General features: G+C 28.9%; 113 protein-coding genes and 4 tRNA genes (1 of these 117 only partly in view). 70 read left to right on the top strand and 47 right to left on the bottom strand.

Translation table 4 applies throughout. From position 1 onward, the window contains the following. From rsmH to AACL07_RS02445, 10 genes are all read left to right on the top strand, one after another. On the top strand, positions 1 to 446 hold the 3' portion of the coding sequence (gene rsmH / locus AACL07_RS02490) for a 16S rRNA (cytosine(1402)-N(4))-methyltransferase RsmH (protein ID WP_338982989.1). Its footprint begins 484 nt before the window's first position; the window shows 446 of its 930 coding nt (coding positions 485–930); the start codon falls outside the window, past its left edge; its stop codon occupies positions 444 to 446. Positions 447 to 454: 8 nt separating this feature from the next. Then, the gene (locus tag AACL07_RS02485) at positions 455 to 1,735 is read left to right on the top strand and encodes a hypothetical protein (protein WP_338982987.1); all 1,281 of its coding nucleotides are present in this window, start codon (positions 455 to 457) and stop codon (positions 1,733 to 1,735) included. A gap of 14 nt (positions 1,736 to 1,749) precedes the next feature. Beyond that, entirely contained in the window at positions 1,750 to 3,021 is a 1,272-nt protein-coding gene (gene ftsZ / locus AACL07_RS02480) for a cell division protein FtsZ (RefSeq protein WP_338982985.1), read from the top strand. A 2-nt stretch (positions 3,022 to 3,023) separates the two neighbouring features. Then, the gene (gene sepF / locus AACL07_RS02475) at positions 3,024 to 3,260 is read left to right on the top strand and encodes a cell division protein SepF (protein ID WP_338982983.1); all 237 of its coding nucleotides are present in this window, start codon (positions 3,024 to 3,026) and stop codon (positions 3,258 to 3,260) included. Between the two features lie 19 nt (positions 3,261 to 3,279). After that, positions 3,280 to 4,224, top strand: a complete 945-nt coding sequence (locus tag AACL07_RS02470) for an alpha/beta hydrolase (RefSeq protein ID WP_338982981.1) — start codon at positions 3,280 to 3,282, stop codon at positions 4,222 to 4,224. 210 nt (positions 4,225 to 4,434) lie between these two features. Further along, positions 4,435 to 7,134: an isoleucine--tRNA ligase gene (gene ileS / locus AACL07_RS02465; RefSeq protein ID WP_338982979.1), complete on the top strand. Its 2,700-nt coding sequence runs from the start codon at positions 4,435 to 4,437 to the stop codon at positions 7,132 to 7,134. Between the two features lie 3 nt (positions 7,135 to 7,137). Continuing rightward, complete coding sequence (lspA, locus tag AACL07_RS02460) at positions 7,138 to 7,875, top strand: signal peptidase II (protein ID WP_338982977.1); 738 nt, start codon at positions 7,138 to 7,140, stop codon at positions 7,873 to 7,875. Continuing rightward, complete coding sequence (locus AACL07_RS02455; RefSeq protein WP_338982975.1) at positions 7,862 to 8,773, top strand: RluA family pseudouridine synthase; 912 nt, start codon at positions 7,862 to 7,864, stop codon at positions 8,771 to 8,773. The genes lspA and AACL07_RS02455 overlap by 14 nt, the downstream gene beginning before the upstream one ends. Positions 8,774 to 8,811: 38 nt before the next feature. After that, positions 8,812 to 10,149, top strand: coding sequence for a hypothetical protein (locus tag AACL07_RS02450; RefSeq protein ID WP_338982973.1), 1,338 nt, complete (start codon positions 8,812 to 8,814; stop codon positions 10,147 to 10,149). 14 nt (positions 10,150 to 10,163) lie between these two features. Then, the gene (locus AACL07_RS02445) at positions 10,164 to 10,628 is read left to right on the top strand and encodes a deoxycytidylate deaminase (RefSeq protein ID WP_338982972.1); all 465 of its coding nucleotides are present in this window, start codon (positions 10,164 to 10,166) and stop codon (positions 10,626 to 10,628) included. 10 nt (positions 10,629 to 10,638) lie between these two features. On the opposite strand, the gene rnhC is transcribed toward AACL07_RS02445, so the two are convergent. Continuing rightward, positions 10,639 to 11,541 (bottom strand): ribonuclease HIII, encoded by a 903-nt coding sequence (gene rnhC / locus AACL07_RS02440; protein WP_338982970.1) that lies wholly within the window; start codon positions 11,539 to 11,541, stop codon positions 10,639 to 10,641. Between the two features lie 61 nt (positions 11,542 to 11,602). Between rnhC and AACL07_RS02435 the strand changes: the two genes are divergently transcribed. The 11 genes from AACL07_RS02435 (at position 11,603) to AACL07_RS02385 (ending at position 18,205) form a co-directional block, all read left to right on the top strand. Next, complete coding sequence (locus tag AACL07_RS02435) at positions 11,603 to 11,923, top strand: holo-ACP synthase (RefSeq protein ID WP_338982969.1); 321 nt, start codon at positions 11,603 to 11,605, stop codon at positions 11,921 to 11,923. A gap of 1 nt (position 11,924) precedes the next feature. Next, positions 11,925 to 12,791, top strand: coding sequence for a thymidylate synthase (locus AACL07_RS02430; protein WP_338982967.1), 867 nt, complete (start codon positions 11,925 to 11,927; stop codon positions 12,789 to 12,791). Then, on the top strand, positions 12,791 to 13,264 hold the full coding sequence (locus AACL07_RS02425; protein WP_338982965.1) for a dihydrofolate reductase: 474 nt from the start codon (positions 12,791 to 12,793) through the stop codon (positions 13,262 to 13,264). Before AACL07_RS02430 ends, AACL07_RS02425 begins: the two co-directional genes overlap by 1 nt. Before the next feature lie 2 nt (positions 13,265 to 13,266). Further along, positions 13,267 to 14,208, top strand: coding sequence for a lysophospholipid acyltransferase family protein (locus AACL07_RS02420; RefSeq protein ID WP_338982963.1), 942 nt, complete (start codon positions 13,267 to 13,269; stop codon positions 14,206 to 14,208). 28 nt (positions 14,209 to 14,236) lie between these two features. Beyond that, entirely contained in the window at positions 14,237 to 15,892 is a 1,656-nt protein-coding gene (locus AACL07_RS02415; protein WP_338982962.1) for a hypothetical protein, read from the top strand. A gap of 334 nt (positions 15,893 to 16,226) precedes the next feature. Further along, complete coding sequence (locus AACL07_RS02410) at positions 16,227 to 17,021, top strand: ABC transporter ATP-binding protein (RefSeq protein WP_338982960.1); 795 nt, start codon at positions 16,227 to 16,229, stop codon at positions 17,019 to 17,021. Then, the gene (locus tag AACL07_RS02405; protein WP_338982958.1) at positions 16,993 to 17,727 is read left to right on the top strand and encodes a hypothetical protein; all 735 of its coding nucleotides are present in this window, start codon (positions 16,993 to 16,995) and stop codon (positions 17,725 to 17,727) included. Before AACL07_RS02410 ends, AACL07_RS02405 begins: the two co-directional genes overlap by 29 nt. Before the next feature lie 126 nt (positions 17,728 to 17,853). Beyond that, a tRNA-Tyr gene (locus AACL07_RS02400) sits at positions 17,854 to 17,937 on the top strand. A gap of 3 nt (positions 17,938 to 17,940) precedes the next feature. Then, positions 17,941 to 18,015, top strand: a tRNA-Gln gene (locus AACL07_RS02395). Positions 18,016 to 18,028: 13 nt separating this feature from the next. Then, positions 18,029 to 18,104 (top strand) — tRNA-Lys (locus tag AACL07_RS02390). Between the two features lie 12 nt (positions 18,105 to 18,116). Continuing rightward, positions 18,117 to 18,205: transfer RNA gene (locus tag AACL07_RS02385), tRNA-Leu, on the top strand. A gap of 60 nt (positions 18,206 to 18,265) precedes the next feature. Here the strand turns inward: AACL07_RS02385 and AACL07_RS02380 are convergent. Then, on the bottom strand, positions 18,266 to 19,081 hold the full coding sequence (locus tag AACL07_RS02380; RefSeq protein WP_338982956.1) for a lipoprotein: 816 nt from the start codon (positions 19,079 to 19,081) through the stop codon (positions 18,266 to 18,268). 55 nt (positions 19,082 to 19,136) lie between these two features. Between AACL07_RS02380 and AACL07_RS02375 the strand changes: the two genes are divergently transcribed. The 18 genes from AACL07_RS02375 to AACL07_RS02290 all read left to right on the top strand — a co-directional run bounded on the left by AACL07_RS02375 (position 19,137) and on the right by AACL07_RS02290 (position 39,192). Beyond that, positions 19,137 to 20,060: a hypothetical protein gene (locus AACL07_RS02375; RefSeq protein WP_338982954.1), complete on the top strand. Its 924-nt coding sequence runs from the start codon at positions 19,137 to 19,139 to the stop codon at positions 20,058 to 20,060. A 102-nt stretch (positions 20,061 to 20,162) separates the two neighbouring features. Then, positions 20,163 to 20,396 (top strand): hypothetical protein, encoded by a 234-nt coding sequence (locus AACL07_RS02370; RefSeq protein WP_338982952.1) that lies wholly within the window; start codon positions 20,163 to 20,165, stop codon positions 20,394 to 20,396. 139 nt (positions 20,397 to 20,535) lie between these two features. Then, positions 20,536 to 20,679, top strand: coding sequence for a 50S ribosomal protein L33 (gene rpmG, locus AACL07_RS02365; protein ID WP_338982950.1), 144 nt, complete (start codon positions 20,536 to 20,538; stop codon positions 20,677 to 20,679). A 75-nt stretch (positions 20,680 to 20,754) separates the two neighbouring features. Beyond that, on the top strand, positions 20,755 to 21,864 hold the full coding sequence (locus AACL07_RS02360) for a phosphatidate cytidylyltransferase (RefSeq protein WP_338982948.1): 1,110 nt from the start codon (positions 20,755 to 20,757) through the stop codon (positions 21,862 to 21,864). Positions 21,865 to 21,881: 17 nt separating this feature from the next. Beyond that, the gene (locus tag AACL07_RS02355; protein WP_338982946.1) at positions 21,882 to 26,270 is read left to right on the top strand and encodes a PolC-type DNA polymerase III; all 4,389 of its coding nucleotides are present in this window, start codon (positions 21,882 to 21,884) and stop codon (positions 26,268 to 26,270) included. Between the two features lie 8 nt (positions 26,271 to 26,278). Next, a complete protein-coding gene (locus AACL07_RS02350) occupies positions 26,279 to 26,764 on the top strand; it encodes a hypothetical protein (protein WP_338982944.1) in 486 nt (161 codons plus the stop codon). Positions 26,765 to 26,817: 53 nt separating this feature from the next. Next, complete coding sequence (locus AACL07_RS02345) at positions 26,818 to 28,839, top strand: ATP-binding cassette domain-containing protein (protein ID WP_338982942.1); 2,022 nt, start codon at positions 26,818 to 26,820, stop codon at positions 28,837 to 28,839. Continuing rightward, positions 28,829 to 29,200 (top strand): hypothetical protein, encoded by a 372-nt coding sequence (locus AACL07_RS02340; protein ID WP_338982940.1) that lies wholly within the window; start codon positions 28,829 to 28,831, stop codon positions 29,198 to 29,200. The genes AACL07_RS02345 and AACL07_RS02340 overlap by 11 nt, the downstream gene beginning before the upstream one ends. A 1-nt stretch (position 29,201) precedes the next feature. Further along, complete coding sequence (ybeY, locus tag AACL07_RS02335) at positions 29,202 to 29,684, top strand: rRNA maturation RNase YbeY (protein WP_338982938.1); 483 nt, start codon at positions 29,202 to 29,204, stop codon at positions 29,682 to 29,684. A 2-nt stretch (positions 29,685 to 29,686) separates the two neighbouring features. Then, positions 29,687 to 30,106 carry a diacylglycerol kinase gene (locus AACL07_RS02330; RefSeq protein WP_338982936.1) on the top strand — a complete coding sequence of 140 codons (420 nt, stop codon included), beginning with the start codon at positions 29,687 to 29,689 and terminating at the stop codon, positions 30,104 to 30,106. Beyond that, positions 30,106 to 31,005 carry a GTPase Era gene (era, locus tag AACL07_RS02325; protein ID WP_338982934.1) on the top strand — a complete coding sequence of 300 codons (900 nt, stop codon included), beginning with the start codon at positions 30,106 to 30,108 and terminating at the stop codon, positions 31,003 to 31,005. Before AACL07_RS02330 ends, era begins: the two co-directional genes overlap by 1 nt. Before the next feature lie 2 nt (positions 31,006 to 31,007). Beyond that, a complete protein-coding gene (recO, locus tag AACL07_RS02320) occupies positions 31,008 to 31,757 on the top strand; it encodes a DNA repair protein RecO (protein WP_338982933.1) in 750 nt (249 codons plus the stop codon). 109 nt (positions 31,758 to 31,866) lie between these two features. Then, complete coding sequence (locus AACL07_RS02315) at positions 31,867 to 33,231, top strand: glycine--tRNA ligase (RefSeq protein ID WP_338982931.1); 1,365 nt, start codon at positions 31,867 to 31,869, stop codon at positions 33,229 to 33,231. Positions 33,232 to 33,245: 14 nt separating this feature from the next. Further along, positions 33,246 to 35,225, top strand: coding sequence for a DNA primase (gene dnaG, locus AACL07_RS02310; protein WP_338982929.1), 1,980 nt, complete (start codon positions 33,246 to 33,248; stop codon positions 35,223 to 35,225). A gap of 1 nt (position 35,226) precedes the next feature. Further along, positions 35,227 to 36,606 carry a sigma-70 family RNA polymerase sigma factor gene (locus AACL07_RS02305; RefSeq protein WP_338982927.1) on the top strand — a complete coding sequence of 460 codons (1,380 nt, stop codon included), beginning with the start codon at positions 35,227 to 35,229 and terminating at the stop codon, positions 36,604 to 36,606. A 1-nt stretch (position 36,607) separates the two neighbouring features. After that, the gene (locus tag AACL07_RS02300) at positions 36,608 to 37,318 is read left to right on the top strand and encodes a class I SAM-dependent methyltransferase (protein ID WP_338982925.1); all 711 of its coding nucleotides are present in this window, start codon (positions 36,608 to 36,610) and stop codon (positions 37,316 to 37,318) included. Then, positions 37,296 to 38,102: a Nif3-like dinuclear metal center hexameric protein gene (locus tag AACL07_RS02295; RefSeq protein WP_338982923.1), complete on the top strand. Its 807-nt coding sequence runs from the start codon at positions 37,296 to 37,298 to the stop codon at positions 38,100 to 38,102. Before AACL07_RS02300 ends, AACL07_RS02295 begins: the two co-directional genes overlap by 23 nt. Position 38,103: 1 nt before the next feature. Beyond that, positions 38,104 to 39,192: a nicotinate-nucleotide adenylyltransferase gene (locus AACL07_RS02290; RefSeq protein WP_338982921.1), complete on the top strand. Its 1,089-nt coding sequence runs from the start codon at positions 38,104 to 38,106 to the stop codon at positions 39,190 to 39,192. Here AACL07_RS02290 and AACL07_RS02285 read toward each other — a convergent pair. Then, complete coding sequence (locus AACL07_RS02285) at positions 39,189 to 39,605, bottom strand: hypothetical protein (protein ID WP_338982919.1); 417 nt, start codon at positions 39,603 to 39,605, stop codon at positions 39,189 to 39,191. The genes AACL07_RS02290 and AACL07_RS02285 overlap by 4 nt on opposite strands. 48 nt (positions 39,606 to 39,653) lie before the next feature. On the opposite strand from AACL07_RS02285, the gene AACL07_RS02280 reads away from it, so the two are divergent. From AACL07_RS02280 to AACL07_RS02200, 17 genes are all read left to right on the top strand, one after another. Next, positions 39,654 to 40,220 carry a DJ-1/PfpI family protein gene (locus AACL07_RS02280; protein ID WP_338982917.1) on the top strand — a complete coding sequence of 189 codons (567 nt, stop codon included), beginning with the start codon at positions 39,654 to 39,656 and terminating at the stop codon, positions 40,218 to 40,220. Positions 40,221 to 40,260: 40 nt separating this feature from the next. Then, on the top strand, positions 40,261 to 40,470 hold the full coding sequence (locus AACL07_RS02275; RefSeq protein WP_338982916.1) for a hypothetical protein: 210 nt from the start codon (positions 40,261 to 40,263) through the stop codon (positions 40,468 to 40,470). A 71-nt stretch (positions 40,471 to 40,541) separates the two neighbouring features. Beyond that, entirely contained in the window at positions 40,542 to 41,678 is a 1,137-nt protein-coding gene (gene nusA, locus AACL07_RS02270; RefSeq protein ID WP_338982914.1) for a transcription termination factor NusA, read from the top strand. Next, entirely contained in the window at positions 41,665 to 41,937 is a 273-nt protein-coding gene (gene rnpM / locus AACL07_RS02265) for an RNase P modulator RnpM (protein ID WP_338982912.1), read from the top strand. The genes nusA and rnpM overlap by 14 nt, the downstream gene beginning before the upstream one ends. After that, complete coding sequence (locus AACL07_RS02260; RefSeq protein ID WP_338982910.1) at positions 41,937 to 42,239, top strand: 50S ribosomal protein L7; 303 nt, start codon at positions 41,937 to 41,939, stop codon at positions 42,237 to 42,239. The genes rnpM and AACL07_RS02260 overlap by 1 nt, the downstream gene beginning before the upstream one ends. 18 nt (positions 42,240 to 42,257) lie before the next feature. Continuing rightward, on the top strand, positions 42,258 to 44,141 hold the full coding sequence (gene infB, locus AACL07_RS02255; protein WP_338982908.1) for a translation initiation factor IF-2: 1,884 nt from the start codon (positions 42,258 to 42,260) through the stop codon (positions 44,139 to 44,141). Continuing rightward, positions 44,141 to 44,488, top strand: a complete 348-nt coding sequence (gene rbfA / locus AACL07_RS02250) for a 30S ribosome-binding factor RbfA (RefSeq protein WP_338982906.1) — start codon at positions 44,141 to 44,143, stop codon at positions 44,486 to 44,488. The genes infB and rbfA overlap by 1 nt, the downstream gene beginning before the upstream one ends. 2 nt (positions 44,489 to 44,490) lie before the next feature. Then, positions 44,491 to 45,204, top strand: a complete 714-nt coding sequence (locus AACL07_RS02245; RefSeq protein ID WP_338982904.1) for a 16S rRNA (uracil(1498)-N(3))-methyltransferase — start codon at positions 44,491 to 44,493, stop codon at positions 45,202 to 45,204. A 67-nt stretch (positions 45,205 to 45,271) separates the two neighbouring features. Then, positions 45,272 to 49,012 (top strand): protein translocase SecDF, variant type, encoded by a 3,741-nt coding sequence (locus AACL07_RS02240; protein ID WP_338982902.1) that lies wholly within the window; start codon positions 45,272 to 45,274, stop codon positions 49,010 to 49,012. A 7-nt stretch (positions 49,013 to 49,019) separates the two neighbouring features. After that, the gene (locus AACL07_RS02235; RefSeq protein ID WP_338982901.1) at positions 49,020 to 49,532 is read left to right on the top strand and encodes an adenine phosphoribosyltransferase; all 513 of its coding nucleotides are present in this window, start codon (positions 49,020 to 49,022) and stop codon (positions 49,530 to 49,532) included. 55 nt (positions 49,533 to 49,587) lie between these two features. Continuing rightward, positions 49,588 to 52,023: a RelA/SpoT family protein gene (locus AACL07_RS02230; protein WP_338982899.1), complete on the top strand. Its 2,436-nt coding sequence runs from the start codon at positions 49,588 to 49,590 to the stop codon at positions 52,021 to 52,023. 73 nt (positions 52,024 to 52,096) lie between these two features. After that, the gene (gene mgtA, locus AACL07_RS02225; protein ID WP_338982897.1) at positions 52,097 to 54,748 is read left to right on the top strand and encodes a magnesium-translocating P-type ATPase; all 2,652 of its coding nucleotides are present in this window, start codon (positions 52,097 to 52,099) and stop codon (positions 54,746 to 54,748) included. A gap of 8 nt (positions 54,749 to 54,756) precedes the next feature. After that, positions 54,757 to 55,404 carry a hypothetical protein gene (locus AACL07_RS02220; RefSeq protein WP_338982895.1) on the top strand — a complete coding sequence of 216 codons (648 nt, stop codon included), beginning with the start codon at positions 54,757 to 54,759 and terminating at the stop codon, positions 55,402 to 55,404. A 139-nt stretch (positions 55,405 to 55,543) separates the two neighbouring features. After that, positions 55,544 to 56,200 carry a hypothetical protein gene (locus tag AACL07_RS02215; RefSeq protein WP_338982893.1) on the top strand — a complete coding sequence of 219 codons (657 nt, stop codon included), beginning with the start codon at positions 55,544 to 55,546 and terminating at the stop codon, positions 56,198 to 56,200. A 258-nt stretch (positions 56,201 to 56,458) separates the two neighbouring features. Next, positions 56,459 to 57,721, top strand: coding sequence for a histidine--tRNA ligase (gene hisS / locus AACL07_RS02210; RefSeq protein ID WP_338982892.1), 1,263 nt, complete (start codon positions 56,459 to 56,461; stop codon positions 57,719 to 57,721). Position 57,722: 1 nt separating this feature from the next. Further along, entirely contained in the window at positions 57,723 to 59,432 is a 1,710-nt protein-coding gene (gene aspS, locus AACL07_RS02205; protein WP_338982890.1) for an aspartate--tRNA ligase, read from the top strand. Between the two features lie 81 nt (positions 59,433 to 59,513). Further along, positions 59,514 to 61,184 (top strand): hypothetical protein, encoded by a 1,671-nt coding sequence (locus AACL07_RS02200; RefSeq protein ID WP_338982888.1) that lies wholly within the window; start codon positions 59,514 to 59,516, stop codon positions 61,182 to 61,184. Positions 61,185 to 61,249: 65 nt separating this feature from the next. On the opposite strand, the gene AACL07_RS02195 is transcribed toward AACL07_RS02200, so the two are convergent. Continuing rightward, on the bottom strand, positions 61,250 to 61,936 hold the full coding sequence (locus AACL07_RS02195; RefSeq protein WP_338982886.1) for a hypothetical protein: 687 nt from the start codon (positions 61,934 to 61,936) through the stop codon (positions 61,250 to 61,252). 41 nt (positions 61,937 to 61,977) lie between these two features. Here AACL07_RS02195 and AACL07_RS02190 point away from each other — a divergent pair, with 41 nt between their 5' ends. The 9 genes from AACL07_RS02190 (at position 61,978) to AACL07_RS02150 (ending at position 73,341) form a co-directional block, all read left to right on the top strand. Next, a complete protein-coding gene (locus tag AACL07_RS02190; RefSeq protein ID WP_338982884.1) occupies positions 61,978 to 62,514 on the top strand; it encodes a hypothetical protein in 537 nt (178 codons plus the stop codon). 9 nt (positions 62,515 to 62,523) lie between these two features. Further along, complete coding sequence (locus AACL07_RS02185; RefSeq protein WP_338982882.1) at positions 62,524 to 63,054, top strand: hypothetical protein; 531 nt, start codon at positions 62,524 to 62,526, stop codon at positions 63,052 to 63,054. After that, positions 63,047 to 63,631: a ribosome biogenesis GTP-binding protein YihA/YsxC gene (yihA, locus tag AACL07_RS02180; protein ID WP_338982881.1), complete on the top strand. Its 585-nt coding sequence runs from the start codon at positions 63,047 to 63,049 to the stop codon at positions 63,629 to 63,631. The genes AACL07_RS02185 and yihA overlap by 8 nt, the downstream gene beginning before the upstream one ends. Positions 63,632 to 63,665: 34 nt before the next feature. Further along, positions 63,666 to 66,449 (top strand): cation-translocating P-type ATPase, encoded by a 2,784-nt coding sequence (locus AACL07_RS02175; RefSeq protein ID WP_338982879.1) that lies wholly within the window; start codon positions 63,666 to 63,668, stop codon positions 66,447 to 66,449. 72 nt (positions 66,450 to 66,521) lie between these two features. Next, complete coding sequence (locus tag AACL07_RS02170; RefSeq protein WP_338982876.1) at positions 66,522 to 66,761, top strand: hypothetical protein; 240 nt, start codon at positions 66,522 to 66,524, stop codon at positions 66,759 to 66,761. Between the two features lie 97 nt (positions 66,762 to 66,858). Continuing rightward, the gene (locus tag AACL07_RS02165; RefSeq protein ID WP_338982874.1) at positions 66,859 to 67,782 is read left to right on the top strand and encodes a hypothetical protein; all 924 of its coding nucleotides are present in this window, start codon (positions 66,859 to 66,861) and stop codon (positions 67,780 to 67,782) included. Positions 67,783 to 68,118: 336 nt separating this feature from the next. Then, the gene (locus tag AACL07_RS02160) at positions 68,119 to 70,770 is read left to right on the top strand and encodes a valine--tRNA ligase (protein ID WP_338982872.1); all 2,652 of its coding nucleotides are present in this window, start codon (positions 68,119 to 68,121) and stop codon (positions 70,768 to 70,770) included. Between the two features lie 50 nt (positions 70,771 to 70,820). Further along, entirely contained in the window at positions 70,821 to 71,423 is a 603-nt protein-coding gene (locus AACL07_RS02155) for a hypothetical protein (protein ID WP_338982871.1), read from the top strand. 1,054 nt (positions 71,424 to 72,477) lie between these two features. Beyond that, the gene (locus tag AACL07_RS02150; protein WP_338982869.1) at positions 72,478 to 73,341 is read left to right on the top strand and encodes a hypothetical protein; all 864 of its coding nucleotides are present in this window, start codon (positions 72,478 to 72,480) and stop codon (positions 73,339 to 73,341) included. A 16-nt stretch (positions 73,342 to 73,357) separates the two neighbouring features. On the opposite strand, the gene rpsT is transcribed toward AACL07_RS02150, so the two are convergent. Next, a complete protein-coding gene (rpsT, locus tag AACL07_RS02145; RefSeq protein ID WP_338982867.1) occupies positions 73,358 to 73,603 on the bottom strand; it encodes a 30S ribosomal protein S20 in 246 nt (81 codons plus the stop codon). Between the two features lie 99 nt (positions 73,604 to 73,702). Between rpsT and holA the strand changes: the two genes are divergently transcribed. Genes holA through AACL07_RS02130 form a run of 3 tightly spaced genes read left to right on the top strand, consistent with a single transcriptional unit; the run spans position 73,703 to position 76,390 of the window. Beyond that, positions 73,703 to 74,641 carry a DNA polymerase III subunit delta gene (gene holA / locus AACL07_RS02140; RefSeq protein ID WP_338982865.1) on the top strand — a complete coding sequence of 313 codons (939 nt, stop codon included), beginning with the start codon at positions 73,703 to 73,705 and terminating at the stop codon, positions 74,639 to 74,641. A 1-nt stretch (position 74,642) separates the two neighbouring features. Further along, positions 74,643 to 76,112 (top strand): hypothetical protein, encoded by a 1,470-nt coding sequence (locus tag AACL07_RS02135; RefSeq protein WP_338982863.1) that lies wholly within the window; start codon positions 74,643 to 74,645, stop codon positions 76,110 to 76,112. Beyond that, positions 76,112 to 76,390, top strand: coding sequence for a hypothetical protein (locus AACL07_RS02130; protein WP_338982861.1), 279 nt, complete (start codon positions 76,112 to 76,114; stop codon positions 76,388 to 76,390). Before AACL07_RS02135 ends, AACL07_RS02130 begins: the two co-directional genes overlap by 1 nt. An 8-nt stretch (positions 76,391 to 76,398) precedes the next feature. On the opposite strand, the gene AACL07_RS02125 is transcribed toward AACL07_RS02130, so the two are convergent. The 10 genes from AACL07_RS02125 to AACL07_RS02080 form a co-directional block, all read right to left on the bottom strand. Then, on the bottom strand, positions 76,399 to 77,199 hold the full coding sequence (locus AACL07_RS02125; RefSeq protein WP_338982859.1) for a hypothetical protein: 801 nt from the start codon (positions 77,197 to 77,199) through the stop codon (positions 76,399 to 76,401). 103 nt (positions 77,200 to 77,302) lie between these two features. Further along, a complete protein-coding gene (locus AACL07_RS02120) occupies positions 77,303 to 77,914 on the bottom strand; it encodes a SprT-like domain-containing protein (protein ID WP_338982858.1) in 612 nt (203 codons plus the stop codon). Beyond that, positions 77,914 to 79,182 (bottom strand): DNA polymerase IV, encoded by a 1,269-nt coding sequence (dinB, locus tag AACL07_RS02115; protein WP_338982856.1) that lies wholly within the window; start codon positions 79,180 to 79,182, stop codon positions 77,914 to 77,916. The genes AACL07_RS02120 and dinB overlap by 1 nt, the downstream gene beginning before the upstream one ends. Next, complete coding sequence (locus tag AACL07_RS02110) at positions 79,157 to 79,366, bottom strand: exodeoxyribonuclease VII small subunit (RefSeq protein WP_338982854.1); 210 nt, start codon at positions 79,364 to 79,366, stop codon at positions 79,157 to 79,159. The genes dinB and AACL07_RS02110 overlap by 26 nt, the downstream gene beginning before the upstream one ends. 1 nt (position 79,367) lies before the next feature. Further along, entirely contained in the window at positions 79,368 to 80,444 is a 1,077-nt protein-coding gene (gene xseA / locus AACL07_RS02105; protein WP_338982852.1) for an exodeoxyribonuclease VII large subunit, read from the bottom strand. A 34-nt stretch (positions 80,445 to 80,478) separates the two neighbouring features. Further along, positions 80,479 to 80,862, bottom strand: coding sequence for a transcription antitermination factor NusB (locus AACL07_RS02100; protein WP_338982850.1), 384 nt, complete (start codon positions 80,860 to 80,862; stop codon positions 80,479 to 80,481). 24 nt (positions 80,863 to 80,886) lie between these two features. After that, on the bottom strand, positions 80,887 to 81,894 hold the full coding sequence (locus AACL07_RS02095; protein WP_338982848.1) for a hypothetical protein: 1,008 nt from the start codon (positions 81,892 to 81,894) through the stop codon (positions 80,887 to 80,889). Positions 81,895 to 81,912: 18 nt separating this feature from the next. After that, the gene (locus AACL07_RS02090; RefSeq protein ID WP_338982846.1) at positions 81,913 to 82,806 is read right to left on the bottom strand and encodes a deoxyribonuclease IV; all 894 of its coding nucleotides are present in this window, start codon (positions 82,804 to 82,806) and stop codon (positions 81,913 to 81,915) included. Positions 82,807 to 82,812: 6 nt separating this feature from the next. Beyond that, positions 82,813 to 83,697 carry a riboflavin kinase gene (locus AACL07_RS02085; protein WP_338982845.1) on the bottom strand — a complete coding sequence of 295 codons (885 nt, stop codon included), beginning with the start codon at positions 83,695 to 83,697 and terminating at the stop codon, positions 82,813 to 82,815. Continuing rightward, on the bottom strand, positions 83,684 to 83,992 hold the full coding sequence (locus AACL07_RS02080; RefSeq protein WP_338982843.1) for a hypothetical protein: 309 nt from the start codon (positions 83,990 to 83,992) through the stop codon (positions 83,684 to 83,686). Before AACL07_RS02080 ends, AACL07_RS02085 begins: the two co-directional genes overlap by 14 nt. 77 nt (positions 83,993 to 84,069) lie before the next feature. Here AACL07_RS02080 and plsY point away from each other — a divergent pair, with 77 nt between their 5' ends. Further along, positions 84,070 to 84,849: a glycerol-3-phosphate 1-O-acyltransferase PlsY gene (gene plsY / locus AACL07_RS02075; RefSeq protein ID WP_338982841.1), complete on the top strand. Its 780-nt coding sequence runs from the start codon at positions 84,070 to 84,072 to the stop codon at positions 84,847 to 84,849. A 28-nt stretch (positions 84,850 to 84,877) separates the two neighbouring features. On the opposite strand, the gene AACL07_RS02070 is transcribed toward plsY, so the two are convergent. From AACL07_RS02070 to udk, 22 genes are all read right to left on the bottom strand, one after another. Then, the gene (locus AACL07_RS02070; RefSeq protein WP_422397427.1) at positions 84,878 to 85,099 is read right to left on the bottom strand and encodes a YneF family protein; all 222 of its coding nucleotides are present in this window, start codon (positions 85,097 to 85,099) and stop codon (positions 84,878 to 84,880) included. Positions 85,100 to 85,155: 56 nt separating this feature from the next. Beyond that, complete coding sequence (locus tag AACL07_RS02065; RefSeq protein ID WP_338982836.1) at positions 85,156 to 85,338, bottom strand: DUF896 domain-containing protein; 183 nt, start codon at positions 85,336 to 85,338, stop codon at positions 85,156 to 85,158. Then, on the bottom strand, positions 85,325 to 86,164 hold the full coding sequence (locus AACL07_RS02060; protein ID WP_338982834.1) for a Pr6Pr family membrane protein: 840 nt from the start codon (positions 86,162 to 86,164) through the stop codon (positions 85,325 to 85,327). The genes AACL07_RS02065 and AACL07_RS02060 overlap by 14 nt, the downstream gene beginning before the upstream one ends. 5 nt (positions 86,165 to 86,169) lie before the next feature. Continuing rightward, positions 86,170 to 87,126, bottom strand: coding sequence for an ROK family protein (locus tag AACL07_RS02055; protein ID WP_338982832.1), 957 nt, complete (start codon positions 87,124 to 87,126; stop codon positions 86,170 to 86,172). Positions 87,127 to 87,154: 28 nt separating this feature from the next. After that, on the bottom strand, positions 87,155 to 88,273 hold the full coding sequence (gene rsgA, locus AACL07_RS02050; protein WP_338982830.1) for a GTPase RsgA: 1,119 nt from the start codon (positions 88,271 to 88,273) through the stop codon (positions 87,155 to 87,157). Further along, entirely contained in the window at positions 88,260 to 88,841 is a 582-nt protein-coding gene (locus AACL07_RS02045; RefSeq protein ID WP_338982828.1) for a YqeG family HAD IIIA-type phosphatase, read from the bottom strand. The genes rsgA and AACL07_RS02045 overlap by 14 nt, the downstream gene beginning before the upstream one ends. Before the next feature lie 13 nt (positions 88,842 to 88,854). After that, complete coding sequence (locus tag AACL07_RS02040; RefSeq protein ID WP_338982826.1) at positions 88,855 to 89,685, bottom strand: hypothetical protein; 831 nt, start codon at positions 89,683 to 89,685, stop codon at positions 88,855 to 88,857. 12 nt (positions 89,686 to 89,697) lie between these two features. Next, on the bottom strand, positions 89,698 to 90,633 hold the full coding sequence (ruvB, locus tag AACL07_RS02035) for a Holliday junction branch migration DNA helicase RuvB (RefSeq protein WP_338982825.1): 936 nt from the start codon (positions 90,631 to 90,633) through the stop codon (positions 89,698 to 89,700). Then, positions 90,623 to 91,162 carry a hypothetical protein gene (locus AACL07_RS02030; protein WP_338982823.1) on the bottom strand — a complete coding sequence of 180 codons (540 nt, stop codon included), beginning with the start codon at positions 91,160 to 91,162 and terminating at the stop codon, positions 90,623 to 90,625. The genes ruvB and AACL07_RS02030 overlap by 11 nt, the downstream gene beginning before the upstream one ends. Before the next feature lie 30 nt (positions 91,163 to 91,192). Continuing rightward, complete coding sequence (locus tag AACL07_RS02025) at positions 91,193 to 91,711, bottom strand: shikimate kinase (protein ID WP_338982821.1); 519 nt, start codon at positions 91,709 to 91,711, stop codon at positions 91,193 to 91,195. A 52-nt stretch (positions 91,712 to 91,763) separates the two neighbouring features. After that, positions 91,764 to 92,504, bottom strand: a complete 741-nt coding sequence (locus AACL07_RS02020; protein WP_338982819.1) for an HU family DNA-binding protein — start codon at positions 92,502 to 92,504, stop codon at positions 91,764 to 91,766. A 145-nt stretch (positions 92,505 to 92,649) separates the two neighbouring features. Next, the gene (rpsU, locus tag AACL07_RS02015; protein WP_338982817.1) at positions 92,650 to 92,814 is read right to left on the bottom strand and encodes a 30S ribosomal protein S21; all 165 of its coding nucleotides are present in this window, start codon (positions 92,812 to 92,814) and stop codon (positions 92,650 to 92,652) included. Positions 92,815 to 92,905: 91 nt separating this feature from the next. Further along, on the bottom strand, positions 92,906 to 93,619 hold the full coding sequence (locus tag AACL07_RS02010) for an HU family DNA-binding protein (protein ID WP_338982815.1): 714 nt from the start codon (positions 93,617 to 93,619) through the stop codon (positions 92,906 to 92,908). 50 nt (positions 93,620 to 93,669) lie between these two features. Then, positions 93,670 to 94,332, bottom strand: a complete 663-nt coding sequence (deoC, locus tag AACL07_RS02005) for a deoxyribose-phosphate aldolase (protein WP_338982813.1) — start codon at positions 94,330 to 94,332, stop codon at positions 93,670 to 93,672. Between the two features lie 12 nt (positions 94,333 to 94,344). Then, complete coding sequence (locus AACL07_RS02000) at positions 94,345 to 95,307, bottom strand: Gfo/Idh/MocA family oxidoreductase (protein ID WP_338982811.1); 963 nt, start codon at positions 95,305 to 95,307, stop codon at positions 94,345 to 94,347. Beyond that, positions 95,300 to 95,902 carry a hypothetical protein gene (locus AACL07_RS01995; RefSeq protein ID WP_338982809.1) on the bottom strand — a complete coding sequence of 201 codons (603 nt, stop codon included), beginning with the start codon at positions 95,900 to 95,902 and terminating at the stop codon, positions 95,300 to 95,302. The genes AACL07_RS02000 and AACL07_RS01995 overlap by 8 nt, the downstream gene beginning before the upstream one ends. After that, positions 95,877 to 97,028: an N-acetylglucosamine-6-phosphate deacetylase gene (nagA, locus tag AACL07_RS01990; protein WP_338982807.1), complete on the bottom strand. Its 1,152-nt coding sequence runs from the start codon at positions 97,026 to 97,028 to the stop codon at positions 95,877 to 95,879. Before nagA ends, AACL07_RS01995 begins: the two co-directional genes overlap by 26 nt. Positions 97,029 to 97,053: 25 nt before the next feature. After that, positions 97,054 to 99,216, bottom strand: a complete 2,163-nt coding sequence (locus AACL07_RS01985; protein WP_338982805.1) for an ATP-dependent DNA helicase — start codon at positions 99,214 to 99,216, stop codon at positions 97,054 to 97,056. 50 nt (positions 99,217 to 99,266) lie between these two features. Then, positions 99,267 to 101,861 (bottom strand): DNA topoisomerase IV subunit A, encoded by a 2,595-nt coding sequence (gene parC, locus AACL07_RS01980; RefSeq protein ID WP_338982804.1) that lies wholly within the window; start codon positions 101,859 to 101,861, stop codon positions 99,267 to 99,269. Next, positions 101,845 to 103,818 (bottom strand): DNA topoisomerase IV subunit B, encoded by a 1,974-nt coding sequence (gene parE / locus AACL07_RS01975; RefSeq protein ID WP_338982802.1) that lies wholly within the window; start codon positions 103,816 to 103,818, stop codon positions 101,845 to 101,847. Before parE ends, parC begins: the two co-directional genes overlap by 17 nt. Positions 103,819 to 103,983: 165 nt before the next feature. Beyond that, positions 103,984 to 105,015 carry a hypothetical protein gene (locus AACL07_RS01970; protein ID WP_338982800.1) on the bottom strand — a complete coding sequence of 344 codons (1,032 nt, stop codon included), beginning with the start codon at positions 105,013 to 105,015 and terminating at the stop codon, positions 103,984 to 103,986. A gap of 34 nt (positions 105,016 to 105,049) precedes the next feature. Continuing rightward, entirely contained in the window at positions 105,050 to 105,661 is a 612-nt protein-coding gene (gene udk, locus AACL07_RS01965; RefSeq protein WP_338982798.1) for a uridine kinase, read from the bottom strand. Positions 105,662 to 105,742: 81 nt separating this feature from the next. Here udk and AACL07_RS01960 point away from each other — a divergent pair, with 81 nt between their 5' ends. Further along, complete coding sequence (locus AACL07_RS01960; RefSeq protein ID WP_338982796.1) at positions 105,743 to 106,333, top strand: FMN-dependent NADH-azoreductase; 591 nt, start codon at positions 105,743 to 105,745, stop codon at positions 106,331 to 106,333. A gap of 42 nt (positions 106,334 to 106,375) precedes the next feature. Here AACL07_RS01960 and AACL07_RS01955 read toward each other — a convergent pair whose 3' ends face one another. The 10 genes from AACL07_RS01955 to rdgB form a co-directional block, all read right to left on the bottom strand. Continuing rightward, positions 106,376 to 106,798: a dual specificity protein phosphatase gene (locus AACL07_RS01955; RefSeq protein ID WP_338982795.1), complete on the bottom strand. Its 423-nt coding sequence runs from the start codon at positions 106,796 to 106,798 to the stop codon at positions 106,376 to 106,378. An 8-nt stretch (positions 106,799 to 106,806) separates the two neighbouring features. Continuing rightward, positions 106,807 to 107,550: a hypothetical protein gene (locus tag AACL07_RS01950; RefSeq protein ID WP_338982793.1), complete on the bottom strand. Its 744-nt coding sequence runs from the start codon at positions 107,548 to 107,550 to the stop codon at positions 106,807 to 106,809. Further along, complete coding sequence (gene truB / locus AACL07_RS01945; RefSeq protein WP_338984199.1) at positions 107,540 to 108,460, bottom strand: tRNA pseudouridine(55) synthase TruB; 921 nt, start codon at positions 108,458 to 108,460, stop codon at positions 107,540 to 107,542. Before truB ends, AACL07_RS01950 begins: the two co-directional genes overlap by 11 nt. An 82-nt stretch (positions 108,461 to 108,542) precedes the next feature. Next, the gene (locus AACL07_RS01940; RefSeq protein ID WP_338984197.1) at positions 108,543 to 110,297 is read right to left on the bottom strand and encodes a YitT family ABC transporter; all 1,755 of its coding nucleotides are present in this window, start codon (positions 110,295 to 110,297) and stop codon (positions 108,543 to 108,545) included. Between the two features lie 8 nt (positions 110,298 to 110,305). Beyond that, entirely contained in the window at positions 110,306 to 110,809 is a 504-nt protein-coding gene (locus AACL07_RS01935; protein WP_338984195.1) for a hypothetical protein, read from the bottom strand. Between the two features lie 8 nt (positions 110,810 to 110,817). Further along, entirely contained in the window at positions 110,818 to 112,338 is a 1,521-nt protein-coding gene (gene fib / locus AACL07_RS01930) for a cytoskeletal motor fibril protein Fib (RefSeq protein ID WP_338984193.1), read from the bottom strand. Between the two features lie 95 nt (positions 112,339 to 112,433). Next, positions 112,434 to 112,796: a hypothetical protein gene (locus AACL07_RS01925; RefSeq protein WP_338984191.1), complete on the bottom strand. Its 363-nt coding sequence runs from the start codon at positions 112,794 to 112,796 to the stop codon at positions 112,434 to 112,436. Between the two features lie 8 nt (positions 112,797 to 112,804). Continuing rightward, positions 112,805 to 114,178, bottom strand: coding sequence for a DEAD/DEAH box helicase (locus AACL07_RS01920; protein ID WP_338984189.1), 1,374 nt, complete (start codon positions 114,176 to 114,178; stop codon positions 112,805 to 112,807). A gap of 8 nt (positions 114,179 to 114,186) precedes the next feature. After that, entirely contained in the window at positions 114,187 to 114,714 is a 528-nt protein-coding gene (locus AACL07_RS01915; protein ID WP_422397423.1) for a tRNA (cytidine(34)-2'-O)-methyltransferase, read from the bottom strand. After that, positions 114,701 to 115,312: an RdgB/HAM1 family non-canonical purine NTP pyrophosphatase gene (gene rdgB / locus AACL07_RS01910; RefSeq protein ID WP_338984186.1), complete on the bottom strand. Its 612-nt coding sequence runs from the start codon at positions 115,310 to 115,312 to the stop codon at positions 114,701 to 114,703. Before rdgB ends, AACL07_RS01915 begins: the two co-directional genes overlap by 14 nt. Positions 115,313 to 115,343 lie beyond the last annotated feature (31 nt).

Raw genomic sequence — 115,343 nt, 5'->3', positions numbered from 1 at the left:
CAAAAAATATTGTTAAAGAAAGAAAATCTAAAGAAATTAATACAACACTTGAGTTGGTTGAAATCATTAAAAATTCTGTACCAAAAAAAATTCTTTATGACAAAAAACACCCCGCAAGAAAGGTGTTCCAAGCATTAAGAATTTATGTTAATAACGAGTTGAAAGTTTTTGAAAATTCACTTACGTCAGCATTATCAATGTTAAATCCCGGTGGAAGAATTGTCGTAATAACATTTCACTCATTAGAAGAAAAAATTGTTAAGTCAATATTCAAAGATAAAACATTAGATATTAAAGACGAGTTCTTCAAAAAATTACCTGTAGTTGTAGAAAATAAAAAAGACTACAAATTAGTAATAAGAAAACCAATCCAAGCTTCATTAGAAGAATTGGAATTAAATAAACGATCAAGAAGTGCAAGACTTTGAGCCATCGAAAGGAATTAGGAGTAAATATGAATCACGAAATATATGCATCACTACAAGTTACAAAAAAAGAAATAAGATTTGTAGTTTTAAAATACAGAAGTGGACTTGGAGCTAAACTGTTTTTCAAAGAAATCATTAAAGGTGAATGACTTGGTGAAAATGACGAAGTATTAAACTTTAAAGAAGTAGGAAAGATTGTTAAAAAATCAATCCATACATTTGAAAACCAATTTAAAGGAATTAAACTTGAAAAAGTTAACTTAATTCTCCCAACAAAAACTTTAAAAATTGAAGCAATCAATTCCGATTTATTTTTAAACCAATTTGAAATTAGATTGATCACTGAGAACGAAGTAAATGCATTGTTTGCAAAAGTGAAACAAGACGCATCAGCAAAAATGCTTAAAAGAGAAATTGTTAATATCAAACCAATATCTTTTGTGGTTAATGGAAACAAACAAGTCTCAAAACCTCCAATAAATGTAAAAGTACAAGGGTTTGGAATTAAAGCACAAGTTTTCAGTGTTGCAAAAGAAGTTATTGATTCACATAAAAAAGTTATTTTTGAAGCAGGAAAAGATCTTTTAAAAATTGAATTTGAAAATATTAGTATTGCAAAAAAAATAGTAAAAATGGGTACTCCAAATCCAACCGCTATTGTAAACTGAAGTGAATCAAAAAGAGAAATCAGTTATGCATTTAATGACACTGTTATAAACTTTGGTAGAAGTAGTTTTGGTATTGATACAATAATCGATAAATTTTCTAATGAAACTGGGATTAAAACTCAAAAAGCAACCGAATATATTTATTCAATATTAAATTTAAGTAATGACAATAATGCAAATGAAATGTTATACAGAAAATATATTTCAGCTACAAAAACAACAATTGAATACACACGTGGTGAACTAAAAAATATTCTAATCTCATTATTTAAAATTGAATTAGAAAAAATTGAATTAGAAATAAAAAATGAATTCAAAGATAAAGTAAAAGTATTTGATGTGATTTTTATAGGGGACATTTTAAATGTGCCAGGAGTATCTACAATCTTATCTAATTCAAAATTTGATAAGATATCAATATTCAATACAAGATCAGTTGGTCAAATTGAATATTGAACTAGTGCTCATGTTGGGATTGCGACAATTCTACATAACAAAAACAAAAACAGTTCATTTAAAAGAACTTCAACACAAACATTATCAACACAAAGTACTAATAAATCAAATGATAAAAAAAGCATATTCGGTGCATTATCAAATGTAATTAGTCATAACAAAAGCAATGTAATTAACCGTTAGGAGATAACAGTAGTATGAATAAATTAAAGACAAGTCAAGTTAACATTAAAGTAATTGGTGTTGGTGGCGGCGGCTGTAATTCAGTAAACAAAATGATCGAAGAATCAATTGATGGAGTAGACTTCATTGTTGCAAATACAGACGTTCAAGTTTTAAACATGTCAAATTGTAAAAACAAAATCATTTTAGGTGAAAAAGTTACAAATGGATTAGGTGCCGGAGCTGAACCAGAAATTGGTAGACTTGCTGCAATTGAATCAGAAAAAGAAATCAAAGCACATCTCGCTGGAGCACACCTAGTGTTCATTACTGCAGGAATGGGTGGTGGTACTGGAACTGGTGCAACACCAGAAATTGCAAGAATGGCTATGGAACAAGGTTCTTTAGTTGTGGCAATAGTAACTAAACCATTTAACTTCGAAAACAGAATGAGAATGGCACATGCCGTTAAAGGTATTGAACAATTAAAACAATATGTTGATTCAATCATTACAATATCAAACGAAGCCCTTTTAAGTGTAATTGGGAATAGACCAATCATGCATGCTTTTGAGCAAGTGAATAGAGTTGTTGTCCAAGGTGTTAAAACAATTACAGACTTAATTTCTGTACCTGCATTAATAAACTTAGACTTCTCTGACATTAAAACTGTTATGAAAGAAAGAGGGGACGCTTTATTTGGAATTGGAATTGGTTCTGGTGAACAAAAAGCCATTGAAGCTGCAAATAAAGCAGTTAAATCATTATTACTTGAAACAGAAATTCGTGGATCAAAATATGCGATTGTAAATATTACTGGTGGTCTAACTACTTCATTAAATGATGCAAATGATGCTGTTGATATTATTCAACAAGCAGCTGGAGAAGATATTAACATTATCTTTGGTTTAGCAATTAATGAAGAGTTAAATGATGAAATCATTGTAACTGTTATTGCTACAAGAGATGACGAAGATTACATTAATAAGAGAAATAAATTAAGAATCAAAACTGAATCACATGCAATTAAAAGCGTTGTAAATTCAAGAAATGAGCCAAACAAAAGTATTCAAATCCAACCGTTAAACACAAACTCATTTCAACACGATAATGAACCAACAATAGATTTTGAATCAATATCAAGAGATGTAAATAACAGTCCGAGTCATTCATTTGTACGAGCTGATGTTAATACAACAACATCAATATTCCAAAATGAACCACCAAAATCAACTGGATTCTTTGCAGAAGAAACAGATGATTATGATGATGATGACGATATCCCAACATTCTTACGAGCAAGATAATAATGGAAAATAACTTAACATTTGATATTGATCGTATAAATCATTTCATTCCAAAAGAATACAATGACGTAAAAAAAATGACAGATACTCTTGTGAAGTTCAAATCAATCAGCATCAACTTTAGTGATTTATCACCAAAAGATAAAGTGAGAGTATTGGACTTTATGTTGGGTGCAATGTATGTATTAAAAGGAACTTATAATAAGATTTCAAAAAACATTTACATCATTGAAATTTAAATAAAGATAAGAGGTAGTTGTGAAAAATTTATTAGTTAGTTTAGCAATTGGTATATTTAATTCAAATTCTGTATGTAGAAAGTTCACATCAATTGATGATATGTTCAATAAGTTCTTGGTAGAAAAAGAAAGAATAGAGACAAGCACTAGTTATAAAGTATATGAACAATCTGATTTAATACAATTTGAAACAACAACATCAGATGATTTAAAAATAGCAGGTAAATACTACATTAACAAAACAAATAAAGATTCTAAATGAGTTATTGTAATGCATGGTTACACTCAAACAAAAGAGATAACTATGGCTACTTGTTCATTTTATGCGGGTCTTGGATTTAACGTTGTGGGATTTGATTTTAGGAATCACGGACAAAGTGATGACGAATATGTTTCATTTGGTGTAAGTGAACAACAAGATTTAATTTCTGTTATTAAATACATTACAAATGAATTAGGAGCAAAAGCAATTGGTTTAGTCGGATTTAGCATGGGTGCATACACATTAAACTTATTTGCGCTAACTGCTGGTGATTTTATCAAAAAATACAACATCAAGTTCGGAATAAGTGATTCAACATTTTTTGATATAAAACCAACTCTTAAAAGAATTGCATTACAAGAAGCATCGCAAATCCAAATAACAGATGATTTAATTGATTCAATTTTTCATGAGTATAAATCTAACTATAAAATAAATACAGATTTATTAAATATAGATAACGTCGTATCTAATCAAAAGAATACTTTTCCAATTTTATTTATACATGGTGAAAAAGATAAGATAACAGATCCAGAAGATAGTTTGAAACTATATAACATTAGGTCAAACCTAACAAAAAGTAAAAATGATAATTTAATTTATATTAAAGGCGCAGGGCACATTAAATCATTTGTACACGATAGTAAAAACTATGTGGCTAACGTTTCAAACTTTATTAGTGATATAAATTTTGAATTGTAAGATATAATAATTCATGTAAGACAAGGTTTTAATACAAATGATTTTCAGAGAGTTGACGGGTGGTGTGAGTCAATATTCATGTATTAGAGTTATCAACTTATTACTTAAATTTTAATACCGAATCAAGGCAAATTAATTTGTGAATAAAGGATGGTACCGCGATAAATCGCTCCTTAATATAGGGGTGTTTTTTTATTCAAAAGGAGATATATGAACAAAAATTTTAAAGATACATTATTAATTGGAAAGACCGACTTTGATATGAAAGCTGATCTTAAAACAAAAGAGCCAAACATTCAAAACGAATGAAAGACAAAAGATATTTACAAAAGAAGATTAAAAAATAATTCAAAAAATAAATCTTTCATTCTTCATGATGGTCCACCATATGCAAATGGAGATATCCATGCAGGACATGCTTTAAATAAAATTCTTAAAGATATTATTGTTCGTTGAAAAATGAATATTGGTTTAAGCTCAGAATTTATTATGGGTTGAGATACACATGGTTTACCAATTGAAACTGCAATTCAAAAAACAGGTGTAAATAGAAAAGAAATAGATCCAGTTGAATTCAGAAAGCTTTGTGAAAAGTATGCCTTAGAACAAGTCGAAAAACAAAAACTACAATTTGAAAGATTGGGTATTTTTACTGATTATGAAAAGGTATATATAACTTTAAAACAAGAATTTGAAAACTATGAATTAAAACTGTTCGCAGAAAGTGTGAAAAAAGGTTTGGTTTATCGTGGATACAAACCAGTTTATTGATCTCCATCAAGTGAGTCAGCATTAGCTGAAGCTGAAATTGAATACCAAGATGTAAGAAGTGCATCAATTTTTGTAGCTATGAACGTTATTTCTGGGGCATACAAGGACTCAAATGTAGTTATTTGAACAACGACTCCATGAACTATCCCAACAAACCAATTAGTGGCTATTTCAAAAGAAGTAGAATATGTTTCGATTTTAAATAAAGAAACAAACCAAAAATATATTGTTGCAAAAAATTTAGCGAGCAATTTAATTGAAAAATGAGAATTCAAAGATACTCAAATTTCAGATATTGATTCTCAAAAATTAATCAACTCAGATTACCAACATGCTTGATTTAAAGATAAAGTAGGTAAGGTTGTTTGAGGACACCATGTTACTGATGCATCAGGTACTGGTTTAGTGCACGTTGCTGGTGGATTTGGTGAAGATGACTTCATCATTGTAAAAGAACACGGAATTGACCCGTTTGTACCAATTGATAATTCAGGTAAGTTTACAAAAGAAATAGAAGACGAAAGATTAATTGGTGTATTTTATGATGATTCATCTAAGATTGTTGGAATTGATTTAAAAGAAAACAATAAGCTATTAAAACTTGAATTTATTAAACACTCATATCCACATGATTGAAGAACTAAAAAGCCAGTTATGTATAGAGCGACTCATCAATGATTTGTAAACATTGATAAAGTTAAAGATGAAATTGATAATGCCATTGTTAAAAATGTTACAACAAAACCAGATTGATCAAAAGAGAGATTGAGAAACATTATTAAAGAACGTGCTGATTGAACAATATCAAGACAAAGAATTTGAGGAGTTCCAATTATTGCTTTCTTTGACAATGATGGTAATCCAGTTTTAAATTACAAATTAATTACTCATGCAATTTCTGTAATTGAAAAACTTGGTACTAACTCATGATTTGTAGAACCTGCAGATACTTTTTTACCAAATGAATTAAAAGGGAAAGGATATACAAAAGAAAAAGATATTCTTGACGTTTGATTTGACTCAGGTTCTTCAAACATTGTTATGAGAGAAGTGTTTGGATTAAAAGCGCCATTTGATGTTTATCTAGAAGGAAACGATCAATACAGAGGGTGATTTAACTCATCAATGATTAACTCAATAATCTATGATGGTAAACCAGCATACAAACATTTAATTACACACGGAATGACAAATGACGAGAAAGGTAAGAAAATGTCTAAGTCACTTGGTAATGGGGTTGATCCTATTAAAATTTGTGACACAATGGGTGCAGATATTTTAAGACTTTGAGTTTCTTCAACAAACTATACAGATGATCAAAAACTTGGGGATAACATATTGAAGCAAGTTTCTGAATCATATAGAAAATTAAGAAACACAATGAGATTCTTATTATCAAATTTAAGTGACTTCAATGAAAAAACTGATTATCAATCAACACTTGAAGATGTTGATAAATATGCACTTGCTAATTTAACAAAATCAAAACATTCAATACATGAAGCATATGAAAGTTATTCATTTAATAATGTATTCAAACAAATTAACAACTATGTAATTAATGATCTTTCATCTTTTTATTTAGACTTTATTAAAGACATTTTATATATTGATGGTCAAAATTCAAAAAGAAGAAGACAAGTACAAACTGTATTGTTTGAACAACTATGAATGTTAATTGATGTTCTAAAACCATTAATACCTCACACAATAGAAGAGGTGTATACAAACATTAATGTCAAAAACAAAGAAGACTCAATTCACTTAGTCGATATGAGAAAACAAGAGTTCAAACAAAACGATAAATTCATGAACAACTGAAATCTATTTGAAGAATTTAGAGATAATGTTAACGGAGCATTAGAAACTGCAAGACAAAGTGGATTAATAAAAAAAGGTTTTGAAGCAATTGTAAATGTTGAACTTTCTGATAAATTTAATTTCATAAAAGATACAAAAGACTTACATCAAATTTTGATTGTAAATAAAATCGTATTTACAAAACAAAATGTAGATGAATTAAAAATATCAATTGATAAAAAAGAAGGTCAAAAATGTGTTCGTTGTTGAGCTATATTTGATAATCTAACAGACGATTCAATTTGTGAACGCTGTGATGAAGTTGTAAAAGGAATGTAATTCATGAGTGAAATTAAGATATTTTTTAAAAATAAATACTATCGTTCTAAATTTAAAATAAGATTCTTATTACCAATAATGATTTTACTAATTTTACTTGACTTGATAAGTAAGATAATTGTTCAAACAACAATGTATGAATCACAGGGGATAACTTTTATTGAACCTTTGCTTAACTTTAAATACTATGTAAACGAAGGAATGGCATGAGGAATGTTTGATGACCAAAAATGGCTTGTAATAGCATCAGCTACTTTTGTAACTGTAATGGTTATCTTGTGTTACATAATGGTTAACGAAACTAAAATGTTAATTCCGTTGTTATTTGTAATTGCAGGTTCGCTTGGTAATTTAGTTGGAAGAATGTGAGGGCCAAGAGGTGGGGTAGTTGATTTTCTTGAATTAGGTTCAGCAATTAATGAACTGATTCCATGATCTAGAAATTCAATATTCAACATCGCTGATTTATATGTTAATGTTGGAGTTGTAGCTATACTAGTCGTTTTGGTGATTTATATAAGCTATTCAATTTATGAAATGGTAATAAAAAAAGATGAATTACTATTTGAAAAATACTTAGCAAAAGAATCTAAACTACATATTGTTAAAAAAGAATTTGAAAACTCAAAAGGATATTACATTAAACCTACAATATCATGATCAACTTATAAAACAAATATAAAGACAATCAAAAAGGAATTTGCTGATTACAAAAAACAAAACAAAGATGAAAAAAATTAACCATACATACGAAGGGCCAGCAATTAGATTGGACAAATTCTTAGTCGAATTTCTAAAAGAGGAATTCGATTTTTCAAGATCGCTTGTTCAAAAGATGATTGACAATAATCAAATAGAAGTCAATGGAGAATCAAAGGCTGCAAACTACAAAGTCCAAGATGGCTTTGAAATTGAAATAAAAATTGAACCCCCAAGAGATAGTGAGTTATTACCAAAAGACATTAAATTTGAAATAGTGTTTCAAGATAAAGATATCATTGTTATTAATAAACCAAACAACTTAGTAGTTCATCCAGCTCCTGGAAATTATGAAAATACATTAGTTAATGGTTTGTTATTTCACATTAAAGACCTTTCATCAATAGGTGGTGAAAAAAGACCAGGAATTGTTCATAGATTAGATAAACAAACTACAGGGTTAATGATTGTTGCAAAAACTGATGCTGCACACATAAAACTAAGTAAAGACTTTAAAGAACGTAAAATATTTAAAGAATACATTGCGTTAGTTCACAAAGAAATTGAAATTCCACAAGGTAGAATTGAAGCACCAATTGGACGATCACTTGGTGACAGAAAAAAAATGATTGTTACTGCAAAGAACTCGAAACCAGCTATTACTCTTTTTGAAGTTGAAAAACCACTACACAAAATGACATTGATTAAGTGTCAAATTCTAACTGGTAGAACTCACCAAATTAGAGTACACATGGAATATATTGGACACCCAGTTGTAGGGGACCCAGTTTATGGTTATGCAAAAGATAAAGATTTAGAATTTGGACAATACTTGCATTCACATAAACTTAGATTTAATCATCCAATTACAAATAAGGAAATGGAGTTTGTTTGTGAACTACCAAAAGAATTTATTAAAAAAATAGAAGAGAACAGTTAGTTATTGTAAAATTATAGTATTAACTAAAGAGGAAGATTATGTTAGATAGTTTACAAAAATTGTTAGAAGAAATATCTAACTACTTATTAAGTAAAAAATATAAGAAATCTCAATCTGGGAATGACACATATTTTGTTAATAAAAAAGAAACTCCATCAATTGTAAGAATTGCTTTAGACGAATTTGAAAGTGATAGAAAACAACTTGATGAAGAAATATCTAAATTAACAAAAGATAAAGTAGCTCCTTCAATAATTGAAATTCTTTTAACTTACAAATCTGACACACCGAAAACTAATGTTATTCGCATTGATTCATATGACAAAGCAAATAAAGAATTGTCAAAACACTTTAAAGATTTTAAAATTCAAAAAGAAGTTAAACAAGAATCAGAAAAATTTGAAGGTAGTGCAGAAGAGTTGATTAAAAATCTTCAAAACCCAAGTAAATCTTCAGATGAAAAATTAAGAAAAGTAATTAACAGTTTTGAAAATCCACCGATCTATACAAAAATATTTTCAGGTGTATTTGTGCTTGTACCAATAATTGTATTTATATCTGCGATGTTTATTTCAACATCAAACATAATGTTTACAAGATATGGAAATCCAGAAGTTAACAATTTATTCTTTGGTGCGATTGATTACAAATTAGTTGTAGTAGGTAACCAATGATGAAGAATCCTTACTTATGGATTAGCGCCAGAATATCAAGCTGATGGATTGAAGACAATACTTCAATTAATCATATTTGGTTGAATCACTTATCTGATGGTTAAATATTCATCATCAATGACAGGGATATTAAAAACTGCAGGATCATTTTTAATAGCATATATTATTGCTGGTTTTGCACTATCGTTTATAGCTCAAACTAGTTCAATCTCAGGACAAGTGTTGCCATTGGCAATAATAACTGGGGGAGTAAGTGCAATTGTGGTTAACCCAACGGCACGTACGTCAGGTATGTTCTTAACAATGTTTACAAAAAAAAGATTAGTACTTCCATACTTAGCGTTAATTGTTTACATATTATTCTTTTCAGATGATATGAGTAATATTCTATATATCTTAATTTCATTTGGATTAGGATTTATGGCTTCAATTGTTGTTAACCATGATTACAAAATTAAAAATGATAAATTTTATATAACACCATTAATTATCTTGGCTGTAATAGTTGCAATAATGTTAATCTTAGTTTTTGTACAAAAATTTAACCCAGCAGTTAATATGAATACAATATCAACTCTTGCGTTGCAATATAAAATGGGACTTATATCTTTAGATAAAGTAAACGATATATTGCAAAACAACTTTAAGTGAGAAATATCTATAAACGTTATAGGGGATGTAATTACTACTTCTAAATTGTAATTACAATTAAATATATGAAAAAAATTAATTGAGATACTTATTTTCTTGCGATGGTTGAATTGATATCAATGCGTTCAAGTGATCCCAAAACTAAAGTAGGGTCAGTAATCGTTAACAACAACAATCAGGTTGTATCGACGGGTTATAACTCATTAGCACGTGGTTTAAAAGATGAGAACTATCCTTGAACTAATGATTTATCATTGGGTCTTGAAAATACAAAGTATGCATACATTGTCCATTCAGAGGCAAATGCAATCGTATCTTCAAAACAAGATCTAACTGATTACACATTGTATACTTCATTATTTCCTTGCAACGAATGTGCTAAGTTAATCATTCAGGCTGGAATAAAAAAAGTTATATTTTCATCAGATAAATATAAAGACATAGCTTTAACAAAAGCTAGTAGAAAAATGCTTACAGAAGGTAAGGTTGAATTAATTCAAAAACAAGCCGTTAGCGTTGAAATCAAATAAAAAAACTTCATTAGTTGTCATTGAAATGCAGCTTAATGAAGTTTTTTGTTTCTTCTTTGAATTCTTTTTTATATTTTCTAACAAGTGCTTTTACATCATTTGAAGCACCAAGTGGTAAATCTATTTGGTACTTTCTAGAAAGACGATTAACTTCAGTTAAGAAAGTATATCTTGCAATAATAGATGCAGCTGCCACAGAAGGGAATTCTGATTCAGCTTTAGTTTGAAATTTTAAATCTTGGCTTACGACTCTTTTTTCACCTTTTAAATATTCAAAGTATTTATCTTTGTTTACAAATTGATCTAATACTATTTGCTTATTTTTTGGAAAGTCATTGCTATCAAGCGCATAAATGAACCCGCTATTGTGGGCAATAGCCTTCAATACGTGAGTGTTTTTATACTTATCATACAAATTGTTGTATTCAACATTATCCATTATGTAAAGGACATATTTGATTCTGTCTTTTATTTGGAAATATAGACTAACTATTTTTTCATCAGTTAGTTTTTTTGAATCATCAAGTTCTTTATATAGGTCTGGGTATTGTTCAACAAATTGTGGAGTAATATATGCACAGCAAGTAACTAGGGGACCGAAGAAATCTCCAACTCCAACTTCATCTGCACCAATTACATCTTTTGAATATAATTTTGTTTCGACTCTAATTTCTTTTTTCACATCTTCTCCAAGTTCAATTTTTCCAAAAAATTGACCAGCTATTTTATGTGAATCGACACCTTGGAATAATATGGTGTCATTTTTATAAATGCTAATTGTTATGTTGTTATCTAATTTTAAAAAGAAATGAATTGTGTCGTTTGGAGCATCTGTTAAGAATGCTTGATATTGACGCAATATCGCATTTCTAATATCTTTATCTACGTTTTTAAATGAGTAAGTTGTTTTCATGATTTAATACCTTTTGTTTATTATTATATATTAATGACTTACAATATTAAGAGGAGAGATTATGATTAAAACAGGAATTGACATAATTCAAGTAAATAGAATTAGTTTAGAAGATAATTTTGTAAAAAAAATCTTGCATGTAGAAGAAATAGAGTTATTTAACTCGAAAGTCGACGATGGTGAAAAGCAAAGATTTTTGGCAGGGAGATGAGCTGCTAAAGAATCTATTTTCAAAGCTTACAAACATTCAATTGGATATAACAAAATAAACATTCAATTAATTAATGATAATTTAGTTGTTAAAAGTGACCTGAAAATTAATATATCTATTTCTATATCTCACGAAAAGGATTATGCCGTTGCAATGGCATTGGTAGAATAATATGAAAGAATATTTGAAATTAATAGACGAAGTATTAAAAGAGGGAAGTACACAAAAAGATAGAACTGGTGTTGGGACTATTTCAAAATTTGGAATGCAATCAAGATATGATTTACGTGATGGATTTCCAATGGTTACTACTAAGAAAGTATTTTTCAAAGCGGTCGCACATGAAGTAATTTGATTTATTAGTGGAAGTACTAATATTAAATACCTAGTTGATAATGGTGTAAGAATTTGAAATGAATGACCATTTGATAATTACAAAAAATCAAAAGAATATAAAAATGAGTCAATTGAAGAATTTGTCGAAAAAATAAAAACTGATTCAAACTTCGCAAGCAAGTGAGGAGAATTAGGTCCGGTATATGGTAAACAGTGAAGAGATTTTAATGGTGTTGATCAGTTAAAAAATGTAGTAAACCAAATCAAAACAAACCCGAACTCAAGAAGATTAATTGTTTCATCATGAAACCCAGCAGAAGTTGATTATATGCTTTTACCACCATGTCACTCTTTGTATCAATTCAAAGTTGATGGCGAGTTTCTTGATTTACAACTCTATCAAAGAAGTGCAGATTTATTCTTAGGAGTTCCTTTTAACATTGCAAGTTATGCATTGCTATTAACGATGGTTGCGTTGGAATGTAAATTAACTCCGAGATATTTTGTTCACACTTTAGGGGACGCTCATATTTATAACAACTTAGTTGATCAAGTTAAACTTCAACTAACAAGAGAACCAATGAAGTTATGTAAGTTAGAAATCGATATGAAAAACAAATCAATCTTTGACATTAAGTTTGAAGATATCAAGGTTATTGATTATGTTTCACATCCAGCTATCAAAGGTACGGTTGCAGTTTAATGATTACTTTAATTTGAGCACAAACAAAAGAAGGGGTTATTGGTAAAGACAATAAACTACCTTGAAGCATTAAAGAAGATTTAAAACACTTTAAAGAATATACAAATGGTAAAGATATTTTAATGGGTAAGAACACTTGAGAGTCATTACCATTTAAACCGTTACCAAATAGAAAAAATATAGTAGTGTCATCTACATTAGAAATTGAAGCTGACAAAGCATTTGTTGAAACAAACTTATTAAACACAATAAACAAATATAAAAATTCAAAAGAAGAACTGGTAATTATTGGTGGCGCTAAAATATATGAACAAACAATTGGGTTGGCAGATAAGTTAATTATTAGTATAATTAAAGAGAACTACATTGGAGATACATATGCTCCAACTGTTGACTTTAAAAAATTCAAAGAAGTTAACAAGAAAGAATATTCTGAGTTCATAGTTTATGAATACGAAAATAAGGAAGTGTAATAATGGAAGATAAAGAATTAGATTTAATAGTAGACGGAGAAGTTGTTAGCGAAACAAATCAAGAAGTTAAAGTTGAATCAAAAAAAGATAAAAAGAAAAAGAAAGATGGTGGGGTATTTGATGAACAAAAATCAGATCCAAACTATAGACCTGATTTAACAAAGGGGCAAGTTTTTGCTCATTGATGATTCTTTTGAAGAATGTTCAAAAAAGCTAAAAAAATGAACAAGAAAATTAAAATCGATTATAACTATTACACAGAAGAATATAGATATAACTGAATGAAGAAAAAGTCTATCAAGATTTTAAAAATTGCAAAAATTAAATTACATGTATTTGGTATTGAAAATTGAGTTGATAAAGGTTGTGTGCTTGCACCGAACCATCAATCAAATCTAGATCCATTACTAATCTTTGCGGTAAATGATTGACTAAAAACTCAACCAGTTGCATTCATGGCTAAAAAAGAAATGTGAGACAACAATAAAACTGAAAGATTTGTTAACTTAATTGATACCGTTTCTTTAGATAGAAATTCTCCTAGAAGCGCTTTAAACGCAATGAATGAAGCAAAATCTTTAATTACAAAATACAAAAGATCATTTGTTATTTTCCCTGAGGGAACAAGAAGTGGTAAAGAAGAAATGGCAGAATTCTTATCAGCATCAATGAAAATTGGTCAAATGGCATATTGTCCAATTGTTCCAGTAACTATTATTGATTCATATAAGCTAAATCAAAAAGATAGAAAGAAAGTTATAGATGTAAAAATTGTATTTGGTAAAACATTCCTACCAGAAAAATTTATGTCAATTAAAACAGACATGCTTACAAAGAATGTTCAAAAAGAAGTTCAAGCAAACTATGACAAATATAAAGATTTTGATTTAAAAGCCAATAAACCAAAAACAGTAAATAAAAAAACAAAGGCAAAGTACTACTAATAGTAGTACTTTTTTATATAATGTGTTTATGAAATCACTTGTAAATGAAATTAAATTTCAATTATTAAAATCATGACTCCAAATATTAAAAGTAGTTGGGTTATTTTTAACACCAATGTTATATGTTGTTATTTTAATATTTTCAATTTGACAACCAATAGATAACATAAATAAAGCACCAATTGCAATTGTTGATACCTCAGAACGTGTCTATCTGTATGCAAATGATGATAGTGAACTTGGTTTAGTTATCAATGAAGACGGAACAACAATTAAAACAAGTGAAGTTCCAATTGAAGAACTAGAAACAAATATTACAAATTATTGAATCAATGTTATGGAAAAAAAAGATTCATGAATCAAAATTGATACAGAAGGTGTCATATATGAAATGTCGTTCTTTGAATTATTGGTTAAAACAAATGTATTAAAAGAAAATGGTGATGGAACATATTCGACACCAGTAATTGGAAGTGGTATTCAATTTGAAAATATTCATTACTTTTCAGGACAAGAAGCAGTAGAAAGAAAACATAGTTCTAAAGATTTTTTACAACTTGTAATAAAAGATGAATATCTTTTTGAAGATATAAGGTTTCTTGGAACGATAGTAAACACAAATGCTTGATTTAAAAATGATATTAAAATTGAACCATTAGAAATTATCTCTAATGCTTCACATAATTTTATCTTGTCAAACATTGTTGACAACGTATTGGAATATAAAGAAGCAGTTGTTTTAGATCTTTTCATTTCAGCATTTAAAGAAATGAGTATGAATAACCAAATATTAAACAATCTAATTGTAGCTATCGAAAATATTAAAGAAGACTTATCAAATAGTTTGGTAAATGTAACTAATGATGGTTCGAAAGTATCGCGTGACTTTGCATTTGGATTGGGGGAGTTCTTTATTTTAATTGGAGTATCGGTTGGTACAATTGCTCAACTATTACTATTTGAAAGAAAACCATTTAGCAAGTACAAGTCAGGATTTAAATACTATTTTGATAAATGAGCACTTATGAATTTATCAACCTTTATTCAAATCACTGTAATATTTATAGTTCTTGCAATGACTCCGTTTAATCAAATTGGTGCTTACTCGTTATTCTTGTTGTGGATATGGTTAGTTTGATTTGGAGTAGTGTTTACAACCATTACGACATCTATATGAATGGTGTCAAGACTAAAACTATTAACCTTATTTGTTATGGTTTCATTCCTGGTGCTAAACATTGCTGCAGGGTGAGGAGTTTTCCCAAGTTATCTCCAATCATCGTTCTATGATGTTTTAAGTTATGTATTGCCATTTAAATATGTAATGCAAGGTGAGGGTATTATTATTTATAGTATTGGAGCATTTGGTGGACAATCAAATTCAACAACGCAATTACTTATTCACTTTGCTTCACTAATTCCGTTTATCTTAGTGGCATTAATTATCGCCTATATGAGTTCATTCAGGTTGAAAGAATATAAATATGGAACAAGTTCTAAGAAAACTCTTTTACAAGCTGCAAATGAGTTAAATTTAACACACTCAATTGACCACATTAAAAACGTAAAATTTAATAAATGAAGAACACTAGATGATAATATTGAAGTTGATTTAATTAAAGAACACATACAAAAAAATATTGATAATGAGAAGATATTTAACTGAGTAAAAAAGAAAAAGTAAAACACTAATAAGTGTTGTTTTATATTAAATATAAAACTTTTTTTTCGTAAAAAATACTATAAATACTATACTTTCAGTCCTAAATATTTTAAGAAAACTATTATATGTGAATATAAAAATAGGTGATATATAATAATTATGTCTAGTTGAAATACCTGTTAATGTTTAGCCCTATCAAAAAACATTATTTAACAATCATTTCAATTTATACTAATTATTAGCTAGACGGACTTGATCAACGCTCTGCCCGAGCGTTTTTTTTATTCCCATAAGTTAATGAATAAAAATTGTATTTATCAATACAAAAAAGTAAAATTAAATAGGAGACAAACTAATGAATCAAGTACCGTTAATAAAGTTAGATAACATTAAAAAATCATATAAGAATAACTTGATTTTAAAAGACTTAAGTTTTTCTATTGACAAAGGTGAAAAAATCGGAATCATTGGACCAAATGGTGCTGGTAAAACAACACTTTGTGAAGTGATAGCTGGACTTAGGAAACCAGATAGTGGTAGTGTTTATATTGAAGAAGGTTTAAATATTGGAATGCAACTCCAAGATACAAAGTGACCTCCAGGTATAAAAGTTCACAATATGGTTAGACTTTATCTAGAGAATTTTAAAGTTTATATTAGTTCTGAAGAATTAATGGAATTATACAAAGTGTTTAATCTAGAAGATTTAATTCAAAAATATATAGCAACATTATCTGGCGGACAACAACAGCGTGTGAACATTTTATTAGCGTTTGTAGCTAATCCAAATTTTGTAATTCTAGACGAAGTATCGACAGCATTAGATGTTGATATAAAAGAAAAAATAAACAATTACATTAATAGTTATTTTGATAATAGTGATAAATCATTATTATTGGTTTCACATAACATGAGTGAAATAGAAAAATTATGTGAAAAAATAGTGTTTATGGTCAAAGGTGAGATCGTTGAAGTTCAATATAGAAAAGAAATTATAGAAAAACACGGCTCGTTAGAAGACTATGTTACAAACATGTTCAAACACTACAATATTGGTTCTTATAATACAACAATAATAAATACACCAAATAAGGCAAATGACAAGTGAAAAAAGGAGTGAGATGGTTTCGTTAGCAAAAGGAAAAAGTAGAATAGATTTAAAAGCTCTAATGAGATTTTATTTATCACTATTAGATAATCAATGACCAATATTATTGATTTGTTTAGTAACGCCAATATTTGGAATGATTGGAACATCATTTACACAATATATAGAACAAACACTTGTATTGACTGTTGGTATTGGTCTAATGACGTCTGGTGCGATTATTAGTGCTGTTTTTGTAATCCAATTCTTTGGTAATTTAAAGATGTCTGTTTTGTATAAAAGGCTAGGCCTTTTAGGATTAACAAAGAATCAATTTATTTTAATAAACTTTCTATTTTGTTGAATATTAGTAGTAATTTCAATGCTGTTGATTTTGGCATATGGAATGACAGTGTTGGCAATAAATGGTTTTGGTTTTGAAACTCTATTTAATACAAAATTATTATTATTTTTAGTTAGTTCAATTGCAATCAATTCTGTTGCAATTATGTGTGCTCTATTTGCAGTTAACTTTATTAACTCAATAAAAAGTCAAGTTACAATTACAATTATTATGTCTTGAGTTTTTATGGGAATAGGGATCGGGGTCCCAATTGCAGTAGTTTCTACAGAAGGTAATTATTGATCTCAACACTTTTATGATTTATCAATTACTTGAATTATATTTATACCTTTAAATGTTGTCGCAATTGCCTTAACATTACTATTTTTTGCTTTATTAAATAGGTCATTTAAATATGCAAACTAGTGTTTTCATATTTAATATTTAAAAAACTTTTCACCAAAATTACAAAATGTATTTATCAAAAATTAAAATATGTATATAATATTTAAGACTAATATAAAAGTTAGTTACAGATTAATATACAAATTCGGATGGGTAGTGAAGTGGCTAAACACGGGTGGCTGTAACCCATCTCCTAACGGTTCGGGGGTTCGAATCCCTCTCCATCCACCATATTGGGCTATCGCCAAGCGGTAAGGCATCACACTTTGACTGTGACATGCGCCGGTTCGAATCCAGCTAGCCCAGCCAATATTTTTTTAATGTCTCGTTAGCTCAGTTGGTAGAGCAACTGGCTTTTAACCAGTGGGTCACAAGTTCAAATCTTGTACGGGACACCATTTTTTTTATTCCCCCGGGTGGCGGAATAGGTAGACGCAGCGGACTTAAAATCCGCCGGTTGTAATATACCGTGCCGGTTCAATTCCGGCCCCGGGGACCAACTAGAAAATTAAAAACACCAGCAATAAATGTTGGTGTTTTTCTTTTGTGTTTTTACTTATTATTCTGGATCTACAGGATTTTCGCCTTCACCTTCAGTAGGTGGAGTGGGTTTACCATTTTCAATAATGTTGAAGAATGTTTCGGATAAGTTTGAATCGCCTCAAAGCACTCCATCTCCACCTAATTTATCTTCATTTTTACTTTCAAACATTGAGCTCTCAACATATGATTCGATGTTATCTCTAAAAGTACCGTTATCTTCAGAAGTTCCTTTAAAGTCTCATGCTGAAGTACCGATAAATCTTCCATTTCTAAAATGTAAGAAAGTAGGTGTACCAGTCATTATTTCATTCAAGTAATTTTGATTTATTTTTTTATCGATTTTTTTGTCAGAGTCTGTAGTGTCTTCATTTACGGTTTTGTATAATTCTCTTAGTTGATCTCTAATTAAGTCTTTTAAAGAAACCAATCACTCTTCTTCAAATAAGTTTTCGAATGTTTCAGCTTCGTATTCTTTAAAAGTAATCTTATCAACTACTTCACCGTATTTAGTTAATGTTTTTTCTTCTTCTGTAACATCATTTGCACCATTAATTTTTTGATTGTAAGTGTCTCTTGTTATGCTTGTAAACATTTCATCAAATGTTTCAAATTCATTTTCACCTTTTGGAAGGTTGTTGTATTTATTAACTTCATATTTAAAGTTTTTACAATGTGAACAATCTTCAGCACTAATCAAAATAATCATTGATTCTTCATTGTCTAAAGCGTTTTTTATTTCGTTAAAATTACCCATGTTAGCACAAGACACAACCATGACTGCTGTAGTAGCAGTTAAAGTCATTGCACCAAAAATACTAATTAATTTTTTCATGAAAGTCCTCAATACTATGTATTAAATACATTATAATATAAATAACGAGGTATTAATGAAAATAGCAAAGGATTTAATTAAAAATATAAATAAATTTGTCGGCAAAACTGAAGAAAAAGGCAACTTTAAATCTGAAGATGAGTTAGACAAATTTTTAACAACTTATGTAGAAAAAAAACTTAGAGATATTTGAGTTCAAAGATTATATTTATCTATCCCATGACTTATTCATTTTGGTGTTTTAGCAATGTTTGTAGGTCTTTCTTTTATTTGGATAGATTCAAAAGATGGTGGTAAATTTTCAATTGGTAAATTTTTCTATTGATTTATGGTGTCACTTGCAATTTCTGCATTGTTAAGATTAATAACAGTAACTGTGAATATGTTTTCGAGAGTTAAATATAATGATAAAAAAATGAGAAGGGTTGCACCAAAAGTTATCTCATCATATTTTATGTTTAAGGACAAATCATTTAAGAGCGTCACTGTTAAAAAAGGTAAGTTTAAACCGTTCCTTAGAAGAAGTATTAAAAAAATAGAAATCGAAACAGACACACAAGTATTCAGTTATGACTTGTGAGAAAAAAAGAAGTTTAGTTTCTTGTTATTCTTTTTGGGTTTCTTTGTGAGTTTTGTTAAGACAATTCTTAAGTACATTAGAGTTTTCAAAGGGTCATTTTTAAAAAGTAAATATGTTGTTTCACAAGAAGTGAAACTAAGTTATGTTTCAGAAAAAACTAAATTAAATTTCAAAGAACATAAAAAAGAATTAACAAAAGAAGGGTTCTCAATTAAAGGTGATAAAGTTGTTGTAAATAGAAAGAAAGTTACTTGATCTCAAAAAGGTTTACAAGTTACTGACATTCAAATTTATGCAAGACATAAGCCAGAAATGAAACCAGAAATATATAAAATCCTGGATGAAAAATTAGTATCTTTAAAAGGTGTTATGACAAAAATGAATGATTTAACTTACTAAAATTTAGTAAGTTTTTTATCAAAAAATCCCAAAAACCCAGTGAATGACTTGGAAAATCGAGTTAAAAATGGTACTATAAGTATATATTTATTAGGAGTAACTATGGACGAATTAATGATGAAAGGTGATGCTGAATTTCTTTGAGATACAAGACACAGTGTTAAACCATCTATAAAATGCGAAGCAACTGATTGTAAGTTTCCAACTGTATCAGTTAAAAAAACACAATATGGAAACAAAACAGAAAAACACTGAATTATTGAAAGAATAAAAGGTGCTAAAAATAACAATAAAGAAAATATTAGAGTTATTCACTTCGGTTGTAAATCTGTTTAAAAATAAGCTTGGCTTATTTTTTTATTTAATAAAAAACCACAATAAATAACTTTTGTTCAAATAAGCATTTTTTTAATTCATATGTAATTTATTTGATAAGATATATCTAACATAAAGAAATTAAGGTTTAGGGGGCAATATGCGCGAAGGTGTTATTCTAAGATGTGTTGATTGTAAAAATGAAAACTACATCGCAAAAAACGATAAGAAAAAAGACAAAATTGAAGTAAAAAAATTCTGTTCAAAATGTAACGGTCACATTACTCACAAACAAAAAAAATAATTTTAAAACACCCCATTATGAAAGGGTGTTTTTTATTTAAATAATATATAATACATATATATTTTTAGGAGCAAAATGAGCTTAGATATCCAAAATGTTAGTGATTCAAATTCAGAGAAGTCTGAATCAAAAATAACAAAAAAAATTAAAAAACCAAAAATCAAATTAGCAGACGAAAGCTCTTTTAGCAAAATGAAAATTAGAATTATATTTGCTATTATTCTGTCCGTAGTTCTAATAGTGTATTTATTTTCTGCGATGGCATATTCATTTGGAGTTACACAGATCAAAACTGCAACTTGATTAGATGTGTTTGCATATATTCACTTATTAATCTCGCTGTTGATTCTTGGTGGCGCAACATTTGAAATATCACACATCTTTGGATTTAGAAAGGTGTATGAACATACAATATTTATTATTTGTTCAACAGTTCTTTATTATTTACCAATCACGGTTGCAAATTCATATTATCCAGCTTGAATCTTTGTTAATTGAGCACCATCATTTGAAAGATACATGACATTAATTTGATTTGTTGGACTGACAATTGTGTCTTTGATTACAATTTTAATGTTTACAAAAAATAAAAACTTTAACCCAAGAAATATATTTTATTTTATAGGTTATTTGACAATTGTTATCTTTGGTTTAAAAGGAATAACTGCATTATCGTTAACACCAGTTAATGTGATCTCTGAACAAATATTTGGAGGGCACTCTGGTGCTACAATTATTTGAATATGAGTAATGGCAATTGTCTCAGACACAGTTGCTTACTTTGTTGGGGTTAAGTGAGGTAAAACAAAACTTGCACCTGAGATCTCGCCTAAAAAATCAATTGAAGGTGCAATCGGTGGGTTTGCTGCAGCATTTGTTTTTGGTGTTGTTTTTGCAATGATTTTATTGTTTGCAATTCCTAACAACCATAACTTTATTCCGTTTAAAGGATTTATTGGAGAAAGTGAAGTTTGAGCAAAAATACTTATTGTTATTTTGTTCTCAATCATCGTCCCAATCTTGAGTATTGCTGGAGATTTATTCTTCTCAATTTTAAAAAGAAAATTTGATGTAAAAGATTATTCAAACTTATTACCAGGTCATGGTGGTGTGTTAGACAGGCTTGATTCAATCTTGTTTACAGCATTCATAATGGAGATAATAATACTATTACTAACTATTTAATATTTGAGGATTAATTCATGAAAGACAGAGTATCACATTTATTTAAAAAACTTAATATCGAACTAAGTCCAGAACAAACTAAATTACTAGAAGGCGCTGACTTTTTTAAACCACGTCAGCTTGAAGAAGAAAAGAATAGAATTAGAATTTTTATTTCTGTAAAAGAAACTCTTCCAATTGAACTTATAAAAGTTTTAGAAGATCAGTTTGAAAACAACAAAAGACAAATCCCGATAAAGGTTAATTTTCAACCAAATAACATCAAATATGAATTTGATGTTATTTGAGAGTATGTTGAATATTTAATTAATCATAAATCTAAACTAAAAGCCGGAGTTATAAAGCTAATTTCAAAAGATAAGTTCAAATTTAATCCTGAAACTAACCAAGTAACATTTGAAGTTACTAATCAAACTCAAGTTGAAGAGTTGGCAAAAGAAACATCATATTTTGAAAAAAGATTTTCAAAATATGGATTTAAAAATATCGATGTTGAATTTAAAATAGGTGAAAGTGAAGTTGATGCTAGAAAAAGACTTGAACTAAAAAATAAAGATATTGTTTCGCAATTAAACAAAAACAAATACAACCCAGAAACTTTCAAAAGTAGAATTGGAAAACCAAACTACAAATCAATTAGTGAAATTGAAGAAGGGGTAAAAAATGTTGTAATAAACGGTGAGTTATTAAAAAAAGAAGCTCGTGTTTCAAAAGCAGGAAATAATTTTTACATCTTTTCAATTGGAGATGAAACATCTGCAATCAAATGTATCAACTTCACAAGATCAAATATACCAACAGCATTAGATGAAGAAGCTAAGGCAAAAACCGTAATTGGAAAAGATGACATCATAAATGTTGGTGATTGAATTTCAGCACGTGGTAATTATGAATATTCTACTTTTGATAAATCATTTCAATTCATTGTAAATGAATATCAAAAGATACCAAAAATCGAAAACAAAATTATAGATGATGCAGAAGTGAAGCGTGTTGAATTACATACTCACTCAAAAATGTCAGTAATGGATGGAGTTAGTTCTATTGAAGAATATCTTTCACAAGCTAAAGACTGAGGATGAAATGCAATTGCGTTAACTGATCACCAAAATATTCAGGCGTATCCTGCGGCTTTTAATCATTTAAATAAAATAAACAAAGGTTCTAAAAATCCATTGAAACTAATTTATGGTTGCGAACTTGCAGTTATAGATGATAGTTTTTGATATGTAAACAATCCAAAAAAACAATCAATTCGTAATTCTAGAATTGTTATTTTTGACTTAGAGACAACAGGTCTTTCTCCAGAAAGAGATGAAATAATAGAATTTGGTGCAGTGATCTATGAGCCAACTAGTGACAAACCATCAAAAGAAATATCTATTTTAATTAAACCAAAATCAAAAATTTCTGAGTTTACAACTAGTTTGACTAACATAACAAACGATATGCTTGAAGATAAAAATAAAATTGAAGTTGAATTTAAAAAAATCTATGACTTGATTGGCGATTCAATTCTTATTGCTCACAATGCAAAATTTGATATGGGATTTTTAAACTCATGAGCAATAAAATTAGGATACAAACCATTTGATAATACTGTAATAGATACACTTGCAATTGCTCGTGCAGTTAAACCTAGAATTAAAAACCACAGATTAGGGACAGTATGTAAATCATTTGGTATTCTATATGACGACAATACGGCTCACCGTGCTGACTACGATGCGAGAGTATTGAGTGACTTATATGATCACTTAATTCATGACGCTAAAAAAATGATTAAATTAGAAACTGTTGATGATTGAGAAAAATTAAAAACAGTTCAAGGTTCAATATTAAACCTTTCAAAACCAAGACCGACTCATGTTAATGTACTTGCAAAAAACCAAGCGGGTTTAAAAGTTCTGTTTAAAATGATTTCACACAGCCATGTTGAGGGATTTTTGGGTTCTCCAAAAATAACGGAAACAAAACTTTTTGAATTTCAAAAAATGGGAAACATTTTAGTAGGGGCAGGATGTTTAAATTCACCAGTTTTTGAAGCTGCTCGTACAAAAACTAATGTTGAATTAGAAAATGAAATAAAAAAATATGACTATATTGAAATTCAACCGCTTTCTGTTTATTCAAAATTTATTCAAATTGGAGATCTAAAGATTGATGAATTGAAAGAAATACAAAAACTAATGATTAAATTAGCAATTAAAAACAATGTTAAAGTTGTGGCAACATCTGATGCTCACTATGTGAAGCAGTCACAAAAACAAATTAGAGATATCTATATTCAAACAAAAGGATTGGCAGGAGTAGCTCATCCACTTTTTGATTACAAAAATAGAGTTAAAACAAATCCAGATCAACACATGAGAACAACAAATGAAATGTTAAAAGAATTTGAATGGATTGGAGATAAAAAATTAATAAACGATATTGTAATCAAAAATACAAATGATATTGCCGACATGATTGATATGGATGTAAAGCCATTAAGACATGGATTATTTACACCAAAAATTGATAACGTTGATAAGCTGCTAACTGATGAATGTTATTCAACTGCAAAATCAATGTATGGAGATGAATTACCAACTATTGTTAAAGAGAGAATTGAAAAAGAACTTCAGTCAATAATTAAACATGGTTTTGCAGTTGTTTATTGAATATCTCACTTGTTAGTAAAACAATCGCTAGCTGATTCGTACCTTGTAGGGTCACGTGGGTCAGTTGGGTCATCGTTTGCAGCTACAATGTCAAACATTACGGAAGTTAACCCGCTACGAGCTCATTATAGATGTGCTGGATGTAAATATTCTGACTTTGAAACAAATCCAGAAATTAAATGTGGATATGACTTACCAAAAGCAAACTGTCCAAAATGTAATAAAGAATTAATTGGAGATGGACATGATATTCCATTTGAAACTTTCTTAGGATTTAATGGAGATAAAGTTCCAGATATTGATTTAAACTTTTCTGGAGATTACCAACCAACTGCTCATAACTTTACAAAGAAAATTTTTGGAGATAAAAATGTTTTTAGAGCTGGAACAATTTCTACAGTTGCAGATAAAACTGCATATGGTTATGTAAAAGGTTATTTAGAAAGAAAAGAATTACAAATGAATTCTGCTCAAATCGACAGACTAGCTAGTGAATCAGCTGGAGTAAAAAGAACAACAGGTCAACACCCTGGTGGGATCATTGTTTTACCAAAAGAATATGACATTGAAGACTTTACACCAGTAAATTATCCAGCTGATGATTCTGAATCACCTTGATTGACAACTCACTTTGATTTCCACGCTATTCATGATAACTTATTGAAGTTAGACATACTAGGACACGATGATCCTACGGCTTTAAAGATGTTATATGACATAACAGGTGTAGACCCACAAACTATACCAACAAATAGTCCTGAAGTATATTCATTATTTTCAAATCAAAAAGCATTGGGTGGCGTTTCTCCAGAGCAATTAAATGGAGAAGTTAATGGGGCACTTGGTCTTCCTGAATTTGGTACTGGTTTTGTTAGAAAAATGTTAAATGAAACAAAACCAAAAACATTTTCAGACTTAGTTCAAATTTCTGGATTATCACATGGAACAGATGTTTATGTAGGTAATGCCCAAGAATTAATAAGTTCTGGGAAAGCTACAATTTCAACTGTTATTGGATGTAGAGATGACATCATGGTTTATCTAATGTCAATGGGTCTTGATTCATCGCTTTCATTTACAATTATGGAATCTGTACGAAAAGGAAAAGGGTTAACAAGTGAGTGAATTTCAGAAATGAAAGCACACGATGTACCGACATGATATATTGAATCATGTATCAAAATTAAATATATGTTCCCCAAAGCGCATGCAACTGCATATGTTTTGATGGCATATAGAGTAGCTTGATATAAAATCAATTTCCCAATTGAATACTATGCAACTTGATTTACCACAAGAGCAAAATCATTTGATTTAGAAACTGCAATTAAAGGTGAAGAGTTTGCTAGAAAAAAATATGCAGAAATAATTGAAAAACAAGAAAACAGAACTTCGACACAAAGAGAAGATTGATTAATCAATACATTAGAAGTTATGTTTGAAATGTATGCTCGTGGAATTGAAATCAAAAATATTAGCTTTTCAATTAGTGAAGCTGAAAAATTTGTAATCAAAAAAGAAGAAGACGGTAAGCAATTTATCTATCCACCATTCACAGCAATTGACTCACTTGGTGAAGCTGTTGCTAGAAAAATCATCGAATCTAGAAATGAAAAATCATTTTCTTCACTTAAAGATTTAGAAAATCGTACAAATATTAACAAAACACATTTACAATTATTAAAAGATTTCAAAATTATTGATTCATTAAAAGATGAAGAACAAATAACATTTGGGTTTTAGGAGAAAGAATGAAATTACATAGTGTATTAGATGAATTAACTGTTGAAGTTAATGAATCTTTTAAAAATGAAAAAGTAAATGTATATGAAGTGAATATTTACAATGAATTCGAATCTGAAATAATTCAAGTTTTATTAGAAAACAAGGATGGAAGTTTAATTCAATTTGATGATCTTATTAACTACAATGAAATTGTTTCTAATTTATTAGATGCTAAGTTTGACGCAATTGAAGATGAGTACATGTTAGAAGTTTCGTCAGCAGGAGCCGAACGAGAAATCAAATCTGAAGAAGTACTTAAAGGTTTAGTTGGGAAATATTTCTTTATCAGAACAAAGAAACCATTTGAAAATGAGTTAACCGAATTTAGTGCTGAACTAAAAGAAATAAAAGGAGACAAATACTTATTTGCATTCTTTATAAAAGGAAGACCAAAAAAATTAGAAATTAGCTATTCAGATATTGAATTCATTAGATTCTCAGTAAAAATATAAAATCCCTATAGGGGTTTTTTATTTTTTGTGACGTTGTTATAAGTGAGGTACATATGAAGTATTCATTTATAAAACAAAGTAGCACAGAAGATTGTGCTCATGCAGTAATAACAATGGCTATCAACACGTTACATGATAAAAACTACTTATTAGATGAGATAAAACTAAACAACAAACTGCCGATTGGAACTTTGAGTTTTTTTGATATCGAAAAAACACTCGATAAATATAAGATTTCATTCGAAACATATTCATCATCATTTGCAGAACTGATTGAATTTGATCCAAATAATCCAGTGGTATTAAACGTGATGACAGATGAGGGTGATAACCACTTTATAATTGTTTACAAGTTTTTGAAAAATAAATGTCTTGTTGCAAATCCTGACTCAAAAGAAATCCAGTGAATATTAAATGAAGAAATTGAAAAAAAGTATTTAGGATTTTTTGGGATATGTAAAAAGATTTCAAACATTGAAAACAATGAAGGTTCAATCACTAAATGATTTATATATTTAAAAAAACATTGAAAGATTTGTTTAGCTTTATTTTTTGTTTCAGTTTTTATAAATATATTAGTTTTGATGGGCGGTGTGTTTACAAAAATATATTTAGAAAATACAGCTGATATTCAATGATCTTTTTTAGACAAATTATTTTTTATGTTTGGAATAATATTTGTATTAAATATATTTGGTATTTATGTAAACACTAAGATGACAAGTAAAATAGCTGCCGTAATGTGCAGGGATGTTTTTAGTGATTATAAAAGCAGTTTACTGCGTTTAGACGTCGAATCATTTAATGTGATTACAAAAGATGAATGAATTAAAAGAATCACTGATATAACTGAAATAACAAATAAACTACTATTTGTAGTCTTGGAATTACCAATAAGAATAATAATGATGGTAATCTCGTTGATTATTTTTTCTAATTACTCAAATCTATTTTTACTAATTATTTTTTTAGAAAGCATAATATATATTTTGATTTCTTTTGTAACTAGTAGGTGAATTAAAACAATGAACTTTAAAAAAGAAAAACAACAAATAGAATTTGCATATCATTTTAGAGATATGATGGATGGGTTTGAACAAATCAAAACCAAACAATTAACTAGTTATTTATCAAATAAAATGGATGGTAATTTCACAAAACTAGAACAAACAAACTTTCAACTCACGATGACCAATGAAAAAATTAATGTCGTTTATTCGTTAATAAATAAAGCATTTTATATACTTACATTTTTTATTGGTGCGGTATACATTGATAAACAAAAAATTAATGCATTTGATTTATTGTTTCTAACTTCAATATCGATCTACATTTTTGGTTTCATAAATTCAATAACCGGACATGTGTCCAACTATTCTAAATTCATAATTGCAACAAAAAATTTAGACTTCATTTTTGAAAACAATGATGCAAAGATAAAGCCAGAAACAGACGTTATCAAATCAATTAGAATAGAAAACCTGACAAAGAACATTGGTTCAAACCCACTGTATTTAAACTTAAATTTTAAATTTGAACGCAATACTTTTATAAAGGGTAAGAGTGGTTCTGGTAAAACATCAATGTTAAAAACTATTTGTGGAATTTATAAGAACTATCAAGGAAATATTATTGTTAATGGAATTAACTTAAAAGATTTAAATGACAATTATTCAAATAATGTAAATTATCTTAGTCAATATGATTACTTATTTCACGGAACAGTGTGGGAAAACATACAACAATTTAGAAACAAAATTGATTTAGAGGTTTTTGAAAAATTACAATTGAATGATATTTTAAATGAACATAATATTTCTTTGAACAAAGAAGTTATGGATAATGGAAGTAATTTTTCCAAAGGACAAAGACAAATCATTAACTTTGTTAGTTTATTTTTTGTTGAATGTGATGTCTTTATTTTTGACGAACCATTAAGTAACGTAGATAAAGAAACCGCAAACAAATTAGTCAAAAACCTTATGGGATATAAAAAAGATAAAATGTTTATCATGTGTGATCATGATGAAACTTATGGACAATATTTTGAGGAGGTAATTACACTTGAAAAATAAATGAAAACTAATATTAATATTTTTTATTTCAATAGGTGTATGTAGTATTGCAGCTTTTTCAATAAAAATACCAATATACAAACCAATCCAGTTCAATTCAATTAAGGTAAAAAATACTTATAAGTTTTTTATTTCATTAAACAATATTGAATCTGGTGATGTAAAAGAAATAAAGTTGACACAAGGGAATAATGTTTATTTAATTGAAACAGAGTCAATTAAATTTGAAGAAGATGGAACAGCTGAGCTAAACAGTATTGATAAACAATTTGAACCAAACGAACAAACAAAAGCAGTTGCTGTATTAAAAAGTGAACGAATTATGTATTATTTATTTAATAGGACATTTAGTAGGAAATAGAATGGTTAATTTTTTTAATAAACACCCAAATGAAGAATTGATAGGCGAATATGGTAATTTGTTTAATAAGCTTTTCATACACACAAAAGAAATATTAAAGATCGATTATGATTTAGAAATGTCAGTAACATTTTTAACAAATAAAGAATCAATTGAAATGAATAAAGAATATCGTGACAAAGATAAAATAGGTGATGTTTTATCATTTCCAATTGAGATGGATGATTTTTTATATGAACAAACTGGCTATCGTGAAATTGGTGATTTATTTATTGCTTCAGATGAAGCAGTTAATAAAGCAAAACTATATGACCACGAACTTGATGTAGAGATGGCGTGATTATTTGTTCATGGTATGTTGCACTTACTTGGATATGACCACGAATTAGGTGATAAAGAAGAACAAGAGATGTTCCAGTTAACTGATTTAATTTTATCTAAAATCAATATGAAGTATAATATTAGTAATGTAATTGGAGATTAATAATGGCAAAAAACAATTCAAGAGACCAGAAGGGCGCTGCAATAAGATTTAAAAATAAGTTTGCAAATGCCTTTAGGGGATTAGCTATTGCGTTTAAAGAAGAAACAACATTATTACTTTATTTAATAATTACAATTGCAGCAGTTGCAGTTGGTATCTTTTTGACAACAGGTGGATTTTTTACAACGATACATTGAGCTATTTTAACTCTGACAATTGGAGTTGTAGTTGGGTTTGAGTTGATCAACACAGCAATTGAAAACTTTGTTGACTTATTATCATTTGAATACAATATTAAGGCTAAAAAAATAAAAGATATTTGTGCAGCAGCAAGTGTATTGAACTCGATTGCAGCATTTTTGGTTGGTTGTTTTTTATTCATCGAACCGATACTAGAACAAATTAATGTGTGAATACAATAATGATTAAATCAGGTTTTGTAGGAGTAATTGGTAGAACTAATGTTGGTAAGTCTTCATTAGTTAATGCCATAGTAAAAAGAAAAGTATCAATAGTAACAAGCAAGGTTCAAACAACAAGAGATAGAATTTGTGGAATATTCAATGATGAAGATTCGCAAATTGTCTTCATTGACACACCTGGAATCCACACACATAAGTCAGGAAATAAACTTGGTACATTTATGAATTCAACTGCTTTAAAAGCAACAAAAGATGTTGAAGCTGTTTTATTATTGGCGCCAGCAAATGAACGTATTGGAGAGAATGACAGATTCTTAATTCAAAGATTGAAAGAATCAAAGATACCAGTTATCTTAGTTATAACAAAATCAGATACTGTAAATAGAGAAGAAATGTTTGCAAAAATAATGGAGTGAACAAAACAAGATATTACGTTCTTAGATATAATTCCAACGTCATCAAAGAAAAATGTAAATGTTGAAAAACTGGTTGGCCTAATTCAAAAGTTACTTCCCGAAACTGGATTTAGATATTTTGATGAAGATGCAATTAGTGACAAGGGAAGTTCTTTTTTAATTAAAGAAATGATTCGTGAAAAAATACTATTAAGAACTGGAGAAGAAATTCCTCATTCAACAGCTATCATGATTGAAAAATTCAAAGATAAAAAACACATTATTGAAATATCTGCAATTGTAATTTGCGAAAGAGAAAGTCAGAAACCAATAATTATTGGTAAGCAAGGATTGAAAATTAAACAAATTGCAACTGATGCAAGAGAAGAGCTTGAGAAAGAATTTGAAAAGAAAGTGTTTATTGAAATTAATGTCAAAGTTGCAACTGACTGAAGAAAATCAATTGATCACATTAGAAAAATGGGTTATAGCGATCACGAGTAGTTATGAGTATTGTTAATGGTTTTGTTTTAAATAATTTTACTTTTGAAGATAACAAAAGTTTAATTTCTGTGTTTTCAAAAGAAAACGGATTAATAAATTTGTATGCATTAGGTTTGCAAAATGAAAAGTCAAAAAATAAATATTCAACATTAAAGTTTTCAAAATCAGAGTTCGAAATTTTTCAGACAAAAGATCCAGAAAAAATGAGTAAATTAAAAACTGGAAAGCTTATATATGGAATCGATATCTCTACAATGACTTATGAAGACTACCTGTATATAACAACGATATTTCAAGTTGTAGAAAAAACATCAAATTTTGGTGAAGTAAATATTAGAAAATATAAATTTGTTAATGATGTTTTTTTGGCTTTTGTTAATCACAAAGATGGAAGGTTCCCAATTTTCTTATATTTCATGTTGAACTATTTAGATTTTGTCGGAAGGAAATGAAACTTGGTAACTTGTCTCAAGTGTAATAAGCGTGTCAACAAATTTGTTGACTTTAACTTAAAAGAAAGACAGTTCATTTGCTTTGGCTGCGAAAAGAAACCCAATGAAGATTTGAAAATGGAATTGTTTATCAAAACACTTGAGTATTTTAGTTTTGCAAAGGCAGGTAAAATTCCTGTGGAAACATATGACTCCCAAGTTTTAGTTAAAATTAATAGAATATTAATGGACGAATATAAGAACGAAGTAGGACTAATGACTACAAGTATTGGCGAGTTATCAAAAGGGCGTTTTATTTAACACATAAGTTTTAAAACACTTATAGTGTGACACACTTATAATGTGTTGACTTTTGGCCTTTATGCGAATAATATCTTAAAAGATCAGTAATCTAGGGGATCTTTTTTTTATGAAAAAAATTGATATGGACAAATTAATAAATCACTTAAAATCAACAGGGTTTATTTTTCAAGGTTCAGAAATTTATGGCGGTTTAGCTAACTCATGGGATTATGGTCCGCTAGGGGTTGAGTTAAAGAATAACTTAAAATCTATGTGATGAAATCATTTTGTTCGTTCAAAAAAAATGAATGTCGGATTGGACTCATCAATAATTTTAAACAGCAATGTTTGAAAAGCATCAGGGCACTTAGGTAATTTTTCGGACCCACTTATAGACTGTAAAGATTGTAAATCAAGATTTAGAGCTGACAAAATAGTTGAAGATCAACTAAAGATATCTGTTGACGGTTTAAAAAGTGCTGACCTTGAAAAGCTTATAATAGATAAAAAAGTTAAATGTCCAAAATGTGGTAAGTCTAACTTTACAAGTATTAGACAGTTTATGCTTATGTTCAAAACTAATGTTGGTGTTGTTGAAAATGAAAGTTCAGCCGTATTTTTAAGACCAGAGACAGCTCAAGGTGTATTTGTGAACTACAAAAATGTCCAAAGATCAATGAGAAAGAAACTACCATTTGGAATTGGCCAAATTGGTAAAAGTTTTAGAAATGAAATTACACCAGGAAACTTCATATTTAGAACACGTGAATTTGAACAAATGGAGTTGGAGTTCTTTTTTGACCCTGAGGATAAATTTGATTGATTTGAATTTTGATTAAATGAAGTTAAGACTTTTCTAGAATTAAAACTAAATATCAAAGAGGGTGAGTTCATTTTAAGAGAACATGAAAAAGAAGAATTATCTCATTATTCAAACAGAACTGTTGATATTGAATATATGTTTCCATTCGGTAAAGGTGAGTTGTGAGGAATTGCACATAGATCTGACTTTGATTTAAAAGCACATCAAACAGCAAGTAAACAAGATCTAACTTATTTGAGACCAGAAGATAATAAAAAACTTGTTCCATTTGTAATTGAGCCAAGTGTTGGTGTTGAAAGATTAATCTTAGCTACACTATGTAATGCATTTAAAGAACAAGTAAGTGCAACAGATGATAGAACAGTTATGCAATTACCATTTGAATTAGCACCATATAAAGTTGCTATATTGCCATTACAAAAACAACAATCAGAATTAGCTGGTAAAGTTCAAGATCAATTATCATCTTTCATTTCTACAACTTATGATTTAGCAGGTCAAATTGGTAAAAGATATAGAAGACAAGATAGTATAGGTACACCATTTTGTGTAACTATAGATTTTGATAGTGAAACAGACAACTCTGTAACAATTAGAAATAGAGACACAATGCAACAAGATAGAATCAAGATTGATGAAATTTTAAGTTATATAGCAAAAAATAAATAGGAGATTTTAATTCAATGAGTAATGCAAACGAAATAAACGAGCAAATTAAAAATACCATTGAAATCTCTGATGTAATCGGAAGTTATATAAAAATCCATAAGGCGGGAAAAGATTATAGATCGGTTTGTCCGTTTCATGATGATAGTGATCCATCATTAAGTATTTCAAATCAGAAGAAAATATTTAAATGTTTTCCATGCGGAGCTAAGGGTGACGCAATAACATTTGTGATGTTATTTGAAAAGGTGAGTTATCCTGTAGCTGTACAAAAATTAATTGAAAAATTTAATTTATCAATTAGCGGTTTTAAAGTTTCAGAAGAAAGCAATTTTTCAAAAGAGAAAAAGACACTTTTCAAAATAAATAAAATAGCAGTTGATACTTATCTTGTTAATTTGTTTAGTCCCGAAGGAGAAGAGGCAATTAAATATTTGAATTCTAGAGGGATCGAAATTGATTTAATTAACAAGTTTGATATTGGATTTGTTTCTCCCAAAGATGACACACTGATAGAAAATCTTAGAAGTCAGTTTTCTTTAGAAGAGATAAGAGAATCAAATCTGTTTATTGAATCGGGTTCCAAATTTATACCATTCTTTAAAAACAGGATTATATTTCCGATTAAAGACTTTGATGGTAATGTGCTGGGTTTCTCAGGCCGAGTTTTTGGTAAATCAGAAGAAAATGAAAAGCATAAATATCTGAATTCAAAAGACAATAAGATATTCAAAAAATCTGAAATAACTTATAACCTTGATAACGCAAAGGGTGTAATTGATAGAAAAGATGAAGCGATAGTTGTTGAAGGTTATATGGATGTTATAGCGTTGGAAAAAATCGGAATAAATAATTCAATTGCAATAATGGGTGTGGCGTTTACAAAGAGTCACGTTCAATTAATTTCTAAGTATTCAAAAAATATCACAATGATGTTGGACTCAGACAACGCAGGAACTAATGCGATGTTATCTGTTATTTCTGATTCAGAAGTAAATGCAGATAACTACGCAGGTGTTTCATTGAAGTTTGTTTACATCAATGACTCAAAAGATCCAGATGATTTTGTTACCAAATTTGGACAACAAAAAACAATTGAATTAATTGAATCAAAACAAACTTCAATAATGTTTACAATGTCATATTACGAAAAAGAAAATGACTTGAAAACACCTGATGGTAAAGTTGAATTTAAGAACAAAATGTTATTTGTTGTTTCAAAATTGAAAAACATAACAGACAGAAAACTCTTATTACAAGAAATTTCATCAAAAATTTCAATTGATATTAATATCTTGAATGAAGAGTTTGAAAGTAAATATAAACAGTCAATTCCAAAACCAATAAAAAAAGTTGAATATGAACCAATCGAATACGGACAATCAGATCACTTATTTACACCACAATTCCCGGATTACGAAGTAGAAGAGATATTTAGAAACCCAATGGACTACATGTCAAAAACCAGTTTTGCAGTTCAAGACCTTCTTAAGGGACTTGATTGAACGGTTGCGTATTTAAAGTCACAGGAGTTACTAATAGCTGCAATGGTTAGAGATCCAATGGTTGGTTATGAAAAGATTACAAAATCAGTTAACTTATTCTTTTCAACTCAACACATTGACATAATCAAAACAATTTTAAAAATATATAAAGAAGTTAAATATGACGATGACAACTTAGACTTAATAATAAAGAAAGTTAAGGACTATAATAAAGAGTACTTAATACCAATCATTGAAGAGATTTATAGTGGTATTGATATTGTTTTTGAAAAGGAAAAAATCATTAGAAAATTAAAAATAAGTACAAAGGTAATTGAAGATTCAATTAGTACACTTGAACTTAGAAGAATGAATAAAGACATTCTAACTTATCAAGACTTATTAATTAAGTCACAAACAAAACAAGAATCAAATACATTACTAGATAATGTAAATCTATTAATTAGAAAAAGAGAAAAACACATTAAGAAAATGAAAAAGGCAGGAGTATAAAATGGCAAAAGCACCAGTAGCAAAACAAAAATTTGATAACTGAGATGATTTCAAAAAGAAAACATTAAAGAAAGCAGTTAAACAAAATAACTCAGTAGAACAACAAGAGTTACAAGAAATTATAGCAAAAGAATTCGCAGCAGTAGATGATGGGGATGTTGATAACTTTTTCTTAGAATTAAACGAAAAAGGTATTGAGTTTAGTGATTTAGAAGCAGAAATTATTGATGAAGATTTTGGGATTGATCAATTACAAGATCAAATTCAAAAAAATAGAGATGACATCGCCGATGCAAAGATCAAAAAGAAAAGCGCAAGCTCAACAACATTTAGAGTTGGTGAAATTTCAAATGAAACAAAAATCCAAGATGTAATTAAGTCTTACTTCAACCAAATTGGTAATGCTAAAATACTTACAAAAGATCAAGAAGTTGAATACGCAATTATGCTTGAATCAGACGATCCTGACGAAGTTAAAGAGGGTAGAGACAATTTAATCGGTTACAACCTTAAATTAGTTATTTCTATCGCTAGAAAGCATTTAAATAGAGGACTTGAGTTTACGGATTTAATCGAAGAAGGAAATATTGGACTAATTAAGGCAGTTGATAAATTTGACTACTCAAAAGGATTCAAGTTTTCAACATATGCAACATGATGAATTAGACAAGCAATTACACGTGCAATTGCTGACCAAGCTAGAACAATTAGAATTCCAGTACATATGGTAGAAACAATAAACAAGATTACTAGAATTGAAAGACAATTAACTCAAGACCTTGGTAGAGAACCAACTGTTGAAGAAATTGCAGAAAAATACGGAAAAGAAATTACACCTCAAAAAATTGTTGAAATTAAAAAATTAGGTATTGAACCAGTTTCATTAGAAAAACCATTTGGTGATGAAGACGATACTCACTTTGGTGACTTTGTTGAAGATAAAGATATTATTTCACCAGGTGAATATACTGAAAAAGAAGCATTGAGAGAAGTTATTGATGAAGTTTTTGCAGAAATTCTACAACCACGTGAAGAGAAAGTTATTAGAATGCGTTTTGGTATTTTGCCAACTAAACTAACAACAATTGTTTATCTTGCAAAAGAATGTGATGATGAAACTTATGACAAACTAATGCAAGCAATTTCAGATTTAGATATCCACCTAAATACTCCAATCGAAAAAGTTCAACTATACAAACACAAAATGATCCAATATCATTTATCAAAATATGACAATCCAAAAACATTAGAAGATGTTGGAAGAGAGTTGAAAGTTACTCGTGAGCGTATTAGACAAATTGAAGCAAAAACAATTAGAAAATTTAAACCAAACTCATCGTTCCCAAAAACTAAAGTTCTAAAAGACTTTTTCAAGGGCTAATTTGTTAATTACTCCAAGATTATTAGCAATTTGTAAGATGATAAAGGATGAAGAGTCGGTAGCAGATATTGGAACAGATCATGGATATGTACCAATATATTTAAAAAAAGATACAAACAATAGTATTAAAAAATTATATGCCTCTGATATTTCGGAAGGTCCATTGAATGCTGCGAGAATAAATGTAAATGCATTTGGTTTTGAAAAAGAAATTCAATTGATTTTAGGAAACGGCATAAAGTGGATTAATGATTATAAAGTCAAAATAAACACATGTATAATTGCTGGTTTAGGGTCTAACACAATATTGAACATACTTGAAGATGATTCAGACAACATTGATTGTTATGTTATTTCTTGTAATACATCTGTAACACCAATTAGAAAGTGGGCTAAATCTAAACGTTATAGAATTGAAGAGGAAACACTAGTTGATGACAACGACATAATCTATGAAATTATAAAAATAAACAAAAATGGTGGAGTAAAAATTAAAAACAAATCCGATATTATATTTGGACCAATTTTGAGAAAGAAAAAACCAACAAAGATTTATTTTGAAAAATGACTATTAGAAGAGCAACGTCAAAATGACTTATTAGTAAAAATACCAAAGAAAGAAAAAAAACACAAACAAATACTTAAGTATAGAAACATTTTAAAAAGGGAAGTTAATAAGGTTATTTTTAATGAGTTCAAAGACAATAGATAGAAACGTACTAATTAACAAACTGGAAATATTATTTCCTGTTTCTTTAGCAAGTGAGTGAGATAAGCCTGGAATTCAGATTGAACAATTAACTTTAACAGACAATATTGTGTTCACTAATTTTGTGGTTACTTGTTTAGATGTTACAAGTGATGTGATTAAATTTGCAGTTAAAAATAATGCAAATTTAATAATTTCAAGACATCCGTTTATATTTAATGAATTAGAAATTGAATTATCAAATCCCGCTAAAAAAGAAATATATAAGACTTTAGTTGAAAAGAATATTCAAGTTTATTCAATACACACAAACTATGATGCATCAAGTGATAGGTTTTTAATCAAGAGTGGTCTTCCAAGTGTGTTTAAAAATTTTGAGGTTTCAAAATCAAAATTCAATGATCAAACATTTGAAATTAAGTTTAAAAACGCCTTAAAAAAAGTTGATGTAATAAATTCACTTAAGGCTATTTTTGAAACTGAAGATGTTCAATTTAGCACAAACACTGACTTAAATGAAATGATTGATAAGTTTTATATCTGTACTGGTTCTGGTGGAGATGTTATTATTGAAAACAATATTACAAATTTAATGTTTGTAACTGGCGAGATCAAATGAAATCAGTGGGTGTATATGGTTGAAAATAAAATCAATGCATTTGCATTTGGCCACTATATGGAAAACACATTTGTAAAACATATGGTTAAATTAGTAAAGGAAGAATTTAGTGAATTAGACATCATTGGGTTCGATATCAAAAATATGTATAAATCCATGAAAGGATAATATGAAACAAAAAATTGCAATCTTCGGTGGAAGTTTTGACCCATTTCATACGGATCATTTAGAGATAATTAACGAATGTATTAACACGTTAAATTTTGATTTTGTTTGAGTGTTACCAACATTTCTTTCGCCATTCAAAATAAAGGTTCACGCAACTGATAAACATAGAATTAACATGATTAATATTGCAATCAAAGATTTGAAGAATGTTACTTTAAATACTTTTGAAATTGATAAAAAAGAATCTAATACATTTAAAACAGTTTCTTATTTTATTAAAAATAACCCTGACTTTGATTTTGAATTTATTATGGGATCAGATCAAGTTGGAAGTTTTGAAAGGTGATATAACCATGATGAGCTGAAAAAGATTATTAAATTTGTTGTATTCAAACGCAATAACGATGTTGATTTAAACATTGTTAAAAATAACGGATGAGATTTAAGGGAATTTAAAAACAAAAACTTGAGTTCATCAAGGATTAGATCATTGATTAACATTGATGGTCAGATTGAAGAATTAAATCAGTATGCAGTTGATAATTTACTTTTCATAGAAGAAAGGTTATCAATGACAAAAAAAAGATTTGATCATTCAATTAATGTTGGAATTACCGCAAAAGAACTAGCATTAAAATTTGATAAAGATAATTCGAACATTGCACTTATTGCAGGAACATTACATGATGTTGCAAAAGAATTGAGTGACAGTGAATTGAAGTTATTAATCGAAGGTATAGATGTCGAGTTATTAAAAGAACCCAAACCAGTATGACATAGCTTTGCCGGTAGAAAGCTTTTACAAACAAAATGAAAAATTACTGACAATAAAATATTGGATGCAGTTTTCAAACACACGGTAGGTTCTGAAAACATGTCGACTTTAGACAAAATTGTATTTTGTGCTGATAAAATTTCTTCTGAGAGAGACTATGACGGTGTAGAAAAATTCAGAAGTCTAGTATTTGAAAATTTAGATGCGGGTTTTAAAGCTTTATTAAAACAACAATATGATGTTGCAGTAAAAAAACATGGAATTAATAATGTTGGTAACCAACTTTTAAAGACATATAAAAAATATATTAATTAAAAGTACTTATAGTTACCAACATTTAAGTAGTCACTTTGTTCAATGTTTAAGAACTTAATCATTTTCTTTGCAAAAACATAAATGTATCATGCGTTCTTATAGTGTGATGTAGCCTTTTGAACTGGCATTGACGAATAAGTTGTTAATACTTTGTTGTTTTTGTCGCATATAACAACATCAACAGAATCTGTGAATAGGAAAGTATTAAAAGCTTTAACATTAGAAATTCTAAAACCAATTTGTTCTTCAAATTTTTCATTTCTTGTAATGTTATTTATTTTTTGATCAATGAACTTTAAACATATAATGTGGACATCCACATTTTTTTCATTGTGAATTAGATATCCAGTTTCTAAAACTTCGTCTCTAGATATATTTAATTTATCAATGAATTTATTTTGTTCATTATTCATGTGGCACCTTCAAGTTATAATTATTATATTTAAAAGGAAGTGTAAATAATGAAAAGATTAGCAATATTTTTATATGATGGTTTTGAAGATACAGAAGCGATCGGAACAATTGATGTAATAAGAAGGGGAGCAAAACTATTTCCCGAGTCTGTAATTGGAATTGATGTTGTTTCAATACAAAATAAAGATGTAGTAACTGGTGCATGAAATAATAAAGTCATTGTTGATAAACACCTATCAAACATAAACTATGAAGATTATGATGGACTTATTTTACCTGGTGGTCCCGCAGTTAATGAATTACTAAAAAACAACACAGTAGAGAGTGGATTTAAAACAGCGTATGGTGAAAATAAGTTAATTGCAGCAATATGTGCAGCGCCACAATTGTTAGGGATGTGAGGAATGCTTGATGGTAAAAAAGTTGTTAATTATCCTGGGGCAAACCAATATTTAGATAAAGCAATTTTACAAAATAGAAGCGGATCAATTACTGATAAAAACATAATTACAGGTAGCTCTATAGGTGGAACACTTGAATTTGGATTGAGTATTGTTGAGTATTTTGTTGGTAATGAAAAAATAAGTGAATTAAAAAAATTGCTATTTATTTAATTAATATGTATATAATACAAATATATATGGAGATATAAAGATGAGTCAAGAACAATTCTTAGATAAATGAGGAAGTGATTTCAACGTTGAAAACACAGAAAAATCATTTAAGTTAGTTAGAAAAGAAACTGGAAAAGCAGTTATATGAGTAACAAGCAAAAACCATAATGTTGGTATGGCAGGACTACCAAACATTGAAATCGTAGCCGATTTCATTGACCTATGTAGAGAAGTTATTAAGCCTTGATAATTTCTTAACTGGGTAAAAATTATAAATCATAAGAAGGCCTTGGCCTTCTTTCATTTTTGGAGGAAAGAATAATGATAGATGGAAAAGAATTATTAGAAGCGTTAGAAACATTACGCGCTGATAAAAAAATAGATAAAGAAATAATATTTGAAGGAATCAAAGAAGGATTTCAAAGAGCTTACGAAAAGCACTTTGACCCTGAAGCAATAGTTAGAGTTGATATTGATCAAAACATGGGTCAAATCAAAGTATTTAAAGAGCTTACAGTTGTTAAAAAAATTGAAGATGAATGATTAGATATTCTTTTAGACGAAGCTAAAGCAAAATATGGAGATGTTACAATTGGTGACACTGTATATGAGCCTGTAGAATTTACTGAAAAATTCTCAAAAACAGCATCACTACAAGTTGCTCAAATAATTAAACAAAAAATCAGAGAAGCAGAAAAAGATGTAGTGTTCAAAGAGTTCGAACCACTTAACCAAACAATAGTTGGTGGAGTAGTTAGAGATATTACAGATACAATGTTCTTCATTGAAGTTAATGGAGTTATCTTGCCTTTATGAATTAAAAAAATTATTCCAGGTGAAGACATTAATGAAGGCGATAGAATTTCACTTTTCATTGAAGAAGTAAGTAAAGAAAACAAACACTCTCAAGTACAAGGTTCAAGAATACATCCTAAATTTTTAGAAAAATTAATGGAAGTTGAAGTCCCTGAAATCCAAGAAGGTGTAGTTGAAATCAAAGCATGTTCACGTGAACCAGGTATTAGAGCTAAAGTAGCGGTTGTATCACATGATTCAAATGTAGATCCAATTGGTGCATGTGTTGGTAACATGGGTTCAAGAATCAAAGTTGTTACTGAAGAACTAAAAGGTGAAAAAATTGACGTTATCTTATGAAAAGAAGATAAAACAGAATTTATCATTAATGCGTTATCACCAGTTAAAACAATAAGTATTGAAGTTGATTTAGAGACTAACGAAGCAACAGTGATTGTTCCAACTGAACAAATTTCACTTGCAATTGGAAAAAGAGGTATGGCTGCCAGATTGGTTGCAAACCTTGTTGGAATGAAAATAAATATTTTCTCATTTGACCAAGCAAATGAACAAGGAATAAAAATCCACTGAAATGGTAACTTAACAGAGGATGAATTAATTTCTAAATCATTTTTAAACAATAGAAGAAATGGAAAATTCTAAAAACATTTTAAGAAAAGAAGTTTCAACAAATCAAATGTTACCAAAAGTAGAATTGATCAGAATTGTTAAAAACAAATCTGGGGAAATATTTGTTGATCAAACTGGTAAAGCAAATGGACGTGGAGTTTATTTAAAAGCCTCATTAGATGCTTTGCAAGTAGTTAGGAAATCTAGATTATTAGAAAGGTCATTAAAAACAAAATTACCTGAAGAAGTTTATTTAGCAATAGAAAAAGAAATCAAGGAAAACTGAGAATAATGGATCGATTACTTAATGCATTCGGAATGGCGTATGCATCTGGAAAGGTTGCTATTGGTGAAAAACTTCTTGATCAAATCAAAAACAAAAAAGTATTACTAGTTGTAATCTTTGCAGATATTGGACCTTCAACTTTAAAAAAACTTGAAGATAAATGTAAGTTCTACGATGTAAAAGTTGTCAAAAGTGACTTCACAATTGATGAAGTTAAAAGTCAATTTGCATCTAAAAAAGTAGCCGCAATTGGCTTTAACGATGTAAACATCACAAAATTAATAGAAAAAAATATGAACCCAAATTAACAAAAGGAGACAATTGATATGGCAAAAAATAATAATTCAAAAGCAAAAGTTAACCATACTAAAGTTGCGTCAAAGCAAAAATCAAAACAACAATCTAATCACTTAAAAACTCAATTAAAAGAAAAGGTTGCAACAGGGATTGTTGACGGAGTATTTAGGTTTACTGAAAACTTATCAATTGCTGACTTTTCACAAAAAATAAATAAAACACCAGCAGAAATTGTTAAACATTTCTTCATGCAGGGAAAAATAATGAGTCAAAACGTTATGTTATCTGAAGAACAAATGGGTGAACTATGTTTGGAATATGGATATGATTTCAAAAAAGAAACACAAGTTACACATGCTAACCTTTTAGATACATTCGAAGAAGTTCTAGATCCTGCCAAATTAAAACCAAGACCTCCAATCGTAACAATCATGGGTCATGTTGATCATGGTAAAACAACTTTACTTGATTCAATTAGAAAAGGTCATGCAAATGTTGTTGATGGGGAATTCGGTGGAATTACTCAACACATTGGTGCATACCAAGTTGAATATAGTGGACAAGTTATTTCATTTATTGATACTCCAGGACATGAGGCATTTTCAGAAATGCGTTCACGTGGAAGTAGTGTAACTGATATTGTTATTCTTGTTGTTGCGGCTGATGACGGAATCATGCCTCAAACTCAAGAAGCGATTGATCATGCAAAAGCTGCAAAAGTGCCGATTATTGTTTTTGTAAATAAAATGGATAAACCAGGTGCTAACCCAGAAAAAATCAAATCAGAATTAATGGCATTTGGATTAATAGCTGAAGAATTTGGTGGAGATACACCATTTGTAGAAGGTAGTGCAAGAAACTCATCAGGTATTGATACATTGTTAGAAACAATACTATTAATTTCTGAGTTAAACGAGTACAAAGCTGATCCTTCAGTTTATGCACGTGGTGTTATATTAGAAGCAAAGCTTGATAAATCAAGAGGTCCAATTGCAACTGTTTTAGTTCAATCTGGTACTTTACATGCGAGAGACACTATTGTAGCTGGTGGTTCATTTGGAACAGTTAGATACTTAGAAGATGAAAATAGATTACAAATTAAAGAAGCTTTACCTTCGAAATCTGTAGTTGTTTTTGGTCTAAACAAAGTTCCAAGAGCTGGAGATAAATTCATGGTTTTAGCTAATGAAAAACTTGCAAGAGAAGTTTCAGAAGCACAAGAAGCAAGAATTAATGACGAAGCAAGAATGAAGTCACAACAATTCAGTTTAGATTCAATCAAAACGCAAATTGAATCAGGTGAATTAAAAACTCTAAACCTAATAATCAAATCAGATACTCAAGGTACAGTTGAAGCCATTAAAGGTTCACTTCAAAAATTAGTATTTGAAAAAGTTAAAATTAATATTGTTAGAGCATCAGTGGGTGCAGTTTCAAATACAGATATTACTTTGGCGTCAGCATCAGAAGCTATTATTTATGGTTTCAATGTTAGACCAACAGCTCAAGTACGCACAAAAGCCGAAGAAGACGGTGTATCAATTAGATTACATAATATTATTTATAAAGTAATTGAAGAAATTGAAGAATTGGCTAAAGGTCTATTGGACCCTGAATATGAAGAAATAACATTAGGTGAAGCAGAGATTAGAGCTACATTTAAACATACAGACATTGGTACAATTGCTGGATGTAGAATTACAAATGGAACTATTCCTCGTTCTGCAAAAATACACTTATTACGTGATGGTGTAGTTATATTCACTGGTGAGTTATCGTCTTTAAAAAATAAAAAAGAAGATATCAAAGAAGCCCGTGAAGGAACTGAATGTGGTCTTACAATCAAAAACTTTAATGACATCAAAGATGGCGATGTTCTTGAAGCGTTTAAGCTAGAAGTGGTAAAAAAATAATGTCAGTACAAACAGATCGTTTACAAGCGGAAATTATGAAAAATTTAGGACTAATGCTTAATAGAGAATTTCCTAATGCAAAGTATATGGATAAAATTTCTATACATGAAGTAAGGCTAACAACTGATAAAAGAATTGCTAAAATTTATTATTCAGTTTGATTGCAAGATGCAAATATCGAAAAAGTGGAAGAAGAAATCAAGAAACACTCTAAGTACATTAGAGGGTTACTTGCAAAGAAAATTAATACAAGAATTATGCCTGAGTTAGCATTTGAGTACGATAAAGCCTTAGAAAATGCTAATAGAATTGAAGAAATATTAAAAGCAAGCAAACAAGGAAAATAACAATGTATAGATATTTTATTGACAAAACTGAAAATGAAAAATTCATAATTGCTGATGATGATGTTCATCACATTAAGAATGTTGTTAAATTAAAAATTGGTGAAAAAATAGAATGTGTCTTCCAAAATAGCGCATTTTTGTGCGAAATATCTGAAATTGAAAATAACTACATCAGTGCAAAAAAAATTGAACTAATAAGTTCATCAAATCCAACTGTTAAAAAAGTTTTATTAATGGGAATCATTCGTGAGCAAAAATGAGATTTTCTATTACAGAAGGCAGTTGAACTAGGTGTTGAAGAAATTGTTCCAATCTCATTCAAAAGAAATGTAGTAAAGATTGAAGAAAAAAAAGAAACAGCTAAATTAATTAGATGACAATCAATTATTGATTCAGCTGCAAAGCAGTCTAAAAGATTGACTGTTCCACAAATAAAACCAATTGTAAGAAAATTATCAGATATTAAAACGTATAAATCAGATCTTAATGTTGTTGCATGAGAAGAAGAAAAATCACTTTCATTTAAAGAAGCGATCACTAAAAATGATTTTAATTCTATTTCATTTATTGTTGGACCAGAAGGTGGAATAGAAGAAAGTGAAATCAAACAACTACAAACAATAGGGTTTGAAAAGATACATTTGGGTAAAAATATATTACGTGCTGAGACAGCTCCGCTATATGTTTTAAGCTCACTAATTTACGAGGAGAGATAAACTAAGTATTTATCTTTTCTCTTTTCTTTTATATATAATATATATGTTAATAAATACGGAATAAATAATGAAGAAAAAAATAATTACAAAAGCATTTTTTATTTTAATAATTCTAGCTTCGCTTTTAGTTGGAATTATTTTTTCTGGTATCGAAATTGCAAACAATGCAAAACTAGACTCAACATTCGTTGGTAAATATGTAGCAACTGTTAAGGTTGAAAAAAACAAAGAAGACGATACATCAAAAGAAGATTACGCAAAAGAATCTGCACAAATTTTAGAAGACAGATTAAACCCAATGGGTATAAATGATATTTCAGTTGAGATTGCTGGATATGACTATTTAAAAGTTCACGGATCAAGATCAACTTTCATGGATCAAGATTTATTCAAATCAGAAATCCAAAAAACTGGAAGTATCTTTTTGATGAATCAAAACAATGGTGAGTTGTCTGATGTTTCTCTAACTAAAACACCAGGTGGTGAAAATGGTAGATTAGAAAAGAAAACATTAAATGATTTCATTACAAAAGCAAAAGCATCAACTCACTCAATTGGTGGTACAAAAAATCCAGTTATTGAATTTGAAATCAATAGTACAAATTTTGAATCATTATTTCCAACTTCAGAAACAGAAGGTGAAGAGCTTCCGTTATCACTACAAATGTTTTCTGACCCTGATTCATTTTTTGAATCAGTTAGATCAATGTTCAAAACAATTGATGAAAGTAATTCAAGATTAAGAATTAAAAAATACTTTGATCGTGTAATTTCTCCAATTAGAAAATTGATTGCAGATGAGCCATCAGATAGTGTTGTTGTTTTAGCTATGGAAGATTTATTTTCTGGTTCTTATATTGACATCAATGGATACAAACAAGAGGTTAATTTAATTTCTACAAATTCATCAGATAAAGTGTCTTATGAAAAGTTTCATGAATTAATGTACTCAACATGAAAATTCACAAACAACACAACTAAATATGTTTACAACTCAAATGCGGCAGCTGATGAATTTACAGAAGGTGCGTATAAAGAAAAACTATTAAGTTCATCTACTGAAAAACCTATTGGATATATTGAAGATGTATTCCAAAAATTAATGGATACATTATTGATTAAATGATATTCAAAAGAAAAACCATTACTAGAAGATGAATTCATTTCAAGAGTAAATAACCAATTTATTTTTAACGGAAGTATATATAAAGGTGAACAATCAAATGCTATGCCATCAGGTACAGGATTTATTGATAACACAACTATGAAATTGTTTGTTGATTCTTTTGCAAAATCAAGAATTGGTGAAACTATATTTAATGCATCAAGTAAAGGTTATATCTTTAATGTAGATACTGTCGAAACTGTAGAACCTTTGATCAACAATACTTTATTTATTGTTATGTCAATTGCAATATTGATATTGATGGTGTTATTCATGTTATTCATGTTGTTCTCTTATAGAATTTTAGGAATGTTTGTTTTAGTTGTTACGTTAGCAATTATGTTTGCAACACTTGCAATCGCAACTTCATGATTAGGGTTAACTTTTGGAATTGAAACTCTATTAGCTATGTTTATTATTTTTGTAATAAATTGTCAGTTATCAATAACAATAGTAGATGCAATGAAAAAATCAGTTTATAAACTGAAACGCGATTTCAAATCTTCACTAACATTAAGCATCAAAGAAAACACAGGTGTGGTTGTTGACATATTGGTTGCATTATTAATACCAAGTTTCTGTTTATTTTGATTGTCATCGGCAGCTTTAAAAACTTTTTCAATACTAATTACATTTGGTGTAGCGTTCTCATTAGTGGGTCAATTAATTGTATTGCTAATTTTATTCAGATTAGTAGTAGGGACAAAATTATTTAGTAAGTTTCCATTTTTATTTGCGATTAACATTTCAGGTGAATCACATATTGAAATGATTCGTTTATACAGAGTTGAATCAACAAGAAAAGCAATAACAAAAGCAGAAGCAAAAAACAAAATAAATAAATTAGAATTGTTAAAAACTAAACTTGCAAAGCAAGAAGAAAATTTAGAAAAATATTATTCAAAACAAAGAGAAAAATTATCTCTACGTGAAACAAAATACATTTCACTTTTAAACAAACAAAAAAAATCTTATGAAGTTAAACTTGCAAAAATTAAAAATGAAAAAAAAAGACTAAATTGAGAATTGAGAATTGTTGATATTGAAAGAACACTTGAACAAATGGGCGTTGTAGCAGATTCGAGTTCAAATGTAGTTGTCGAAACATTTGATAGATATGAGCTTTCAAAATTCAAAGCAAATAGTAGTTTAATCTCAAAAGTATTATTAGCATTTTTTATCTTGTTATCTACTTTATCTGTAGGGCTAGGATTCGGAATTGGTGTCAACTACGACTCAACAATGGGTGGTCGTGTTGAATATACAGTTTATGGCGCAAACGTCGATAGTGACGGTAGAGCCGCAATTGGTGAAATTGCACTACATGAATCAGCAAGTTCTGATCTAAAACAATTTGCATCAGATATCATTTTTGAATGAGATGCAAATAAAGAAAATGCACCAAGACTTTATGCAGAATTCATTGAAGTTGCATTCTCAAGATATAGTGATGAAATGATTGGACTATCTGGCGTAAACAGAAACACTTCTTTTGGTGGAGTTAATTTTGAAACATCATATGGTAATAACTTTCAATATAATTCAGGATCAGTAGAAGAACAATCATGAGTACAAATTAAAGCAAAAAATATTTCTTCAAAACAATCAAATAAATTTAAAAAAGTATTGTTCGGATTAAACCTAGTAGAAGAATCAAATGAAAACGATGAGAACTTTGGATTCATATCAAAACGTATTTTTCCAAAAACAACTACAACAACAATAGTTACAACAGCCATTGCATTTGGGGTTTCATTACTAGTATTAGGTATTTATATCTTGATTAGATACGGATGAACATATTTCATTGCATTAGCAATGGGGTCTGTATTAACAATTGGATTAATCATCGTAGTAGTAATTGGTGGTCACTTATCTTTTGGTTCAACAATGGTTGTATCAATGTGAACACTGTTCATGTTATTCATTTCATTTTCATTAATTTATTTTGGTAAAATAAAAGAGAAGATTTCTTCAAAAGACAGCAAGTCAATGAACGAATTCTTCAACACTGAAATTGATGTCTTGATCGAATTGAGATCATTTAGAAAAGAACTTAGAAGAGAAGTTCTGACATTGAAATCTGAAAGAAGAATTGAGTTAAAGGAAAGAAAACTAAAACTTAAAACTACAAAATCAAAAGAAAGAAAACTGAACTTGAACAAAGAAGAATTAAAAGCAAACATATTGGCATGAAACAAAGAATCTAAAGATGCTAATAAAATTACAAAAGATATCTTCAAAGAAAAAATCAAGGAATTAAAAACATCTAAAAAACTTGAATATAGAACATTGAAAAAAGAAGGTAATGAAAAAATTGTTGTGGCCTCAAAAGAAAACAACTACGTACTTTCAATTGTGTTAAGTGTATTTAAAGAAAACTTAAATAAATTCATTTTTGTATTAGGTTGTTATGCAATAACATTTATAATATTTATGATATTCATACCTACAATCTTTTCAATGGGTATGACACTGTTGGTCGGTTCTATAATTGGGTGAATTATTATTTCATTCATTTGTTTACCGATGTGATTGACTATAGAGCAAAGAAGATTAAGAAAGAATCTTACAAGAAAAAAATTCATTTCTGAATTAAAAGTATCAAACGAAGAACAAATTATAGAGTCAATCAATGACTAGGAGAAACATGGATTTAAAAAATTTTGTATTAGATGTAAATGATTTTCCAAAACCAGGAATTTTATTCAAAGACGTAACACCAATTTTAAATAATGCTGAAGCATTCAAATTTACAATTGATGAAATCGTTAAATACGCAAAAGAAAAAAAAGCTGACGTAATTGTAGGATCAGAGGCTAGAGGGTTTATATTTGCAGCTCCTGCAGCGTATGCAGCGGGATTAAGGTTCATTCCAGCAAGAAAACCAGGTAAGTTACCAAGACCTGCACATAATCAATCATATGAGTTAGAATACAATGATTCAAATTTATCAATTCACAAAGATGATATCAAACCAACAGATAGAGTATTGATAGTTGATGATCTATTAGCAACTGGTGGTACAGTTAAAGCTCAAATTGAACTAGTTAAAATGACTGGAGCAACAACAGTTGGGGCAATATTCCTAATAGATCTAATTGACCTTCATGGTGATGATGTTTTTGACGGAGTTGAATATAAAAGTATTTTGAAATATTAATATACCAAATCAAACACATATTTAATATCAACATAATAATTAGAAGGAGATACAAATGTCATTTTTAAAAGATTTACCCGATGATAGATTGATTGTTTCAAACAAACAAGGACAACAAACAAATGTTAAAAAAATGCTTAGTGAAAACGATTTTCACTATAAGCAAATCGAAACACTTGCGCAGCTTATGGAAGTTTGTGAACAATATATTAAAGATAAAAAACAATTAAGACAAATTGAAGTTGCTTATTATTTTGCTGAAAAAAAACACGCATATCAAAAACGTAAAAGTGGTGAACCATTTATTTATCACCCATTATCAACTGCGTATTTTTTAGCACAATGAAAAATGGGTCCTTCAACAATTATTTGTGGATTACTACATGATACTATCGAAGACACTGAAACAACATTTGAAGAAATCGATGATATCTTTGGAAATGATATCGCTTCAATTACTGAAGCAGTTACAAAGGTTTCATACTTTACAAAAGAAAACCGTGACGCAATTAAATCTGAGTACCTAAAGAAACTTTTCGTTTCAATGGTTCAGGACATTAGGGTTATTATTGTTAAAATTGCTGACCGTATGCACAACATTTTAACTCTTTCTTTTCAATCTCCAGAAAAACAAAAGAAAATTGCAAATGAAACTTTAGAAATATATGTTCCTTTAGCAGCTAGAATGGGTATTAAAATTGCTAAAACAATTTTAGAAGATAACTGTTTTAGAGTTGTTAACCCGTTAGGTTTTGAACAAGTTACAGAAAAAATGCAAATTTATAATGTGAATTTTGAACAATCAATACAAGAGATCGTAAATAATATTCAAGAGAAAATATTTTCAGATAAAACATTGAAAAAAACTGTTGTCTTTGGACGTACAAAAACAATCTCATCAATTTATAAAAAAGTTTACAACTTAAATAAAGACTTTGATGAAATTAATGATATTTTAGCTGTGCGTATTATTACTGAAAACAAATATGACTGTTACAAAATTCTAGCAATGGTTCATGAAATGTATATTCCAATTATGAACCGTTTCAAAGATTACATTGCTAACCCAAAAAACAACATGTATCAGTCAATTCATACAAACGTTGTTAATAAAGATGGTAACGTTTTCGAAGTTCAAATGAGAACATTTGATATGAATGATTATGCCGAATTTGGAGCAGCTGCTCATTGACGTTATAAAGCAGGGGATTCAATCAAAGAAAATGTTTCAGAGAAACAAAAAAAATCAGATGAAAAAATGGATATGTTCTCAAGACTTTTAATGTTAGAACAAACAGCAACACAAGAAATTGGTAAATTTGACGTTTTCTTTTCAGAAGAAGAACAAGCAGCTGATGCCATTAAATCTAAAAAAACTAAAGGAAAAAACGAAATTGAAGATATCGTTAAGAGTGACTTCTTGGCTGGATCAATATTTGTTATTACACCAAGTCAAAAAGTTTATACATTACCATATGGATCATCTGCAATTGATTTAGCTTACAAAATCGGACCGGAAGTAGGTAATAGATTATCAAAAGCTAAATCAAATGGTGTGTTCGTACCGATATTTGCACCACTTAACTCAGGTGATGTTGTAGACGTTATTACTAACGAAGCAGCAAGACCTTCAAAAAGATGAATTAAATTTATTAAAACAATTAATGCACGTCAAGAAATCGAAGCTGCCGTATCAGGTGATGAAGAAAAACAACGTGAAAAACAACACTTAGAAAACCTAAAAACAATTAGACAAGCAAAAGCTCAAATTGATAACTACATTGTACAAAATAATTTACAAAGTAAAGTTTGTGGAATTGAAGAGTTACTAACAAGATGTCAACAAATTGGTTATGAATCAATTTATGACTTTATACTTGATGTTGGTATTGGTAGTTATACTGTTGAAACAGCTATTAAAATGATCTACTTAAAAGATTCAGACATTAGTAGTTTCTCAAATCTTAAAATGAAGAAAAGTACTTCTGAACTTTCAAGAAAACAAGAAATGCTTGTTGAATATAATGATGTAGAAATTGCTGGTATCAGAAGTTTAAAATATGAATTTGCTGAATGCTGTTTACCAATTCCTCCAGAGGATATTGTGGCAGTTAGAACTCCTGAAAAGAAAATTTGAATTCACAAAGAGGATTGTAAAAAGAATCAACAACAATTGATGAAAGAAAACACTGCTCTTAAAAAAAGTGAAGCCAAATGAATTATTGACAATACATATGATAAGTTTTATTACTCAAAAATATTCTTCTTATCTGACGATAGAAAGGGTATTTTCTTAGAGGTTACTCAACTAATGCAACGTACTGATATTCGTTCAATAAACTTAAAAGTTCGTACTGAAACAGAAACATTTGGTGGAGAAATCATTGTAGCTGTTAACTCAGTTACTGAATTAAATGATTTAATTAATAAAATGTCTAAGATACCCAACGTTAACTCATGTGAGAGAATTGTTGGTGCTATTTCCAATTAAAAGGAACCCAAAATGGTTCTTTTTTTTGTATTTGTATATTATATAAATATAAACAAATTCACAAGGAGGTCATATGAACAAAAAGAAGAATAGAAATTTTAATAAGTCAGATAACTTAACAAAATTCACAAACTTAAGTAACGAAGAAATGCTTCGTGAATTAGAAATGACCTCATTTGGATTGAGTGAAGAACAAGTTCATTCAATTGAAAAGGAATTTGGAAATAACGAAACAAAAAAAACTAGATTCAATTGATTTCTAGTGCTATCGAAATTACTTTTTAACCCATTTAACATCATTTTAATAATTATTGATGTTTATAACTTCTATAGTTATTTTGCAAATGGTTATAATCTATTTGATTTAATTAGTGCCATTATAGTTTTAGCAATGGTTTTTATAGCGTGTCTAATAGGGTTTTTACAGGAATTTAAAACCCATTTAATTTTGAAAAAAATGTTTGTTGAAAATGTTCAACATGCAAAGGTGGTTAGAAATACAAACCTACAATTAACTAATATTTCTAACGCAAACTCAATTGAATTAATTAGAGGATATCACCAAATTGATAAAGAAGATCTTGTAAGGGGTGATTTGTTATACATAACAAATGGAGATATAATTCCAGCTGATTTAAAAATTGTATGACAAAATGATTTGTATGTAGATCAACAATCATTAACTGGTGAGACATTTCCTGTACCGAAACAAACTTTTAATAAACACACGAACTACTTAGAGTACAGCGATATTTGTTATACAGGTACAATCGTGACTTCGGGAAGTGCTTTAGCTTTAGTTGTTTCAACTGGTGAAAATACATACTTTTCTTCTATATCTCAAAAAGTTAAAGAGAAAAGAGAACTTTCTTCTTTTGAAAAAGGTATATCAAGAATATCATTGTTACTATTAGCGTTTATGCTTGTTGTAACTCCGTTTGTTTTTTTGGTCGCAGGACTGAGGTTGGATGATTGAGTTGCTGGAGTTATTTTTGCAATTTCAGCAGCAGTAGGGATTACACCTGAAATGCTTCCCATTATTGTTACTTCAAATTTATCTCAAGGTTATAAAAAAATAAAGTCAGATAAGTTAGTTGTAAAGAACCTAAACTCAATACAAAACCTAGGGGCTATTGATATATTGTGTACTGATAAAACAGGAACAATAACAAGTGGTGAGATTAAGTTATCGAAAGTTATTGATTATCGTGGTGGACCAAGTGAATTTGTAGAAAACATTCTATATTTAAATTCATACTTTCAAACTGGTTTTGCAAACCCAATTGATCGTGCAATTTTAACTAATAAAGAATTAAGAAGACCTAATATTGATGAATATCAAAAATCTTGAGAAATACCGTTTAGCTTTGAAAGAAAAATTTTATCTGTTGTTGTTGAAAAAAATGGACAAAAAGAAATCATTGCAAAAGGTGCTTTAGATGAGGTTTTAGAAATTTGCTCATATTCAATCGAAGATGGGAAAAAAGTAAAATTAACAAAAGAATTTATTGAAAAAATTAGAAACAAATATGAAGAGCTTGGAAAAAATGGATATAGATGTGTCGGTATTGCCCATAACGTATTGGGAGATGAACACGTAGAAAAGGGATTAACTTTTTATGGGTTAGCTTCGTTTTTTGATGAACCAAAATCAACAAGTGAAAAACTAATTAAGAGTTTAAAAAAACTTGGAGTTGAAACAAAAATACTAACAGGTGATAACGAAATTATTACACGTGCAATTTGTAGAAAAGTAAACTTCAAAGTTGAAAAACTAGTTACAGGTGCTGATATTGATAGAACTTCAGATGAAGATTTGAAATTTATTGTTGAAGAATCAAATGTGTTTGTAAAACTTTCACCGCTACATAAAGCAAAAATAATACAAGTATTGAAAAGCACTGGACATGTAGTTGGTTTCATGGGTGATGGAATAAATGATGCTCCAGTTTTACGTGCATCAGATATAGCTATTTCATTTGCTGATGCATCAAACATTGCGCAAGATGCATCAGATATGATTTTGATGACTGAAGATTTAATGTCAATCGAACAAGGTGTTGTTCAAGGAAGAATTGCTTTATGCAATATATTAAAATATATTAAATTAACTGTTGCATCAAACTTTGGTAATGTTATTAGTTTGATCGTTGGTTTATTCTTATTAACTTTCACGCCAATGCAACCAGTTCATTTATTGTTACAAAATTTATTATTTGACATTACTCAGTTTGCAACAATCCTTGATAAAGTTGATGAAACTGCAGTTGATAAACCAAAAAGATTAGAATCAAAAAACTTAGCGTGATTTGCTATTATTAATGGTTCTGTTTCATCGTTATTTGATATATTAACATTCGTAATATTATTATTTGCATTCAATATTGGAAGGGGAGAAATGGCTCCTCACGACCCAATGGCGCTTCAGTTTAATGCATCTTGATTCGTTATTGGTTTAATGACTCAAGCGTGCGTGGTGCATGTATTTAGAACTGAAAAAATACCATTTGTACAATCTACGGCATCATGACCAGTTATTGTTTCATCAATAATTGTTATTGCATTTGCATTTATAATTCCATACACTGGAATAAATTCGTTTGTGTTAATGGCGCAACCTGATATATTATTTATTCCAGTCGCAATAGCTATAGTTGTTGTTTATGTAATTTGTGCACAACTAGCAAAAATGCTTTATATTAAATTATTTAAAAGCTGATTATAGGAGAAGTTATGACAAGATGTTTTTTATTTGCAATGGATGAAGAATCTAAAGATACAATCAAAGATTTTGGTTTTAAGTTAGTTACTAGTATTCCATTCAAATTATATAAAAATGAAAATGATTTTTTAATGATAACAACAATAGGCACAATGAATGCAGCGGCATCTGTTATGTGAGTTAATGAAAATTACAATATTGATGAATATTATAATTTGGGACTTGTTGGATCAACAGGTAAAAAATCAGATGTATTAGATGTAGTGGTGATTGATAAAGTATATATCGCAAATGTTGATGCAACCGGATTTGGTTACAAATTGGGTCAAGTCCCTAGAATGCCTGAATTCATTCAATCTGATAAAGTTAAGTTCAAAAACGATTTCAATTCAGTTGACCTGTGTAGTTCAAATATTTTTATCAATTCAACTGAGCTATTCCAAAATAATATGGCAATCATTTCAAAAACAATCAGTGTGTTTGATATGGAGTTGGCTGGAATTTATTCAACACTACATAAGTTGGATAAACCAAAATATTCTTTCAAAGTAGTAAGTGATACACTTTCTAAAAATGATAACGAATTGCAATTTGAAGAAATTTTAGTTGAAGGTTCAAAAAAACTATCAGAAGTAGTAAAGCAAATAGTTAGTGGTTAGTTCGCTAACTTTTTTTATTTCTACAGAAATAAATGTGCGCATAAAATTAAATACTAATTTAAAATTATAAAAAAGTATAAAATATTATTGTGGTTTATTAAAAGGTGATAAAATTTTAATTCCACAAAAAGGAGAAAAAATGAAAAAGTTATTAATAACAGCGGCTGCAACCAGTTTATTGGTTTCAGGTTCAATAAGTTCTTTAAATGTAAACAAGAATTATGAAGCAAATACAAATGAGAAAGTTAACGATATACATGCCAAGGCTACGAGAGAAAATGAACTTGGTGGTACTGTCAGATACATTAGTGAAACAGGTGTTACAATTGATGTAAATCAAGCATATAGAAATACAACTGTTGACTATGGGAAAGAATATACTCAAAATGCAAAAATTTTTTGAGTTCCACTTGGTAAAAAAATGAATGATGCGTTATATATGATACAGGCTTTCAATAAAAAGAATGACGTCACTTACATAAACAAACAAACAGAATCTCATACAAGAAATATATCTTTTCATTCATCTGAGGTTCGAATTTATGATGTAGATAGACACCCAGTAAATTGAAATTTATGAGAAGTAAATAAAATAATGACTAGTCTTTATGATCACACATTGGAACAAGGACTTAATAGGTATTTAGGAGAAGTGAAGGTCGCTTTAGTTGATTGAAGTGGAACTACATATTTTACATGAGCTGTAAGTGGGTATGTTAACCCGACGGGATTTAATTCGTGGGCAAAGGTTTCTCTTTTAAACTTAGAGGGGTTTACAATTGGAAAAGTAGGGTAATTACTCACAAAATAAAATAGTAACAAAATGAATTCAATAATTAATTTTTTGATGTAAAACATAAAATATTAAATTTTAAACTAAAAACTGGAAAACTTTAATTTCCAGTTTTTTAATGCACTTGATCCATGAAGCTATGTTTACGTTTGTAATTATTTTTAACAATTTTTATGTAAAACCAGTAGTTTAGACACATAAAATAATTGGCTAATATTAATCATCTTTAAATTAATGTAAAATATATCTAACGGAGATTTTATGAACTTTAAAAAACCACGCGGGACAGAAGATTTATTTGGAAATAAAGTAAATGAATATGTTGCTATTTCAACAATTATTAGAGATGTTATGTCAAAGTATAACTTTGATGAAATAATGACACCTGTTTTTGAGTCTACTGATTTATTTAAAAGAGGTGTTGGAGACACGACTGATATTGTTCAAAAAGAAATGTATGTTTTTGAAGATAGAAAAAATAGATCAATGGCTTTGAGACCAGAAGGGACTGCTCCAGTTATTAGAGCTGTTGTTGAAAATAAATTAGCTCAACCAGAAAATCTACCATTGAAACTTTTTTACATTGGTAAATACTATAGATATGAAAGACCACAAATTGGAAGAAACCGTGAATTTAACCAATGTGGTGTTGAGGTATTTGGTAAAAAATCACCTGAAGCAGACTCTGAAATTATCACACTTGCAATTTCGCTATTAAGAAATATGGGGTTTCAAACAAATGATTTATCTGTTGAATTAAACTACTTAATTTCTGGTGTATCAAAAACAAAATATGTTTCAGAATTGAAAAATTCACTTAAAAAAATAAAGGACCTTTGTGATGATTGTAGCTCCAGAATTGAAACAAATGTTTTACGTGTTTTAGATTGTAAAGTTGATCAAGACAAATTAAAAAATGTTCCAACAATGAACGACTTTATGAGTGAAGATGATAAAACATGATTAAACTCATTAGTAAAAATACTTGGACTAATTGATATTAGTGTTAATTTAAACCCAAGATTAGTTAGGGGACTTGATTACTATACTGGTATGGTATTCGAGATAAAGTCCACAGATAAAACACTTGCATCGCAATCAACATTGTGTGGTGGTGGAAGATATGATAATTTATTAAAACAATTAGGAGGACCAGATATTAGCGGTCTTGGTTTTGGCATGGGAATCGAAAGAATACTTTTAGATTTAGAAGCTAAAAAAATCCAACTTGCATCAGAAAAGGCGCTTGACGCTTATATTGTAGGTTTAACACCCAAAGCAAAACAATTTTCAACAATGTTATTAATGATGTTAAGAAGCGAAGGTTTAATTGCCGATTTTGACTATCAAGACAGAAATATGAAGTCAGTTTTTAAACAATCAGAAAGATTAAATTCTAAAAATGTAATTATCATTGGTGAAAGTGAACTAAAAGAAAATGTTGTAGTTATAAAAAACCAACAAACAAAAAAAGAGACAAAAGTAAGTTATGGAGACATAATCAAAACAATACGAGGAAATTAATATGAGAAGAACTCACACATGTGGTGAACTAAATTCAAAATCAGTTAACAAAGAAGTTGTGCTTCAAGGTTGAGTTTCTAAGGTTAGAAAAATGGGAGCAATGAATTTCATTGATTTACGTGATCAATACGGAATCACCCAGTTGATAATCAAAGACTCAATCGAAGTTAAAACAGAATATGTAATTGAAGTTGAAGGAAAAGTTATCAAAAGAAAATCAATTAATAATAATATTTCAACCGGAGAAATTGAAGTTGAAGTTATGAAAATAACAATTATAAATAAGTCAGAATTAACACCATTTGAAATAAAAGATGATGTTCAAACAAGTGATGACACAAGAATGAAATACAGATATTTAGACATTCGCAGACCATCAATTACAAACAACTTAATATTAAGATCAAAAATGAATAATGTAATTAGAAATTATTTTGTAAAAAATAATTTCATTGAAATTGAAACACCAATTTTTGGAAAATCAACACCTGAAGGAGCTAGAGACTTTTTAGTTCCATCACGTGTAAACAAACATCATTTCTACGCATTACCTCAATCACCACAATTGTATAAACAATTATTTATGATTGGTGGTATCGATAGATACTTTCAAATTGTTAAATGTTTCAGAGATGAGGATTTAAGAATAGATAGACAACCAGAATTCACACAACTTGATATGGAGATGTCTTTTGCAAAAAAAGAAGACGTAATGGAAGTGATTGAAGAATTACTAATTGAAATTTTAAACGAAGTTAAAGGTGTCAAATTAACAAAAGGATTTAAGCAAATCAGTTGAGATGAAGCAATTGATAAATATGGTATTGATAAGCCAGATTTACGATTTGGTTTGGAAATAAAAACAATCACTGAGATGTTCAAAAATACTGAGATACCTTTATTTACTAAATTGGATAAAAAAGTTATAAGAGCAATTTCAGTTGATGAACTAGTTGGTAAAAAAGAATTAGAAAAATTAACAGAAACTGCAAAACAAAACGGAACTAACATTTTGGGTTTTGCAAAATTTGACAACAATACTTGAAGTGGATCAATTGGTGGAAAATTAAATGAATCAGAAAAAGATGGTCTTGTTAAAACTTTTGGTATCAAAAAGTCATCAACAATATTATTTGTAGTTGATGAATACTACAAAGCGTCAAAAGTAATGGGTGCATTAAGAAATGAAGTGGCTAAACTTTATAACTTAGCGGATTCAACTAAGTTTGAATTACTTTGAGTTGTAGATTTCCCACTGTATGAATATTCAGAAGAAGACAAAAGATTTGTAGCGGCTCACCATCCATTTACAATGCCAAGAGAAGAGTATCTTGAAACATTCGACAAAGATATGGTCAATGCAAAAGCAGCTGCTTATGATATTGTTATGAATGGATTTGAAATTGGTGGTGGAAGCCAAAGAATTACGGACAAAGATATCCAATCAAGAATGTTTAAATCAGTAGGGTTAAGTGAACAACAAGTTAAAAATAACTTTGGATGATTTGTTGATGCATACAACTATGGTGCACCATACCATGCTGGATTAGCATTGGGTTTAGATAGAATTATAATGATTTTAACTGGTGCTGAAAACATTCGAGATGTAATTGCCTTCCCAAAAAATAGTAGTGGAATAGACATGATGAACAATTCACCGTCTAAAGTTGATGAAAGTCAATTGAACGAATTAAATATCAAATTAAAATAAGGTAATTTATACCTTATTTTTCTATATATATTTATATATAATAATTTTAGAAAAATAATTTAGAAATAGGAGAAATTAAAAATGAGAAATAATGTTAAATTAGTTATTGCATTGTTAGTTGTAGCTGTTATCTACTTTGGTTATTCATCATGAATTGATACAGTTGCTGTATACAACATTAATGGTAACCAATTAGGTTCAACGCCATTCAACAATACACTAGTTGAAATATGAGGAAAAAATACCGATGAAGCTAAAGCTGCTTGAGCATGATTCGTTGGAGAAGGTGGATTTGGAGAAGAAAAATTAAAAGCACTTGGAATTATGGCAAGTGGAGAATCTCTTACAGAAGCAGCAAAAACAAATATTGAATTTATTCAAGCATTAGTTAACTACGGAAATAAAGGTTCAGACCCAGAAAACCTTAAATATATATTTGAAGGTTTTATGGCTCCAAACTCATTAGCCAAAACACTTCTTGACCCATTTAAATTAATCTTAGTTGGGGGTGTATTTGCACTATTTGTACCACTAACAATTAAAGTATTCCTTGGAACAGTTACAGGAATCAAAACTTACTTACGTGGAAGACAAGCAAACTTGTTGTTCAACTATGAAAAAACAATTACATATGTAACTGACTTACAAACAAAAATTGCTGCAAATGACTTAGCAGGTGTTAAAGCTGCTTATGGTGCGTATGCAGGATTACCATTTAAACCAAAATTCTTAGATAACATGATGGATGAATTATGTATTCTAATTGTTAAAGAAAAAAATGTTTCTCATTTAGCTGATCCAGCACAAACAGTTGTTGACGGAATAAAAACAATGTTTTCAAAAGAGAGACAAAGAGCAATTACTGGACGTGGAGATGAAATGTTTTTTGATTTCAAACGTGGTTATGAATATTCATCACTTGGTTCAAACAAAGTGGCTGAATACTACAAAGCAATGCCTGAATCTGAAAGAAATTCTAGTTTAGGATGAAAAATGATTAGTTTAGAAATGATTAGATTTGGTCTATTTCTAGCTGCTACATTTATTCCTGCGTTAATAATATTTGGTATTATTTCTGCTACAATGCTGACTGGTACTGCTGCAACATTACCAGCTGACTTAAAAGTATTAATAATTTCATTAGTAGCACTTGGTACATGAATTATTTCAACAATCATCGTACATAGAATATACATATTTAGAAAACCGATTTATAAAGACATTAAAAAAGAAATATCAAAACCATTAGGTGTGTATTATGCACTTTACTTCTTTATGTTTATGACAATTGCGATTGCAATGGTAGGGATATCATCTGTTGGTGCAATTACAGATCCTGGAACAGGAACTAAAATATGAGCGTGATTTGCAGCTGTGGCTTCACTTGTATTATCATCTGCATTGGTGTTATACGTTATTGCAACTTTAATAGATGCAAATAAAATTCCTGACGGAATGAGTAAAAAAGTATTTATTAATGGAATACTTGTCCCATTAATCGCATGAATCATTGGTGTTCTTTCAACACTTGCAATTATTTTAATTAATAACTTTATGCCAGAAGATAGTACAGTTAACTTTGAAAAGATAACTGCTATTATATCAATTGTTAACTTTATAACATTGGTTGCATTTTGAGTTTACATAGCGTTATCTGGATTTATTTTGAACAACGTTGTTTACAACAAAAAAAGATTTCACATGACAAAAAAAGCATTAGCTGATAAAGCATTAGAACAAGAAATTGAATAATTTAAAAAAGAAACCTAGGTTTCTTTTTTTGTACTTAAACAAGAGGGTGATAAGTAATGAAATTATTATTTTTTAATTTTTGAATTAAAACTTGCAATACATTTTTCAATTCCAAATACGAAGTTTCCAAACTCAAGTAGTTCAGTTACTGCATATGTATATTTAGTTTCTGGAATATGTTTTTTCTTAGCTAATGATTTTATGTACATTAGATAACTTCTAATTGGTAATCGAAAGTTGATGAACTCTTTTTCATTGTTAATTAAGTTTTTATCAACAGTTTCAAGAAAGTGATCTTCACCAATGTGTTTTCTTACTTCACGTCCAAGTTTAGTTCAGTAGTTCAAACAAACCCCATTAAACTTTGAATTCAATTCTTCAGATTTAATTGATTCATCTTCACTTAAGAAGTTAAATAGATTATTGAAATATATTATTATTCCTAAACAAGTATTATATGAACCAATTCAATTTCTAAGTTTATTTAGAGCTGGTAAAATATCTCTCATTTGTTTGTATTTTTGATTAAAGAAGTTTTTATAGTTCATCATTTGTTTTTCAAACTTTATTAAATCTTCGTAAGTTTGAGGAATATCAACTATGAATTCAGATATTGATCCTTTAAATCTTTTTGTGAACTTATTTAATCTTTTAACTTCTTTTTGAACAAACTTTAATCAGTAAGTATCAAAACGTCTTAAAAGTTTAATATCATTTTCTGTAATTTTAGTAGTCTTGAAATAGTTAATCATTTAACTCCTTGGGTTTATATATAATTATATATGGAGATAAAATGAGAACTACAGATATATTAATAATTACTTTAATTTCAATTTGATTAGTTTGTCTAATTATTTTTGGTTTGCTTGCCTTTATTCAACAAGACAAAGTAAATAAAATTAAAATAGCCAAAAAAGATTATGAAATAAATAATGTAGTTGTAAAAACTGTAGAACTTGATTTTAAATTACCAGAAGGTGAAGTGTGCTTTTTACATTTAAAAAATCAAAAAGCAAAGTTTATTAAAACTAAAAAATCAATTGTTGAATCGACCGATAAGTTTTATGTAATGAATCCTTGAAAAGTCACGAAGTCAAACAAAGATATTGTTGATCTATATTTTACAAATAAAAATATTGTAATTACTTCAAAAATAAATTCATATAAGTTAGCCATTAATGGCGCCACGGTTGTTAAACCAGGTGTAAAATATTTAAACAAAAAGTTTATTCATGAAACAATTATTAAACTAGATTATAATTTATATTTTTTAATTGAAGATGATGGAAATGATATTTATAAAACATATGAAATGATATTAAAAGGATAAGAGGGCATTATGACACCACAAATTATAAACTTTGTTTTGATATTAGTAATTTTTGGATATCTAATGACAATACTTTTTAAACTTATAAAAAATAAAATACGAGTTAATAGGTTTAAAACAGATAAAAAATATTTAAATACTAAATTGTACACTCAGATAATTATCTTATTTACTGCAGCAATCGCACTTGAAGTGCTACAACTTATATTTTTTATACTATTTATAACTAATGATATAAAATGAATTGAGTGAACTTCAGTTGGAATTCAATTAGCATCATTGTTTTACTTTATTGTTTTATTGTTAATAATAAATAAAAAGATAAATGGAGCATTTGTTTTGGTGTTTGAAAATAGTTTTATTTTCATTAATAACATCATTCCAATTGAATCAATTCAAGTAATTACAAATAACTTAAAAAGAACTTTAATAACATTTTCGTATAAAGAAGGTGATGTAGTTGAAATTTTTTCAATGAAATATCATTGAAAACTTAAAGACTTGTTTAAAGCAGAGTGTGGAGAAAAATATAATGATTAAAAAAGCAGTTTTTATTAAATCAGCAGCAGCTCACGAAGGGTGAATTGTTGATGACATTCCTGAAGTTTGTTTTATGGGAAGAAGTAATGTTGGTAAATCAAGTTTTATTAATTCAATTACAAGACAAAATAAATTAGCAAAAACTTCACAAACTCCAGGTAAAACACAATTGCTAAACTTTTTTGATATTAATGATAATGAGTTTAGAATTGTTGACTGTCCTGGTTATGGTTATTCAAGATTGTCACGTACAAAACAAGAAGATTTGTCAGTGATGATTCAAGATTATATGATGGGTCGTGAAAATTTAAAATTTGTTTGTCAACTAATTGATCTAAGACATGAACCAACTAAAGACGATATTGCTATGCATAACTTTTTAAAAGCAAATAAAATTCCAGCTTTGATAATTGGAACTAAATTAGATAAATTAAAAAAGAATGACATAGAAAAATTTAAAAAAAGAATATGTACAACATTAAATATCACCAAAGATGAAATGATTGCAGTGTCATCAGAATCAAAATATAATATAGAAAAAATATATCCATTATTGATTGAATGGTTTAATAAATAAATATATAATTTAGTTTAATTACTAGGAGTAAATAATGGAACCATACCCATCGAACACGACGCCAGAAGAAACGGTTCAAAAATATAAAGTTGATCCCGAAAAAGGATTATCTAAAGCAGAACTTGAACTTAACTATGAACGTTATGGAAGAAACGAAATCAAACAAAAGAAAGCTAAATCACCATTTTTAATTTTCTTGCACACTTTGATTGAACCAATACAATTAATATTAATCTTTGCGGCATTTGTTTCACTTGTTGCTCCAATTATAAATATCACTCAAGGACACACTGACTACACTGAGTTTATTGACTTTTTTGTAATCATCGCAATTGTGGTAATTGACGCTGTACTGCAAACAGTACAAGGAATGAAGGCAGCTAAATCAGTTGATGCGCTTAACTCATTAACTAAACCAAAATGTTTAGTGTTAAGAGAAGGTTCGCAATTAGAAATTGAATCATCAGATTTAACTGTTGGTGATATTGTAATTTTAGAAGCCGGAAGATATGTTCCAGCAGACTTAAGAATTTTAGAATCATCAAACTTATTTATTGATGAATCAAACTTAACAGGTGAATCTGTTGCTGTTGAAAAGAATCACATTGCATTAGACAAAGAATCAAAAATCTTATCTGATTTATCAAACATTGGATTTATGTCAACATTTGTAACAAACGGTAGAGCAATTGGTATTGTTGTTAAAGTGGGTGAAGAAACAGAAATTGGTAAAATTTCAAAAATGATTTCTGAAACTAAAAAAGAAAAATCTTTACTTGAACAAAAAATCTCAAAATTCTCAATGGTTGTAGCAGCAGCTTCAATCGTGATCGGAATTGTATTCTTTGTATTATTAATGACAGTAGGTGGAGAAACTGCTGATCTTGCATGATTAGGTCACTTAATGGTTGCCTTAACATTAGCCATCGGTTTAATACCAGAATGTTTAGGAGCATCAGTTTCTATTGCGTTAAGTATTAGTACAAAACGAATGGTTAAAGATAACATGATTGTTAAAAAACTAAATGTTGTTGAATCACTTGGTGGAGTGAATGTTATTTGCACAGATAAAACTGGAACGCTAACTCAAAACAAAATGACTTGTGAACAATTTATTTATAACGGTCAAATAGTTACTGCAAATGATTGAACTAACAAGTCTAATGAAACAGAACAAGGAATTAGAATGACACAAGGAATTATTTTATGTAATGACTCAGTCATTCAAAATGGTGAAAAAATTGGAGATCCAACCGAACTTGCCTTTACAGAGTACGGACAATTACTTGGACACAATGAAATTGAATTTAGAAATAAATTCAAAAGAATGGCCGAAATTCCGTTTGATTCTTCTCGTAAAAGAATGACTACAATCAACAATGTTGGAAAAGAAAAAATAGCATTTACAAAAGGTGGAGTTGAACAAGTATTAGAAATTTCAACACACATTTATGAAGGTGACAAAATAAGAGTCATTACTGAATCTGATAAAGATATTATTATGTCTTTAACAAAAGAATTAAGTAAAAAATCATTACGTGTTATGGCGTTTGCTTCAAGAATTGTTAAAGGTATTGATACGACATCACTTGAAGAACAATTTGTGTTCTCAGGTGCTATTGGTATGAAAGACCCAGTTAGAAAGTCTGCAATTGAAACAGTTGCACTTGCATATAAAAAAGGTGTGAAAGTTGTAATGATCACAGGTGATCACCCACAAACTGCATTAGCTATTGCTCAAGAGCTTGGATTAGCTCGTAACGAAAAACAAGTAATGACTTCAGTTGAATTGGAATCAATGAGTGATTATGAACTACTAGAAGTAATTGACCACATCCGCGTGTTCGCTCGCGTTAACCCAGAACATAAAGTTAAAATTGTAACTTTATTACAAAAAAAAGGTTATATAACTTCTATGACAGGAGATGGTGTAAATGATGCTCCGTCGCTTGCTGTAGCAAACGTTGGAGTAGCTATGGGGATAACTGGAACGGATGTGGCCAAACAAGCCGCTGACGCCATCCTTACAGACGATAACTTGTTTACTATCATCAATGGTATTAAAGAGGGACGTGGAGTTTATAAACGTATTCAAAAAGCCATCGCTTTTGTTATGGGTGTTAATATCTCAAACATTATTGCAATGGGACTAATTATTTTGATATCTGGAATGTCTCCTTTAGAAGCTACAAACATTTTGTGAATTAACTTAGTAATTGAAACTATGTTAGCAACAACTATTGGTATGGGGTTAACTGAGGAAACAGATCAAAAAATTCAGCTAAGTAAGAAGAGTTCGCTATTTGAAGGAATATGAGGAATGTTCATTCGAATCATTGTTATAAATACAGCAGTTGTTGTGGCATCATTTTATATCGCTGGAATTATCGCAAGTGATATGAAAGGAACAGATTCATATGATGAATTTAGAAGAACTGCAATGTTCTTTGTGGCAGCCACATCACCGGCATTGTTTGTAAATACAATGCGTATTACAACATGAGACGGTGCTGAAAAATTTAGATACACATCAAACAAGCCTTTATTAATGGCTTCAGCTTTAGCGTTGACATTGAATATTGCAATGATACTAATTCCTGGAATTAGTTCATCAATGTTTGGATTAATATCAATATCAGATTATGGATCACATCCATTAATAATCTTGGTAATGTTAGGATTGGCTTTCTTGCCGGTTCTAATAATGTTAATTTCTGATTGCATATTATATGTAATTCAAAAATACTTCCCAAACAGATGAGATAGAAATCAAAGATTATCAAAACTTATTATTGAAGATCAAAATGAAACAGAATAAAAACAAAGTCTAACATTGACTTGTTTTTTTTTTTTTTTGTTAAAAATAAAGTTATAAGGAATTTTAAACGATATGGCAAAATGAACAACGATAGATTTAATAAAAATATGAAGTAACCGATATGATTCAATTGAATCTAAAGGTATTTGTCCATTGTGTAAAAACAAAGATTGATTAATGGAGTTTGATGAATACTCATTAAATAGAGATAGTCCAGATCATTTTTGAGTTGTAAATAACATACGACAACCAGACAAATATGATGGGAATCAATTTCTTAATCTGCAACCAACACACAAAAAATGCAGATAGTAATTTTAGTTATTTTCTTCTTAATTATGGTAATAAAATATTGTATAATATATACAGGTAGTAAGTAGTTACTATACGAACAAAAAGGAAAATAAATATGAATATATTATTAGGAATACTTGGAACAATTAGTATAAGTTCAACAGTTGTTGCACCAACTACTGTTTTGATTAAAAACGAAGAGAAAACATTGGAGTCAAGATTTATTCCTGCCGAAAAAGATATTGAGTTATCAATTGATAATTTAAAATTTATGGATGGAACAACAATCAAAACTGGAATTGAAAGTTATAAAGAAGAAATGATTAATTTTATTGAAGAACAAAGACTCTTTGTTGAAGAAGAGGGTATTAAAAATTTAGAGGTAATTTCAGGAGAAGGCAAATTTCCTAATTTATCACTGATCGGAGATGAAAAAATAGCTTATGAAATTATTGAAAAATTAATCAATGCAGAATCATACGAGGTTAAGGATTTAACAGTTGAAGTAAAAAAACAAGATAACTTAGGCAATTTTCATTACTTAATCAGTTTAAATGCTATTTCTGATGGAGAAGAATTAAATGGTGACCTTTATTCATACAAGGCAAATCAATCACTTGCTGATTTTCATATAATGAGTGGGTATAACCTTACATTTTCATTAAAATATGATGAACCAGAAGCTATGGACTACACAGATCGTCAATGAAATTCTGGAATAACTATGCCATATTGAGATACTCCGATATGAGGAACTGAATATTTAGACGCCGATTTAGCTCTAGACTTATTTAATAGTCAAAATTGAGAAAATATACGTGGTAAATCTATGGCATACATAAATCAAACTCTAGATTTAGGTATCTATAGTTTATCTGCAATAAAAATTACAACAGCAAAAAATGTTGATGGTGTATTTCAAAAAGATCAAATAGTAACGGGTAAAAACCTTATTAAAACTGATTATTTTTATGTAACAACATTTTCAGATGAAGCTAAAGGTAATTTTGATATACTTGTAAAATATAAGCTTTTTTAATAGAAGAAAAAATATAGTACAACTTTATAAATAAAAAAAGATAGGTAATATCTTTTTTATATTTTTCTAAAATAGTCTTATGCACACCCAACCACTTCTTAAATTTTGCTGTTTTTAATATTTTTGTTATAATACTTATATAAATTTAATAGGAGTAAAGTAATTTATCTTTCCAGAGAGTCAACACTTGGTGTGAGTTGATATGATAGTTATTTGAAGGTTGATTAAATTAAAATTTAATAAGTATTGAGTGGATCTATTAGATCAATTAGGATGGTACCGCGGAGAAATTCGTTCCTTTAATTAGGAACGTTTTTATTTTTTAAGGAGAATTATATGAATAACAAATACAGCCACAAAGATGTTGAACAAAACAAATATGAAAAATGAGTAGATTTAGGACTATTTAAAGCAGACCTAGATAAATCAAAAGAAGCATTTTCTTTAATAATGCCACCACCAAATGTAACTGGTAAATTACATTTAGGACATTCACTTGATAATTCAATTCAGGATTTATTAATTAGATTTAAAAAACTAAATGGTTTTGCAACAGCTTGAGTACCAGGAATGGATCATGCAGGTATTGCAACTCAAGTAGTTGTTGATAAACACTTAAAAGAACAAGGGATTGATAAAAACAAATTATCAAAAGATGAGTTCTTGAAACATATTTGAGAATGGAAAAAAGTATATGAAAAGAACATCAAAAACCAATGATCTAAGTTTGGTTTAGCTCTTGATTATGATTTGGAACAATTTACATTCTCAGAAGAAAATCAAAAATACGTTAAAGAAGTATTTGTAAAAATGTACAATGATGGATTAATTTATAATGCAGAAACATTAGTAAATTGAGATCCTGTTTTAGGAACTGCAATATCAAATATTGAAGTAATCCATAGTGACATAAAAGGTAAGATGTATTATTTCAAATACTTCTTTGAAAATAAAACAGACTTCTTAGAAGTAGCTACAACTAGACCAGAAACAATGTTTGGTGATGTTTGTATTGTTGTAAATCCAAAGGATTCAAGATATGCAAGCTTCATTGGACAAAATGTAATCAATCCTGCAAATAATCAAACAATACCAATCATCGGAGACGAGTATGTTGATATTGAATTTGGAACGGGTGTTATGAAGTGTACTCCAGCTCATGACAAGAATGACTTTGAGTTAGGTAAAAAACATAACCTAGAAATGATTAACATTATGAACTATGACGGGACACTAAATGATAAGTGTGGTAAATGAACTGGAATGGATCGTTTTGATGCCCGAAATAGCCTTGTAAATGATTTAAAAGATAACGGAACCCTAATTAAAATTGAAGAAATTACTCATCAAGTTGGATTAAGTGAAAGATCAAAAACAATTGTTGAACCAATGTTGTCTAAACAATGATTTATAAAAATGAAAGAATTAGCAAATGATGTTATCAAATTACAAGAATCAAATGATCCAATTAATTTTTTCCCACAAAGATTTGATTCAAATCTAAAAACTTGAATGAATAATATTCATGATTGAACAATTTCAAGACAATTAGTTTGAGGACATCAATTACCAGTTTGGTACAACAAACAAAATCCCGAACAGATTCATGTAAGTGTTGATGGACCAGTTGATATTCAAAATTGAAAAAGATCTGATGATGTTCTTGATACTTGAGCATCGTCTGCGCTATGACCTTTGATATGTTTAGGGTTTGACCCAAGCAAATCAAAAAATGAACAAAGTGAATTGTATAAACAATTTTGACCAGTATCAACAATGGTAACTGGATACGATATTATCTTCTTCTGAGTTGCTAGAATGATATTTACAACACAATATATGAATAACGGACAAAAGGCCTTTAATCACGTTTTAATGCATGGATTAGTACGTGATGAGCAAGGAAGAAAGATGTCTAAATCACTAGGAAACGGAATTGATCCATTAATAGTTATTGAAGAATATGGCGCAGATACTTTACGACATTCACTAGTTGTTAATTCATCTCCAGGAATGGATATTAAATTTTCAGTTGAAAAAATTAGAAGTTCTTGAAATCTAGCAAATAAAATTTGAAATGCTTCAAGATATGTAGTTATGAAAACTGAAGATTCAATTGAGACAATCGATGAACAAAATTTAATTAAAAACATTAACAAGATTGATGAACAATGAAATATTGCCAACAAATGAATATTACACAGGACCGAATTAACATTAATTGAAATCAAAAATCAAATTGATAAATATGAATTTGCAATTGCAGGTAAAGCGTTAGATGATTTCATTTGAAATGACTATTGTTCATGATACATTGAACTATCAAAAGCAAATGTTGATATGTCAACATTAATCAAAACAATAACTCAACAAACATTAAAGTTAGCGTTAAAAAAACTATTGATAATGATCCATCCGTTTATGCCATTTATCTCGGAAGAGATTTATACAAACATTGGAGATAAAGAATCAATATTAAAAGAAACATGAATGTTTGAAGAGAAAGTTAAGATTTCAGATAATGAAATAGATAACATGAACAATGTATTTGAATTAATTGAAAAAATTCGCGAGTTTAGATTAAATAATGAAATTAAAAATTCAATCAACTTAAATTTCACAACAGATTTAAAAATGGACTATGATCCAATAAATCTTTACTTATTGAAAATGGTAAATGCATCAGTAAAATACGTAACATCAAATACAAAAAATAAAAATGTAAGTGTAATAGCTTTAACAAATGGATTTATATATATTGATAATTCTGATTTTATTAATTCAGATGAAGTTATCAAAAAACTTCAAGATGAAATTTCAAAAGTCGAAGGTGAATTAAAAAGGTTAGATAATATGTTATCTAATCAAAACTTCATATCCAAAGCTTCAAAAGAAAAGATTGATATCGAAAAATCAAAACACTCTAAATATAAAGAACAATACGAAAGTCTTGTAATGAAATTAAAAGATATAAAAAATAATCTGTAAAAAGGTTATTTTTTTTGTTTTGTGACGTTAATAGTAGTGAGGTGAATGAAATGAAATGAAAAACAATAATAAAATGCGTACTATTAATATTTATTCCACTTGCACTTGCACTTGGAATTTATGTAACTAGTTTTGAAAATGTATTTGGTGAACGCCATATCAAACGAGAAATAGATATTAAAGATGACGACACAGATGATGACGAAGTAGATAGGGTTATTAAATTTAAAATAGATTATGGAATAAACGTAACAAATACAAAAATTATTCCACCAACTGAAGTTGAGTATCAAGAGAGTTTCGTAACATCAAATGATGTTGTTGAATTTTATAGTGAATACAATATTGAAAAAAACTTTTACTTCAATAAGAGAGAGATTTTAGACTCAGAAAAAGATGAAATAGTAATTAAACTGATCCCACTAAAAGTTGAGGATGTAAAATTATTAAACAGATTCAACCACAAAGAAGTTAATACTAACTATTTTTTAAATGCAGGACTTTCATTAGAAGAGTCGGTTAAGTTAGAGACACTTTGTTGAGATTTTAATTTTAAAGATATTGATGCCATTAAATATGAAATGTTTGAAAGTTTAGATTTAAGTTATAGAAAAGTTTTTCTAGATTATGCAATTGAAAAAATGATTTATTAAAAATAAATATTCGATCGCAATTTTATTTTTTGTAATCCAAACAATTTTATTTTGGAAAACGAATTTAATTCTTTTTCTAATTATTTTTTGCTTTTATATTTCGGCTAATCTATTTTATTTTGGATATACAAAGTTTTTAATTTTGTTTGCAGTGCTATTTTGTGCTGGACTATTTATCAATGATTTCGTTTTCTTTTTGCTTAAATTTCCAACTTTTTTTCAAGTTACAAAGAAAGGAAATAACTACTATATTTTAAAATTCTTAAATCAAAAATTTTATGTAGACAATAGTGCGGGGGAGTTCGACTTCTCGGTAGGGGAGTTTGTCAAAACGGTAGGGGAGTTTAAAAAGATTAGTGTTTATGGGCACTTTTGAGATTTTGACTTTAATGAGTTTCTTTTGAAAGACAACGTAAAATACGAGATTACAAACATTCAAAGTTTCGAAACTAAGTATAAAGGGGTTCAATTCTTCTTCAAAAACAAAGTTGAAAAGTCGAATAATTTGATAAATTTTACCTATGGGCAAAATACAGACTTTTTGGACATAAAACAGAATTTAATTAACATGGAAATTACATATATTTCTAAAATAAAATGACTAAATATTTTTGTATTATTTTTGGTAATTAATTGAATGTGCACAAAATATGGATGGTCAAAAAAATATTTAGACGTATATATTTGATTATTTATTTTCATTTTGAATTATTTAAATTTTTTTGAAGGATTAATTTTCAAGATTTTAATTTATAAAACCATAGAACTATGATCAAAAAAATGAAATGTCAGATTAAGAAAAACCACGAAATTTTATATTTTTATTTTGATTACAACAATATTCAATCCAATGTTTTTAATTACTGATACGTTTTATTTTATATTTGTTGGTAATTTTATAATTGCAAATGCACGATATAAAAATGGATTTAAAAAATATTTGTATATGTATTTTTATTCAACAATAGCTTTTGCTCCAATTCAAATATTTTTTTATTATAAGATCCAATGATTCGGTCCGATTTTTTCTTTCATATTAATACCATACATGTGTATGTTGTATTTCGTTTCTTTGATATCGATGTTCGTACCATTGAATACAGACTCATATGATGTCTTTTTAAACGTATTAGACACCATTGTAATGATAATGACACATTTAACTTGAGTCACTTGATTTGGCCATTGTAGTGTTGTTATTGTTGTTTTATATTATGTAGCGTGTTGATTTTTAATTAAGAAAGATTCATTTGCAAAAATAAATATCAATTTGGTTTATTTATTTTTATTTATCTTTGCAATGATAACAATTCAAATATCAAACTTTGCTTTCAGTTATGAAACTAGTGTGTATTTAATTAATTCAGGGAATGTAAATAATATTGTTTTGATTGATAAAGGAAACGCAAAAATATTAAATGCAGGAACTCAATTTGGAATTTCAAACAAAAATGAAATCAATTCATTTTTGGATTACAAAGGTATTAATAAAATTGAATGAATATATATTCAAAATGAATTGGCAAAAAATAATAAACAGTTTGAAGTTTTAGAACAACATAAAAAAATTAAGAATAAATTAACAAAGACAAATTTTGAATCTAAAACTTCAAACAAAATCATAAGTTACCCAAAAGCTAAAACAAAAGGTGATAAGGGTGGGATTTTGATTTTAAACAATGATATCGCAGTATTTAGCGATATAAGTTTATCTTTTCAACAATATATATTGAATACCAAGATGAGCGAATTTAAGGACGTTTCAACAATTATTATTAATAAATCATCAGATAAATGAACAACAAAGGGTTTTTTGTCTAAATTTAATAATAAAAAAATAATTGTTAATGGTGAAAAAGAAAGTGGATGGAGTAACAAAATTATTTGAAATACTGATGATTATATAAAATTGAAATAAAAAAATAGTCATTGGACTATTTTGTCATTAACCTTGATTTTTCTCTAGCAGCTTTATTTGCTTTTCAAATCCCTTTAGAAACAGCTTTATCAACTAGGCTAACTGCAGCATTGATTAAGTCAACAACGTTTGCTGATTTTTCTTGTTTAGCAGTTAATGCTTTTTTAATTGCTGTTTTAACTTGTGATCTAAAGTGTTTATTTTCAACACGAGATTTCTCGTTTGTGATAATTCTTTTTTCGTTTGATTTAATATTTGCCATCTGTTCTCCTGGAATATGTTTCAAAAATAATTATATATTATTGATTAATATAAAACTATAACATTTCAAAAAAATGTAAAATATTTGTAAAGGTGCCATATGTTTTTAATTAGAAGTTACAACGATTCAATTAGTAAGAAGCAAATTCATCAATTGCTAAAAAAAATGGAAAACTCAGAAACTGAAGTTTATTTTTTTGATTATGAAGATTCATCAATTAATGAATTAGAAGAAGCTGCAAATACTTTTTCTTTATTTGCTGAAAGAAAAATAATTGTTATAAAGGGTGCAACATTTTTAGTTGGTGTCAAAAAACTTGAAATAGATTTCGAAAGATGAATTGACCTATTCAAAAATAAATCCGTTGAATTCATTTTGTCTGTTGAAGGTGAAAAATTTAATTCTAATAAGTTAACAAAGTATTTGTTGGAAAATTCAAGAAAACTAGAAATCGATAAACCAAAAAGAAATGAGCTAGTAAAACAAATTAATCTTAAGTTGACAAAAAATAACATCACATTTAAAACTGAAGATATAAATTATTTAATTGATTACATTGGCGAAGATGCAATATTGTTGAACAATGAATTAAATAAATTTATTACGGGTAAAATTATGTTCAATAAAGAAAACATAGTAGATCTTTGTTTTAAAGATAGAGAAAACAATATTTTTGAAATTTCAAATGCTTTAATTTCAAATGACAAAACTAAGTGAATAAATATATTTAATAATTTCATTGAAAACGAAGGTAGCTTAATGTCTATTGTTTCATTGTTATCTTCTAACCTGGTTGCCACAAGAAATGTTTCATTCCTAAAGCAAATGGGAATTTCAAATGATGAAATTGCAAAACAACTTGAAATGAACCCTTACAGAGTATCTGCCATCGTTAATTTAAAAAACAATAATATTGATTTGTTAAATGATAAAATAAAGTTATTGTTTAAAATACAAAACAATATATTATCAGGTAAATATGACGGAATAGTAATTCCAGCCATATCTTTTTTAAAAATGATAAACAATGGAGAATAAAATGGAATCAAAATTATATAAAGACTTAATTAGTTTAAGCTATACTATTTTTTCTAACGATGAACTTCTTGCCAAAATTACTAGTGATGAAAAATTTAAAGAAAATGTTATTTTAAATATTAATGGAATAATGTTTTTAGAAAAAAACCACTCAACTAATTTAGATGATGTTCAGTATGGTAAGTCAATAGCTCGTGCGCTTGTTAAATTATTAAATGAAAAAATTGCATTTAGTATCTCAAGTTTGACCATAGATAAAATTGAAGAAGAAATGATTTTCTTTTCAACAACAATTTCAAATACATTTGGATTTTCAAAAGATGCAATATTTGATGAAAAGAAAAGTATAAGCAATACCGATTTCATTGAATTTGTAAAAGTATACAGAGAACAATCGAAACCGGGTCATGAAGCAACAACAATTCAAGATGATTCAACAATTCAGATCAATACAATTGATGCTGGAGCTGCTGAAAATATTCAAGTTAATAATTCAAATAGAAACAATGGTGGACCACAACCACAACAAGGACAACCGCAGTTCAATCAACAAAACATGGGTCAGTTATTTCAAAATCCAATGAATAGCGAAAGGTTTTATCCATTTAAAACTAAGCCAAAAGAAATGCGTTGAATTAAATTTGTGTTCGCTGGAGCAATATCTTTAATAGGTATAATGTTCATCGTTATTTACGCAATATTAGGTTCACAAGTAATTATTATTAACAGTGATAATGCAAAAATTTTCTCAGGCACTACTAATACTGGCGACTTTAATCAACACTTAAATAATATTGCACTTATGAATAAATATATAGAAATCTTCGATCGCGAATTCAAAATGTCTCCGTTTACAATCATCACGCAAGCATTAAATCTTTCGACTGGTGTTGAACCATTTTCAATAATTCTTAACGTAATAACAATTCTTATAATATTTTCTATGGTGTACCCAATGATGAAACCGCCTAGAGTGTATAGAGACCAATACCGTGTTAATGGATCGACACTGTTCTTATTCGGGTTTTTAATTGTAGTGTTTGCCTTCCCGTTGATGTTGAATTCAAGTGGGGGGATGACACAAATGATTTTCCACTTAGGGTTTAAAGACTACGATCCGAATGCAATTGCGGATAACTATTTAAAATTCTTATTTTCAGAAGAATATTTAAAAACTGCGGATAAAGAACAGTTTATAAACTTAATCAGTAGTGAATTTAATCTTATGACATTACGTGTGTTATCAATCATCACAATAACATTCATGTTTATATTCTTAGCAATGTACTTTGCAATATTCTTTATTAATCCGAAAGTTGATAGAGAAAAATATAGAAGATTTATGATTGAAATGCAAAAAAAATCAATGGCCGCATTACAAGGTAAATCATATCAAATTGATCCATCACTATTTGAAAGCGATGAAGAAATGGAAGCTTGAAATAAAAAGAAAGGCAAAAGCAATAACTAATGTCGTTTTACGAAAAGAGCAACTATAACTTATCAACACATAGTCATTACAGAATCAAAGAACGCTTAAAGTTAAACGTAAGTGATTTGGAATTACGTGGTAAGGTTAATGAAATAATTTCAAAATCAAATTATTCATGAGAGACATCAAAAACTTTATACATACAGTCAAACATCAATGACGTGTATTTTGTTATAGATAAGGTGTCTAATTTGATTATTACAGCCACACAGATATCACATCAAAAACAAATTGAAATAATAGAAAATGAAAAGTAACCCAAGGGTTACTTTTTCTTTATTGGTTTTTTAGCCACAACTTTTTTAGCAGGTGATTTTGCAGCTGGTTTAGCCACAACTTTTTTAGCCACCGGTTTTTTAACTGGTGGTTTAATAATAGCGGTTTTCTTCGATACCGGTTTTTTAGCAGGCGAAGACTTCTTGGCATTAGACTTAATGAATTTTGACAAAGCTAATTCAACTGCGCTAGTTATCATGTGTGAAACTTCTGTTTCAGTGTATGTTGGCATTTCGTTATCTAGATCATCATCGTATTCGTCTTCAGTGTCATCAACCTGAGATGTTTTTTCGATATGTCCGTATTTTTCTTCGTGCTGAGATGACCTTGCTTTTTCAATTGAATCACTCAATGACGATTTTGGTGTTTTTTTAACAGCTTTTGTAACAACTTCATCACCAGAAATATCGGGTTCAGAAATGGTTTTTGCTTTTGGTTCTACAATACCCAAGGCTTTATTTCTTAGTTTTGCCATTCTGTCATTAATGTTATCTTCAGTAACTAATGGACCATGTTCCATATCGTCATCGTTGATACCAGTATCTTCACGTTGCTTAGCATTTGTAGCTTTTGCTTTTGCGAGTAGGGCAGTTATGCTACCTTCTTTGGTCGTACGCTTTAATTTATCTTGGTCAGCTTCTTTGTCTTCTTCAGTTTGGTTACCGTGTAGTCTACGAATCTTGTAACCAATTGAATCTTCTTGCTGTTTTAATTTTGTTGTAACACTAGCGTCAGGACACATGTGAATTTTTAAATGAATTGCGCAAAATCTCGGTGAAAATCCAGCCATGTAACTCCTTACAATAATGTATATATTTAATAATATTTTATCTTATTTATAAAAAATTAGCACAACAATAATATGCTAAAAAATAATAAAAGTGTATAGTTAACTATACACTTTTCAAAACAAACGGAGTATTGCAATCGTTGCAACTGATATTAACTTTCTTTCTTAAATAGATTGTATTTACACAATTACATTGGTATTTGTAGTTTTTTTGTTTATTTTTTTGAATACTCACTGAATCAACATGCACTACCTTCAATGCCTCTTTATTAAAATCAAGTTTATTTTCTATTATAACAATTAACTCATCAGATGCATTTGTTATATTAAGACCTTGAACTCCATTTGAACTCTCAACGTTTAACAAACCAAATGTTGAAGCAGTTGATTTAAAGTTTTTGTTGTGTCGTCCATTTGATGGTTCAGTGTCTTTTATATTGTTTTCAAAGTTATACTGATGTGACATTTCATGGACAAGTGTAGAAATTATTTTAATATAATCCCCGTTTCATCTTGATGTCAAAAAAGTTATTTGTGATAGTCCATCTTGTCAACCTGAGTTACTGTCAAAGTATGCCCAAGCTTGCACCCTCCTAAATTTAGATGTTTCGATACCGATCTTTACTGGCTTTAATTTAGAATCAAAAAGTAGTTTATTTAATTGATTATGTAAAGAGTTAAGCTCTGTAATAATTTCATCAATATTTATATTCATTAAGATCTCCTTTTATCACTATCAAACTCCCCTTTTTGAAATTTTGAAGTCCTTTTTTCCTCATCAATTTTTATTTGTAAGTTAGTACCAGTCAATAACTTTTCAATATTTATTTGATTGTTTATGTTGTCTACAATTGTTTCAATATTGCTGTTGTTTTTCTTTGGTTGTAAAAATGTTTGTTGTTCTTTTACATTATATTCTTTTGATGTGTTTGTTGCACGCACACCAACTAACCTAATTTCAGCACCATTTCACAAGCTATAAAAATTGTTCTTTGCAATAGCAAAAATTTGTTCTAACGTTGAAATTGGCATTTCAACAGTTTGTTGCATTGAGGTTTTTTTCTTAGAAAGTTTTTCATCTTGATACTTTATAAGTACAGCAATTGTCTTACAACTTAAGTTTCGGCTTTCTAATTTATTTTTAACTGTAAAAGCCATGTCATATAGATATTGTTCTAATTCACCAATATTTTGTGTCGGTGTATAAAATGTAACTTCAGCACCAAAGCTTTTTAAATCTGCAAAGTCAGCATTCAATTCACTTGGGTCAATACCATTGGAGCGATTCCACAATATCAAACCACTTTTATTTAGTGCTTCAATTACCGTGTTCTTATTTGAGTTTGCCAAGTCCCCTATCGTTTTGATTCCCAGTTTATCTAATATTATTTTTGTCTTTTGTCCGACACCAAACATTTTTAAAACATCAAGTGGTCAAAGTTTCTTCTTGATTTCTGAAGGTAATATTCTATAAAAGCCATTTGGTTTATTTCTTTCAGAAGAAACTTTCGCTAAAAACTTGTTAGTACTTATCCCTATCGAACATGTAATATTAAATTTTTCACTAACGCTATCTAAGATATGTTGTGCCATTTTTTCAACTGATCCATATTTTTTATATTCAGTTGTTACATCCAAATAACATTCATCAATTGAAGCCAATTCAATTTTCTTTGAATATGTATCGTGGAAAAATTCAAACACCATCTTTGAAACTTTTGAATATAGACTAAAATTTGGTTTCACCAAAACTAAATCAGGACAAGATTTCAATGCATTGAAAGCAGTCATCCCTGCTTTTACACCAAACTCTCTTGCAGCATAACTAGCGGCAGTTATTATTGAAAACTTTTCACTGTATGCAACTGCAATTTTTTGATTTTTATATGAAGGGTTTTCAATAATGTGACAACTGGCAAAAAAAGCATCGAAGTCAATTAAAAAAATTACTCGATCACTATTTGTTGCTTTTGTAAAATTCAATTTTTTCACCGTTTACAATTTTTTTAACTTCACCTTCAATTATTTTCAAATCCGTAGTTACTTCATTGATCAATTTTTTGACGTCTTCGTAATGTTTTATTGAATCATTTAATTCAATTTTTGGATTATCAATTAATTGAATTAGTTCTTTAATCTTTTCGATTTTTAAATTAATTTCGTTCATCTTATTTTACCTCTTCAATTTTTAATGTCACTTCACCATCGGCCATTTTAATTTTAATTTCTTTAACTTGTTTTAAATCTTTTATATTTTTAATAGTTTTATTATCTGCTGTGTCAAAAATAAGTGAAAATCCCTTATTTAAAGGCCCATACGGGCTCAACAATTCTACTTCACGACACATTGCACTGAATTGTTGTTTAACATTGCTTAACTTATTGATTAGCGAATCTTCGGCTTGATCTTTTAGATAATTAATATTTTCAATAAAACTATCTAAATCAATTGAAGATGCAACTGCAGCCATCGTTGGAGTTGACACTCTTAAATCAGATACTGAATCAGATAAAGTTGTGTCTGTTTCATGGCCAATACAAGAAATGATTGGAATCTTAGAATTATATATTGCTTCAATTACCACTTCTTCATTGAACGCTCACAAGTCTTCATAACTTCCGCCACCACGACCAACTAGTAAAACGTCAATGTTTAAATTAGATTTATTTGCTTCATTTATTTGCTTTGCAATATCAAACTTTGCTTCTTCACCTTGGACCAAAGCTGGGAATAAATATATATTTGCAATTGGGAATCTTTTTTTAATTGTTGAAACAATATCTTCAACGGCAGCTCCAGTATCTGAAGTTATAACTCCAATTGAATTTGGTGTTTTTGGGATTTGTTTTTTTATTTTGTCATCAAAATAACCTTTTTTTTCATAACTAGCTGATCTTTCGTCATAAAGTTTATTTAGGGTACCTTCGCCCTCTTTAATAATATTGTTAACTGATAAAGTTAATTTATTAAATGGCGGATAATAACTCAAACTACCATTTGCAACAATCTCTGTCCCGTCCTTTAAAACGTCTAATACATATTTTGTTACATTTGATTTTCAAATAGCACAATCAATTTTTGCTTTTGAATCTTTTAATGAAAAATAGATATGAGAATTATTTTTAATAGTTAGGTTTGAAATCTCACCTTTTATTTTTAATCCTTTAAATAAATAAGATTCTTCAACAAAGCTTTTTAAATTTAAGCCAAGTTCTGAAACTGTAATCACATTTTGTTCTAACATCTAAGTACCTCTATATTATTAACGTCACAAAAATTTAAAATGAATCTAAAATTGGATTCAAAAACTTGGGATCGATTGAAGGTGCATATTTTCTAGAAATGTCTAATGAAGCATCAATTACAATTGCTTTAACATTTTTAATTTCTAGAATTTCATGCGCACCACAAATTAGTATTGCTTTATGCAATGGTGAAATTCTCTCTCAAGTTCATTTATCACCCAATAGTGGTTCAATTTTTTCCGCATAAGCTTGAATATTTTCGAGTAAATAAATTAAGTTCTTAGATTCAGTTTCGTCTAATTCAACTTGGAAACCGTCTAATACTTCTTGTATTGATTCACTACTTGTTTTTGACAATAAAAAAAATCGATAAATTATTTGTATAAAACTTTCTCTTTCTACTTTTCTAGTTTTCATAACTATCGATCTCCTATTAATTTTTTAAAGAATAATTCTTATATCTGAAACAAATCCCTTTTCAATCTTGTCTTCAGTTACAGAAGTTTTATCTACTACTTCAATATTGAATAAGTTGGTTTTTACATCAACGTAAACATTTCAACTTCCACCGCTTTCATTTGTTCACATTGCATCCATTATTGCTTCAACAATATCATTTTTTTCATCTATGCTCTTTTGCATTGTTAAGAACGAAGTAATGCTGTCAACATTTTCTTTTTGGAAGTATTTAACGGTTTCTTCTTCAGGTTTCTCACCTTTAAATAAAACCTCTGACGAGTTTAAAGTTTCAAATTTTTCTCTTCAGACTTTTGGTTCATGATTTTTAATATTGTATATTGATTGAGATATTATTAATTCATAAATTTGACTTGAAATATTGCTTGTTCACATTTTTATTTCTTCTGGATCAGTCATCGTATCAATGGCTTTTCAATTCATTGCTAAATAAACTGGAATATTTATTGGTGAAACAAGTTTTTTATCATTGGTCAGACCGTCTGTGAAATAAGTTTCTTTCTTTACATCTTTGTTCAAACCATAAAATGATTTTCCATCTTTTATTTCAATATTTATTGTATTAATTTCGTCCAATACAAAAAAACCATTCTCATCTTCGACAAGATTAATATCACCATCAAGTCCATTTGAAAGTTTGTACCCATGTTTTCCGTCAGTAGTTAGAAAATTGAATGCTGCAACTGCATCTTCTCTAGGCGTAAAAGAGTTAGAAATTTGAAAGTAAATTGCTTCTTCAACTGCTGATAATTCAACTTTTGTTTTTCCTGCTCCTTCGTTATCTTTAGAAACAAAATCACCCCTATAAATTACGAACTTTTCTCTACGTGTTGCGTTCATTATTGAAGCAATTGGATCTTCAGAATTAAATCTAAAATACTTTGGGTTTGTCTCGTTGAAACAAGAAACCAAAGTTATAGATGGAACAATTACAATTGTTGAAATTGCAAGTATAGATAAAAGTTTTTTCATGTACTCTCCGTTTGTCTACTATATTATACTAAATACTTTCGTAAACTTACCACTATAAAGCATTTCGATTTCTTCTTTATATGGTGCAGTTTTTTTATCATTGACTCAAGGTGTTTCTAAAATTATTGGAATATTTAAAAAACGCTTGTCGTGTGTAATTTTATGGAGTGTTTCAAATCCGATATAACCATACCCAATGTTTTGGTGTCTATCTTTCCTTGCGTTTAATGGGTTTTTTGAATCATTCAAATGAATACATCATAATTTGTCTAAACCTACTAGTGTGTCAAAGCTAGTGATAATTGATTCGTAATCATTTACTAAATCATATCCAGCATCATTCATATGACAAGTGTCAAAACAAACCCCAACTCTACTACTGTCTTTTAAGTTATCAAATATAAATTTGAAATCTTCAAATGTAGTACAAATTTCAGTTCCTTTACCACTCATTGTTTCGAGTGAAATTTTAACTTTTGAAGTTTTAGTTCTTTCAATAACAATGTCAAGTCCTTTTACAAGTTGTATAAGTGCATCTTCTTTTTTAGCTCCAACTGAAGCACCAGGATGTAAAACAATATTTGTAATCCCTATTTTATCTGCCGCTTCAATTTCTTTAACCATTAGTTCAATTGAATAGTCAAACGTTGATTGTTTAACTGTGTTTGCCATGTTAATTAAATATCCTGCATGAACAATTAATTTATCTATATCAAATTCATGCTCTTCAAGCATTTTTTTGAATTCAGGTATGTTTATTTGTTCTGAATTGGCTTTAAATGCGTTTTGAGGTGGACCAGTAAAAATCATAAAAGTATTTGACTTATAAGAAATCGATTCTTTCACGCTGCCTAATAAATAACCGTTTTGTTTGTTCATTGATACGTGAGAACCTAAGTATAGCTTTGACATATATATTTATCCTTTTGAATAACTTTTAATTTTGTTGATATCTTCTTGTATAAGTTTAATCATGTTTTGATCAGTTGTGTACGGAACATTTTCTCTAACAAATATTTTTGGTGTTACTACTAGTTTTCAACCATAAATCTCTGTATTGAATTTTTCAATATTTGTTTCAAATACAAAAAATTCATCATTGTTTAGTGAAATGTAAAATGCGTATCCATTGTATGTTTTGTCAGTATGTGGGATATAGACCTCAACACCGTATACTCCGTATTTCAATGGTAACTTTGTATCGTATTTTAAGTTAGCTGTTGGATACCCAAGAGTTCTTGCTTTCTTTGTTCCTTCTGCAACACGACCTTCTAACATAAAATCAACAAATGTTAATTTTTTGAAAAGCTTAAAGTTACATGTATTTAAAGAGTTTATTACTTTTGCAATGTATTTGTCACCACTAACCGTTGGAACAAATGTGTGTCTTTCGTTTTGGTGTTCTTCTAATCATTTTTCATTAAATACATGATCTAGTTGAAAATTTTTTGATAATAGAAAGTGATCGATTTTTAAGAATTGGTTAAGATTTGCAACGATCATATCATCTTCTAATCTCATTGTTTGGTGTAGGTAATAGAAAAATATTTCATCAACTTTATAATATCCAGCTTTTTCAGTTAGGTTTTTTTCAACTAAAAAACCGTGCATATTTTCATCTGTGATTGGAACAAAAATTACTGATTTTTTCTTTTCTTTTCTTGCGGTTTTTATTAATTGTTTTACTAATGAATCCTCTTGATCAGATCAATTAAATCAATCCCCTACTGCAGCAATTGAATTTTCACGTCATAACATTATTTTTGTTAACGGGCTAAAATGTATTACATTAATTTTTGACATTATCTAGTTCTCCTAATTTCTTTTTCAACATCAATTTTTTAAATTCATGAGTCATTATATCTGTTTTTATCTTATTTAAAGGTTCTCTAAATTCGGGGTTTTCTCCACGTTTATTAACTAAGTGTATATAAACTATAAAACCAAAAATTGGTAATAAAAATCATCACCTTAGTCCCTTTCTTTTTTTACCTTCTAATCTAAGTTCTTCTTTGGTTAAAATGTCTAAGTTACTATCTATAATTTCAATTTCTTTTCTAGCTTGTTCATCAGACATATTAGTTATTTCGTTGTACATAGTTCACTCCTACAAGATATATATTTTTTAATATTATACCTATTTGATTATATATAATACTTATATATGAGGTAAAAATGATTTTAGGAACAATAATAGCATCGATAATTGGGTATTTATTAGGTAGTATTTTATTTGGTAAATTACTAGTTCACATAATTGCTAGAAAAGATTTAAGTGAAATTGGATCTGGGAATTTAGGTGCTACCAATGCATCTAGAGTAATCGGTAAAGGTTGAGGGTTTGCAGTATTTGCATTAGACTACCTTAAGATAATTATAACAGCATTAATAGCTGTTGGAATTTGCGCAATTCCAAGTGATCTTTTTAAGGACACATTAATATTTATCCCTGCTGCATTTTGTTTTATTGGACACATTTACCCTATCTTTAATAAGTTCAAAGGTGGTAAAGGGGTTAGCTCAATAAGTGCATTATTATTTGTTTACAATTGAATGTTTTCTTTCTTATTTATGGCCATATGATGAATAGTTTTATTAATAGTTAATAGAATTAGCTTATGTGGTATAGTTTCAATTATTATTTTTGGTATCCTAACTTGAATCCCCACTCTAAGCATGTTGGATTCTTCACTAGCTTATAACTTTGATTCAACGTTGGCTTATGAAAGTTCAGCTAACCCTATGCTATTTAATATCTTTAATGGTATAAAAATTAATTTAGGGTCAGATGTTTTAGATAGTTTTATAATTAATAATGCAATATTTTGTATAACAGGAATTATTGTTATTGTTAAACACATCGAAAACATTAAACGTTTATTAAACGGAACTGAACCAAAGTTCTTAAAATGAAGAGATAAAGATTTAACTAAAAACGAAATTAAATCAGAATAAAAAAAATCACATAGTTATGTGATTTTTTTTATTTACCTGCGTTTCTTTTAAAGGCACTCATTGTTCTTTTGATATCAGTTTCAGATGGTTTTCTACCCATACTTTGGTACATTGCTCTAATTTGTTGTTCGTTAATTGGTGGGTTGTCTTTTAATTGTTTTTTAAAAATACTTCTTGTAATAAAGAATCCAATAATTCCACCGAATATTATCATAACAATTGCAATAATTAATACTCCTCATCATGCCATCATAATGTCAGTTCTCCTACTTGTCATTTATATTTTAAACCAAAAATCAAATCTAATTATTTTTTGTTATCAACTTTAACAACTTTTATACCTTTTAATTGTTGTTCAAAACCAGATCTAAAATCAATTAAAAATTCTTCTCTTAGTTTTTTGTGCTCTTCTTGCTCTGTTGTTGTAAGAGGTCTTTCTTTCTTTAATTTTGCAAGTTCATTAATTCGGTCAATTTTAATTTGTTCCATGTTCGGTTCTACCTATTCTTTTTGAAATAATAAAATTATATAAAGTTGATAGCGTCACACCAATTGTTGCAATTGCAAGTGCGGCTACAATAAATAGTCATCAACTATTTTTCATATCCAAGAATGGATATTGTGCAGTATTTTCGTATGTAAACCCTTCTAAGGCCATTACGCCTTGTTTTGCGAAGGAAAACACACCGTACCCAATTGGATAATATAATGACTTTCAACTATCTTCTTTGAAAAATAATTTAGTTTGTTTTACCTCTTTAACTTTTAAAAATAACAAAACATATATAACCGACAATATTGGCCCTACCGTGTGTAAAAACTCATTTCTTATTCAATAGAATGTTGTTCATTCTTTGTATTCTCCATTTCCAATTGAAATCGGAAATAAAATACCATTGTAAATTAATGCAGTTGTTGTCAAATAAATTATCACAAACAATGACGCATTTGTACTTGTTAGCTTTTTCTCGTGTTCATTAAAATTATAGATCGCAGCATAAATCAATCAAGCAGCCATTAGCAAATTTGATTGAATTGTAAAATAAGATAAGTCTCAAAATACAATTCTAAAGTAGTCAACTAGTTGTTCTCCGTTTTTATTTTCATAAATAAATTGTTGATACACATCGTGTTTTGGGATGTTTATACAATGGTCAATGATGTCGTATAAAACAAAAAATATAATTAGCATTGTAATTATTGCCTTGAATCAAAATTTTCAAGACTTAACAAAATCAATGATATTTTTTTTGTTTTTGAAAATATCATTTGCAACATCAGGTAATCCATTATTGTTTGTGATTATTTTGTTCATAATTTTTATTTACCTATAGCGTCAACTAAGTTCAACGCGTATAACCCTGCACCAATCAAGATGTTGTCAGTTGGGATTGTTGAAAATATTATTTTTAGGGAATCTGTAAAGTTTTGAAGAACATGTTTTGCAATTATTCTTTCCAGAATTTTAATAATTATTGGACCCAATTCCGCAACTGGACCACCTATTATAATTACCTCTGGATCCAAAGCCATAATCATCGTTGACATATGTCTAGCGATTGGACTTAATGCTTTAGAAAGTAAGTCATAAATTTCAATTGGAGCATTTTCTTCAAAGTATTTCTTTTTGATTTCGTCCAATTCTTTAATTGGGCCGTCAAAATATTTTTTAATTGTAGAGTCTTCCGCTTCAATTGTTTCGTTAAATAATTGAATGATTCCTTTTTTAGATGAAAGAGCTTCAACACAGTTTGGGATTCCACATTCACATCTATATTTATCTTGTCAATCTGTACCACCATGTCCAAACTCACCAGCATAACCGTTTTTACCAGTATAAAGCTTTCCATCCAAAACAACAGATCCCCCGATACCTACACCTACGTAGTAAAACAAGATGTTTGTATATTGTTTACCTTCACCAATTCAAAATTCTGACAGCGCCATAGCGTTTGCGTCATTTATAACCATTACTGGTTTTTTAAATATTTCTTCTGCCTCTGATCTGATATCATAGTTAATTCAGTTCATGTTAGCAGAGTTTTTAATTATACCTTTATCGTGGTCAACAAAACCAGAGACAACTATCGAAACCTTTTGAACGTCATCTTCAATTGACAACCCCATTCATTCAAATTTTTCCGAAACACTATCATAGATGAATTGTCAAAAATTTCTTTTTTCAATTTGAACATCGAATATTGATGATAATTTACCTGTAGCATCAACCATCCCAACACGGGCAACTGACCTACCAATTTTTATAGCAAGAACCATTCTTCATTCTCCTTCATTAGACAAATAATTAATTAAATAAATTATACCAAATAAACTCGTTGTCTTGGTAATGAGTTGTACTATTCACGTAATTGGGGAAAATGGTATCCAGTGTAAAAATAAAATCATTTGTTGATCTTAGGATTACTCAACCAATGTCTGCAATATATAAAACAAAGTCTTTATCTGCTTTTACTTTAAATTCTTTTGAATCAAGCTTTTCAACCTTAAAATTTTTTAAATAATCGTGGTTAACTATATTATTTGTAAAATAATTTTCTAGATTGCTATTTTTTGTTCTGTGAATATTTGATGTTTTTGAAGTGTAAACGTGTACATTTACTTTTTCTTGTGAAAAAATTGAAACTCCAAACAAGGAATCGAACGCAATTGAATGACCATCATTCAATTGAAACGTATATTGTTTAATTCTCTTCTCGGGATTGAACTCACGCAACATTGTTGGGTTTATTTTATTTAAAATTGAAAACTCTCTAGAAAAACCAGGAGTATCAAATACCATTTTATTCTCAATTGATAGTTTAATTATTTTTTCTGTTGTGTTTGGGATATATGACTCAACAATTTGATTTTTGTTGTAAAGTTCTTTTAACATTGAATTGATCATAGTTGATTTACCACTGTTAGAGACACCGACAAAGTATTGTTTCTTATCAGAACTCATAACTACTTCAATTAGTTCACCTATGAGCTTCTGTGAGCTATTGTTCATTATTAAAAACATTGGTTCTTTAAAACCTATGCCCTTAATAAATTCAATAAAGTAATTTGTAATTTTTTCAAGATTTGAAATATCTCTAAACAAATCAACTTTATTTATAATGAAAACTGTCTCAACTTTATTTTTTAACAATCTATCTAATATATTTTTGTTCATGCTTGTATGTAAATTGAATAAGTCAACTATGTAATAAATTCTTGAATTTATTGAATCTTCAAGCACATTGTCAATTATTGTATTTATCTCGTTTGTATCGATTATTTTTTTTGTGTACTGTCCATAGTTTTTTAATTTAAAACACGATAAACAATATTTATTTTTTTCATCTAAAACAAAACCATTATTGTTTTCATTTGTAGTTTGTAGTTCAACCCCACAACCTAGACATGTTTTAAAGGATTTCATATTTTTCACCAAGTTCACCCTCTGTATAAAAACCTTCATGCAGAATGTTTTTTTGCTCTAAATTTTTCAAAACAATATTTTCAAATCAGTTTGTAATTTTATTACCCTCCGAAGAACGTTTCAATGGAGTTACTAAAATTGATTTTATGTAACATCTATTGGCAAAAAATATATCTGTAATCAATTGATCGCCGATCATAATTATTTCGTCCTTGTTGAAGTTGAATTTCTTTTGAATGTACGTCATTTTTGAAGTAAGTGGTTTTTTACAGTCTCAAAAATAATTTGCAACTTCTGCTTTTTTTGAGAAGTTCTCAACCCTACTTCTAATGTTGTTTGAAAATAGTACAAACTCAATTTCAGATAACTTAATAGCCTTTATAAATTCAATTGATTCCTTTGATGGCATTCTTTCTGAAAACGAAATTAGAGTGTTATCTAAGTCACAAATGATTAATTTTATCCCACTACTTTTTAATGATGCAATATTTATTTTTGAAACATTTTCAACATATAATGATGGTTTAAAATAGTTTAAAAATATTGATTTTTGTTTATTTTTTGCCATTCGATCTCCAGACTTATGTTGTTGAAATTTGTTTAAAGAACTTCAATATCTCAGCAACCATTAAAACGTCATTGTAACAATGATCTCTTGCTTCTTTTATATATTGTCCTAGTTTATTAAATTCTTCTACACTAATTTTAGCATGCTCTATTGAATAGTATTTATATGCATTAATACATATTTCATAAATTCCTGTAGACTCTGGTTTTAACTTTTCATTTTTACCGTATCAATTAATTAATTTTTTTGAAGATTGCAGTTCAATCACTTTTTCTGTCGTAGTCTCATCAAAGGGTGTTCCGTCTTTTTTAAGATTACTAAATTTTGTAAATTTAAGTAGTCTATAAATATCAAACATGTTTATAGATTTATCTCTATTGAAAAAACTTAACCCTTGAGCAATTTTGGGGTTAACATCGTTTTCCAATCATAAGTTAATTAGCTTTCTTTCAGCACTGGTATCTGCACAAATAATTGTTTTAATATTTTTTCTTTTGCATACATTCAAAAAACTATTAACAAGCGCTTTGTAATTTTTTTCAAAATTATATTTCTTCTCTTTGTAATTTCTTAGTATATCCATATGCTTGACTGCAGTTTGGTTATTTCTGAATATCAAGTCCTTAAAATTTCTAATGATTGAAAATTGTAAAAGAAATACTTTGTCATCATTTCTTTGAATGGCCAATGTATCTTCGTAATCAGTTTCTTTTGGTTTGTGTGAAGCATTTAAAAATTCGCAGTCTAATATTAAAGCTGGAAACTTAATGTTTGAGAGTTCTTGGGTAATGCCTTGTATATCAATGTTTAAAAATTGATGTTGGTTTAAATTTTTTTTCAACATATAGAAATGATATTACAAATTTGTTAATAAATTAAGACCTTTTTCAGTTATTGTCCTACCTTTGCTGGATTTGAAGATTAAACCCAGTTTAATCAAAGTCGGTTCAACGTTTACAATTATTGTCCTGACTGGTATGCCTGTGATTTGAAAAATGGTTTCAACGCCGTATGATTTACCGTCATTTAATACCAATAGGTAATCTAAATCGATTTGGTTTAAGCCATATTTTACAATTCCAATCCTATTTAAAATAGAATATATTTTTTCACCTGTTAATTCTCCTTCGGAAATTAGTAAATAATCATTAACTCTTTTTAACAAATTTATTGCAACCCTGGGATTATTTTTACAATGCATCGAAAGAATCTTTGCACACGTATCATCAAGGTTCATCTTTAATTTTTGAGATGTTAGTTTAATAATCATTTCCATTTCCGATTCAGTGTACTCTTTCAAATAGAATTGAATTGGAAACCTGTTTAATAACGGTAATGGTACCTTGTGAATTTCTGTGGTTGCAGCAATCAATGTAAATTTAGGAACTTTAATTGTTATTACCTTTGAATTGTACTCCTTACCCACCATTACGTTGATCACGTTGTCTTCCAACGCCGGGTACAGCACTTCTAGTATAGAAACATCAACTGCATGAATTTCATCAATGAATAATATATCATTTTCCTTCATTGTTGTTAATGGAGAAATTAAATCTGATGGTTTATTTAATGTTGTTCCGTTAATAAAAGTAATCTTTTTGTCCATTTCATTTGCAATCAAAAATGATAAACTTGTTTTCCCACAACCGGTAGTTCCGAAAAATAGTACATGATCTAACGCCATTTGTTGTTGCTTTGCTGATTTGATAAAGATACTCAAGTTATCAATTATATTTTTTTGGCCTATGAAATCTACAAACTTTTTTGGTCTAAAAATGTTATTAAATTTCATTGGATGAAATATTGATAATTAGATTTTTAATATATTCGTCAATTGAGTTTGATTTCTCAACATGTCGAATGGCGTTGTAGATTTGATTTGTTTTATATCCGAGTTTTTTTAAACTTTCGATTACCTTTTTATCTTTAGAAGTTTTTTTGATATCAAAAAAATATTTATTTAGTTCTTCAATTAGAAGTTCAACAAATGATATTTTTAAATTTGTTTTTTCTATAATTAAATTTATATTCAAATTTTTAATAACATTTTGTAGTTCAATTAAATCAAAATTTGTAAGCAATTGTCTGATTATTGTTTCACCAACTCCAGGTATTTTATATAAAAATTGAATTAATTTTGTAACTTTCTCATCTGATGAGAAGTAGTTAATTTTTGTATAGTCATTACTCTGTTGAAATAAGAAAAACTTGTTTGTTTCAATGTGTTTATCAAAACAAACCCCCATGTATCCAAGGTTATTTAACTCAATGACAATATTGTAATTATCTATTTTTATTTTATCTGCGTTTATGTAGTACATATGTCCTCCATATCTATAACGTCAATAAAATTAAATTTGGTTCATTTTTTTGAAATTTATTTCAACAGTTTCTTCACCACTTAGATAAATTATTTTTGCGTCCGTCTTTTCTTCTATAACTTTAAGTTCAGCCATATGACAAATATAGGTACCACCTTTTTTCACATCTGTTTCACTAAAATAAGTTTTTGCTCATGTTAAAAAGTTTGGATCTAATTCACTTGGATTTTTTGTTTTGTTAGTTCGGGTGATTAATCTTTCAATTCTCATCTCTTCTTCAACCGACAAATAAATAATAATATCTCTATCCATTAAATGAACTTTGTTTCATGAAAAAATACTACCTGATACTACTCAGTTGTTAGTATCTTTGTTCAAGTCTTCTAAAAAAATAGCTTCACGATCTGAGATACTGTTTGGGACTTTGTTTTTCACATCTTTTCAAAAGTATGTATCAGTATCAATAAAGTTAACATTTAATTGACTTGAAATATATTTACCTAATGTAGTTTTTCCAGATCCTGACGGACCAATAATTTGAATTTTCATAATAATATAATAACAAATAAAAAAAATACCTGATTTAGGTATTTTTAAAATATTATTTCTTTAATTTCTTTTTTTCGATTGCTTCTTGTTTTTCGATAGCATCTTTTAAAGCTTTTGCTGCTTTAAATTTAACAAGTGTAATGTTTGGTATTTCAATTGATTCACCAGTTTTTGGATTAATTCCTTTGTGGGCTTTGATTCTATTTAATGTAAAGTTACCAAATCCTGATAATTGAACTTCAGTACCTGAAATTAAAGTTAATTTAATTTCAGCAAAGATTAAGTTCAACACTTTGTTTACAACTTTAACATCAACGTCTGTTACCTTATCCATAACTCTATCAACTATCTCTTTTTTATCAACAACTATACCTAATGTACTATCTTCAATTCTTGAAAGTCTTACATCTGATTCAATTCCAAATTTTCTTAGTCTGATTGTTTTTAATTTTGCAGCATCTTGTCTAGTTACTGGTTTTGTATCAATTGAATATCTGTCACGTAATGAGTTTGGATCATTTTTTTCCCCACGGTTTACTTCTAACATAATTCTTTCTTTATTTTCTACAGATTGTTTAACACCATCTGGTAATGCATCTTTTGAACCGTCCCCTCTTTTAACTGCACCCATTTGTCTTGATTGCATAATTAAATCTTGCTTTCTTGCTCCACCTTCTAATACTTTTGGTCTATCAGGCATTTTACCAACATGGGCCATTGGCGCAGTTCCGTCACTCACCAATCCTTCCATAGGTTTCTTGTTGTTTGTTTTCTTTTCTTTTCTATTAAACATAATTGCTCCTAATGTATACATTAATTATATCAATAATTAAATATAAATATTAAATAAAAAAGTGTTTTTTTCATTTAAACCCCATTATAACTACCCATTTATACAATTAAGACACAAAAAAAACAACTAATAAGTTGTTTTTTAATTATTTGAATTTTCTATTTAACTTTTGTTCGTAAATTCTTTTTTCTTTCTTGTTTAAAAAGTATTCTCTTTTTCTTGCTTCTGCCTTGTTACCGGCTGCTGCTTTTTGGAAACGTTTTAAAGCTCTTTCAATAGTTTCGCCTTCACGTATTACTATTCCTGCCATTTAAAATCACCCACCCTTTTTACTTTTCGTTAAATATATAATACCATAAAATATTTATTGAATAAAAAAACAACCAATGGTTGTTTAGATATTATTTTTGATTTAATACTGATTTTAAATGTGCAGTTGATTTTAATTTAACAACTGTCGCTTCTGGAATTTGAATTGATTCACCAGTCAGTGGGTTAATACCCATTTTTGCAGCACGTCTTTCTAGTACTCAGTTACCAAAATGTTCAATTCAAACACCTTCACCTTGAATTAATGAAAGTCTAATTTCATCAAACATGTATGTAACAAAAGTTTTTGATCTTGTTTTTGGTAATTTAAAAGCTGCCGCAATTCTTTCAGTTAATTCGATCTTTCCAATTCTTGGACGACCTTCTTTTGTAACTTTTTTTTGTTTTAAATCTCATTGGACGTTATTTCCATCAACAACATTTTCAATCGGTTCTTGTTCAACATGCGCAGTTTGAGCTTTTGTTGCAATTGGTTCATTATTTGCAAGCGCAAGTACAGTTGAATAGATTTTCATAAAGTTATTTCTTCTTCTTTGAATAACTTTTTCTTGTTCTGTTATTTCGTAAATTCTTGATCCAATAAAGTTTTGTTCAACGATACATTGTTCTAAACTTATATTTTCTTTCTTAATGTTAATTTCTAGAATTCTTAGAACATTACTTGGGTTTGTAAGAACTTCGTCTAATAAAACACTAGTAAACACGTTTGAATCTATCGGTTCATCAATATTGAAGTTATCAACAATAACATCAAATTCAATAACTATTTTTTCATTATTTGTCATATTATGTATTTCTCTCTTTTATTTATTAATTATATATTTATTTTAAATAATTAATATCCTGAATTAGAACTTTTACCTTCCATGATCATAACACCACGGCTTGTTCCGATTCTATTTGCGCCTAACTCAATCATTTTAATTGCATCATCAACGTTCGCAACCCCGCCAGCAGCTTTAATCAATGCACGATCACCTACAGTATCTTTCATTAGTTTAACCACTTCAAATGTTGCTCCACCAGTTGAAAAACCAGTTGAAGTTTTTACAAACTCAGCTTTAGCGTCAATACAAATTTCACATGCTTTAACTATTTCTTCGTTTGTTAATAAAACAGTTTCTAAAATAACTTTTAAAACTGTTTTTCCGATTGCTGTTTTTACGGTCTTTATATCTTTTAAAACAACATCTCAGTTACCTGATTTTATCTCACCAATATTTGCAACCATATCAATTTCAGTTGCGCCTTTTGAAATAGAATCTTTAGCTTCAAATGCTTTAGACTCACTAGTTGTGGCTCCTAACGGGAAACCCACAACAGTTGTAATACCAACGTCTGATCCTTTTAATGTTTCTTTTGCTAGTCCAATTCTTCCTGGATTAACGCAAACAGTTGCAAAATCATATTTTTTTGCTTCTTCACAAATTGCCACAATTTCTTTATCAGTTGCTTTTGCAGCCAACAAAGTATGGTCTATATACTTATTTAATTTCATACTATTCCCCTTTTATTGGTTGTTTTCAACCAGATTTAACACTCTAATTGTCTCACAAGTAAGCGATAAAAAATTGTCTCTTAATGTAAAGTCATTGTTTAAAATCATCATTATAAATAAATCTAAAATGTATTTAAAACCACTTTCTTTATTTAGTTTGAACACTTGTTCTGTTTTTCCTGTTTGTCTATCAAATAATTTAATGTCTTCTAACATTGTTAATCTACCAAAAGTCATTGTAGCGTTTTCTGACAGCAACTCAGAACCAATGACACCGGTCGCCGACTTAGAACACATAATGTTTGTTAACGTCCCGTCTTCGTGTTTAATGATCACAGAGTCATTAACGTTGACGTTATTTAAAAGTTTTTGACCAAATGATTTAACATCGTCAACTTTACCAAACAATGCAACTGCTAAAGCCACAGGATAAACTAACATATCATAAGTTGAACCTTTTCCTAACTTATCATCAAATGGTCCTGTATAGACCCCATTTTTGACCTCGGTCATCTTGCTTGAGTATTGATTCATTGATAGTGTTGCACAAAATGCATTATTTTTTTTATTGAACTCAATCAACTCACCAAATTGCGGTAAGTGAATTGTTTTCATTGCTTCCATTAAAATGACATTATTTAATTTTGCAATTTTAGTCAACTCTAATGCTTGTTCATATGTGAACGTAATTGGTTTTTCAACTAGTACATGTTTTTGTTGTGTTAAAAAATATTTAGCTTGTTCATAATGCAAACCATTTGGTGACGCAATATATACAGCATCAATTATTTCCACCATATCTTGAAAACTTGTAACTGCAATTGTTTTACTCATTTTATTTTTTTCAATAAAGGCTTTACCTTTGTTTTTATCTCGTGAATAACAACATGTAAATTTTACAATTTTTGATTTAATACCTTCTTGTACAAAATCTTCAGTAATTCAACTTGTTCCAATTGTTCCGATTCTAATCATTTTCTTCTTCCTCTTTTTCTTCTGTTTCTTTAATATTCTCATTAAAAATGTTTTCAGCTGTTTGATTTTTTGCTAAATACTGTTGCGTGATGATTGCATCATTTTCTTGAGCTTTGATTTCAAATGCCGAAGCAATTTTAGAGAACTCATTAAATCTAGCCAAGTACTCAATAACACTTGCTGAAAATGACAGCACAACAACAAGCACTAGACTAATAATCCATCAAACCAAGAAGCTTGTTTGATCTATATTTTTGATGATAGCAATTCAAACAATCACAATTGCTATCGTGATAATTACCAATAAGATAACTACTACATACCACTTTTTGTCTTTGTTGTTTAGTTTGTATTCTGATTTTTTGTGTAGGTTTATTCTAAATATTGTAAAAAACGCAAATAGTGATAGCGACAATACCAATATAACTACATCAGTAATTATCAAGTTGTTTACAGGGATTAAGTCCTTGTAACTACTTAAATACACTAAGAACAATGCTAACATTAGCAAAAAATATCCCGCTGAAAAGGCATATTTTGAGTAGATATATAATCTAGGATTTAAATTATTATTTTGTAAATTCAATTCGTCCATTTGCAATAGTTTTTAAAACTTCGATTTTGTCATTAACAAAAACCAAGTCTGCCTTTTTCCCAATTGTTATGCTTCCAGTAACATCATAAATACCTAAGTGTTTAGCTGAGTTAATTGAAGTCATCTTTATTAATGTTGATAAATCATTTGTAATTCCGGCAGCTGCAGCCATTGTTCTAACATTGTTATCATATGTTGAACCTGCGGCTGCAAGTGTGTTACCTTCAGCTAATGTAATTTTCATTCCCTTTTTAACTACAGCAAGAGGTCCTAAAAAGTAATTTCCATCAGGTAATCCTTTTGCGTTCATCGAATCAGTTATGATGATAATTCTATCTGGTCCAATTGCTTTGTAAGCCATTTTTAAAGTTTTAGGGTGAACGTGAATACCGTCAGTTATAAGTTCGCACATAACTCTATTATCGTTGATTGCACCAACAACTAAACCTGGATTATAGTGATCAACTCCAGACATTGCATTAAATAAGTGAGTTATATTGTTTGAACCCTTATCTGCAAATTCTTGAAATTGTTCCGCATTAACTGTCGTATGTCCAACTGAAGGTATCACGCCTTGTTTGACCAAATGTTCAGTAAAGTTTCCTACTGAATTTTCAGGAGCATAGACAACAATTTTTACGTTATTTCCAGATAATTTATTGTATTTATCAAATACTTTTGGATCTGGTTTTTGAAGCATTGCCTCTTCATGTGCCCCTTTTCTTTCTTTTGAAATAAAAGGACCTTCCATGTACATTCCATAACAAGTTGCTCCGTCTTGTTTCTGGCTTTTCATAAATTCAGCAAACACTGGGAATGATTTTGTAATTTGTTCATCAGACATTGTCACTGTTGAATGAAGGTATGAGGTAACGCCCTCTCTTCCAACTTTTTTTCTATACTCATTGAATTTTTCAATTTCAAACGTGTTGTGATCAATACCATAACCACCATGACCATGTATATCGATAAAACCAGGTAGTACAAATTGACCCTTAGCATCAATCACCTCATCACCACCAATTGTAGTTTCTGAAATGTTTTTTATCAATCCATTTTCTATTTCTATTGAACCATTTTTTATAATCTTGTCTTCCAAGACGATATTTGCATTTTTTATAATCATAAGTAAATCTCCTATTGTAATTATACTATTTTATTAATTTAGAAAGTGTTGTATTGCGTTTCTCAGTCTCATTTGAACAAGCCTTCAAAAAATCATCTTTGTTTGCAAAAATAATTAATTCATTTTTTGCGCGTGTTAAAGCTGTATAAATAGTTTGTTTTGTTACTCGGTTTCTAGTGTTTCAATTACTTGGGTCAAGCACGAAAATAACTTTCTCATATTCTCCGCCTTGAACTTTGTGAACACTAGTTGCGTAAGCTAGCGTAAGCTCTTGAAGTGAGTCACCTTTTATTTCAATTTCTCTTTCTTTTGAATTGATTGTTACAATTTGCCTTGTTGTGTTGTTAATAGTTTCAATGTTTGTCACATATGAAATGTCACCATTATAAAGATCTAAATCATAATCATTTTTTGTGAACATGGTTTTGTCATTTACTTTAAATCTTGATTTCGGTTGTAACTTCTCTGGATTTGTTGATTGAATATGTTTATTAATTGAATTAATTCCACGATCATTTTCTTTACCATAAAATGGAGAGATGATTTGAATGTACTCAATTTGACTTTGTAAATCCGATGGCAAACCATTTCTATATTCTTGAGTTATCATTTTATAAAATGCATCGTTATTTAAATCTTCAATAAATTTAAAGTCACTTGTGTTCTTCAGGTCTATGTCAGATACTTTTGAATTAGATATCTTGTTTGCTAAGTTAATAATTGATGTACCCTTTGATCTGTTATTTTGTTTTAATGTTGTTGTTACTATTTTTTTTGACTCTATTAAATCTTCAAATACATTTCCAACACCAATTGAAGGTAATTGATTGATATCACCAATTATAATAACTCGTTTAACATTTCTAGCTTTATTCAATAAGAAAGAAAATAATGCAGCATATGCCATAACAGCTTCATCTATTATTAATATTTCCGCATCAATTGAAGCATCTGAAGTTTTATATTCAGCTTCCTCATTATCAAGCCCCAAGTAACTATGAAATGTTTTAGAATTTAAACCAAACATGTCACGTATTCTTGAAGCTGCTCTACCTGTTGGACATAAGATTGCATATTCTTTAACATTGAGCAATTCGATACTTGATTTAACAATTGCATCAATTAATGTAGATTTACCCGTACCTGGACCACCATTTATTATTGTTACAGGATTATTCAGACAATTAAAAACAGCTGTTCTTTGTTCTTCATTTAAATCAAATTTATTTAAACTATTATAATTTGTTAAAAAAACGTCTATCTCTTTATCTGATGGTTTTTTTATTTTTGATCCATTAATATAGTTAATGCTTTCAGCAATTGTTTGTTCATGTCTGAAACTCTCGGGCGTATAGATTTTCTTGTCATTAAAAATTAATACCTTATTTTTTTTGGCGTATTCAGCAAAAGCATCAAATACTTCTTGTTCACTTTTTCTTGTCATTTTTTTAGTAAGCTCTAATGCTTTGTTTAAATCGACATAACTATGACCTGAATCTTCAAGATATTTTTTTATGGCAAATCACCCATATCAACTAAGAGCTACTTTATCTATTTTATTTTCATTAAATGCTAAATATAAATTCATTGCGTCATCAAACTTAAAGTAATTATTCTTTATTAGATTTTCAAATATATCACCTTTTAATGCTTCGGTTATTTTTAACTCGTCATTAAAAAACCTTTCACTATACAGTGCTAAAATATTTTGGTTAAGTTTATTAATTGAAAAAAACTCCATAATTTCTTTAAGTTTAAAATGTTCTTTTACTTTATCAATTACTATTTGAGTCTTATCCCCAAATAGTTTTACGTTTGCTTTAAAGTTAACCTCGTCATCCATAATAGTTTGAATTGGGTTGCTAAACACTTTAAGAATTTTCTCAGCGTCTTTCTTAGTAATTGAAGGGAATAATTTTGAATTAAATAATTCTATATAGTCTTCTGCGTCCAAATTATTTTCAATATATACTTCACTCACTTTAAATAGTTTTGAGGAATTTTTTGTGGATGTTTCAAAAACACCTTTCCACTTGTAAATTAAACCGTCTTTGAACTCAAAAGGAAAAAGAACAAGACATGTAGCTAACTTGGCTTGATCACCTGATGTTTGCACAGTTAACATTGTTCATTTTTCTTCTTTTCTAAGTATTGTTTTTATACGTGCTTTAAATTCAGTCTGTTCCATAGTTTAATTCTATATTGTTAAACAAAAAAAACACCATTGGTGTTTTTTAATTAATCTAAGATATCATCTAAATCTAACATTAAGTCAGAAGTTTTAATATCATCAATATTTTTTTCTTCCATTTGAGTTAAGCTTGTAAAATTAGCAGTTAGCATAACTGAATTTTCATCTTTACCTTCTGGTGACGGAGGAATATCTCCGTTATCAATAACATATGTGTGTTTTAACGATGCAAATTGAACCCCTGATTCATCAATATTAATGATTTTTGAATCAATTGATTGTGATTTAAATTTCTTTAAATCTAACGTAATGATTGAATCTTCTTCATCAAGAATATCTAAGATATCACCTGGTTTAACATTGAATGCATATCTAGCAAACTCTGGTTTAGTTGTTGGGTATGGGAATGCCCTAACACCACGTTTTGGTCTAGACATAACTGGGATAAGGTTTTGTTTAAGGCGCTTTATTCCACCTTTTTCTGTCAGAATGAATAACTCATCATCTTTGTCAAATACTCTACCAGCAATAACATCTTCATTTTTAGAAGCTGTTGATTTAACACCTTTTGATCCTGGTGATGAAGATGGTATTTCGTTGATATCATATCTAACTGCAAACCCAGTTTTTGTTAGCATTAATACATATTTAGTTTTTGAAGTAACTAATGATGCTGATGCGACTTCATCATCATCTGATAAGTTAATAATTTTAAATGCTCTGTTGAATGTTTTTGTTTCAAGTTGTTCAACAGGAACACGTTTGATCATCCCCTTTTTAGAAGCGATCAATATTTCTTGTTTTGCATTGTCAAAATATTTCACAACGAATGCAGACAAGATATGGTTGTCTCCAGAGAATGGAGCAACTTTATTAATATGCATACCAATATCTTTTCATTTTGACTCAGTAATTTTGTATGCAGGTAATAAATAGTATGTACCATCAGAACACACAAGAATTAGATGATCTAACGAAGATACTTTTGCTGTAGAAATTCACATATCATGTGGTTTTCTAGCGAAAGCTTCTGGTTCAAGTTTGTTTTGAGCAATGTACTTTTCATCAAGTGATTTGATGTATCCATCTTTTGAAATTCAAATTCTGTAATCTTTTTTAACAATTGTTTCTTTGAAATCAATTTCAATGTTCTCAATTTCATCAACAACTTCTGTTCTTCTTTTTACACCATATTCATCTCTAACTTTAGTTAATAAATCAATTAGTTCTTGATCAAGAACTAATTTATCATTTAGTATTTTTTTGTAATGATCGATTGTTGTTTCTAACTCTTTCATTTCTAAATTCAATTTATTAACATCAGTTGAAGACAATCTGTATAAACGTAAGTCTACAATGGCAGTTGCTTGAACTTCTGAAAAGTCTAGTTTAGAGATTAATTTTTCAATTGCATCACCTCTATTTACTGATTTTCTAATAAGTTCAATTACTTTATCTAAAACTGAAACAGCTTTAATTAAACCTTTGACAATCTCTAATCTTTTTTCAGCTTTAACTAAATCAAATTTTGTTTTTCTTAGGAATACTTCAGATAAATGGTTTATATATGCTTTTAAAATTTCAACCATACCTAAAAGTTGTGGTCTTTTATCAACTATAACAACATTGTTATAGTTGTAAGCAACTTGTAATGGCGTGTTTTTTAAAAGTCATTTTCTAGCAATTTCAATGTTTGCATTTTTAGTTAATTCAATAACGATTCTTAACCCATTACGGTCAGTTTCGTCACGAATGTCTTTGATTTCCATTTGAGGGTTTTCTTCTATTGCTTCACCAATTTTTTTAACAAGATCCTGTTTTACAATTTCATATGGAATTTCATCAATTATAATGTTTCCATCTTCCAGGTGTGTTTTTGATTGAATAACAACTTTACCACGTCCAGTACCTATTGCTTCAATAATACCTTCTTTACCCATAACGATTCCACCAGTTGGGAAATCTGGACCTTTAATTATTTTAGAAATTTTATCAACTGAAGAATGTGGTCTTTCGATCAATCTTATAGTTGCTTCTAATATTTCATTAAAGTTATGTGGAGGTATGTTTGTAGCGTAACCCGCAGCAATCCCTGTTGATCCATTTACTAGTATATTTGGAAAATAAGCAGGTAAAACTGTTGGTTCAGTTTCTGAATCATCGAAGTTAGGCGCTCATTTAACTGAGTCTTTTTTCAAGTCTTTTAATAAAAGTTCTGAAGTTCTTGTTAAACGAACCTCTGTATAACGCATGGCAGCTGCACTATCTCCATCAATCGAACCATTGTTACCATGCATGTCAGAAAGCGGTACATTTAGTTTTCATCATTGACTCATACGAACAAGAGCTTCATAAATTGAACTATCACCATGTGGGTGATATTTACCAATTACTTCTCCAACTACTCTGGCAGACTTCTTGTAAGCTTTATCGTGGAATAGTTGAATCTCATTCATTGTGTACAAAATACGTCTCTGTACAGGCTTCAAACCGTCTCTTACGTCAGGTAATGCACGTTCTTGAATGATATATTTAGCATAACGACCAAAACGATCACCCATCAACTCATCTAAAGCAAAATCAATAATGTTTTCTTTTGGAGTTTCTATAGGTGCAATTGCTTTTTTACTCTTTGTCGCCATCTTCAAGTTCTCCTTCTTCACTTTCTACAAAGTCTACATTATCTTCTAAAGTAAACTTAACATTTTCTTCAATTCATTCTTTTCTTTTATCTGCTTTATCACCCATTAAAGTTCTAAAAGAGTTTTCAGCCATTAAAGCATCAACAATAGTTACTCTAATTAGTTTTCTTTGAACTGGGTCCATTGTTGTTTCTCAAAGTTGATCAGCGTTCATTTCCCCCAACCCTTTGTAACGTTGCAATTCAACTTTACCTTTGTGTTCTCTAACATATTGCGCCAACTCATCTTCTGTTCATAAGTAGAAGAATTTTTTTGAACCTGCAGGTGTAACTTTGAATAACGGAGGTAAAGCAATATATATTTTCTTTTCAGCTATTAATTCCTTCATATATCTAAAGAAGAATGTTAACAACAGCGTTTGAATATGAGCACCATCGGTGTCAGCGTCCGTCATAATAATAATTTTTCCATAGTTTGAATCTGAAATATCAAAGTCTTGACCAATTCCAGCTCCAATTGAGTTAATTATTGCTGTAATTTCTTCATTCTTTAAAAGATCTGCAATTTTAGTTTTCTCAGCATTAATCACCTTACCACGTAGTGGTAATATTGCTTGGAATTTTCTATCACGACCTGATTTAGCTGAACCACCAGCTGAGTCACCCTCAACCAAGAAAAGTTCATTCAATGTTTTGTCTCTTCCTTGAGCAGGAGTTAACTTACCTAACATTGATTTTGATTTACCTTTTACTTTTTGATCACGAATTGCTTGTCTCGCTTTTCTAGCTTCTTCTTTGGCTCTACGCGCAAGAACTGCTTTCTCAACAATTTTCTTACCAGCTGGTCTATTTTCGGTTAATCATCATTCTAATCTATCTGAAACAACCTTCTCAACAACGTATCTTGCCTCAGAAGTACCAAGTTTACCTTTTGTTTGACCTTCATATTGAATTAATTTTTCAGGAACTTTAACAGTAACAACTGCAATCATCCCTTCTTTAAGGTCGTTCGAATCAAATCTTTTGTCTTTTTCTTTTAAGATTCCTTCTTTTTTAGCGAACTCATTTAATGATTTTACAAGACCGGTTTTAAATCCAGTAACGTGTGAACCACCATCTCCGGTTTTAACGTTATTTGCAAATGACAATAAAGTTTCAGAATACTCTTCAGTATAAGCTAAAACAATTTCAACTTCAATTTCTTGTTCTACACCTTTAATTATTATTGGAGAAGTAACCTCTTTTGCGTCTCCTCGTAATTCTTTAATAAACTCAACTAGTCCATCGTCAAATACGTATTCGATAGATTTATCTTTTCTTTTATCTTCAATTGTAATTTTTAATCCTGAGTTTAAAAGAGCTGACTCTTTTAATCTTTCAGAAATTGCGTGAAATGAAAATACAGTTTCACTGAACATTTTTTTGTCAGGTAAAAAATTAATTGTTGTTCCAGTTTTTAAACTTTTACCTACAACTTTAAGATCACTTGCTAGTTTTCCACCATCTTTAAATGAAATCTCGTGTTTTTTACCTTCACGATATACTGTTACTTCAAAAGATTTTGATAGTGCATTTACAACTGAAGAACCAACACCATGTAGTCCCCCTGCAGTTTTATAACCGTCTCCACCAAATTTACCACCTGCGTGTAAAATTGAAAAAATAACTTCTGGAGTTGATTTTTGCATTTGTTTATTAAATCCTACCGGAACACCACGACCATTATCTTTAACCGTGATTGAATTATTTTTTTCAATAATTACATCAATTTCTGTACAATATCCAGCTAACGCCTCGTCTATTGCATTATCAACAATCTCTCAAACTAAGTGGTGTAATCCACGAGAGTCTGTTGAACCGATATACATCCCAGGACGTTTTCTAACGGCATCTAACCCTTCTAATACCTGAATTGAATCATCAGAGTATGTAGATTTCTTTTTTGCTACTTCAGCCATTGTTGTTCTCCTAATCTACAAATATATATAACATAAAAAAATAGACATTTTTGTTTTTTAATCAAATGTCTATTTTTTTTGAGTTTTTTGTTTATTTGTTATTGATAATAATGATAAATTAAATTTCTATTATTAAATATATTATATATACGCAATAATATATGACTATTCTAGGCCAACAAGATATCTAACTGATCTTGTGAAGTTTAAAATATCTGTATTAATGTTTTTAGCAACAAAATCAATTATTCTTTCATCAGATGTTGCAAAAGCATTTCTAACTATTGAAAGTTCACCTTGATAATTTGAAGTTTCTGCTGTTCTACAAACAACAATACCCTCATCTTTGATTGCAAGACCATGGAAAGTAATGTGATTTCTTTTACGTGTAGTTTCTAAAAGACTATCTACAAACCCTTCACTAAACATTTTTTCTGCTTGACCATCTTGGCATTCGTCGTCAACAAAGAATTTTGTGTTGAATTCTTCATTGTCAGTTTGAAATATTTCTTCACGAGCTGTTCCCGTAATTAAACTAACACCTTTATATTTTTTTACAATTTCATCATTCTTTCACAATAGACTGTATGTGTTAATAACTTTTTTAGATTTAGTTTCTAAACCTTTCTTTCTATTCTCTGAAAGTATTTTTCATGATACACGTTTTAATATTACTGATTGAGATTGGAAAACCAATTCCTTACCTTTGTAATCAAAAGTTGCTGTATTTTTATTAAATGGCAGAGAAAATAAATCTACGTCTTCATAAAAACTAAATGCATCTCATTTTTTAGAATTTTCAAAAATTAATTTCGGATGAATAATGTTTAATTCTTTAAATTTTAATCCTTCAATATTTAATATTTTGTCAAATGATTTTTTATATATATTTGCTAAATCAAGTGAATTGATATATTTTCTAATTTTTGTAGTTGTTTTTGCCAATGTAATAAACGACAGAATTAACAACGCTCCTACAACAACTGTAGATATTCCTAAGATTGGAAGAATAATGTGTAAATTATCTTTCATTTCTTGGACAATGGCTACAAATGGAAGTGTTGAAACTAGTACTGAAAATAAAATGCACAATATAATTATTAATGCGATCATAACTCTTGACCCTTTTACTAGTTTTCTTAATTCAGTAAAATCTACTGATTGTTCTAATTGTTTTTTAATATACTCTAAACTCATAAATTCCTTTTTTTGTATTGTAAATATTCTACAACTATTTCTTAATAATTTGTTTTATTTTAGAAGCAATTAAATCTGCCCCTGTTGCATTGAATTCATAATATGGAATTATTATGTCCGCATGTTGTATTGAAGGTTTGACAAATGCTTGGTGCATTGGTTTAACTGTTAATAGGTATTGTGTGATAACGTCTTCCATCGTTCTTCCACGTTCTTTAATATCTCGCGACAAACGTCTTATAAATCTAATATCACCTTCTGTTTGGATATATAACTTTATATCTGCCAACTCTCGGAGCTCTTTAAAATGCAACGCTAGAATACCATCTACAATTAATACTTTTCCCGGTTTGATTGTTGATGATTCTTTCTTTCTATCATTTTTTTCAAAGTCATAAATTGGAACTTGAATCGGTTTCCCTTCTTTAAGTGTTTTGATATCTTTTATTAATTTCTTTATATCAATCGCATTAGGGTGGTCGAAGTTAACAATTTTTCTTTCTTCTAACGGCAAGTGTGTTAGTGTTGCATAATATGAGTCCATTGATATAAAGGCTGCATTTTCCGAGGCGATTGAGTTTGCTAGAGAATTCGATATGGTACTCTTACCCGAACCAGATCCTCCTGCAATTAATATTACATTCATGTTTACCTCAATATATTTCACTTTAATTATATTACAAGCGCAATATAAATTATAATATATTAAGAATAAGGAGCAAAAAAAATGGCTAAAATATTATATTTAAATGGTAGTCCCATTCCAAAAAACAATTCAAAATCTCATGCGATTGCAACAAAATTTATTGATGAGTACCAATTATTAAATCCAAAAGATGAAATAATTGTTAGAGATTTGAATGAACTAAACGTACCAATCCTAACTTCTAAAAATATGTCAACATTCTGAGAAACATCAGATACATATATAAATGAATTACTTTCAGTTGATAAATTAATTATTAACGTACCAATGATTAACTTTAGTATACCTACTATAGTTAAAAATTGACTTGACCTAGTTTGTCTTGCGAATAAAACTTTCACATACAAATATGTGAAAGAAACAAACGAAACTGGTTTAGTTAAAAACATTAAAAGCGCATTAATTATCAATACAACAGGTGGGACAATTGAAAAATACCCATTTGCTAATATTGATGGTCAACTAAAAAGCATATTTAACTTTCTAGGTATTAAAAACATTGATTCAATCAACGTTCAAGGTTTAAAAATGACGCCTAAATCTGAGTGACAAATTGCTGATTTGTTAAAAGATCTTGATTCTGAAATAAAGAAAAAAGTAACTAAGTTTTAAAACAAAAAATAGAATTTGAAATTCTATTTTTTTATTATTTAATTAGAAGTTATATGGGTAGTTAGTTTTCAAAAAACTCTTTCAACCTGGATTTGGTGAATGATTTGGATAGATTTTTCAAAATTGTTTTTGCGCTTCTTCATAACTATCAGCTATTATATTTTTGCTTCTAACCATGTACATAAACACCAATGAAGCACTTCTATTTATCCCTCATAAGCAATGTACATAAACTTTCTTGGTGTCTACATTATTTTCAATTTCATTAACAGCTTTTCTAACAAGATTTATATCCAAATTATATGGATAATCTTCAAAACTAACATAGGTTACCTTGCCTGTTTGATTAAATTTTACTTCATTATCTCCAATGTACATTTCTTCTGCACATGAAATTATTAATTCACTATCTCTTGGCGCGGATTTTCTGTCACCTAAATATAGGTTATTAATTATCATTTTCATCCCCATTATTAAATCTCCTTGATTAATTTTATAATTTCTAAAAATTGTATTTCTTTATCTAGTTGAATATTAACCACATAATTTATTATTTCAACATCATATTCAACATTATTTATAGCAACTTTATAAAGTCCGTTTTTAACCTTAAAACCGCTGCTAATTAGTTTATATTTTTTGTTTTCATTTAATACCTCAACTCTAAAGTTGTAACCCATTACACTTTTGAATTTTTCAAATTTAGATGAAATTAAATATTCTTTAGCTTTAGTTGTAGAAATTTTAGCTTCTCTTTCAAAAATTATTACATTTTCTTTTCCAAATATTTCAACTAATAAACCAGAGTTACCTTGTGCTTTGTGTCCAAACTTAATATCAGATCCAACCACAATTTTTTTAACACATAGATTATTTTTTAAATAATCTAAGAAATCATTTGCTGTTGTAGCAATGGTTGCATCATTTATTTTCAACTCGAATATGTAATCTGGATTAAATTGGGCACATATTTTTTCATTTTTCAATTCATTTGAAAAAATGTTAAATGTATCTTTCAATGGGTTTATTTTCTTTTCAAAAGTAAAAATTGAAAAAGAATAACCTAAATCAGCAGCTATTTCTTTTGTTTTATAAATAACTTTTTGATGTATTGGGTGTAGCCCATCAAAGTTACCAATACAAATTACATTTGAATTATTTTTAAATTTAAATTCATCATTTTTTTGAAGAATTGTTTTGATTATATTATTCGCCATACAGTTCCGCTTTTTGTGCAATTGTCATATTGGTATCATTTTGTTCTCAAAGGCCTCGTTTGCATTTGTAAATACCCTTTGCAACCCTTGTGTATATAGCAAGCACTTCATTATTTGAGTTACTTAAAAAGATTGTTTCTTCTTTTGCATTAATTTTTATAGACTTTCCATGGTAAATGTCTTTTGTATTTTTATATTCATAGATTGGATATTCATTTAATATTAGGCCTTGATATGTTGTGAAAATGTTTTCTAACCTAACGTCATTTAAGTTTGTTGAGTTTTTGATTTCAAATTTACCTGATTTAGTCCTGTGAAGACGCGCAACATATCCAATTGTGTTTAGCTCTTTTGCAATATCTAATGCAAGTGATCTAATATACGTTCCTTTAGAACAATTGGCAGTAAGTGAAATTTGATTTGTTTCAGTATTATAATTGTCCAATTTTAGACTAAAAATTGAAACTTCTCTTGGTTTAACTTCGGGTGCTTCTTTGTTTTGTCTTGCGTATTCGTATAATTTTTTTCCATCAATTTTAATTGCACTATAAAGTGGTGGAATTTGTTGATACATATAACCATTATATTTTTTAACCACTTTTTCAATTGTACTTTTTGTAATTTTGAACGGTTTTTGAGATTCAATTATTTCACCCTCCGAATCTAATGTAGCAGTTGTTTCAAATAAATTAATAGTAAACTCATACTCTTTGTTCGAAGACAAGAAAAAATCAGATGCTTTCGTAGCTTGGTTAATCAACACAACCATTAGCCCACTCGCAAGTGGATCTAACGTTCCAGAATGCCCAACCTTATCAAAGTTGAACCTTTTCTTTATTGTTTGGACCAAATCATTTGAAGTCATTCCTTTAGGTTTATTTATTAAAAAATATCCTGAATTCGTTTTCATATGTTTATTATCTTACAATTAAAAGAAAAAAGATATACGAATATATCTCTATTATTTAAGTCAACAAGTTTTAATGTTTGTTCTATTTTCTTTTACTTTTTAATTTGGCTCTCTGCATTTTTTTGTATCTTACAGTCGCAATTTGTTTGATTTTTTCAACCTCAGTTGAATTGTCGTGTAGGTTTTTAATGATGACATCTCTGTCTTCGTTTTTGTGAACTTCATAATTAAACATACCTTTTACGGCCGTAGTTGAAATTATATTAATTCTCATTTCAGGATCAATTAAGAATAATTCTCGTTCAATTGGTGTTCACTCCATTACTGGCATCGTTATCATCAGCATATCTGTGTGTATGTAATTACCATTAATATGGTTAATTCCATTTCAGTGTAAAACATCATTTTGATAACCTAATTTAAATAATTTAGTATTGATTTCTTTTGATTGTGTTGTATTGATAACATATGTTGAAATTTTGAATTTAGGGTATGACATGTTTGTTGCAAACCCTGAAGATAAAATTAACACTAAAGATGCAAACAATGATGGTCCTACTATGAATCTAGCTTTGATTCCGACCATTGCACCAGTTGATAGTCCAGTTCCGTCATATCCATTTAAACAAGCACCAATTACCATTTCTTTAAAGACATTATCTTTAATATCTATCCCTAATGAATAATTACTTGTTTTAAAAGATTCAAGCACCGCAAATACAACTTGATCAACATTTTTATATAGCTCTTCCCCAGTTGGGATAAATGAAGAAAGTAAATCATTTAACATGACACCGTTTTCAGTTACAAGTATATTTGGATCTGTTGTTACATACGTTCTAACAATGTTTTCTAATAGTTTAGGACTATTACTTCAATCTTGTGAACCATTTAAAATAATATCAATCTTTATATCACCATTTATTGCAGCAATTGGCATAACAGAAGTGTTTAACAATATAACAACAAATAATATACACAAGTTAATATTTTTGTTCAGACCACCTACTGGCTTTTTGAATTTTCTGCTTAAATATACTGATACAAAATCTAACCCACCAGTTGATGATCCAAGTCTATAAACAATTGAATAAGAAAATCCCAACATCAATCCTGCAATTAAGGCAAAGATAAATAATCAGTGGGCATTGTTTCAAGAAACTCCATTACCATTTAACAACTGATAGTTAACAATGAAGTTGAAGTCAGTTGGGTTTATATATGGTATATTTTGAATAATCTGGTCAAACGCAATTTGAAGACCAATGTACAAGACGGTTAGCAATGTAAATTTTTTACCAAGCTTCATAAACCCAAATACAATTAATGGAATATTTATTGCAAAGTAGTATACAAAGTAAAATGATGATTGCATCTTAATACTATCAGATGTAAGTATTGAAAAGAACCTAGCAAAAGCCCCCACTCCAGCAGGATACAACCCTGTTTTACCAGTTATGGAGATGAAGTAGTCAAATGTAATTGTTACAAGCAATGCACACAATGCTACTTTCATTAAATCAAAAACAAATTTATTTCTCATGTAATGTTTCATCAAAAGTGTTTTTTCACGTCTTGATAACATTTGTGATTGAAAAACTTCTAAGTCTTCACTATTGATTACAAGTGATTCGTCATCCAGTGTACTAGTATCTTTATTTATTTTAGATTGTTTTAGGCGTTTACTTAATTGTTTGATTTCGTCTTTATCAATTACTTCATCAGCAGAAACAATACTATTTGTTTCTTCTAACATAACTAAAATTTCTTCAGTAACTGCTCCGTCGGCTGAATCTTTCTCATCTGAAATTTTGATTATGTCTTTTTCTGTTTTCATAAAAATGTCTATTTCATTTCCTTCATTTTTTCTTTTGCAGCTTCAGCAATACCTACGCCAATATTAGAATCTCTATTTTTATTTTTTTGTCTATGCAATATTAATTCTCTTAATACGTCAGAATCAAATTCGTTCTTACCCGATTGTTTAGCTTTTTCAATTATCTCAGCTTCCAACTTATCTTGTGGGTCAGTTCAAGAATTATTTTTCATATTGTTATTTTGTACACGAGCATTTTTAAGGATACTGTTTATATCATTTTTATTAACTGATCTAGCTGTATAGACATTATCTGATAAATTAATTTTTGGAATACTTGCTGGATTTTTTTTCTTCGCAATTTCTACTTCAAATGATTTTTTCAATTTCAAATACCTATCTAGAAAGTATCTATCCTTTAAAAAGTTATCAATGGTTTGTTCACTTACTTCTGGTTCACCAACCAACATTAAATCGACGAAAGCGTCAATTACTAATGTTTTCATTAATTCATCTTTTTCGTCTTGTCTCATGATGTTCCTTATTTATTTATATCTATATTTATTTTTATTGATCCAACCAATTGTTGATCGTAGTCATCTCTTTCGATATCAACAATTACATACGAATTGTTTATTCTATCTGGACTACCAATTTTTATTTCTTGGTTTACCTTGTTTTGGGTTTCGATATTAATATCTAAAGTTAGTCCGTTATCTAACACAACTTTTACAAAGGCAATTATTGTTTTAAATGGTGACTTAATCTTCTCTAAGTAAAAAGTTAAATATTTAATAAACTCATTTTTTAATAACGTTCTAGCTATTTTGGCATCTTGAATTATTTCATGAGTTTTAGTGTTTGTTATATAGAAGTTAGGATGTGTAAGCAATGATACAACTAAGCTCTTATCTGAAATAACCACACCATTAAAAGAATAATAATCTTTGTTTTCACATTTCAGCGCGATTTGTTTTGCAATAAACTTAGAATAATTTTCAATTGTTAATTTTTTTGACTTAGGATTTGAACGAGTTGATTTGTTCAACAAGATATTTGATGGAGATATTTGTATTGAATCTAAATACCTTTTCTTATTTGCTCAAAATTTAGATGTCGACGACATTTCAGACTTTGATTCAGATAGGACATCATTTGATCTCGATCAATCCATTAATACAAATTCAACTGCAACAGGATTTAGTCTTTTGCTATCTGTGATAAACAGTGATGGACCCATTCCTGAAATTAAGTAACTTGCATTACTGTGGAATTTTTTAATTCATTCAGTGTCATAAAAGTAAAATAAGTCATTCACCACTTCTACTTCCATATCGTTTAAATCATTGAAATCAATGTTGATATCAAGTGCTAATAAGTTCATCAATTTAATGATTACATACTTCATTTTGTTTGTTGCTTCAAGAATTCTAATGTGATGTAGCGGGTCATTTTCTCATGATAACATTGCATTAGAATAGACAATCTTAAGGGCCATAAAGTCAATTGAAGATTTTCTTGCAATTTGAGCTAACACCCCAGCTTCATTATCGATGATATCGATACTGTAACCAAATTTTGAAATCATTTCTTTGAATTGGTCTGAATTATAAATTAGAGTATCTGCAGTTCCTACAACCCCTTCATTCATTCCAATTTTGAAATTTTTTATTTTAGATATGTAGTCGTTTGTAAATGAATAGTTTTCTGGTTCATTTAACATTTGTCCGTATTTAACATCTTCAAAAACCGTTAAGTCTGAATCACGATATATAAAGTTAGAACCAAAAACAACATCACCTGTTTTAAAATTTTCATTTGTTGAAAGTGCAATATCAATATTTAATATCAATTCAAGTTTTGGAAATTTCTCAGTTACATATGTTAAAGCCATTGCGGCATTAGCTTTACCAATTCCAGTTGTGATTAAAATGTATTTGATACCTTTATATGAAACTTGTTGAATAGCAACATTTTTTCATCAGTATTTTTTTTCTAATTTAAAACCTTCAAGAATTCTTTCATTCAATTCGAAGTATGTTGTTGAGATTATCCCGATCATGTTTACCTACAATTAATTACATTAATTATACTTAATAAATAATGTAATTAATTGTAATTAAAGGAATAAAAAGAAAAAATGAATATAATTCATTTTTAAATATCATTTTTGATGATTGAAATTATGATTGAAAAATTATTTTCAACAGTACCATTAATAAACTCACCGATGTGTTGTTTGCTTTTTGTTGAAGCAATTACCATTAACTCCATCTCACGTTCAGCAATTAGACCAATTAAAGACCCCACAGTCACAAGTTCAATTAAGTGATTTTTTTCTGAAAAGATTGGATCGCTTTTAACAAGTACGCCATATTCTAAGAAATGTAATCAACCATATCCTGTAATCTTTGCATCTATTATTTTGTATTCTCTTACAACTTTTTTGATAATATCTGAAATTTTATCTCCAGTTTTTAAATAAACAATAAGGTCTAAACCCTTTTCTCTTAGTTCCATGCTTGTACCTACCCTTCTGAATCAAATAAATCTTTTCTACGTTTTGTATATCTTTCTTTCTTAATCTTAGCAATACTTTCTTTAATATGTTTTCTTCTAACATCTTTTTTAAGTTTTTCTATTTCAGCTTTTCTTTTTGATTTGTAACCAGGTTTAATTTTTCCACCCTTAAACTTATTAATTATTTTTGCTTGTTCAATATCAAATTTTGTATTGGTAGGTTTTGTATGTTGTTTTTTTTGTCTAACCTTAATGTCAACAATTTGGCCTTCAGATACTTTCATATTACTAAATTCAATATTCATTTCTTTTAGTTTGTCTACTAAGTTTTGGTTTTGTGAATTAAATAAAACATAACTTTCACCCAAGTATTTATTTCTACCTGTTCTACCACTTCGGTGAATGTAGTATTCAAGTTCGTTTGGTAGATCGACAGAAATTACGTGACTTACCCCATCAATATCAATACCACGAGCAGCAATATCAGTTGCCACAATTCATTTGAATTCCATGTTTTGGATTCTTTTTTGCATATTGGTACGCTGTCTTGGATCTAATCCAGCATGGAGTTCACCAATATTTGTAATTCCAAATTCTTTTAATCAACCAATCACTATTGGAACTTGTTGCTTTGTGTTAACAAAAACAAGACAAACATACGGGTTTATTTGATTCATAAGTATTTTAAATATTAGCTTATTTTCTTTATTTCGAGTTCAAATTAATATATTTTTGATGTTGACGTTCATTGGGTTTTCTTTAACAACATTAATGAACGTTGCTTCAGTAAAGTACTTCTTCAAAAATGGCTTCAACTCTTCTTTCATTGTTGCTGAGAACAACGAAACTTTTGCATTATTGTTTATTTTTGAAATTAGGAAATCCACGTCTTCGATGAAACCTAGATCAAAAATCATATCGCACTCATCAATCACAACACTTGTAGCTGTTGTGATTTTTAAATGTCTATCTTCATATAGTCTTTTAAGTCTTGTTGGAGTACCCACAACAATTGTTGGTTGTACTTTTAAATTATTAATTTGTGAATTTAACTCTTCTCCACCAATTAATAATTGAGCTTTAATTTCTGGATTAAATTTAATGATTTGTTTTACGTTCGCAAATATTTGTCTAGCCAATTCACGAGTTGGGGTAATAATTACACATTGTATTTTTGCAAGATTTTCAAAATCAAAATTATTCATTATTGGTAAAAGAAAAGAATGGGTTTTCCCTGTACCAGTTTGAGATTGCGCAATTACAGATTCTTTTTTGTTTAATAACGGAATTACTTTTTGTTGAATTAATGTCGGGCTCTCAAATTTTAATTCATCTAGTGAATCATTAATAAATTGTTTAAACTCGTAATCTGTAAATTTCATTTGGCCTCCTATAGTTTATCTAGATAATCTTCACCCTTTTCAACTTCTACTTTTGAAAGGTTTAAATAATCTCATTGTCTTAATACTTCATATACAGCAACAGTTACTGTGTTTGATATGTTTAGACTTCTACCAATATCAACCATCGGTAATCTAAAACAATTTTCTTTGTTTTGTTTCAAAATATTTTTATCAATTCCTGTTGATTCTTTTCCAAACATCAAGAAAATTTCATCGTTTGTTTGTTTAAAGTCAAAATCAGATATTGGTTTTTTACCATATCTTGTTAAGCAAAATATTTTAGGGTTTTTATTTTTTTCTTGAAAATCAGTTCAGTCATCATATCTAACATATTCGCAACCTTCAAAGTTGTTAGCTGAACTTCTTGCAAAATTTCTTTTATCAAATACAAAACCGAATGGCTCTATTAAATGAAGTTTGACATCAGTTAATGCACATGTTCTCATAATTGAACCGACATTGCTGTGAATTTCTGGTTCAAATAAAATAACATTTATTTTTCTACTCATTTCCATTTTCCTCTAAAAAATTTATAAGTTCATTAACAGCCAGTTTTCTGTGACTATGTTCAACTTTAAAATCATATCCAAGTTCTGCAAATGTTTTCCCTTCTCCACCGTTTGGTGCAAAGATAAAATCATATCCAAAACCCGTTTCACCTTTAATTGTTTTTGTAATCACACCATCAATTCTCCCGTTAAATATTTTTTCAATATTTTTTTCAGGATCATAGTATGCAACCACTGTTCTCATTGAAGCTTTATTTATTTTAGCTTCAAGATTATTTTCTTTTAGTTTATCTATAATCTTTTCACATAATTCTAAATCTGAAAAACCCTCACCAGCTCACCTAGCAGAATAAACACCAGGGAAATTACCTAATGCTTCAATAAAAAGCCCAGAATCGTCTGAAATCACAGTTTGGTTGATTAAATTAGCAAATGTCTTTGCCTTAATCATCGCATTCTCTTCTAATGTAATTCCAGTCTCTAAAATATCAAGACTATCATCGTGGTCTTTAATAGATTTAATATTGTAGCTAGACATTATACCTTTGAAGTTATTTATCTTACCTTCATTAGTTGTAGCTATTCAAATTGTTTTTGATTTCATGGAATGATTATACTTTATAATTTGGTTGAGG

The organism is Spiroplasma endosymbiont of Othius punctulatus, assembly GCF_964019505.1.
Lineage (GTDB): Bacteria > Bacillota_I > Bacilli_A > Mycoplasmatales > Mycoplasmataceae > TIUS-1.
The sequence above is the reverse complement of the archived record's forward strand: the minus strand, read 5'-3'. Positions and strand labels throughout refer to the sequence as shown.